The organism is Parasedimentitalea maritima (genome assembly GCF_005771405.1).
GTDB lineage: Bacteria > Pseudomonadota > Alphaproteobacteria > Rhodobacterales > Rhodobacteraceae > Parasedimentitalea > Parasedimentitalea maritima.
In genome coordinates this window covers 1-112557 of record NZ_VAUA01000004.1, presented here as the reverse complement: position 1 = coordinate 112557, position 112557 = coordinate 1, and the positions used below count along the sequence as shown (strand labels likewise).

The 112557-nt window shown below is 51.3% G+C and carries 117 protein-coding genes (1 of these 117 only partly in view); 57 read left to right on the top strand and 60 right to left on the bottom strand.

What is annotated here, in order from left to right:
- Together FEE96_RS09140 and hslO are read right to left on the bottom strand one after the other, a co-directional pair.
- Positions 1-142 carry the 5' portion of a CoA pyrophosphatase gene (locus tag FEE96_RS09140; RefSeq protein WP_138162733.1) on the bottom strand. Its footprint begins 452 nt before the window's first position, so the window shows 142 of its 594 coding nt (coding positions 1-142); it begins with the start codon at positions 140-142; its stop codon lies off the left edge, out of view.
- Positions 135-1121: an Hsp33 family molecular chaperone HslO gene (gene hslO, locus FEE96_RS09135; RefSeq protein ID WP_138162732.1), complete on the bottom strand. Its 987-nt coding sequence runs from the start codon at positions 1119-1121 to the stop codon at positions 135-137. Before hslO ends, FEE96_RS09140 begins: the two co-directional genes overlap by 8 nt.
- A gap of 77 nt (positions 1122-1198) precedes the next feature.
- On the opposite strand from hslO, the gene FEE96_RS09130 reads away from it, so the two are divergent.
- Positions 1199-1651: an NUDIX hydrolase gene (locus FEE96_RS09130; RefSeq protein ID WP_138162731.1), complete on the top strand. Its 453-nt coding sequence runs from the start codon at positions 1199-1201 to the stop codon at positions 1649-1651.
- A 53-nt stretch (positions 1652-1704) separates the two neighbouring features.
- On the opposite strand, the gene FEE96_RS09125 is transcribed toward FEE96_RS09130, so the two are convergent.
- On the bottom strand, positions 1705-2976 hold the full coding sequence (locus tag FEE96_RS09125; RefSeq protein WP_138163008.1) for a PP2C family protein-serine/threonine phosphatase: 1272 nt from the start codon (positions 2974-2976) through the stop codon (positions 1705-1707).
- Positions 2977-3148: 172 nt separating this feature from the next.
- On the opposite strand from FEE96_RS09125, the gene FEE96_RS09120 reads away from it, so the two are divergent.
- Positions 3149-3475 carry an Hpt domain-containing protein gene (locus tag FEE96_RS09120; RefSeq protein ID WP_138162730.1) on the top strand — a complete coding sequence of 109 codons (327 nt, stop codon included), beginning with the start codon at positions 3149-3151 and terminating at the stop codon, positions 3473-3475.
- Positions 3476-3561: 86 nt separating this feature from the next.
- Here the strand turns inward: FEE96_RS09120 and ilvA are convergent, their stop codons facing one another.
- Both ilvA and FEE96_RS09110 read right to left on the bottom strand, forming a co-directional pair.
- Positions 3562-4788, bottom strand: coding sequence for a threonine ammonia-lyase IlvA (gene ilvA / locus FEE96_RS09115; RefSeq protein WP_138162729.1), 1227 nt, complete (start codon positions 4786-4788; stop codon positions 3562-3564).
- A gap of 76 nt (positions 4789-4864) precedes the next feature.
- Complete coding sequence (locus FEE96_RS09110; RefSeq protein ID WP_138162728.1) at positions 4865-5626, bottom strand: hypothetical protein; 762 nt, start codon at positions 5624-5626, stop codon at positions 4865-4867.
- 137 nt (positions 5627-5763) lie between these two features.
- On the opposite strand from FEE96_RS09110, the gene FEE96_RS09105 reads away from it, so the two are divergent.
- From FEE96_RS09105 to msrA, 3 genes are all read left to right on the top strand, one after another.
- Positions 5764-6987 carry an argininosuccinate synthase gene (locus FEE96_RS09105; protein ID WP_138162727.1) on the top strand — a complete coding sequence of 408 codons (1224 nt, stop codon included), beginning with the start codon at positions 5764-5766 and terminating at the stop codon, positions 6985-6987.
- Positions 6987-7424, top strand: a complete 438-nt coding sequence (locus FEE96_RS09100) for a DUF1810 domain-containing protein (protein WP_138162726.1) — start codon at positions 6987-6989, stop codon at positions 7422-7424. Before FEE96_RS09105 ends, FEE96_RS09100 begins: the two co-directional genes overlap by 1 nt.
- Positions 7425-7562: 138 nt before the next feature.
- Positions 7563-8228 carry a peptide-methionine (S)-S-oxide reductase MsrA gene (gene msrA / locus FEE96_RS09095; RefSeq protein WP_138162725.1) on the top strand — a complete coding sequence of 222 codons (666 nt, stop codon included), beginning with the start codon at positions 7563-7565 and terminating at the stop codon, positions 8226-8228.
- Positions 8229-8280: 52 nt separating this feature from the next.
- Here the strand turns inward: msrA and FEE96_RS09090 are convergent, their stop codons facing one another.
- Together FEE96_RS09090 and FEE96_RS09085 are read right to left on the bottom strand one after the other, a co-directional pair.
- Complete coding sequence (locus tag FEE96_RS09090; protein WP_138162724.1) at positions 8281-9153, bottom strand: ribokinase; 873 nt, start codon at positions 9151-9153, stop codon at positions 8281-8283.
- Positions 9154-9158: 5 nt separating this feature from the next.
- Complete coding sequence (locus tag FEE96_RS09085; RefSeq protein ID WP_138162723.1) at positions 9159-11414, bottom strand: NADP-dependent malic enzyme; 2256 nt, start codon at positions 11412-11414, stop codon at positions 9159-9161.
- Between the two features lie 170 nt (positions 11415-11584).
- On the opposite strand from FEE96_RS09085, the gene mutS reads away from it, so the two are divergent.
- Positions 11585-14203 (top strand): DNA mismatch repair protein MutS, encoded by a 2619-nt coding sequence (mutS, locus tag FEE96_RS09080; RefSeq protein ID WP_171021673.1) that lies wholly within the window; start codon positions 11585-11587, stop codon positions 14201-14203.
- Positions 14204-14255: 52 nt separating this feature from the next.
- Here the strand turns inward: mutS and FEE96_RS09075 are convergent, their stop codons facing one another.
- Genes FEE96_RS09075 through hrcA form a run of 3 tightly spaced genes read right to left on the bottom strand, consistent with a single transcriptional unit; the run spans position 14256 to position 17003 of the window.
- Entirely contained in the window at positions 14256-15314 is a 1059-nt protein-coding gene (locus tag FEE96_RS09075; RefSeq protein ID WP_138162721.1) for a TPM domain-containing protein, read from the bottom strand.
- A gap of 54 nt (positions 15315-15368) precedes the next feature.
- Positions 15369-15929, bottom strand: coding sequence for a nucleotide exchange factor GrpE (locus FEE96_RS09070; RefSeq protein WP_138162720.1), 561 nt, complete (start codon positions 15927-15929; stop codon positions 15369-15371).
- 9 nt (positions 15930-15938) lie between these two features.
- Complete coding sequence (hrcA, locus tag FEE96_RS09065; RefSeq protein ID WP_138162719.1) at positions 15939-17003, bottom strand: heat-inducible transcriptional repressor HrcA; 1065 nt, start codon at positions 17001-17003, stop codon at positions 15939-15941.
- A 144-nt stretch (positions 17004-17147) separates the two neighbouring features.
- Here hrcA and rph point away from each other — a divergent pair, with 144 nt between their 5' ends.
- From rph to FEE96_RS09045, 4 genes are read left to right on the top strand one after another with little or no spacing between them, the layout of a single operon-like run.
- Positions 17148-17861 (top strand): ribonuclease PH, encoded by a 714-nt coding sequence (rph, locus tag FEE96_RS09060; protein WP_138162718.1) that lies wholly within the window; start codon positions 17148-17150, stop codon positions 17859-17861.
- Positions 17858-18472: an RdgB/HAM1 family non-canonical purine NTP pyrophosphatase gene (gene rdgB, locus FEE96_RS09055; protein WP_138162717.1), complete on the top strand. Its 615-nt coding sequence runs from the start codon at positions 17858-17860 to the stop codon at positions 18470-18472. The genes rph and rdgB overlap by 4 nt, the downstream gene beginning before the upstream one ends.
- Complete coding sequence (hemW, locus tag FEE96_RS09050) at positions 18465-19619, top strand: radical SAM family heme chaperone HemW (protein WP_138162716.1); 1155 nt, start codon at positions 18465-18467, stop codon at positions 19617-19619. Before rdgB ends, hemW begins: the two co-directional genes overlap by 8 nt.
- A 6-nt stretch (positions 19620-19625) precedes the next feature.
- Positions 19626-19979, top strand: coding sequence for a YbaN family protein (locus FEE96_RS09045; RefSeq protein WP_138162715.1), 354 nt, complete (start codon positions 19626-19628; stop codon positions 19977-19979).
- On the opposite strand, the gene FEE96_RS09040 is transcribed toward FEE96_RS09045, so the two are convergent.
- The 7 genes from FEE96_RS09040 to FEE96_RS09010 all read right to left on the bottom strand — a co-directional run bounded on the left by FEE96_RS09040 (position 19969) and on the right by FEE96_RS09010 (position 27342).
- The gene (locus FEE96_RS09040) at positions 19969-20862 is read right to left on the bottom strand and encodes a ParB/RepB/Spo0J family partition protein (protein WP_138162714.1); all 894 of its coding nucleotides are present in this window, start codon (positions 20860-20862) and stop codon (positions 19969-19971) included. The genes FEE96_RS09045 and FEE96_RS09040 overlap by 11 nt on opposite strands.
- A gap of 17 nt (positions 20863-20879) precedes the next feature.
- The gene (locus FEE96_RS09035; RefSeq protein ID WP_138162713.1) at positions 20880-21689 is read right to left on the bottom strand and encodes a ParA family protein; all 810 of its coding nucleotides are present in this window, start codon (positions 21687-21689) and stop codon (positions 20880-20882) included.
- The gene (gene rsmG / locus FEE96_RS09030; RefSeq protein ID WP_138163007.1) at positions 21682-22296 is read right to left on the bottom strand and encodes a 16S rRNA (guanine(527)-N(7))-methyltransferase RsmG; all 615 of its coding nucleotides are present in this window, start codon (positions 22294-22296) and stop codon (positions 21682-21684) included. Before rsmG ends, FEE96_RS09035 begins: the two co-directional genes overlap by 8 nt.
- Entirely contained in the window at positions 22296-24170 is a 1875-nt protein-coding gene (mnmG, locus tag FEE96_RS09025) for a tRNA uridine-5-carboxymethylaminomethyl(34) synthesis enzyme MnmG (protein WP_138162712.1), read from the bottom strand. The genes rsmG and mnmG overlap by 1 nt, the downstream gene beginning before the upstream one ends.
- A gap of 12 nt (positions 24171-24182) precedes the next feature.
- Positions 24183-25469: a tRNA uridine-5-carboxymethylaminomethyl(34) synthesis GTPase MnmE gene (mnmE, locus tag FEE96_RS09020; protein ID WP_138162711.1), complete on the bottom strand. Its 1287-nt coding sequence runs from the start codon at positions 25467-25469 to the stop codon at positions 24183-24185.
- A gap of 28 nt (positions 25470-25497) precedes the next feature.
- Positions 25498-26769: a transcription termination factor Rho gene (gene rho / locus FEE96_RS09015; RefSeq protein WP_138162710.1), complete on the bottom strand. Its 1272-nt coding sequence runs from the start codon at positions 26767-26769 to the stop codon at positions 25498-25500.
- Between the two features lie 126 nt (positions 26770-26895).
- Entirely contained in the window at positions 26896-27342 is a 447-nt protein-coding gene (locus tag FEE96_RS09010; protein WP_138162709.1) for a CopD family protein, read from the bottom strand.
- A 408-nt stretch (positions 27343-27750) separates the two neighbouring features.
- On the opposite strand from FEE96_RS09010, the gene FEE96_RS09005 reads away from it, so the two are divergent.
- Genes FEE96_RS09005 through dnaQ form a run of 4 tightly spaced genes read left to right on the top strand, consistent with a single transcriptional unit; the run spans position 27751 to position 30485 of the window.
- A complete protein-coding gene (locus tag FEE96_RS09005; RefSeq protein ID WP_138162708.1) occupies positions 27751-28350 on the top strand; it encodes a Maf family protein in 600 nt (199 codons plus the stop codon).
- Positions 28347-29180 carry a shikimate dehydrogenase gene (locus tag FEE96_RS09000; RefSeq protein WP_138162707.1) on the top strand — a complete coding sequence of 278 codons (834 nt, stop codon included), beginning with the start codon at positions 28347-28349 and terminating at the stop codon, positions 29178-29180. Before FEE96_RS09005 ends, FEE96_RS09000 begins: the two co-directional genes overlap by 4 nt.
- Positions 29177-29770: a dephospho-CoA kinase gene (gene coaE, locus FEE96_RS08995; RefSeq protein ID WP_138162706.1), complete on the top strand. Its 594-nt coding sequence runs from the start codon at positions 29177-29179 to the stop codon at positions 29768-29770. The genes FEE96_RS09000 and coaE overlap by 4 nt, the downstream gene beginning before the upstream one ends.
- On the top strand, positions 29763-30485 hold the full coding sequence (dnaQ, locus tag FEE96_RS08990) for a DNA polymerase III subunit epsilon (RefSeq protein WP_138162705.1): 723 nt from the start codon (positions 29763-29765) through the stop codon (positions 30483-30485). Before coaE ends, dnaQ begins: the two co-directional genes overlap by 8 nt.
- A gap of 59 nt (positions 30486-30544) precedes the next feature.
- Here dnaQ and secB read toward each other — a convergent pair whose 3' ends face one another.
- Both secB and FEE96_RS08980 read right to left on the bottom strand, forming a co-directional pair.
- Positions 30545-31036, bottom strand: a complete 492-nt coding sequence (secB, locus tag FEE96_RS08985) for a protein-export chaperone SecB (RefSeq protein WP_138162704.1) — start codon at positions 31034-31036, stop codon at positions 30545-30547.
- Between the two features lie 68 nt (positions 31037-31104).
- Positions 31105-31611, bottom strand: coding sequence for an FxsA family protein (locus FEE96_RS08980; RefSeq protein ID WP_138162703.1), 507 nt, complete (start codon positions 31609-31611; stop codon positions 31105-31107).
- A gap of 109 nt (positions 31612-31720) precedes the next feature.
- On the opposite strand from FEE96_RS08980, the gene FEE96_RS08975 reads away from it, so the two are divergent.
- From FEE96_RS08975 to FEE96_RS08965, 3 genes are read left to right on the top strand one after another with little or no spacing between them, the layout of a single operon-like run.
- On the top strand, positions 31721-32377 hold the full coding sequence (locus tag FEE96_RS08975) for a Tim44/TimA family putative adaptor protein (RefSeq protein ID WP_138162702.1): 657 nt from the start codon (positions 31721-31723) through the stop codon (positions 32375-32377).
- Positions 32374-33426 (top strand): murein transglycosylase A, encoded by a 1053-nt coding sequence (gene mltA, locus FEE96_RS08970; protein WP_138162701.1) that lies wholly within the window; start codon positions 32374-32376, stop codon positions 33424-33426. Before FEE96_RS08975 ends, mltA begins: the two co-directional genes overlap by 4 nt.
- Positions 33426-34013, top strand: coding sequence for a Smr/MutS family protein (locus tag FEE96_RS08965; protein ID WP_138162700.1), 588 nt, complete (start codon positions 33426-33428; stop codon positions 34011-34013). The genes mltA and FEE96_RS08965 overlap by 1 nt, the downstream gene beginning before the upstream one ends.
- Positions 34014-34024: 11 nt before the next feature.
- Here the strand turns inward: FEE96_RS08965 and FEE96_RS08960 are convergent, their stop codons facing one another.
- From FEE96_RS08960 to hslV, 4 genes are all read right to left on the bottom strand, one after another.
- Positions 34025-35143 carry an alpha/beta hydrolase gene (locus FEE96_RS08960; protein WP_138162699.1) on the bottom strand — a complete coding sequence of 373 codons (1119 nt, stop codon included), beginning with the start codon at positions 35141-35143 and terminating at the stop codon, positions 34025-34027.
- Between the two features lie 79 nt (positions 35144-35222).
- Positions 35223-36530, bottom strand: coding sequence for an ATP-dependent protease ATPase subunit HslU (gene hslU, locus FEE96_RS08955; RefSeq protein WP_138162698.1), 1308 nt, complete (start codon positions 36528-36530; stop codon positions 35223-35225).
- 11 nt (positions 36531-36541) lie between these two features.
- A complete protein-coding gene (locus FEE96_RS08950) occupies positions 36542-37606 on the bottom strand; it encodes a hypothetical protein (RefSeq protein ID WP_138162697.1) in 1065 nt (354 codons plus the stop codon).
- Positions 37603-38160 (bottom strand): ATP-dependent protease subunit HslV, encoded by a 558-nt coding sequence (gene hslV, locus FEE96_RS08945; protein WP_138162696.1) that lies wholly within the window; start codon positions 38158-38160, stop codon positions 37603-37605. Before hslV ends, FEE96_RS08950 begins: the two co-directional genes overlap by 4 nt.
- 116 nt (positions 38161-38276) lie before the next feature.
- Between hslV and FEE96_RS08940 the strand changes: the two genes are divergently transcribed.
- Both FEE96_RS08940 and FEE96_RS08935 read left to right on the top strand, forming a co-directional pair.
- Positions 38277-39176: a hypothetical protein gene (locus FEE96_RS08940; RefSeq protein ID WP_138162695.1), complete on the top strand. Its 900-nt coding sequence runs from the start codon at positions 38277-38279 to the stop codon at positions 39174-39176.
- A 142-nt stretch (positions 39177-39318) separates the two neighbouring features.
- Positions 39319-39510 (top strand): DUF1127 domain-containing protein, encoded by a 192-nt coding sequence (locus tag FEE96_RS08935; RefSeq protein ID WP_138162694.1) that lies wholly within the window; start codon positions 39319-39321, stop codon positions 39508-39510.
- A 158-nt stretch (positions 39511-39668) separates the two neighbouring features.
- Here the strand turns inward: FEE96_RS08935 and trxA are convergent, their stop codons facing one another.
- From trxA to regB, 8 genes are all read right to left on the bottom strand, one after another.
- Positions 39669-39989 (bottom strand): thioredoxin, encoded by a 321-nt coding sequence (gene trxA, locus FEE96_RS08930; protein ID WP_138162693.1) that lies wholly within the window; start codon positions 39987-39989, stop codon positions 39669-39671.
- A gap of 60 nt (positions 39990-40049) precedes the next feature.
- Positions 40050-43418, bottom strand: coding sequence for a double-strand break repair helicase AddA (gene addA, locus FEE96_RS08925; protein WP_138162692.1), 3369 nt, complete (start codon positions 43416-43418; stop codon positions 40050-40052).
- Entirely contained in the window at positions 43415-46345 is a 2931-nt protein-coding gene (gene addB, locus FEE96_RS08920) for a double-strand break repair protein AddB (protein ID WP_138162691.1), read from the bottom strand. Before addB ends, addA begins: the two co-directional genes overlap by 4 nt.
- On the bottom strand, positions 46338-47006 hold the full coding sequence (locus tag FEE96_RS08915) for a nucleotidyltransferase family protein (RefSeq protein WP_138163006.1): 669 nt from the start codon (positions 47004-47006) through the stop codon (positions 46338-46340). Before FEE96_RS08915 ends, addB begins: the two co-directional genes overlap by 8 nt.
- A 23-nt stretch (positions 47007-47029) precedes the next feature.
- A complete protein-coding gene (locus tag FEE96_RS08910; protein ID WP_138162690.1) occupies positions 47030-48019 on the bottom strand; it encodes an aminoglycoside phosphotransferase family protein in 990 nt (329 codons plus the stop codon).
- Complete coding sequence (gene tsaE, locus FEE96_RS08905) at positions 48012-48491, bottom strand: tRNA (adenosine(37)-N6)-threonylcarbamoyltransferase complex ATPase subunit type 1 TsaE (RefSeq protein WP_138162689.1); 480 nt, start codon at positions 48489-48491, stop codon at positions 48012-48014. The genes FEE96_RS08910 and tsaE overlap by 8 nt, the downstream gene beginning before the upstream one ends.
- A 161-nt stretch (positions 48492-48652) precedes the next feature.
- Entirely contained in the window at positions 48653-50203 is a 1551-nt protein-coding gene (locus FEE96_RS08900; RefSeq protein ID WP_138162688.1) for a PAS-domain containing protein, read from the bottom strand.
- An 88-nt stretch (positions 50204-50291) separates the two neighbouring features.
- Positions 50292-51689, bottom strand: a complete 1398-nt coding sequence (regB, locus tag FEE96_RS08895) for a sensor histidine kinase RegB (RefSeq protein WP_138162687.1) — start codon at positions 51687-51689, stop codon at positions 50292-50294.
- 92 nt (positions 51690-51781) lie between these two features.
- Here regB and FEE96_RS08890 point away from each other — a divergent pair, with 92 nt between their 5' ends.
- Positions 51782-52402: an SCO family protein gene (locus FEE96_RS08890; RefSeq protein ID WP_138162686.1), complete on the top strand. Its 621-nt coding sequence runs from the start codon at positions 51782-51784 to the stop codon at positions 52400-52402.
- Between the two features lie 73 nt (positions 52403-52475).
- Complete coding sequence (locus FEE96_RS08885) at positions 52476-53030, top strand: ActR/PrrA/RegA family redox response regulator transcription factor (protein WP_138162685.1); 555 nt, start codon at positions 52476-52478, stop codon at positions 53028-53030.
- 19 nt (positions 53031-53049) lie between these two features.
- On the opposite strand, the gene FEE96_RS08880 is transcribed toward FEE96_RS08885, so the two are convergent.
- Positions 53050-53646 (bottom strand): HD domain-containing protein, encoded by a 597-nt coding sequence (locus tag FEE96_RS08880; protein ID WP_138162684.1) that lies wholly within the window; start codon positions 53644-53646, stop codon positions 53050-53052.
- Positions 53647-53855: 209 nt separating this feature from the next.
- Here FEE96_RS08880 and FEE96_RS08875 point away from each other — a divergent pair, with 209 nt between their 5' ends.
- Together FEE96_RS08875 and ahcY are read left to right on the top strand one after the other, a co-directional pair.
- Positions 53856-54170 (top strand): hypothetical protein, encoded by a 315-nt coding sequence (locus FEE96_RS08875; RefSeq protein WP_138162683.1) that lies wholly within the window; start codon positions 53856-53858, stop codon positions 54168-54170.
- A gap of 107 nt (positions 54171-54277) precedes the next feature.
- On the top strand, positions 54278-55663 hold the full coding sequence (gene ahcY, locus FEE96_RS08870) for an adenosylhomocysteinase (RefSeq protein ID WP_171021660.1): 1386 nt from the start codon (positions 54278-54280) through the stop codon (positions 55661-55663).
- Between the two features lie 69 nt (positions 55664-55732).
- Here the strand turns inward: ahcY and FEE96_RS08865 are convergent, their stop codons facing one another.
- Together FEE96_RS08865 and FEE96_RS08860 are read right to left on the bottom strand one after the other, a co-directional pair.
- Complete coding sequence (locus FEE96_RS08865; RefSeq protein WP_138162681.1) at positions 55733-56383, bottom strand: hypothetical protein; 651 nt, start codon at positions 56381-56383, stop codon at positions 55733-55735.
- A gap of 4 nt (positions 56384-56387) precedes the next feature.
- Entirely contained in the window at positions 56388-56687 is a 300-nt protein-coding gene (locus FEE96_RS08860; protein WP_138162680.1) for a hypothetical protein, read from the bottom strand.
- Positions 56688-56780: 93 nt separating this feature from the next.
- Here FEE96_RS08860 and FEE96_RS08855 point away from each other — a divergent pair, with 93 nt between their 5' ends.
- The gene (locus FEE96_RS08855; protein WP_138162679.1) at positions 56781-57632 is read left to right on the top strand and encodes a LysR family transcriptional regulator; all 852 of its coding nucleotides are present in this window, start codon (positions 56781-56783) and stop codon (positions 57630-57632) included.
- A 126-nt stretch (positions 57633-57758) separates the two neighbouring features.
- Positions 57759-58100, top strand: coding sequence for a DUF2853 family protein (locus tag FEE96_RS08850; RefSeq protein ID WP_138162678.1), 342 nt, complete (start codon positions 57759-57761; stop codon positions 58098-58100).
- Between the two features lie 269 nt (positions 58101-58369).
- Here FEE96_RS08850 and FEE96_RS08845 read toward each other — a convergent pair whose 3' ends face one another.
- From FEE96_RS08845 to tsaD, 4 genes are read right to left on the bottom strand one after another with little or no spacing between them, the layout of a single operon-like run.
- Positions 58370-58792, bottom strand: coding sequence for an EVE domain-containing protein (locus FEE96_RS08845; RefSeq protein ID WP_138162677.1), 423 nt, complete (start codon positions 58790-58792; stop codon positions 58370-58372).
- Positions 58792-59064: a YciI family protein gene (locus tag FEE96_RS08840; protein WP_138162676.1), complete on the bottom strand. Its 273-nt coding sequence runs from the start codon at positions 59062-59064 to the stop codon at positions 58792-58794. The genes FEE96_RS08845 and FEE96_RS08840 overlap by 1 nt, the downstream gene beginning before the upstream one ends.
- Before the next feature lies 1 nt (position 59065).
- On the bottom strand, positions 59066-60028 hold the full coding sequence (locus FEE96_RS08835) for an NAD(P)H-dependent glycerol-3-phosphate dehydrogenase (protein ID WP_138162675.1): 963 nt from the start codon (positions 60026-60028) through the stop codon (positions 59066-59068).
- Complete coding sequence (gene tsaD / locus FEE96_RS08830) at positions 60025-61122, bottom strand: tRNA (adenosine(37)-N6)-threonylcarbamoyltransferase complex transferase subunit TsaD (protein ID WP_138162674.1); 1098 nt, start codon at positions 61120-61122, stop codon at positions 60025-60027. Before tsaD ends, FEE96_RS08835 begins: the two co-directional genes overlap by 4 nt.
- 88 nt (positions 61123-61210) lie before the next feature.
- Here tsaD and FEE96_RS08825 point away from each other — a divergent pair, with 88 nt between their 5' ends.
- Genes FEE96_RS08825 through FEE96_RS08815 form a run of 3 tightly spaced genes read left to right on the top strand, consistent with a single transcriptional unit; the run spans position 61211 to position 64697 of the window.
- Positions 61211-61924 (top strand): uroporphyrinogen-III synthase, encoded by a 714-nt coding sequence (locus tag FEE96_RS08825; protein ID WP_246079371.1) that lies wholly within the window; start codon positions 61211-61213, stop codon positions 61922-61924.
- 51 nt (positions 61925-61975) lie between these two features.
- Positions 61976-63208: a COG4223 family protein gene (locus FEE96_RS08820; protein WP_246079370.1), complete on the top strand. Its 1233-nt coding sequence runs from the start codon at positions 61976-61978 to the stop codon at positions 63206-63208.
- 10 nt (positions 63209-63218) lie between these two features.
- Entirely contained in the window at positions 63219-64697 is a 1479-nt protein-coding gene (locus FEE96_RS08815; RefSeq protein WP_138162671.1) for a heme biosynthesis protein HemY, read from the top strand.
- A gap of 92 nt (positions 64698-64789) precedes the next feature.
- Here the strand turns inward: FEE96_RS08815 and FEE96_RS08810 are convergent, their stop codons facing one another.
- Positions 64790-65557 carry a DeoR/GlpR family DNA-binding transcription regulator gene (locus FEE96_RS08810; RefSeq protein WP_138162670.1) on the bottom strand — a complete coding sequence of 256 codons (768 nt, stop codon included), beginning with the start codon at positions 65555-65557 and terminating at the stop codon, positions 64790-64792.
- 262 nt (positions 65558-65819) lie between these two features.
- On the opposite strand from FEE96_RS08810, the gene FEE96_RS08805 reads away from it, so the two are divergent.
- The 6 genes from FEE96_RS08805 to FEE96_RS08780 are packed head-to-tail and all read left to right on the top strand — an operon-like array spanning position 65820 to position 72359.
- A complete protein-coding gene (locus tag FEE96_RS08805; protein WP_138162669.1) occupies positions 65820-67379 on the top strand; it encodes an ABC transporter substrate-binding protein in 1560 nt (519 codons plus the stop codon).
- A 15-nt stretch (positions 67380-67394) separates the two neighbouring features.
- Complete coding sequence (locus FEE96_RS08800) at positions 67395-68354, top strand: ABC transporter permease (protein WP_138162668.1); 960 nt, start codon at positions 67395-67397, stop codon at positions 68352-68354.
- Entirely contained in the window at positions 68351-69163 is an 813-nt protein-coding gene (locus FEE96_RS08795; protein WP_138162667.1) for an ABC transporter permease, read from the top strand. Before FEE96_RS08800 ends, FEE96_RS08795 begins: the two co-directional genes overlap by 4 nt.
- Positions 69163-70797, top strand: a complete 1635-nt coding sequence (locus FEE96_RS08790; RefSeq protein WP_138162666.1) for an ABC transporter ATP-binding protein — start codon at positions 69163-69165, stop codon at positions 70795-70797. The genes FEE96_RS08795 and FEE96_RS08790 overlap by 1 nt, the downstream gene beginning before the upstream one ends.
- Complete coding sequence (locus FEE96_RS08785) at positions 70797-71636, top strand: alkaline phosphatase family protein (protein WP_138162665.1); 840 nt, start codon at positions 70797-70799, stop codon at positions 71634-71636. Before FEE96_RS08790 ends, FEE96_RS08785 begins: the two co-directional genes overlap by 1 nt.
- A 3-nt stretch (positions 71637-71639) precedes the next feature.
- A complete protein-coding gene (locus tag FEE96_RS08780) occupies positions 71640-72359 on the top strand; it encodes an HAD family hydrolase (RefSeq protein WP_138162664.1) in 720 nt (239 codons plus the stop codon).
- On the opposite strand, the gene FEE96_RS08775 is transcribed toward FEE96_RS08780, so the two are convergent.
- Both FEE96_RS08775 and FEE96_RS08770 read right to left on the bottom strand, forming a co-directional pair.
- The gene (locus tag FEE96_RS08775; RefSeq protein ID WP_138162663.1) at positions 72336-72734 is read right to left on the bottom strand and encodes an MAPEG family protein; all 399 of its coding nucleotides are present in this window, start codon (positions 72732-72734) and stop codon (positions 72336-72338) included. The genes FEE96_RS08780 and FEE96_RS08775 overlap by 24 nt on opposite strands.
- 569 nt (positions 72735-73303) lie before the next feature.
- On the bottom strand, positions 73304-73990 hold the full coding sequence (locus FEE96_RS08770) for a glutathione S-transferase family protein (protein ID WP_138162662.1): 687 nt from the start codon (positions 73988-73990) through the stop codon (positions 73304-73306).
- A 120-nt stretch (positions 73991-74110) separates the two neighbouring features.
- Between FEE96_RS08770 and FEE96_RS08765 the strand changes: the two genes are divergently transcribed.
- Positions 74111-75034 carry a LysR family transcriptional regulator gene (locus FEE96_RS08765; RefSeq protein ID WP_138163005.1) on the top strand — a complete coding sequence of 308 codons (924 nt, stop codon included), beginning with the start codon at positions 74111-74113 and terminating at the stop codon, positions 75032-75034.
- A 2-nt stretch (positions 75035-75036) separates the two neighbouring features.
- Here FEE96_RS08765 and FEE96_RS08760 read toward each other — a convergent pair whose 3' ends face one another.
- On the bottom strand, positions 75037-76242 hold the full coding sequence (locus tag FEE96_RS08760) for an ROK family transcriptional regulator (protein WP_138162661.1): 1206 nt from the start codon (positions 76240-76242) through the stop codon (positions 75037-75039).
- 126 nt (positions 76243-76368) lie between these two features.
- Between FEE96_RS08760 and FEE96_RS08755 the strand changes: the two genes are divergently transcribed.
- The 6 genes from FEE96_RS08755 to FEE96_RS08730 are packed head-to-tail and all read left to right on the top strand — an operon-like array spanning position 76369 to position 82579.
- Positions 76369-77610, top strand: a complete 1242-nt coding sequence (locus FEE96_RS08755) for an extracellular solute-binding protein (RefSeq protein WP_138162660.1) — start codon at positions 76369-76371, stop codon at positions 77608-77610.
- A 29-nt stretch (positions 77611-77639) separates the two neighbouring features.
- Positions 77640-78527 carry a carbohydrate ABC transporter permease gene (locus FEE96_RS08750; RefSeq protein WP_138162659.1) on the top strand — a complete coding sequence of 296 codons (888 nt, stop codon included), beginning with the start codon at positions 77640-77642 and terminating at the stop codon, positions 78525-78527.
- Between the two features lie 2 nt (positions 78528-78529).
- Positions 78530-79369, top strand: a complete 840-nt coding sequence (locus FEE96_RS08745) for a carbohydrate ABC transporter permease (RefSeq protein ID WP_138162658.1) — start codon at positions 78530-78532, stop codon at positions 79367-79369.
- An 8-nt stretch (positions 79370-79377) separates the two neighbouring features.
- Entirely contained in the window at positions 79378-80532 is a 1155-nt protein-coding gene (locus FEE96_RS08740; RefSeq protein ID WP_138162657.1) for an ABC transporter ATP-binding protein, read from the top strand.
- The gene (locus FEE96_RS08735) at positions 80529-81551 is read left to right on the top strand and encodes a glucokinase (protein ID WP_138162656.1); all 1023 of its coding nucleotides are present in this window, start codon (positions 80529-80531) and stop codon (positions 81549-81551) included. Before FEE96_RS08740 ends, FEE96_RS08735 begins: the two co-directional genes overlap by 4 nt.
- Positions 81548-82579, top strand: a complete 1032-nt coding sequence (locus tag FEE96_RS08730; RefSeq protein WP_138162655.1) for an SIS domain-containing protein — start codon at positions 81548-81550, stop codon at positions 82577-82579. The genes FEE96_RS08735 and FEE96_RS08730 overlap by 4 nt, the downstream gene beginning before the upstream one ends.
- Before the next feature lie 76 nt (positions 82580-82655).
- Here FEE96_RS08730 and argE read toward each other — a convergent pair whose 3' ends face one another.
- A complete protein-coding gene (gene argE / locus FEE96_RS08725; RefSeq protein ID WP_138162654.1) occupies positions 82656-83810 on the bottom strand; it encodes an acetylornithine deacetylase in 1155 nt (384 codons plus the stop codon).
- Positions 83811-84722 (bottom strand): LysR substrate-binding domain-containing protein, encoded by a 912-nt coding sequence (locus FEE96_RS08720; RefSeq protein ID WP_138162653.1) that lies wholly within the window; start codon positions 84720-84722, stop codon positions 83811-83813.
- Positions 84723-85180: 458 nt separating this feature from the next.
- Between FEE96_RS08720 and FEE96_RS08715 the strand changes: the two genes are divergently transcribed.
- The 5 genes from FEE96_RS08715 (at position 85181) to FEE96_RS08695 (ending at position 91036) form a co-directional block, all read left to right on the top strand.
- Positions 85181-86017: a flagellar motor protein MotB gene (locus tag FEE96_RS08715; RefSeq protein ID WP_138162652.1), complete on the top strand. Its 837-nt coding sequence runs from the start codon at positions 85181-85183 to the stop codon at positions 86015-86017.
- Between the two features lie 116 nt (positions 86018-86133).
- Entirely contained in the window at positions 86134-87435 is a 1302-nt protein-coding gene (locus tag FEE96_RS08710) for a flagellar hook protein FlgE (RefSeq protein WP_138162651.1), read from the top strand.
- Between the two features lie 44 nt (positions 87436-87479).
- Positions 87480-88925, top strand: a complete 1446-nt coding sequence (flgK, locus tag FEE96_RS08705) for a flagellar hook-associated protein FlgK (RefSeq protein WP_138162650.1) — start codon at positions 87480-87482, stop codon at positions 88923-88925.
- Between the two features lie 3 nt (positions 88926-88928).
- Positions 88929-89936 carry a flagellin gene (locus FEE96_RS08700; protein ID WP_138162649.1) on the top strand — a complete coding sequence of 336 codons (1008 nt, stop codon included), beginning with the start codon at positions 88929-88931 and terminating at the stop codon, positions 89934-89936.
- Positions 89933-91036 (top strand): flagellar basal body P-ring protein FlgI, encoded by a 1104-nt coding sequence (locus FEE96_RS08695; protein ID WP_138162648.1) that lies wholly within the window; start codon positions 89933-89935, stop codon positions 91034-91036. Before FEE96_RS08700 ends, FEE96_RS08695 begins: the two co-directional genes overlap by 4 nt.
- Positions 91037-91306: 270 nt before the next feature.
- On the opposite strand, the gene FEE96_RS23965 is transcribed toward FEE96_RS08695, so the two are convergent.
- The 5 genes from FEE96_RS23965 to fliF form a co-directional block, all read right to left on the bottom strand.
- Positions 91307-91441 carry a hypothetical protein gene (locus FEE96_RS23965; protein WP_281278358.1) on the bottom strand — a complete coding sequence of 45 codons (135 nt, stop codon included), beginning with the start codon at positions 91439-91441 and terminating at the stop codon, positions 91307-91309.
- Between the two features lie 278 nt (positions 91442-91719).
- A complete protein-coding gene (gene fliP, locus FEE96_RS08690; RefSeq protein ID WP_138162647.1) occupies positions 91720-92463 on the bottom strand; it encodes a flagellar type III secretion system pore protein FliP in 744 nt (247 codons plus the stop codon).
- Positions 92460-92756, bottom strand: a complete 297-nt coding sequence (locus tag FEE96_RS08685; protein WP_138162646.1) for a FliM/FliN family flagellar motor switch protein — start codon at positions 92754-92756, stop codon at positions 92460-92462. The genes fliP and FEE96_RS08685 overlap by 4 nt, the downstream gene beginning before the upstream one ends.
- Complete coding sequence (locus FEE96_RS08680) at positions 92749-93345, bottom strand: ABC transporter ATP-binding protein (RefSeq protein WP_138162645.1); 597 nt, start codon at positions 93343-93345, stop codon at positions 92749-92751. Before FEE96_RS08680 ends, FEE96_RS08685 begins: the two co-directional genes overlap by 8 nt.
- Complete coding sequence (fliF, locus tag FEE96_RS08675; protein WP_138162644.1) at positions 93345-94997, bottom strand: flagellar basal-body MS-ring/collar protein FliF; 1653 nt, start codon at positions 94995-94997, stop codon at positions 93345-93347. The genes FEE96_RS08680 and fliF overlap by 1 nt, the downstream gene beginning before the upstream one ends.
- A 119-nt stretch (positions 94998-95116) precedes the next feature.
- Between fliF and FEE96_RS08670 the strand changes: the two genes are divergently transcribed.
- The 10 genes from FEE96_RS08670 (at position 95117) to FEE96_RS08625 (ending at position 105299) form a co-directional block, all read left to right on the top strand.
- Positions 95117-95638: a flagellar basal body-associated FliL family protein gene (locus FEE96_RS08670; RefSeq protein WP_138162643.1), complete on the top strand. Its 522-nt coding sequence runs from the start codon at positions 95117-95119 to the stop codon at positions 95636-95638.
- A gap of 9 nt (positions 95639-95647) precedes the next feature.
- Positions 95648-96076 (top strand): hypothetical protein, encoded by a 429-nt coding sequence (locus FEE96_RS08665; protein ID WP_138162642.1) that lies wholly within the window; start codon positions 95648-95650, stop codon positions 96074-96076.
- On the top strand, positions 96076-96687 hold the full coding sequence (locus tag FEE96_RS08660; protein ID WP_138162641.1) for a MotE family protein: 612 nt from the start codon (positions 96076-96078) through the stop codon (positions 96685-96687). Before FEE96_RS08665 ends, FEE96_RS08660 begins: the two co-directional genes overlap by 1 nt.
- A 77-nt stretch (positions 96688-96764) precedes the next feature.
- Entirely contained in the window at positions 96765-97634 is an 870-nt protein-coding gene (gene motA / locus FEE96_RS08655) for a flagellar motor stator protein MotA (RefSeq protein WP_138162640.1), read from the top strand.
- Complete coding sequence (locus FEE96_RS08650) at positions 97631-100012, top strand: hypothetical protein (RefSeq protein ID WP_171021659.1); 2382 nt, start codon at positions 97631-97633, stop codon at positions 100010-100012. Before motA ends, FEE96_RS08650 begins: the two co-directional genes overlap by 4 nt.
- Positions 100013-100265: 253 nt before the next feature.
- Positions 100266-100943: a transglycosylase SLT domain-containing protein gene (locus FEE96_RS08645; protein ID WP_138163003.1), complete on the top strand. Its 678-nt coding sequence runs from the start codon at positions 100266-100268 to the stop codon at positions 100941-100943.
- A 72-nt stretch (positions 100944-101015) separates the two neighbouring features.
- Complete coding sequence (flhA, locus tag FEE96_RS08640) at positions 101016-103049, top strand: flagellar biosynthesis protein FlhA (protein ID WP_425467305.1); 2034 nt, start codon at positions 101016-101018, stop codon at positions 103047-103049.
- Positions 103046-103822, top strand: coding sequence for a flagellar biosynthetic protein FliR (locus FEE96_RS08635; protein WP_138162638.1), 777 nt, complete (start codon positions 103046-103048; stop codon positions 103820-103822). Before flhA ends, FEE96_RS08635 begins: the two co-directional genes overlap by 4 nt.
- A complete protein-coding gene (gene flhB, locus FEE96_RS08630; protein WP_138162637.1) occupies positions 103819-104904 on the top strand; it encodes a flagellar type III secretion system protein FlhB in 1086 nt (361 codons plus the stop codon). The genes FEE96_RS08635 and flhB overlap by 4 nt, the downstream gene beginning before the upstream one ends.
- On the top strand, positions 104904-105299 hold the full coding sequence (locus FEE96_RS08625; protein ID WP_138162636.1) for a hypothetical protein: 396 nt from the start codon (positions 104904-104906) through the stop codon (positions 105297-105299). Before flhB ends, FEE96_RS08625 begins: the two co-directional genes overlap by 1 nt.
- A gap of 120 nt (positions 105300-105419) precedes the next feature.
- Here the strand turns inward: FEE96_RS08625 and FEE96_RS08620 are convergent, their stop codons facing one another.
- From FEE96_RS08620 to FEE96_RS08580, 9 genes are read right to left on the bottom strand one after another with little or no spacing between them, the layout of a single operon-like run.
- Entirely contained in the window at positions 105420-105911 is a 492-nt protein-coding gene (locus FEE96_RS08620; RefSeq protein ID WP_138162635.1) for a flagellar basal body-associated FliL family protein, read from the bottom strand.
- A gap of 9 nt (positions 105912-105920) precedes the next feature.
- A complete protein-coding gene (gene flgH / locus FEE96_RS08615) occupies positions 105921-106661 on the bottom strand; it encodes a flagellar basal body L-ring protein FlgH (protein ID WP_138162634.1) in 741 nt (246 codons plus the stop codon).
- Positions 106661-107077, bottom strand: a complete 417-nt coding sequence (flgA, locus tag FEE96_RS08610) for a flagellar basal body P-ring formation chaperone FlgA (RefSeq protein ID WP_138162633.1) — start codon at positions 107075-107077, stop codon at positions 106661-106663. The genes flgH and flgA overlap by 1 nt, the downstream gene beginning before the upstream one ends.
- Entirely contained in the window at positions 107077-107862 is a 786-nt protein-coding gene (gene flgG / locus FEE96_RS08605) for a flagellar basal-body rod protein FlgG (protein WP_138162632.1), read from the bottom strand. Before flgG ends, flgA begins: the two co-directional genes overlap by 1 nt.
- 22 nt (positions 107863-107884) lie before the next feature.
- Positions 107885-108598 (bottom strand): flagellar hook-basal body complex protein, encoded by a 714-nt coding sequence (locus tag FEE96_RS08600; RefSeq protein WP_138162631.1) that lies wholly within the window; start codon positions 108596-108598, stop codon positions 107885-107887.
- Positions 108598-108870, bottom strand: coding sequence for a flagellar biosynthetic protein FliQ (locus tag FEE96_RS08595; RefSeq protein WP_138162630.1), 273 nt, complete (start codon positions 108868-108870; stop codon positions 108598-108600). The genes FEE96_RS08600 and FEE96_RS08595 overlap by 1 nt, the downstream gene beginning before the upstream one ends.
- 3 nt (positions 108871-108873) lie before the next feature.
- The gene (fliE, locus tag FEE96_RS08590) at positions 108874-109170 is read right to left on the bottom strand and encodes a flagellar hook-basal body complex protein FliE (protein WP_138162629.1); all 297 of its coding nucleotides are present in this window, start codon (positions 109168-109170) and stop codon (positions 108874-108876) included.
- A gap of 22 nt (positions 109171-109192) precedes the next feature.
- Complete coding sequence (gene flgC, locus FEE96_RS08585) at positions 109193-109585, bottom strand: flagellar basal body rod protein FlgC (RefSeq protein WP_138162628.1); 393 nt, start codon at positions 109583-109585, stop codon at positions 109193-109195.
- Between the two features lie 14 nt (positions 109586-109599).
- Entirely contained in the window at positions 109600-109989 is a 390-nt protein-coding gene (locus tag FEE96_RS08580) for a FlgB family protein (RefSeq protein ID WP_138162627.1), read from the bottom strand.
- Positions 109990-110076: 87 nt separating this feature from the next.
- On the opposite strand from FEE96_RS08580, the gene FEE96_RS08575 reads away from it, so the two are divergent.
- Positions 110077-111405, top strand: a complete 1329-nt coding sequence (locus tag FEE96_RS08575; protein WP_138162626.1) for a FliI/YscN family ATPase — start codon at positions 110077-110079, stop codon at positions 111403-111405.
- Positions 111406-111495: 90 nt separating this feature from the next.
- On the opposite strand, the gene FEE96_RS08570 is transcribed toward FEE96_RS08575, so the two are convergent.
- Together FEE96_RS08570 and FEE96_RS08565 are read right to left on the bottom strand one after the other, a co-directional pair.
- Positions 111496-112287, bottom strand: coding sequence for a DUF1217 domain-containing protein (locus FEE96_RS08570; protein ID WP_138162625.1), 792 nt, complete (start codon positions 112285-112287; stop codon positions 111496-111498).
- The coding region (locus FEE96_RS08565) for a flagellar biosynthesis repressor FlbT (protein WP_138162624.1) at positions 112284-112557 on the bottom strand (274 nt) is incomplete at its 5' end. The genes FEE96_RS08565 and FEE96_RS08570, both read right to left, overlap by 4 nt.

Sequence of the window (112557 nt, the reverse complement as noted above, 5' to 3'; positions counted from 1 at the left end):
TGGTAGAAATAGGCACCAATACGCCAGCAGGACGCAACTTGCGCCCTGCTGCTAGTTCAATATTCGGGTTCAAATCAAAATCCGACGAACCGGTCCCGGATCGCTCCAAAGCCGTTCGAAGGGTTTCGATCAGATCAGGCATTCGGCGGATTTTCCGCGTCAAACCCAACCGTTTTTGGATCGAGATTGTAATGGGAGCTGCAAAACTGGCAATCCGCCGTAATCCGTCCATCATCAGTCGTCATTTTTTGGAGATCCTGAGCGGAATAGATCGACAGGCTTTGACGCACGCGCTCTTCAGAACAGGTACAGCCAAATGTGACGCCCTGCGGGTCGAACACGCGCGGCTGCTCTTCATGGAAGAGGCGCAACAAGAGATCGGTTGGTGGAACCGAGGGGCCAATCAATTCAAGGTCCTCGACTGTGTCCAGCAGGATATTGACCCGATTCCAATTTTCGCCTTCTTCACCATCCACCAGATCAGCAGCGGTTAAGATCTCACCGTCACCTTCGGTCTGGGCGACAAAAGGGGATGCCTTGGGCATATGCTGCAACATTATACCGCCAGCCCGCCAATGCTCCGCACTTCCGGGTGTTGAAGATTTACCAAAACTTAGACCAAACCGGGTTGGTAACTGTTCAGATTGAGCAAAATAGGCTTCGGCACAGGCCGACAGCGACTCGCCATCCAACGAGGTGATACCTTGATAAGGTGTGTTACCTTCGCCCTGATCTATCAGAACTGCGAAATATCCGTCACCCACCTGATCAAATGGCACGCTGTCATCCAGCCGGTCAGCGTCATAGCTGGCATAGGCGCGAATTCTGGCCGGCTCGCCCTCGGCTTGTGGCGCATAATAGTCGGTTGCTATCATCCGAACCGGGCCTTTGGACTGTACCTGCAGTGACAGTTTCCAGCGCAATTTGATGGTCTGGCCGATCAACGCGGTCAACAATGCCATTTCGGCCACTAGGGCTTCGACTTGTGGCGGGTATTCATGTTGTTTCAGGATACCATCCAACACGCCATCCAGCCGCGCCACGCGGCCACGCATGTCGACAACATCAAGTTGAAATGGCAGGACTGTATCGTCCCAAGCGATTTGTGTTCCAAGAGTCATGGGGTTTCCTTACACGCCCGAGGTTGGCATATCGAGCCTATATAGGTGTATCACATTTGGATGAAAGGGGTTGCAACGTGATCAGACGATTTGGAGAGCCACCAGAGCCGGGTCGCCACTATCACCGCCGACCTGGAGTATATGCATTATTGCCTCGAAATGGCCAATTTCTACTGACCTGCCAATATGATCCTGACCCTGACATTCAATTGCCCGGTGGGGGCATTGACCCGGGTGAATCTCCTCTCCCAGCGCTGCACCGTGAGGTTCACGAGGAAACTGGTTGGAGTATTTCCACTCCACAAAAATTTGGAATTTTCCGACGGTTTGTTTATATGCCAGAGTACGATTTGTGGGCAGAAAAACTATGCCACATATACGTTGCTCGTCCAGTGCAACGCATTGCTCCACCTAGGGAAAAAAACCATAAAGCCATTTGGACTGACGCATCAGATGCCGTCAGTCAGCTAGGCAATCCCGGAGACCGGTTTTTTGCTGCTCAATTGAATAGATTAAAATGGCATCGTTGAGAAATATCATTCTGAGGTCATCCCCTCATGCCCAACAATGGCGGAACTACAAATCACGGTCCATTATACTCAAACACAGTGGCTGAAACGTCATCTTCCAGACCAAATTCTGGCGACATCACTTGTGTAAGGTGCCAATATAGATCGTCCAAAAATTCCTGACCACTTTGTCGGGAATCACACTTTTCAATCAGATCTAACAGTCCTTCAGGTTCTAGCATCTCGCCATTCACCAGCCGTGCTTCGGTAAAACCATCTGAATAGAGCAACAGTCTATCACCCGGCTCCATCACCGTTTCCACCTGCGTATAGGGGATATCAGGGATCAATCCTACGGGTACACCGCCTTCACCCAAGAATTCTGTCGACCCATCTTTGCGTAAGACCAATGGATGTGGATGACCCGCCTGGACCAGTTTGAGAATGCCGCTGCGTAGATCCACAATGCAGTAAGCCATAGTGAAGTACTCTTCGATTCCTGTATCAGCAATCAATCGAGCGTTCAGTAGGCTGGCCACTTCCTCGGGCTGGCGCAATGCATAGAACCGATTAAAGCGTTTTTCCATCGCGACGTTCTGATCGAAATAGTTTGTCGACAAATAGCCACCCAGACGGGCCGTCATCATTGCCGACGTGATACCATGGCCAGACACATCTATCGAATAGAACCCCAACCGGTTCACTCCTGGCGAGAACATCCCAACAAGATCCCCACCAATATGACCGCAGGGCTTTAGCAGCAAACTGACTGAAGATGACCCAAATTTGCGCGACAGTTCCGGCACCAGAGATTGTTGGATTTTTCGTGCTTGAACCAAATCTTTGTCAATTGCGTCATAGACACGCTGCAGTTCACCCAAAGTATCGGAAACAATACGATTTTTTTCGGACAGTTCACGCTGCATTCGCAGAATACGTTCACCCGCCGAAATACGGGCTCGCAGCTCATTTGAGCTTACTGGCTTAGTTAGAAAATCGTCAGCGCCAGCATCGAGACCTTCTGCAACTTCGTTCTTTTCACTTTTTGAAGTCAGCAAGATAAAATAGCTGTAGCTTTCCTTGGAATACTCACGAAACGCCCGGCAAAAATCTAAGCCGCTCATCCCAGGCATCATCCAGTCGCTGAGAATCAAGTCCGGCGGATCCAAGCTGCAAATTTCCATTGCAGCCTCGCCGCTTTCGGCTTCGGTAACCTCGAATCCCCATTTTTTCAGCGACGCCACAAGAATGCGCCTCTGGAGCCGACTGTCGTCCACGACCAGAACCCGTCGAATCGACCCATTGTCGATCTGCTCGTCCTTATCAAATGTACTGTCTGGCAACACCGAATGCACCTCGTTAATGTCAGCCGAAAATCTAGTAACCGGTGGCAATATCACCCCTGCCACTTAACAAGCCATGAACCTTAAAATTTAACGTATACTTCCTCATTCATCATAATTTTACGGTTTCAGCGTACATGTAGCAGAATTAAGAACGAGTAACAGGATTTACGCCATGATTGACTGGCCTAGAGTAAAAGAATTGCGTGAAGAAGTAGGCGCCGAAGACTTTGGGGAAGTTGTCGATCTGTTTCTAGAAGAAGTAGAAGAAGTTATTGGCAAGCTCAGCAAACTCTCTGATCGTACGCAGCTAGAGCAAGATTTGCATTTTCTGAAGGGTAGCGCCTTAAGCCTAGGGTTTCAGGGGTTTTCTTCACTATGCCAAGATGGCGAACGGAAATCCGCACAGGGTAGTGCAGACACTGTAGATGTACCGGCGATCATCGCGACGTATCAATCTTCTAAAGCCACGTTCATCAACGAATTGCCTAATCGGTTTTGAACAAAGCCTGACTATCCAAAGTTTTAACGCTCACAATGTCCGAGTTGCACTCTTCAGATGAATGCGATCCCCGAATGATTCCGGCTCTAGATCACAAATTGCGCCAAAGTTTCATCACTGGTTATGTCACTGTAAGTGAACCCTGCTTCATCGAGGCGGGAAAATAGCTTTGGAAAATTTTCTGGCCGCTTGGTTTCAATGCCAATCAAAACCGAACCAAAGTTGCGGGCAGACTTTTTCATATACTCAAACCGAGCAATGTCATCTTCCGGTCCCAGAATGCCCAGGAACTCTTTCAACGCTCCGGGACGCTGTGGCAGTCGTAGCAGGAAGTATTTTTTTACGCCGGAGTAACGCTGTGCGCGTTCCTTGACCTCTGGCAGGCGTTCAAAGTCAAAATTTCCACCTGAGGTGATACAAACAACCGTCTTTCCCCGTATCCACGAGCGAACATCGCCCAACGCTTCCACTGCAAGCGCGCCGGCTGGCTCCAAAACGATGCCCTCGACATTCAACATCTCGATCATCGTTGTACAAATCCGGTCCTCGGAAATAGTCAGCACATCAGGCAGTGGAACATGTTGCAACAAAGCAAAAGGTTGCACCCCAATACGCCCAACAGCGGCACCATCGACAAAAGTGTCAACTCGATCCAGAGAAACCGGATGACCTGCTTTTAGCGCCGCTTTCAGACAGGCCCCGCCCTCAGGTTCGACAAACAAGCAATGAACCTGATCACCAAACCAACTTGCCACCCCAGAGGACATCCCTCCCCCGCCTACAGGCAGGATCACGTGATCTGGGACTTTACCCAGTTGCGCCTCGATCTCGACCGCAATTGAGCTTTGACCTTCAATTACATCCGCATCATCAAATGGCGACAAAAAATGACCGCCTTCACGCTGGCACCATTCCTGTGCCGCTGTCAAAGTGTCATCAAAATAGTCGCCAACCAGATGGATCTCGACTTGATCGCCACCAAACATACGAGTTTTCTGGATTTTTTGCTGCGGCGTGGTCACAGGCATAAAAATCACGCCTTTGACCCCCATGTGACTACACATATAGGCAACACCCTGAGCATGATTGCCAGCGCTGGCACAAACGAACAGTTCCTGATCGGGCTGTTTACGCATGGCATTATAAGCACCGCGAATTTTGTAAGACCGAACCGGACTTAGATCTTCACGTTTCAGATAAATCTCTGCGCCAAATCGTTCCGACAGATGTGCATTTCGCTGCAAGGGTGTGGCGGGGAAAACATCGCGCATCGCTGCTTCGGCAACGCGGGCTTGGGTCTGGAAATCAGTCATGTCTTATTGATTGGCGCAAGCCCGCCCCCAAGGCAAGGGGCAGGCGCAAAGCATACATAAGAATACCGGCCGAGATTCAGCCGATTTCACGGCCTTCGACATAGTGACCATAAAACGTGGTCAGTATGCTGACATTTACCAGTGACATCACCAGAGTCACAAACACCTGAAACAAAATACCAAGTGGCGGAAAGACCACCATAGACAGACCGGTCACAACCTGAAGCAAAAATTGCGCCACGATGATGACAATTACCAGCACAATTATTGTACCAGATGACCCTTTAGTTGCCTCCCAAGCCTGGCCAACAGTCAGCGGTTTTCCAATCGCAGCGGCAGGCAGAATGGCTACAAGCCGGTATAGAAGGATAAACGAAAAAAACACAGCTCCTACTAGGGCGACAACACCAAGCGGTCCCAAGATTGCCGCCGCCAATCCGGCAATAATCCACATTGCTACCATGATGGCCCCGATCAGAAACCCGCGGCCAAAATAGGCCATGATACGGTCAAAACGAAATTCCGGGATCCAGCCAGTGGGGTATTCCTCAAGCAGGATAAACCGATGCCACGACACAAAAATCCACAACTCGATAGTCACCAACACGATAACAAACAGGATGAACGGAAAAAACATTCCCCCCATTCCGCCGTCCCTCATCAATTTTTCCATCGCCTCGGGGTCGGACATGGAACCAAATGAAAAACCGGTCATCATTGTCAGAACGACGATGGCGGCAAACCCAATCAGAACCGGCACCACAGCAATTTTCAATGCCTCGGACAAATTGCGCGTCACCATCCCCACTGAGTGAGCAAATATGCTCCAACCTTTCATAATTCGTCCTTCCAAATACCAAATCAAATCTGCTGCGGACCCTAGACGGAGCTAGTCATCGCGAAAACCCCAGAAATCCTTGCCCTCTCTCGCGAAAAGCGATATCGGCCAATCGTTCTGCTGAAGAGGAAATTCCAATGTCCGCGCCCAAAAAAGTTGTTCTGGCCTATTCCGGTGGCCTTGATACCTCGATCATCCTGAAATGGCTGCAGACCGAGTACGGTTGTGAGGTTGTCACCTTTACTGCCGATCTGGGTCAGGGCGAAGAGCTGGAGCCCGCCCGCGCCAAAGCGGAACTGCTGGGAATTGCACCGGAAAACATTTTTATCGAGGATGTTCGCGAAGAATTTGTCCGCGACTTTGTCTTCCCAATGTTCCGCGCCAACGCGGTATACGAAGGCTTGTATCTGCTGGGTACTTCGATTGCCCGCCCGCTGATCTCCAAACGTCTTGTTGAGATCGCAGAAGCCACCGGCGCTGACGCTGTTGCACACGGTGCTACCGGCAAAGGCAACGACCAGGTCCGTTTTGAGCTGGCTGCTTATGCATTGAACCCCGACATCAAAGTGATTGCACCTTGGCGTGAGTGGGACCTGACCTCACGTACTCGTCTGCTTGAGTTCGCAGAAGCCAACCAAATCCCGGTTGCCAAGGACAAACGTGGCGAGGCTCCCTTCTCGGTTGACGCCAACCTGCTGCACACCTCGTCCGAGGGCAAAGTGCTGGAAGATCCCGCCGTTATGGCACCCGACTACGTTTATCAGCGCACTGTTCACCCCGAAGATGCACCGAATGAACCTGAGTTCATCGAAATCGGTTTTGAAAAAGGCGATGCGGTTTCGATCAATGACGAAGCAATGTCGCCAGCCACTATCCTCACCAAGCTCAACGAGTTGGGTGGCAAGCATGGCTGTGGCCGTCTGGACCTGGTTGAAGGTCGTTTTGTTGGCATGAAATCGCGCGGTATCTACGAAACACCGGGCGGCACCCTGCTGCTGGAAGCACACCGTGGTATCGAATCGATCACCATGGACCGCGGCGCGATGCACCTCAAAGATGAGCTGATGCCGAAGTATGCAGAGCTGATCTACAACGGGTTCTGGTATTCGCCTGAGCGTGAAATGCTGCAAGCCGCCATCGACGCCAGCCAAACCCATGTCACCGGCACCGTACGTTTAAAACTGTACAAAGGATCTGCCACCTGTGTTGGCCGCTGGTCCGAGCATTCGTTGTATTCCGAAGAGCACGTCACATTTGAAGATGACGCTGGCGCATACGATCAAAAAGACGCGGCTGGATTTATTCAGTTGCAAGCCCTACGTTTGAAATTGATCGCGATGCGCAACAAACGGGTTAAGTAATGGAAGATGAAGACTTCTCTGATGAGTTAGAGATGTTTGTCGAGGCTCAGGACACCGTGTGGAACGATGTCCTGAGTGAACTCGCTGCCGGGCAAAAGAACAGCCACTGGATGTGGTTTGTTTTTCCGCAACTGGCCGAACTGGGTAAATCCCATATGGCCCAGCTCTACGGCATCGAGGACTTGACAGAAGCAACTGCCTATTTGAATCACACTGAGCTACGTAGCCGTTTGATCGAAGTTAGCCGCCTTATGCTGACTCATACATCTATTCCTGCTGATCAGATTCTTGGGCCAGTTGACGCTAAAAAACTCCGTTCTAGCATGACCTTGTTTAGCGCAGTCCCCAATGCCCCGGTTGAATTTCAACAGGTTTTAGGTCGGTTTTATGAAAACAGCCCCTGTCCGCTAACCAAGGCAACGTTGATAGGAAACTGACTCTTACTGGCGCCGAGCGCTAGTAAGGGTACCTCGACTTCCTGGGCAATAAAGTTCCCTCACCTCTATGTGACAAATGATGTCAGTCTATTGAGACGAATTGAGACGCACGTCAGGGTAAGGGAAATGGAGGTAACGATGCGCCTAATTGACAACCTGAAGCCCGTTGCGTTGACCGTACTGATGTTGGTAGCAGCACTGTTACGTGGCCACGAAGCCCATGCGGAAACACGCGAAGTTCTGGTAGTGGCCGGAGGCTGCTTTTGGTGTGTCGAAAGTGATTTTGAATCTGTTCCGGGTGTATCCAACGCGGTTTCAGGATACATCGGCGGCACAAGCAAACATCCGACCTATAAACAAGTCAGCAAAGGTGGAACCGGACACTACGAAGCAGTCCAGATTTTTTTTGATTCTGAAAAAGTCAGCCGGGAAACTCTGCTAGTGATGTTTTTTCGTTCAGTAGATCCAACCGATGCTGGGGGTCAGTTTTGCGATCGTGGTGACAGCTACCGTACAGCCCTATTCGTCTCTAACACGGACGAAAGGACACTAGCAGAACAGGTCAAGGCGGAAGCGCAAGTGGCGTTGCGGCAAACGGTTGTAACCCCGATACTGGAAATGACGCCGTTTTATCCAGCAGAAGCTTATCATCAAGATTACTATAAAGGTCGAAACCTGGTATTCACCCGGTTTGGTCCCAAACGACAGGCCGAGGCTTATAAACGTTATCGCCAAGCCTGCGGTCGAGATGAACGAGTGGCAGAGTTGTGGGGCGATGCAGCTCCCTTTGCCAACAAGCATTAAGGCCGAAGGAACTCCGCCCTATTTGTGTCCCAACCAAATGCCCAAATTGACGCTAGAACTGAGCGTCTTGGGTTTCTTTTAGATCAGGGATGACATCAGCTGTACCTGGCCGCGTGACCATCAGTGCGGCCGCGCGTGTCGCAAGCATCATTGCTTGAGGCATAGGCAGTCCCCGATCAAGTCCCGAAAGAACATAGCCAGTAAAAGTGTCGCCAGCGCCCGTTGTATCGACGGCCGTAACAGGTAATGCAGGAACGTCCAAAATCTCTCCCGTTCCCGCATAAAAATGGCGCGCGCCTTTAGCTCCCAAAGTGATAATCACATCTGAGACGCCTAATTCGGTGGCGGGCTTTCCTGTTGCATGCTCCAACTGCTGGGCTTCAACCTCGTTTAGGAACAACAGATCTAGAAATGGCAAAACCGCCTGCACAGCTTCGGCATCGAACGGTGCAGCTGCGTAGCAAACCCGCAAGCCCAGTTCGCGACCCATTTTTGCAGCCTCTGCCTGCATATTCGTTTCGTTCTGCAAAACGAGAATATCGCCAGACTCAGCCTGTGACACAGCCAGCCCCAGTTGATCGGTGGTCAACTCTCTATTGGCCCCGGGGAACAAGATGATTTGGTTTTCACCCTGGCGATCAACAGCGATGATCGCGTGGCCAGTTGGCGTTTCAATCTGATCAATATAGCGGGTGTCTACGCCATATTCCATCAACCTATCGACAGCCCATTTTCCATCAGAGCCCACTGCGCCGATGTGACAGACATGCGAGCCAGCACGAGCGGCGGCGACCGACATATTGGCCCCCTTGCCGCCCAGAAATTGCTGCAAATCCAGCGCCGCCAGTGTTTCACCAGGCGTCGGCAAATGCGGTAGCGCGTAAACCATATCAGCGTTAATAGAGCCGAGATTCCAGATTGCCATGGTATTTACCCGATGTCACAGGCAGCAAGCACTGCCATATTTAAAATGTCATTGGCCGTTGCTGTCGTTGAACAAATCTGAATCGGTTTATCTACTCCACTCAGAATTGGACCAACAACAGTGGCGCCGCCCATTTCCTGCATCAGTTTCACCGAGATCGAGGCTGAGTGACGGGCTGGAACGATCAGGATATTGGCTGGCCCAGTCAGGCGTGAGAAGGGATAGGCGTCTTGAGACGCTGCATTCAGAGCTACGTCGACTGTCATTTCACCTTCGTATTCAAAGGAGACGCCGCGTTGGTCCAGCACTGCCGGCGCCAGGTGCATTTTCTCTGCACGTTCTGACACTGGGTACCCAAATGTGGAAAAACTGACAAAGGCAACGCGTGGATCAAGTCCCATATGACGGGCTACACCGGCTGCACGTTCGGCAATGTTTGCCAGATCGTTTTCATCTGGCCACTCATGCACCAGAGTATCACCAATCAGAACAATCCGTCCTTTGTGCAACAACGCCGTGACCCCTGCCGCGCCGTGCGCAGCATCGGCATCAAATACATGGTTAACACGATCTAGAACATGCGCAGATTTGCGGGTGGCACCTGTAACAAGACCATCGCCATGCCCATGGGCCAGCATCAAAGACGAAAATACATGCCGATCGCGCGCGGCCAACCGGTGTACATCCTTGAGATCAAACCCTTTGCGCTGCAGGCGTGAATAAAGGAAGTCTTTGTAAGTATCCAAATGTGGAGTGATGGCAGCGTTGATCACTTCCAATTCGCTAACCGCATCACCAAGGCCGGCCTCTTCTAGCTTTTGCTTCACGTCGTCCTGACGGCCAACAACAAGTGCCTTACCAAAACCCGAGCGCTGATAGGTAACCGCAGCGCGCAATACACGCTGGTCGTCGCCTTCGGCAAAAATCATCCGGCTTTGTGCTGTACGCGCGCGGGCATTCAAGCCTCGTAAGATCGACGCGGTAGGATCCATACGGCTCTTTAGGCTCAGCTCGTAGGTTTCCATGTCAATAATTGGCCGACGCGCAGCACCAGTATCCATCCCTGCTTTGGCCACAGCCACTGGGATCCGGTGGATCAAACGAGGATCAAACGGAGTTGGAATAATGTAATCACGACCAAATGACAGGCTTTTACCATAGGCCAGCGCAACCTCATCCGGGACATCCTCACGTGCGAGTGCAGCCAGCGCGTGTGCACATGCAATCTTCATTTCATCGTTGATAGCCCGGGCATGAATATCAAGCGCCCCGCGGAACAGATAAGGAAAGCCCAACACGTTATTCACCTGGTTCGGATAATCCGAACGGCCAGTTGCGACGATGGCGTCTTCCCGAACCTCATGGGCCTCTTCCGGAGTGATTTCTGGATCGGGGTTCGCCATAGCAAAGATCACTGGATTAGGTGCCATCGCTATAACCATGTCCTGAGTCACTGCACCCTTGGCAGAAACACCGAGGAACACATCAGCCCCCTTCATGGCTTCTTCCAATGTGCGCAGATCAGTAGGCACAGCATGGGCTGACTTCCACTGGTTCATACCAGCTGTACGGCCTTGATAAATAACGCCTTTGGTATCGCAAATGATACAATTTTCGTGCCGCGCGCCCATGGCTTTTAGCAACTCGATGCAGGCAATGCCTGCTGCGCCGGCGCCGTTTAGAACAATTTTTACATCTTCGATTTTTTTACCAGAAATATGCAACGCATTAATCAGCCCTGCAGCACAAATCACCGCCGTGCCGTGCTGGTCGTCATGGAACACAGGAATGTCCATTTCTTCCTTCAGGCGTTGTTCAATAATGAAACATTCGGGTGCCTTGATATCTTCTAGGTTGATCCCACCAAAGGTTGGCTCCATCAACTTAACCGCGTTGATAAAAGCCTCAGGATCTTCGGTGTCCAGCTCGATATCAATCGAGTTGACATCCGCAAAGCGTTTGAACAGAACCGCTTTGCCCTCCATGACCGGCTTGGACCCAAGCGCACCCAAATTGCCCAAACCCAAAACCGCGGTCCCGTTCGAGATGACAGCAACGAGATTGCCCTTGTTGGTATAGTCATAGGCCAGCGCAGGGTTTTCAGCGATCGCCTCGCAGGGGACTGCAACGCCGGGCGAATAGGCTAGTGACAGATCACGCTGAGTGGTCATCGGTACCGTGGCCGCGATCTCAAATTTGCCGGGTGTTGGCTCTAAATGAAAGGCCAGGGCTTCTTCATTGGTGATTTTAGCTTTGGTCATTGCGTCTGTTTCCTGATCGGTGCCTCTTGGCGTCATATCGCAGGCAGCGCATGTTCTCAACGCTTATACGTTTTGACCTTTCGCCACAGGCGGCTGGTTTGTAAGGTCGCGCCGACTTGACCCCACCAGAATACAGACACGGAGACCTGACTTTGGCCACTGTCACGCCCATGATGGCGCAATATCTCGACATCAAGGCGCAATACCCCGATGCGCTGCTGTTCTACCGTATGGGCGATTTCTACGAGATGTTCTTTGATGATGCAGTGGCAGCAGCCGAAGCACTGGACATATCGTTAACCAAACGTGGCAAGCACAACGGCAATGACATTCCAATGTGCGGAGTGCCGTTTCACGCCGCCGAAGGCTATCTGCTTACATTGATCCGCAAGGGATTTCGGGTTGCCGTGGGTGAACAGTTGGAAACTCCTGCAGAGGCCAAGAAACGTGGTGGAAAAACGGTCGTCAAACGGGATGTGGTACGCTTGGTTACACCAGGAACCCTGACCGAAGATTCCCTGCTTGAAGCACGCCGCCACAATTTTTTAGTTTCCTATTCTGAGATGCGCGAACATGCGGCCTTGGCCTGGGCTGATATTTCCACGGGTGCGTTTCACGTGATGCCAGTGGCGCGCGTTCGATTGTCGCCAGAGCTGGCACGCCTAGGTCCATCTGAATTGATCGTCGCCGATGGACCAGCTTATGATCATATCCGGCCCTTGGCTGAAGAGTATAAAATCCCACTGACACCACTGGGCAAAGCCAGTTTTGACAGCACAGCCGCAGAAAAACGCCTGTGCACTCAATTCAAAGTTGCGGCGTTAGATGGATTCGGCACATTTTCACGCGCCGAAATTTCAGCAATGGGCGCCTTGATCGATTACCTTGAAATCACTCAAAAGGGAAAACTTCCCTTGCTGCAAGTGCCCGAGCAGGAAGCCGAAAACCGGGTTATGCAGATTGACGCAGCAACGCGGCGAAATCTGGAGCTAACCCGGTCTTTATCCGGTGATCGGTCTGGCTCCCTGTTAGCTGTCATTGATAGCACCGTCACCCCAGGTGGTGGCCGTCTATTGGAGCAACGTCTATCCAGCCCTTCCCGCAGTCTGGACATCATACATTCACGCCTGGCGGCGTTAGATTTTTCTTTTGACCACAGTCAACTCTCCGAACAGCTACGTGACGCCCTGCGTCGAACTCCGGATCTGGACCGGGCACTGTCCCGACTGGCTTTGGAACGAGGCGGGCCACGCGACCTTGCCGCAATTCGAAACGGGCTAACGGAAGCTGAGGCTATTGCCGATTTGTGCAAAAATCTCGACCTGCCGGATCTGACCGCACTGGCAGTCACCAGTTTGCAGGGGTTTGATGACCTGTTGGAGCTGCTGGATGCGGCGCTGGTGGCTGAACCTCCTTTGCTGGCCCGTGACGGTAGTTTTATTGCGTCGGGCTATAACAGCGAACTGGATGAAGCACGCACCCTACGCGACGAAGGCAGAACGGTTATTGCTGCCATGCAAAAGCAATACGCTGAGCACACCGGTATCAACTCGCTGAAGATCAAGCATAACAACGTGCTAGGATACTTCATTGAAACCACCGCGACACATGCCGAGAAAATGCTGTCTGCGCCCTTATCCGAAAGCTACATTCACCGCCAGACAACCGCCAATCAAGTGCGGTTCACCACGGTTGAACTAAGCGAAATCGAAACCAAAATTCTAAATGCTGGAAATCAGGCGCTTGAGATCGAAAAGCGGCTCTATTTAGACCTTTCAGCCTCTATTATGGCTGTATCTGCCAAGCTAAGCAGTGCCGCCCGGGGCCTGGCTGAGCTGGACCTGATAACTGCCCTGGCAGATCTGGCCAAGGGTGAAAACTGGAACCGCCCACAGGTCGATGCCAGCCGCGCTTTTGAGATCAGTGGCGGCCGTCATCCAGTGGTAGAACAGGCATTACGAAGACAGGGTGGTGAAATATTCGTCGCCAACGACTGTGACCTGACTGCAAGCGATGGCGCAGCAGTTTGGTTACTCACCGGCCCCAACATGGCCGGTAAGTCAACATTCCTTCGACAAAATGCATTGATTGCCTTGCTCGCCCAAATTGGCAGTTACGTACCAGCTGACAGCGCCCATATCGGCGTGGTCAGCCAACTATTTAGTCGCGTTGGCGCCTCTGACGATCTGGCCCGTGGCCGATCAACATTTATGGTCGAAATGGTAGAAACAGCAGCTATTCTAAATCAGGCTGACGACCGTGCACTGGTTATCTTAGATGAAATTGGTCGTGGAACGGCCACCTACGACGGATTGTCCATTGCCTGGGCAACCCTGGAGCACCTTCACGAAACTAATAAGTCCCGCGCGTTATTTGCGACTCACTACCATGAACTGACCCAACTGGCTGCAACGCTGGCCGGTGTTGATAATGCAACTGTCACGGTCAAAGAATGGGAGGGCGAAGTAATTTTCCTTCACGAGGTGCGCAAGGGAGCCGCAGATCGGTCTTATGGTGTGCAGGTCGCACAGCTGGCCGGTCTTCCTGCCACTGTTGTGGCGCGTGCACGTGACGTGTTGGATATGCTGGAAAAAAGCAGCCGTAACGGTGGTGGTGGAAGCATCCAGATTGATGATCTCCCGTTGTTTGCCGCTGCACCCCCACCGCAAGCCGCTGCCCCAAAAGGCCCTTCACCTCTTGAGGAGCTGCTGGCCAGTGTCCATCCAGATGACCTATCTCCACGTGAAGCGCTTGAGATGCTGTATCGTCTGAAAGACGCAGGTCAATAGCATCAAAAGGTGGCTCTTCACAAAGCCACTTCTTACGCCAGATCACTTCGTTTTAGGTTCTACCAACTCCCGCTGGCGCCACCGCCAGAAGACGATCCACCACCAAAAGAACTGCTGGAAGAAGAGCTAGTGGATTTCTTTGGAATTTTTTTGTCGCCGAATATTCATCAACGCAATGATGACAGTGATAATCAATCCGCTTGAGGCCGGTAGAAGAGGTCGTTGCATGTATGAGAATAGTGGCATCACCTTGCAAGGTTTTGTAATCACAGCTTCGACAGCCTCCCATACGTGAAAACCAGCCTCGGTATCCCTCAATCGTTACATGATTGCAGTTGGGGCAATCCCAAACGTCGTAATCTTTGCTTTTCAGCCTTTCTTCGGTCTGTTGGCCATCATCCAAATGTGCATCTTCCAATTGCTCGGTTAGTCGGATCATTTTGTTCCGGTCAACCGGACAGTAGCGAGGGCGATTTCGGAACCACCATCGACCTGCCGATACCAGAAACAGACCGACCCCAGAAATGGCTGCCAATACCGCAATCGCATTTCGTTCTGCAAACCTCTCCAGTTTCTTCCAAGCACGTCCCAACGCATTACTGTCACTCTCATTTGGGTAGGCCCCGGTGAGTTCGTTAATCACCTCATCTACACCTTTGAGGATTCCCACAGCGTAATTGTTCTTGCGGAATTCGGGCAGTATTACATCTTGGATGATCTCAGCCATTGCAGCATTTTTGGTGGCTCCATAACCTGAACCGACCTCGATCCGCATCTTCCGATCATAGCGCGCAACAAGTAACATCACTCCATCATTGCGTGCTGCATTCCCAACTCCCCAATGATTGAAAAGACCTGTGGCAAAGGGTTCGATCGGGCCGATATGCCCGTAATCAGACATTCTATTGATGGTGACGGTTGTAAACTCGATATCATGTACAGCACGCAATGTTTGTAACTTACTTCTAAGCCTCTGCGTTTCCTCTGTGGAAAGGATCCCAACATAGTCGTTGACGAATACTTCGTGGTAATTTGGGTAAGACTGGGCGTGTACAGAAATTCCTGCTGCCATCACTGCAACGGCCAGAGTAAGTAGTTTCAAAATTTTCAAAACAAAAAAGCTCCCATTATCTGGGAGCTTTCTAACAGCAATCAGGCTGTATGTTTAGGCAGGCGTCGAAGACACGCCAACTTGTGCAGGACGCAACAAGCGGTCATGCAACATAAATCCTTCAGCTGATACCTGAATGATATCGCCGGCACGCGTACCTGGAAGTGGTGCTTCAAACATCGCTTCGTGCATCTGCGGGTCAAATCTGTCACCAACTTGTGGTGCAATATTTTGAATACCGTGTTTGCTGAAAACACCCAACAGTGCACGCATCGTCAGCTCAATCCCTTCGATCATAGCTGCTGAGGCTGCTTTCTGCTCGTCGGTTACGCTGTCCAACGCACGTTTCATGTTGTCGTAGACAGGCAACATATCACGGGCGAGTTTAGAGCCACCATATTGTTCAGCATCACGGCGTGCGCGGTCACCCCGTTTACGGGAGTTTTCAGCATCAGCCAAAGCGCGCATAAACCGGTCTTTCAACTGATCCCGCTCGGCCCGAAGCTCGTCCAGCTCCATCGCTTCATCATCGATCTCAGCGAATTCCTCCGCTAACTCTTCCGCTTCAGCGGTATCAATATCATCCAGAAAATCTTCGTTCTTCGGCTCTGCCATGTTTCACCTCTAACTCCGATCAGAAATCAGCTTTCCAACCAGTTGTGCCGTGTAGTCCACAATCGGCACAATCCGTCCGTAGTTCAGCCGAGTGGGGCCAATCACCCCAACCGCGCCAATGATCTTTCGATCCGAGTTCATATAGGGAGACACCACCAAAGAGGAACCCGAAAGTGAGAAAAGTTTGTTCTCTGAACCAATAAAAATGCGCACACCGTCTCCGTCTTCCGTCAGTTGCAGAAATTCGGCGATGTCTCGCTTGCGTTCCAGGTCATCAAACAGGCTTCGAATACGGTCTAGCCCCTCATCCGGCTCACCGCCTTCCAAAAGATTCGCCCGTCCCCGCACGATCAACCGCGCCGAATCTTCGCCTTCGTCCTGCCAAAGCGCCAAACCGCTTTCAATCATGTCCTGTGCTAATAGATCGATCTCTTGACGTCGGCTTGCAATTTCTGTCTGAATAACTCCCCGCAGCTGGGATAGCGTTTTTCCTTCGATCAAGGCGTTCAAAAAGTTTGCCGCCTCGCGCATAGAACTGGGTGTCTGACCAGGTGGCGGTGTGAATACGCGATTTTCAACCTGTCCATCTGAAAACACCAGAACCACCAACGCCCTGTCAGGAGCGAGCGAAACAAACTCGATATGCCGGATTTCGGCCTCGTGTTTTGGTGTAAGCACCAGAGATGCGCCTTGTGTCACCCCTGACAACGCAGACCCAACCCGGTCAAGCATTCCTCCAACATCAGCCGAAGTGTCGCCCAACGTTGCATCTATTTTTTCTCTGTCTCCGGCGTTGAGGTCTTCGACCTCTAGTAAGCCATCAACAAACATCCGCAGTCCCAACTGCGTGGGCACCCGGCCGGCGCTAATATGCGGGCTGTCAAGCAGGCCCAAATGTTCCAGATCCTGCATCACGTTTCTGATCGTTGCAGCGCTGACCTTTTCGCTCAGACTGCGGGTCAGGGTCCGGCTGCCCACAGGGCCGCCCCGGTCCATATAGTTTTCGACCACAGCGCGGAATACCTCGCGAGAGCGGTTATTCATGTCTTTTAGGATATTGCTTGCGTCGCTCATCTGGTTCCCGGCAATCTTAGACCCCATATCAATCGCAACCGGGGTTGGTACGCCATTAAATCGGCTCTGAGCAAAAGGTCAATCAGACTTGCATCACAACGGCGCCGGCGGCTATCCCAAGGCCAACAAACAAAGGACACTCCCATGCGACCTTCCGGACGAGAACTGAACCAAATGCGCCCTGTCTCTATCGAGACTGGATTCACCAAGCACGCCGAGGGCTCTTGCCTAATCAAAATGGGTGAAACCCATGTACTGTGCACCGCCTCGATTGAGCCGCGCGTGCCGTCGTTTATCAAAGGATCTGGTTTGGGCTGGGTCACAGCAGAGTATGGCATGCTGCCCCGTGCCACAAATACACGGATGCGTCGCGAAGCGGCCTCCGGCAAGCAAGGTGGACGTACAGTAGAAATTCAGCGTTTGATCGGTCGTGCGCTGCGGGCCGGCGTTGATCGCGTTGCATTGGGTGAACGTCAGATCACCGTGGATTGCGATGTGTTACAGGCCGATGGCGGCACCCGTTGTGCCTCTATTACAGGCGGTTGGGTCGCTCTTCGTTTGGCCGTTAACAAATTGATGAAGGCCGGCGATGTGAAGATGGATCCCCTGGTTGATCCCGTGGCAGCTATTTCCTGCGGTATCTATGCTGGGCAAGTGGTGCTTGATCTAGACTATCCTGAAGACTCCGAAGCCGGCGTCGACGGGAATTTCATTATGACAGGTTCGGGTAAACTGATCGAAGTTCAGATGTCAGCCGAAGGTTCGGTATTCTCACGCGATCAGATGAACCAATTGATGGATCTCGCTGAAAAGGGAACGTCCGAGTTGGCCGCAATACAAAAGGCAGCCTGCGCATGACCCGTAAATTCGCCGGCGGCAAACTGCTGCTCGCCACCCATAACAAGGGTAAACTGGAGGAGATGACCCATCTCCTCGGTCCTTATGGTGTCACTGTAGTTAGCGCTGGTGAAATGGATCTGCCAGAACCCGATGAAACCGAAGACACATTTGTCGGCAACGCCCGCATCAAGGCGCATGCTGCCGCCAAGGCCACAGGATTACCGGCGTTGTCAGATGACTCCGGCATTACAATTGATGCACTGGACGGCGCACCTGGTGTCTACACTGCTGACTGGGCCGAAACTGGAAATGGCCGTGATTTCATGATGGCCATGACACGGGCAAACACCGAACTGAATGCTATCAACGCCCCTGCCCCACGTAGAGCACAGTTTCGCTGTACTTTGGTTTTGGCTTGGCCCGATGGCCACGATGAAGTGTTTGAGGGCGTGATGCCCGGTCAACTCGTCTGGCCAATTCGCGGAGAAAATGGATTTGGCTATGACCCAATGTTCCAACCAGAAGGTTTGGACATAACCTGCGCACAGATGCTGCCGGCAGAGAAACACAAGATAAGTCACCGTGGTCAGGCAGTTTCTCAATTTGTCCAGGCTTGTTTCGGTGGATGATTGGCGCAATGGGGGCTTTGGTCTGTATGTCCATTGGCCATTTTGTCAGGCCAAATGCCCCTATTGCGATTTTAACAGTCATGTAACGGCAAATATTGATCAAAAAAAATGGGTTAAAGCCTATGTGAGTGAGTTGAAAAGGCACTCAGAGTTGGTGCCAAACCGAGTACTAAACGCGATATTCTTTGGTGGTGGAACGCCCTCGCTTATGTTGCCGGAAACAGTCGCAGCAGTGATAGAAGAGGCTCGCCAAATCTGGCCCTTTGCCAACGACATTGAAATCACGCTGGAGGCAAATCCTGGATCGGTTGAAGCCGGCCGGTTTGCTGGGTATCGCGATGCCGGCGTCAATCGCATTTCAATGGGCATTCAGGCATTGAATAATGAAGACCTTCGACGTCTTGGCCGAATTCATTCCGTAGCAGAAGCCCAAGCCGCCTTTGACGTAGCCCGCAACTGTTTTGATCGTGTTAGCTTCGACCTCATCTATGCGCGACAAGGCCAGACACTATCTGATTGGCAGGATGAACTAAATCAGGCCTTATCAATGGCGATCGACCACCTGTCACTGTATCAACTAACCATCGAAGAGGGCACCGCCTTTGGTGACCGCTATGCACGCGGAAAGCTCCGTAATCTACCTACTGATGACACAGCCGCCGATATGTATCAGGCGACACAGGATATCTGTGCAAATCATGGGATGCCAGCGTACGAAGTTTCCAACCACGCCCGTATTGGTGCTGAATCCCGTCACAACCTTATCTATTGGCGTTATGGCGATTACGTCGGCATTGGCCCCGGTGCGCATGGCCGGCTATCCCTGAATGGTGCACGCTTCGCCACCGAAAGTATTCGGGCCCCGGGTGCCTGGCTAAAAGCTGTCGCTAAAGGGTCAGGGGATTGCGTCAACAGTCTCTTGACTGCCGAAGAATTTAGCGCAGAACATCTGATGATGGGAATGCGACTTGTGGAGGGAATTGATATGACGCGCTATCAGCAGTTAGCTGGCCACCCTCTACCCCAAGATAAAATCTGCGACTTGATACAGATGGGCATGGTGTCGAAATCTGGATCTATCTTGCTGGCCACAGATCAGGGTCGTGCCGTTCTAAATGCAGTGTTACGTGAACTATTAGCGGATTAGGTTTGAATGAGATTTTTGTATGCAGGTTTAGGGCTACTCTGCGTAGCATTTGCGGTTGTCGGCGTTGTTCTGCCGTTACTCCCCACAGTTCCGTTCTTACTGCTAGCTGCCTTCTTCTTTGCCAATTCCTCCGAGAGGCTCCACAACTGGATCCTAGCCCATAATCTTTTTGGCCCGATGATACAGGATTGGAATGATAACCGCGCCATCCGTCCAGGCGCAAAAAAGGCAGCAACCGTATCGATTGCCGCCGTATTTTCGTTGTCTCTTATTCTAGGTGCCCCGGGTCACGTTTTGGCTATTCAATCCGTGGTTCTTAGCTGCGTCCTAATTTTCATATGGACACGCCCTAACGGCTAAGCACTCCGCACAACTCATCCAATTGGTCTAGGGTATCATAAGAAATAGTCACAGACCCGGATTCACCACCGGTTTTATGGTCAATTGATATCGACATACGCAATATGGCTGATAGATCATTTTCCAGAGCCCGTGTGTCAGCATCTTTTTCAACCAGAGCTTTGGGTGCACGCGGAGCTCGTGGCTGATCTCCCGCCGCGTCCTTCTTCACAAGTACTTCGGTAGCCCGAACGGATAGACCACCCTTAACAATTTTCTTGGCTAGATCCGACGCATTATCGGATGTGATCAAGGCCCGCGCGTGACCAGCAGATAATTTTCGTTCCTGAACAAGAATTTGGACATCGTCAGGAAGATGCAACAAGCGTACTAGATTTGCGATGTGACTGCGGCTCTTGCCCAGTGCCTCAGCCATTTTCTCCTGCGTATGGCCAAACTTTTCCATAAGAAGCTTATAGCTCTGAGCTTCTTCCAATGCATTTAGATCAGCTCGCTGAATGTTCTCAATCAGCGCAACTTCCATAACTTCAACGTCGGAGTAGTCACGCACAAGAACTGGAACTTCATGCAACTGAGCTGCTTGAGAAGCACGCCACCGTCGCTCACCAGCAACAATTTCAAATAGCCCGCCGTCTCTGGGTCGTACGATTAACGGCTGAAGAACACCCTTCTCCTTAATTGAAGCGGTTAAATCATCCAAATCAACCTGTACAAACTGGCGTCGTGGCTGGTCTGGATTTGCGATAACCTTTTCAATTGGAACCATAACTTCAGCGTTACGGGGGGTCTTCCCACCTGTTCCTACAGGTTCTGCACTGACATCTGCCATTAGGGCAGATAGCCCACGTCCCAGGCCGCGAGGTTTAGTCTTTTTGTTCGCCATATTTTGTTCTCCCCTGGTTACGCTGCAAGTCGTTGGTGCTTATTGACCAATTCATTTGCTAAGGCGCGGTAAGCTATCGCCCCCTGAGAATTGGGATCATATTGGATTACTGGTAGTGCATAAGACGGTGCTTCGCTGACCCGCACATTACGCGGAATTTTTGTTTCAAACACCAAGTCACCCAGATTATCGCGTGCATCCTGTTCCACTTGTTGCGAAAGATTATTTCGCTTGTCGTACATGGTCAAAACGATACCCTCTATTCTCAGATCTGCATTCGCAGTTTGTCGTACTTCGCGGATCGTAATCATCAACTGCGATACCCCTTCCAAAGCAAAAAATTCACTTTGGAGTGGGATCAGTACCGAGTGAGAGGCAATCATTGCATTCACTGTCAATAGATTGAGAGAGGGTGGACAGTCGATTAGGATATAGTCCCAATCGTATTCATCCATCTCTGTCTGTCGGAGCGCATCGTGCAAAAGAAAGCTACGTCGTTCGTTGGCAATCAATTCTATATCAGCTGAGCTTAGATCAACCGTTGCAGGGACGATTCCCAAATCCTCTATTTCGGTAGCACGGATCACATCTTGCAAGGCGGTTTCGCCAATCAGTAAGTCATAGGTCGTAAATTCTCGGTCCGACGCGTCAATCCCCAGCCCAGTGGATGCGTTTCCTTGGGGATCAAGATCTACAACCAAAACTCGCAGACCCGTTTCAACCAGAGCCGATGCCAAATTGATTGTGGTTGTTGTTTTACCAACTCCCCCTTTTTGATTAGCAACTGCGATAATACGAGGTCCACCTGGGCGAAACAGATCAGACACGGGCCACTCCCTGTAGTTTTAAGATGACAGCATCAGGTTCAGTCAGACTTGAAATTGGTTCAGCTTCAAAATGCCAATTCTGACACGCATCTTCCACCTCTTTTTTCCATGTTACACCTTTCGGAAGCAAGACCGTACCATTTGTGCCAAGGTGCCGATGTACATATCCTAACAAAACATTAAGATCTGCCAACGCTCGTGCCGACACAATATTTGCGTGTTGCGGTTCCACTTTTTCAATCCGATCGCTGATCACCTTTACCTTAACACCGCACTCCCTTGCTGCGGTTCTTAAGAAAACTGATTTACGTTGGTCACTTTCGATCAACGTAACTGCCAAGTCCGGGGCCTCATCTGCGGCAAGCAATGCAACAATGAGCCCTGGAAATCCACCTCCGCTTCCAATATCAACCCAGGTTTTTGCACTGGGCGCGCTCCTATAGACTTGTATCGAATCGATAATGTGCCTCGTCCAAAGAAGCTCGAGACTATTTTTCGATACTAGGTTGATCTTGGGGTTCCACTTTCGGATAACTTCTGAAAACACTACTAGTCGTTTCATTGTTTCACGTGAAACATTCAGTTGGTCCAACAGTTCATGTTCCATCATGCTTCGCGCTTCTTTTGACTAGTATCTCTACGTAAACGTGCCAATATCAATGCTAGTCCCGCGGGGGTCATGCCATCGATACGCGCTGCCTGCGCCAAATCATGAGGCTTGGTCACGCAAAGTTTTGTTTTCAACTCGTTCGACAGACCAGAAATGCTCGAAAAATCAAAGTCGACAGGGATCACATGTCCTTCATCGCGCTTCATAGCGTCAATCTCACGTTTCTGCCGCTCGATATAGGTTGCATATAGGGCGTCCCGTTCCACCTGACGCCGGATTTCAGGCTTAGTCTGATCAAGACCTGTTATCAATGGTGCCAAAGTTTCAAAAGTTACATCGGGAAAGGCTAGGACATCCATTCCAGTTCGACGATTTCCATCTTGACTAACTTTTATACCAGCTGATAGAAGTTGTTTTGGTGTATATTTCGAGCTTTCCAAAGCGTACTTCGTGGAGCCTAGTTGGTCCATTTTCGAAAGAAACTTTTCCTTACGCTCTTGGCTACAACACCCAAGCGATATAGAAATCGGCGTTAGACGTTGGTCAGCGTTATCCGCACGAAGCGACAGTCTAAATTCCGCCCTAGAAGTGAACATTCGGTAGGGTTCGGTTACACCGTTGGTGGTCAGGTCATCGATCATCACACCAATGTAGCTATTCGAGCGGCTAAAATTCACTGGTTCCTTGTCAAGACAGCTAGCGGCGGCATTTAGACCTGCGACCATTCCCTGTGCAGCAGCTTCCTCATAGCCAGTGGTGCCATTAATTTGCCCAGCTAGGTACAGCCCCTCAACGCCCCTGAGTGACAGATCTAGCGATAGCGACCTAGGATCAACATAGTCGTATTCGATCGCATATCCTGGCTGCAGAATCACTGCATTTTCGAGCCCAAATATGGAATGTACATAGTCTTCTTGTACATCCTCCGGCAGACTGGTGGATATCCCATTTGGGTAGATAGTATGATCCGTGGCGCCCTCAGGTTCCAAGAAAATTTGATGAGACGACTTATCGGAAAATCGAACCACCTTATCCTCAATTGATGGGCAGTACCTTGGGCCTACCCCATCGATATGCCCCCCATACATAGCCGATCGGGATAGATTTTTCTGGATGATGTCATGGGTTCGTTCGTTGGTGTGGGTAATACCGCAGGACACTTGTGGGGCAGATATCCTATTATTCAAAAACGAAAAAAGGGTCGGATCATCATCGCCTGGCTGCAAGTCTAACCCCGACCAATCAATTGTTCTGCCATCCAAACGGGGCGGTGTTCCAGTTTTCAATCTGCCAAAAGGTACCTCGAAGTCATCCATTCGCTCCGCCAGCTTAACAGAAGGCCTATCACCCATGCGTCCGCCAGGCCGTGAGATGTCCCCTATGTGGATCACACCGCGCAAAAAGGTACCCGAAGTTAAAATTATTTTGCGCCCATGGATCTCTGCCCCATCAGACAATACAACGCCATTAATGCAGTTATCGCTCATCAAAAAGTCTACTGCTTCGCCTTCGACTATTTGAAGGTTTTCCTGAGCTTCTGTCAGTTTGAGCATTTCAGTACGATAAATAGCGCGATCGGCTTGTGCCCTTGGACCTTGTACTGCTGGTCCCTTTCGTCGATTGAGAAGTCGAAACTGGATACCAGCTTTATCGGCTACTCGCCCCATAACGCCATCGAGTGCATCAATTTCGCGTACCAAATGGCCTTTTCCCAGGCCACCTATAGCTGGGTTGCAGGACATAACGCCAATGTCACGTCGATGTAGCGTTAGTAACGCTGTTTTGACACCCATGCGCGCTGCGGCATGGGCTGCTTCTGTTCCCGCATGGCCACCGCCAACAACAATTACATCAAATATCGAATGTTTCACGTGAAACACTCCTCATTTTCCAAGGCAAAAACTTGAGAAGATTTCGTCTAACAGATCTTCAACACCAACTCGACCCACTAACATCTCAAGCGATCGAATTGCCGAACGCATTTCTTCAGTAGCAATATCATAGTACTCCGGACCTTGCAGGAGAATAGTCTGGGCATTTTTGAGGCGTTCGTTGGCCGAATTTAGCGTTTCTCGGTGCCGGGCATGGGATGCGACGCCAGCACCTGCAGACCGATCCCTAAGTACACGGGTGATGTGAGATATAAGATAGTCGACCCCCTGCCCCGTTTTTCCAGACACAGCAATTTCGCTATTTTCACGGACGTCTGCCTTTGGCAATAAACGAATATCACCGTCTCGCATTTCAATAGTCAGGTCTTCACCTTTTTCCACCAGAAATACGCGAAGGTCGGCACTTTCTGCTCGCTTCCGAGCTAACGAAATTCCGATATTCTCAACATGGTCATCGGTGTCACGGAGACCCGCGGTATCAAGAAGTGTTACCGGTAGTCCGGCCAAATCCATACGGACTTCGATTACATCGCGTGTAGTGCCCGCATATTCAGAAGTAATTGCTGCTTCACGACCAGCCAGCATGTTAAGCAAAGTTGATTTTCCAACATTTGGAGCCCCAACTATGGCAACCTCGAATCCATGACGGATCCTTTCTGCAATACCAACGCCCTCTGCTTCTTTCTGTAAGTCGGCTTGAATCCCCGAAAGTAAACCAGAAACTTCCGGGGTCACGTCTACCGGAACGTCTTCATCTGCAAAATCGATTGTAACCTCAATTAGTGAGGCAGCTCGAATTAGATCCCGTCGCCAACGTTCAGCAAGCACTCCTAGCCCACCACTAAGCAGGGTCTGAGCCTGTTTCCGTTGAGATTCAGTTTCAGCATCAATCAGATCAGCCAAGCCTTCGACTTGTGCAAGGTCAAGCTTACCATTTTCTAAGGCACGTCTTGTAAATTCGCCTGGCTCTGCAATTCGTAACCCATCGATCTCCGACAACGATTGCAGTACAGCAGAAATGACCGCTATGCTTCCATGTACTTGAAATTCAACAGTATTTTCACCAGTAAAACTATGAGGCCCGGAAAATAGAAGTACCAGAGCCTCATCAAGTGGATTGCCAAATTGGTCTTTAAGGACACGTAAGGTTGTTCCCTGCCTTGGCAGGGAGCTTCCAGACAGTTGCAATGCTGCCTGGTGTGCTTGAGGTCCTGACACGCGAATAACCGCGACCCCAGCCTTGCCCTGCGCAGAGGCCAACGCAAAGATTGTATCCATGGGTCGGCCTCTCCTGCTGCCAGCCTAGTCAGGTATTCATTGAGTCGAAAAAGTCACCGTTTGTTTTAGTCTGCTTCAGCTTCGACAATAGGAACTCGATTGCATCAGTAGGTCCCATTGGATTTAGAATTCGACGCAGAACAAACGTCTTAGTCAAATCTACTTTGTCGACTAACAGCTCTTCTTTACGAGTACCGGATTTGAGGATGTCGATGGCTGGATACACACGTTTGTCAGCAATTTTACGATCCAGAACAATTTCGGAGTTACCAGTACCCTTGAACTCTTCAAAGATCACTTCATCCATACGAGAACCGGTGTCGATCAGGGCAGTAGCGATAATAGTCAGTGAACCACCTTCTTCAATGTTTCTAGCCGCACCAAAGAAGCGTTTAGGGCGTTGTAGCGCATTAGCGTCAACACCACCTGTAAGGACTTTACCGGAAGAGGGAACAACGGTGTTAAATGCGCGGCCAAGACGGGTGATTGAGTCGAGAAGGATAATGACATCCCGTTTATGTTCGACCAAGCGTTTAGCCTTTTCAATGACCATTTCTGCCACAGCAACGTGACGGGTGGCGGGTTCATCAAAAGTAGATGATACGACTTCACCCTTCACCGAGCGCTGCATGTCTGTAACTTCTTCTGGGCGTTCGTCGATCAACAAAACGATCAAGTAACACTCAGGGTGGTTTTTTTCGATCGAATGCGCAATATTCTTTAGAATCACGGTCTTACCGGTTCTAGGAGGCGCGACGATTAGGGATCTCTGACCTTTACCAATCGGTGCAACCAAGTCGATAACTCGGGCTGATCTATCCTTACCAACGGGCTCTTCAACTTCCATTTTCAAACGCTCATCCGGATACAGTGGAGTAAGGTTGTCGAATGCGATTTTATGACGAGCCTTTTCCGGCACTTCAAAGTTGATCAAGGTAACTTCTGTTAGAGCAAAGTAGCGCTCAGTATCTTGTGGTGCCTTCATTACGCCGTCGATGCTATCGCCGGTGCGTAGAGAATGCTTCCGAATCATCTCAGGTGAAACATAGATATCATCCGGACCCGGTAAATAGTTAGCTTCAGGTGAACGCAGAAAGCCAAACCCATCTTGCAATAGTTCTAAAACGCCATCGCCGGAGATTTCCCAACCTTCATCTGCGCGTTCACGCAGGATTTGGAACATCATCTCGCCTTTGCGCATGGTCGAGGCGTTCTCGATCTCAAGCTCTTCGGCCATCGCCAACAATGATTTAGGGCTTTTTGCCTTTAGGTTAGCAAGACTCAGAGTTTCGACGGTCATATTGATACAGCCCTTTTGCACCCAAATCTGGATGCGGTGTCACTGAAGAATGGAAAAAACGATGACCCGGACGGGTCCGCTTATTGGGTTACATATGGGTTAGGGCAGGGAGAGTCAATTATTGCCTCAGAACTTAAAAACTACCGAAACAATGATCACGACCATCAAAAGGGTCGGAACCTCATTCATGAGGCGATATTGGCGCCCTGAGAGGGTGTTCTGATCCCTGGAGAAGGCTTTGTGACGGATTAGTAGCCAATGATGAAATACGGTCATTGCAATCACAGACGCCCCTTTGGTCCACGGCCAGACATAAGACCAGTCTACAATGCCTGGTGTCAGCACCATAAACAATCCAGCTACCCAGGTCACAATCATTGCTGGACGCATAATTAGGCGAAGTAGCTTGTCTTCCATAGTTAAGAAGATTGGAATGATCTCCTGAATCTTCTCTGCTTGCTCCACGTGATACACGTACAGTCGTGGCAAGTAGAATAATCCCGCCATCCAGCTAAGCACTGCCATGATATGCAATGCCTTCGCGTATGGGTAAAGCGTGAACATTAGGTCCATCAGGTTTTCCTCAGGTTAGCTTAGTCTCTCTAATAAATAGAATATTTATAAGAAAGGATGATGTTTTTGTAGGGCATCATGAATCTGGTGGATAAGTGAGTCATTCATGTGCTTATCCACACTATGGATAATTTTCGATCTTAGTGGTGCACTGCTGTGAGGGAAATGACGAAGCCCATATTTTTAAGATCATTAAGACTTTGTTTACCAAGGTTACCAAGTGGATAACATCGGGATAAATGTAGGATGGTGGTGATATCCCGTTTTTCAAAGTTATCCTTATCCTGAGAGTACGAATCGTCGAGTATCTTGGCGAAATGTTGGGATTACCCCCAGTGCTTGCTTTGCAGCTAGATTCCATACAAACCATCCCAAAAGGATCAGAAACTTTTCCATGGGGTTTTCCACATGCCTGCCCACATTGTTTTAGCATCACGATCGACCATTCGGGCTCAACTATTGCGCCAGGCTGGCATTGATTTCGAAGTTGCGCACCCGCGTGTTGATGAGACCGCAGTCAAATCCGCATTGCTGGGCGAGGGGGCTTCACCGCGAGATATCGCAGATACCCTTGCTGAACTAAAGGCCAGGAAAATAAGCAGTAAACATCCCGGTTCTCTGGTTTTGGGTTGTGATCAGGTATTGGACTTTCAAGGCCAGCTGTTGTCAAAACCACAGAGTGCTGAACAGGCAGTCGAACAATTGTCTGCGATGCGCGGTAAGCGGCATATGCTATTGTCGGCGGCCGTTATCTGTCGTGACGGTGAGCCAATTTGGCGACATATTGGGCAGGTTCGTCTGCGTATGCGGGACAGTTCAGACACGTATCTGAGTAGCTATGTCAACCGAAATTGGGACAGTATTAAACACGCCGTTGGTGGATATAAGTTAGAAGAAGAGGGTGTTCGTTTGTTCTCAGATATTGACGGCGACTACTTTAACGTTTTGGGATTGCCCCTATTGGAACTTATTAACTATTTGGCACTGCAGGGGACAATCGAACAATGAGTGAAGAAAAAATTCCGTTGGCAGCAGTGATTGGCTGTCCGGTTGCCCATTCGAAATCACCTCAGTTGCAGCGTCATTGGTTGAATACATACGGAATTTCAGGACATTACGTCCCGATGCATGTGGAGTCGGTAGATCTGACTGAGGTGATCCGGTCGTTGCCTAAAATGGGTTTCGTTGGAGCAAATGTGACCATCCCACATAAAGAGGCGGTGATGACCATTGCCGATCAGGTTACCGATCGTGCCTCTCTAATTGGTGCGGCCAATACACTGATCTTTAGAAAAGACGGTACAATTTTGGCTGACAACACAGATGGCTATGGATTTATCACCAATCTGCATCAATCTGCGCCTAATTGGGTTCCTAAATCAGGCGCAGCTGTGGTTCTTGGGGCAGGGGGCGCGTGTCGCGCCGTGGTTGCCTCGTTGCTCGAGGCGGGCGTACCGGAGGTGATGCTGTCCAATCGCACACGATCCCGCGCTGATCAGCTGAGAAAAGAATTTGGAGCCCGCATTCGTGTGGTGGAGTGGGTGCAGGCAGGGAATGTGATCGAAGAGGCCACGCTATTGGTCAACACCACATCGCTAGGCATGGTAGGGAAACCGCGGTTACGGGTTCCTTTGGACGGGTTACGACCAGAAACAGTGGTGACCGACCTTATTTATGCGCCTTTGAAAACAGAGTTATTGCAATATGCCGACGAAATTGGTTGCACCACTGTGGATGGCCTAGGGATGCTCTTGCATCAGGCAGTGCCCGGATTTGAGCGATGGTTTGGTCGGCGTCCAGAAGTGGATAGTGACACTCGTGCTGCGGTATTAAAATGACATTTAGTCTTGGGCTTACCGGTTCGATTGGGATGGGCAAAAGCACCACCGCAGCACTATTTTTAGAGGCAGGCTGTGCTGTTTGGGATGCGGACGCAGCTGTTCACCGGTTGTATGACAAGGGTGGGGCTGCTGTTGCAGCGATACAATCAGTCTATCCTGGTGCGGTTCTAGATGGTCAGGTGAGCCGAGAGGCCTTGAAACAAATCATTGGTAAGGACCCTAAGGCCTTATCTATGATCGAAACCATTGTGCATCCACTGGTGTCGCAAGACCGCTCCAAATTTCGTTCCGAAGTGAAAAACGACATATTGGTCTTTGATATCCCGCTATTGTTTGAAACTGGGAGCGACAGCGAAATGGATGCAGTTGCCTGTGTTATGATTGATGCAGAAACCCAGAAAGACAGGGTGTTGGCACGTGAAACCATGACCGCGGAGCAATTCTCTCAAATCTTGGGTAAGCAATTGCCCATCGAAGAAAAATCGGCACGTTCTGACTATGTGATAGTCACTGATACCGCTGACCATGCACGGGCACAGGTGGATGTGATCCTTGCAGATATCAAAGGGAAGATGGCAAATGCGTGAAATCGTTTTGGACACCGAAACCACTGGTTTTGACCCGGAAAGTGGTGACCGAATTGTCGAAATTGGCGCGATTGAGCTGTTTAACCACATGCCAACCGGCAAAACTTTTCACGAATATATCAACCCTGAAAGATCAATGCCTGAGGGAGCATTTGGGGTGCATGGAATTGGGCCAGATCTGCTCGAGCCACCCCAAGAGCCAAAGCCAGGTGCTGTGACGCTGAAAGACAAACAGGTATTTGCGCGCGTTGGGCAAAAATTCCTGAATTTTGTTGGGGATTCCGTAATGGTCATTCACAACGCGTCGTTTGATATGAAGTTTTTGAATGCTGAATTGCGTTGGATGGGGTTGCCACAACTTCCGATGAGCCAGGCAATCGATACTTTGGCGATGGCAAGAAAGAAATTTCCTGGTTCTCCCGCTACTTTGGATGCCCTGTGCCGTCGGTTCTACATCGATAATTCGTCACGTACCCTTCATGGGGCGTTGCTCGATTCGGAAATACTGGCCGAAGTATATCTGGAACTGATCGGTGGGAGGCAACCAGACTTTGGCTTGGCAACCGTAACCACCTCGGGCTCGGGTACAGTTACAGATGACTGGCGACCAGCCCCGCGTTCCAATCCACTACCCAACCGGTTGACTGATGACGAACAGGCGGCTCACGACGCGTTTGTCAAAAAAATGGGTGATGATGCCTTGTGGAATAGCTAGCTCAAAAAAACGCCGCTGTTTGATCAGCGGCGTTTTGTAGCTTTGTAGCGAATGTAAAATTACTGGGTCGGTTGGGAAGCTGGGGCTTCGGTCTGCCGACGGGCCAGTTCGTTGCGATAGATCGCAACAAAATCAATGTTATCCAGGTTAAGTGGTGGGAAACCACCATCGCGAGTAACATCAGATACGATACGGCGCAGGAACGGGAACAACATCCGTGGGCATTCGATCAGTAGGAACGGGTGAAGCTGATCTTCAGGCACACCTGCGATGTTGAAAATACCGACATATTCCAGCTCAAAAACAAACAGTACATCGCCGGTTTCTTTGACTTTGGATTCGATGACCAGCTTTGTCAGAACTTCGTACTGATTTTCAGTCGTACGCTTCTTGGCATCAAGGTTCACCTGAACGCTGACATCGGGCTGGGCGTCGCTGCCTGTGCCTTTTTGCGCCATCACGTTTTCGAACGACATGTCGCGGATAAACTGGCCCAGAACATTCATCTGGATTTGCGGTTGTCCGCCTTCGGTCGCGCCGTTTTCGGCCATGGAACTACTCCTGAAATAAAATTTGTGCCGTGCATATCAGCTTGGCACTTGCACCTCAACGGGTCAGGTCAACCTTGATCGGGCCCATCAACCCAACCGGACGGTTTATTTGGAGTTTGTCGCGGAGAAACCTCTTCAAATTCACCGTCGATGATATCGCTTTGGCGACTTTGCCTGTTGGGGTGACTGCGTGACGTTGTGGAATTCGGGCCCATATGGAACTGCGCTACGCTAACGCGTGCACGTAGAAACCGATAAACCGCCATCCTTACCGGAGGCATTAGCAAAGAAAACCCAACGGCGTCGGTAAAAAATCCCGGCGTTAACAATAACGCCCCAGCAACCAGGATCATCGCACCGTGGGCTAGTGGCTCAGTTGGGTCGTCCAGTTTCTGAAATGAATTTTGCAATTGCCCTAACGCTATCCGCCCCTGAGATTTAACCAACCAGGTTCCCAGAACCGCAGTCAAAACCACAATGGTCAAAGTTGGCCACAGACCAATAAGCCCACCGACCTGAATAAACAGGGCAATTTCGACAATTGGCACCAATAGAAAGGCCAGAAGCAGGTACATGAATGGTTTCCTTGTTACATTTGTGGAACGGTGGACTTGATCCCGCCCGTCACATACATAAGTGCTGAGAGCTTTGGTTTCAAAGCCTAGTCTTTAATAAGAGGTCCAAATGGAGTCCCCCTTGATCCAGCTTCTGGTACTAGCCGGCATTGCCGTCTTTTTGATCCTTCGCCTGAAAAATGTGCTGGGCACCCGCGAGGGCTTTGAAAAGCCACCACTTCCTAAATCGAACGGGCGCGCAGATCGGGCCGGTTTCGAAGTAATCGAGGGCGGTCCAGATCAGGATATAACTGACCACGTAGATGAAAGCAGTCCACAGGCAAAAGCGCTGAGTGCGATGAAACGTGTGGAGCAGTCGTTTTCAGTCAGCGATTTCGTACAGGGCTCACGCGGCGCTTATGAAATGATTCTGATGGGTTTTGAAAAAGGTGAGTTGGATAATATCCAGCCGTTTATGTCGGAAGAAATATTCGACAGTTTTGTTGATGCAGTCGCACATCGTGAAGACCAGGGATTGACCATCGAGGCGGAGTTTATCGGTGTTCGTGAAACAACTGTTGTTGATGCCCAATTTGATGAAGCGCAAAGCCGCGCCGAGATCACAATGCGTTTTGTCGCTGAACTGACGTCAGTCGTTCGGGATCGCGGTGGGGATATTGTCGAAGGTGATGCTAAAAAGGTTAAACGTCAGAAAGACACTTGGACCTTTGCGCGCAATATGGGCACCGATGATCCGAACTGGCATCTCGTCGCCACAGACGCATGATAGCGGCACTTCGGTGGGCTTTTGGCGTTGCTTGCCTGATAGGGATCGCCATGAGCGCAACCGGAGCGCAATCAGAAACCAACTACCAGATGTTGGACTTTTCCCAGCTTGACGGCTGGGACGCGGATGACCATTCCGCCGCTCTAGAAGTATTTCTAGGGACGTGCAGAGATTTCGATGACTCAGATTGGCAGTCTTTGTGTGCAGTGGCGCAGCAGCAAAAACCCGGCTCCGCTCGTGCTTTTTTTGAACTTTTGTTCCGTCCCATATTGATCGAAGATGGGAATGAAGGGCTGTTTACTGGCTACTTCGAACCTGAACTTGATGGCTCGAGATATCGCAGTGCGCGTTTCAAGTACCCAATCTATAAGATGCCACCAGAGGCCCGCAGCGCTAATCAGTGGCTGTCCAGGCGGGATATACTAACCAGTGGTGTCATGGATGGCAGGGGTCTCGAGATTGCCTGGGTAGATGACTCGGTTGAATTGTTTTTCCTACAAATTCAGGGATCTGGACGAGTAAGATTGCCTGATGGTTCGTTTTTGCGTGTCGGCTATGGTGGTGCAAACGGTCATAACTACCGCTCGATCGGAACAGAGTTGGTGCGACGCGGTATATACAATGCGCACCAGGTCAGCGCTCAGGTGATAAAAAACTGGGTGCGACGTAACCCGACAGATGGTCGTGAATTGCTACTGCATAACCCATCATATGTATTTTTCAGAGAGGTTAGCAAAGTACCATCGTCAGCGGGCCCTTTAGGGGCGATGAATCGTTCTGTTACGGCGCTCCGTAGCCTTGCTGTGGACCCTAGATTCACTCCGCTAGGCGCGCCAGTTTGGCTTGAAAAGGATGGCGCAGGAAAAATGCGCCGTCTGATGGTTGCACAGGACACTGGCTCGGCTATCAAGGGCGCACAGCGGGCAGACATCTTCTATGGTACGGGCGACGAAGCGGGGCAGGCGGCAGGTCGGTTGCGTGATCCGGGGCGGATGGTTGTGTTGTTGCCAATTCAACGGGCCTATGCGTTGCTACCGGAAGACATCTAATGACACGGCGGAAATTAACGGCAGACGAAATCGACCTCTGGCAAGAGGTTGTGAAAAAGGCCGAGCGTCTGCATCCCGGCACTCATAGCACGCCACCGGCACTGCCATTGCCAAAACCGAAACCGACAAAGCAGATCATTCCGCGGATCGATAGCTTTGAACTAGGTAGCCGAACGCGCAAAAAACCTACCAAGCATGATTTGAAGCCTGCGATCTCGGATAGGCTATTTAACACGCCCGTGCAGATGGACCAAAAAGCTTTTACTCGCATGAAGCGCGGTAAGCTGCGGCCTGAGGGAAAGCTGGACCTGCATGGCATGCGAGTAGATTCAGCCCACCCGGCGTTGATCCGCTTTATCCTGACGGCTCAAGCGTCGGGAAAGCGGTTGGTATTGGTGGTAACCGGTAAGGGTAAGGACCGTGATGAGCCGGGACCAATACCAACGCCGCGTGGAGTGTTACGTCATCAAGTGCCCCAATGGTTGCTCTTGGCGCCGCTGGCTCAGGCTGTTCTACAGGTGACACCTGCTCATGTTAGCCATGGCGGTGGAGGTGCCTATTATGTCTATCTTCGCCGAACCCGCTGATCATCCCACTCTTACCTGACCTCAGAGGGAGTATTCAGCAAACTGATTTCGGTCGTGCCATTGGAGGTAGTAATCCGTCCTGGCAGTAGATTTCCAATTTGAGCAGAATCCTTTCCAAAGGCATCAGCTGTTTTGCGAGCGGCATTCAACATTGCAATCAGGGCTGGTGAGGTTCCGGCGACTAGGTGTGCAGAGGCGGCATCATCCGAAAACGCTGTAGTGTCAACAATCCGGATCGGCAAACCGGAAACTGCGTCCAAAGAGGAAATATTCCCCAATCGTTCACTGCTGTGAGTACCACGTAAGCGGCTAGATATATTCAGTAATTTGTCTTTACTGGACACAAAAACGATGAAGGGTTGTGGAACATTTTCAATGCGCCGCATTTGACTTCGAAACACTTCCACATCCAAATCAGGAGACATCAGAACCACGCCATTTAAGTTGGCTGCCGACCAACCGGGAGTTTGTATTTCGATTTGACGTAGGGTTTCCATGACCAGTTGGGACCCCATTGAGTGAGCAACCAAAACTATACGACCCACACCGGCCGAGCGAATTTGCCGTAACATCCGCTCTAACCCATCGCGCGCAAACAACACGCTGTCGCCATCATACGCATAGCCTAGTGGGTTACCCTGGCTGGGCCAGGAGTAGATCATCGTTGCTCCCGGCAGCTGAATGTCCTGGGCCAATTGAGCAGCTCGAAACGCTGTTTCGGATTGGGTAGAATTGAACCCATGTACAAAAACAGTCACTTCCTGTTCGGTCCCGGGAAGATTTCTGACTTCTTCTTTTAACCGCGCCTTGAATTCATTTGGGCCATCTAGAAGCTGCCGATTAGCCATGGTGAATTGAGTTTGTGGGTCGGGATTGGCATAGGCAAAATTCAATTCGCCTGGACGATGGCTTGGTGGAATTGAAACGGTCAACTCGAGCAGGCTGTAGTTGTCTGACCTGCCTGGACCAAAACTGCCGTCTGGTTCGGGTTCTCTAATTGTGGCGGCAAAAATGGTTTTTGGGGTACCGACCAGCAACGCCTCGGGCATGACTGGAGTGTATGAACGGTCGGTACAAGCAGTCAATCCAACCACAACCAATCCCAAGACAGCTCGTACGAGTATGTGCATTACCGCAGTGCCCTTGTCTATTTTTGGCGAGTAAACAAGGCCAGTGGCATTGTCTTGCGAAAGGATACCTGAAGAGTCGTCACAGGACGTAACGGCTGATATCGGCAGACTTGGTCAAAGCGCCAAGGTTTGCCTCAACAAACTCAGCATCGACAGTGACTTCATCACCCTGACGGTCCGGCGCGGTGAACGACAGTTCTTCGAACACGCGTTCCATCACAGTGTATAGCCGTCTTGCGCCGATGTTTTCGACTGTATGATTGACCTCGGCGGCGATCTTGGCCAATGCAGCGATCCCGTCCTTGGTAAAGGTGACTGTGACCTCTTCCGTGCCCATAAGCGCAGTGTATTGCAGTGTCAGGGCATTGTCAGTTTCGGTCAAAATTCGAACAAAGTCGTTTTCGGTCAGTGCACGTAGCTCGACCCGGATGGGCAGGCGCCCTTGGAGTTCAGGCAGTAGGTCAGATGGTTTGGCAATGTGAAAAGCACCCGATGCAATGAAGAGAATATGGTCAGTTTTGATCGGACCATGTTTGGTCGATACTGTGGTTCCTTCGATCAACGGAAGTAGGTCACGCTGAACACCTTCACGGCTGACATCACCACCGCGTGCATCGCTACGGGCACAGACTTTGTCGATCTCATCCAGAAACACGATGCCATTTTGTTCAACTGAATCCAGCGCCGCACGGGCGACAGTTTCATCATCAAGAAGTTTGTCCGCTTCTTCACCGATCAAAATTTCATAGCTTTCCGAGACAGTCATTTTTCGTCGCACGCTGCGTCCACCCATTGCCTTACCGAACAGATCGCCAAGGTTCATCATCCCCATGTTCGATCCGGGTTGTCCTGGAATTTCAAATGACCCCATTGGGTTAGAGGTGTCTGCTAGATCCAGCTCAATCTCTGTATTGTCGAGCTCACCTGACTTCAGTTTCTTACGAAACATCTCACGGGTGGCATCTCGCGCGTCTTCTCCGACTATAGCCGCAAGAACCCGCTCTTCAGCTGCGTGGTGAGCCTTGGCTTTGACATCTTCTCGCATCAGCTCGCGTGTTTGCAAGATCGCAGCGTCAGCAAGATCACGGATGATTTGTTCCACGTCGCGCCCAACGTAACCAACTTCGGTAAACTTGGTGGCTTCAACTTTGATGAACGGGGCACGCGCCAATTTTGCTAACCGACGAGATATTTCGGTTTTACCTACACCTGTGGGGCCGATCATAAGGATATTCTTTGGATACACCTCATCACGCAAATCATCAGCTAACTGCTTGCGCCGCCAGCGGTTACGCAGGGCCACCGCAACGGCGCGTTTCGCGTCATTTTGGCCGATGATGAAACGATCCAGTTCGGAAACGATCTCGCGTGGTGTTAGGTCTGTCATGGGTCGTCCGATCAGTGGGATGGTGGCAGAAGATGCAGGGGCAGGATGCCGGAAAGAGGTTTTAAAAGAGCCGCACGGATACGCGCCCAGAAGGCCCCCAGCACCACAAGAAAGATTCCAAGTACGAAAACAACGATCGCGGTGTTTTCACCGTCAAAAACCGTCCCTGCCAATGTCACGATATAACCAATAGCAGCTATCAGAAAGGACCGGCGGTCGATGACGATTGCGACAATCGCAAACAAAAGCAAAACGGCGAGCAATATCGCATAGGCGAGTTCGGATTCGCTGGTGAGCAAAGTTAGTGCGATGGTGTTCACAAGGGCAGGGGCCGCGACCACATGTAGCCAAAATCCCTGAGCAGACCGGCGAGTGACGCGATGCGGGTCCGACATATCAAAAAACATGGCCACAGCAAACACCGCGAGACCAACTGCCAGTGTGATAAAAGCAAATGGCCCATCCGCGGAAAGCAGGAACAGGTCGCTGAAATTATTGGGCGTTCCAGCTTGATTTGCTCCGACCATAATTGTCAAAGAAAACAAACCGAGAGCAATTAGAGCCATAGAAAACGGTACGCGAAAGCGAAACCAGAACAACGCTATGGTTAGCGTGGTCAAGGCGAGGGGTAGTGGAAGGCTAGACAGGTCTTCTTGTGCAAGCATAAAAGGTTGGGCAAAATATGCCGTAATACCAGACCCGGCGTTAGCAGTCCAAAGCAGTGACAAAGCGATAGCGGGGGCTATCATCCGACGGCGGCGGATGAAGTATTCCGCCAGAATCCAGATGGTGACCGCTGAGAAAACTGACGTGGAAGCAATTTTCAGTTGGTAGTTGGTGATTTCACTCATCATGGTGATTCCGGCGATTGCAACCCAGCCCGAGGCCAGGATCAAAAGGCCAATAACGATGAAGATCTCATTGAAGCCCTTGAACAGTTCAAACGGCTCGTCTCCAGGGGCTAGGTTTTCACGAGCGCCGCGACGACTGTCAGCTAGGGCGGCCAAAGACGCAGCCTGAGCTTCTCCGATCAAACCCGATCCGACTGCAGCGCGGAGATCATCGCGGTCGATCATGGCGAAATACTCTCCACCGTTAGGCGTCCATTTGTATAGACACAAATATCAGCAGCAATCGCCATGGCATCGCGGGCGACTTGTTCAGCAGATTTATCGCTGTCCATCATTGCCCGGGCGGCCGCGAGAGCAAAATTACCACCAGAACCGATGGCTGCAACTTCGTGCTCGGGTTCCAATACATCGCCAGCGCCAGTGATCACCAACAGATCGGTACCGTCAGTGACAATCAGCATAGCCTCAAGCTTTTGCAGATACTTATCAGTACGCCAGTCCTTGGCTAATTCAACGCTCGCGCGAGCCAACTGGCCGGGAGTTGCTTCCAACTTGGCCTCAAGCCGCTCCAGCAGGGTAAAGGCATCGGCAGTTGAACCTGCAAACCCCGCAACAACATCATAACCACCAGCAGACAGGCGTCGCACTTTACGAGCAGTACCTTTGATTACGGTTTGGCCCAATGAAACCTGCCCGTCACCCGCAATCACAACTTCACCATCTTTTTTGACGCCAATGATGGTAGTGCCGTGCCAACCAGGGAATTGATTGTCTGCCATGAATGCCTCCATTTAGTTGCCCTATATATGGAAGTATCTTTCCTAACGTACAAGGGAGGTTACTTGATCTTGGACGGCACAATATCTACCGTCAACATATGCCTGAGACACCAATTTTGACCTTCTATTTACACAGACAATTGCGCAAACGCGCAGAAACTGGAAACCATAATTTTATAAATAAGATCAGATGTGTAGTTGAAGAATCTGGGTTTGAAGTTGCTTTTGAAAATCAGGATGACAGCAGTCTTCGCAAATCAGCGTCTCGGCCAGGATATGCGATGTTTCATATGGGCGATCCATTCCATCAACGCGCTTTGACGATGCGTAGGGCCTATCAATATCCATTTTGGGCTATCGAAAATACATCCAAGCGGTGGGATTGGGACGTTGCGAGAACCAAGTTTTCAGTTTGCGAGGTAAATCGCGAAGAGGCGGAAGGGTTTTACAAATTTTGGCGTAAACGACAATTTGGAGAGGCGGCGGCGAAGGCAAGTCGACAAGGATTTGTATACCTTCCATTACAAGGAAAGTTACAAGACCATCGTTCTTTTCAAACCTGCTCACCGCTTCAAATGGTGGAGCACGTTTTGGAAAATGATCCAATACGTCCTGTTATTGTCAGCCTCCATCCCAGCGAGAGCTATACCTCCTCCGAGCTATCAGCGTTGGAAGAACTTGCCTCCCGATATCCACGCATTTCAATCCGAATGGGGGGGATGGCCGACCTTCTGGCAACTTGCGATTACGTTGTTACGCAGAATTCGTCAGTGGCCTACTTTGGATATTTTTTTGCCAAACCTTCGGTGCTTTTTGGACAGATAGATTTCCATCATATCTCGGCTAATGTTATCGAATTAGGTGTGAAAAATGCAATGGCAATGGGCCCTCAATTAGAGCCGGACTATTCTGGTTACGTGCATTGGTTTTGGCAAAAAATGTGTATCAATGGCGGCCGTGAGGATGCCACGGATAAAATACGCTCAAAGCTACTTGCAGCTGGTTGGCCTATTTGACGCCCTTAACTGATTGTTCACTTGCTATGCACTGGGCGCAAATCGGGGCTGTCGAAAGGGCAATTGTGAGACTCACTTGCTACCCCTACATCAAGGTCAACAACCGACACAGTGTCGGCTGATAGATCAAAGGAAGCGTACCATGGCATTCGTAGTCACCAACACCCAAGCTCCTCTGGGAGCAGTCGCCACCCTCCGCGTTGTGGATAGTATTCTGAACGTTAAAAACTCAGTTGTGGCTTGGAACGAAGCCCGAGTGACCCGCAAACTGCTGTCGCGTTTGAGCAGCGAACAATTGCAGGACATCGGCCTGACCCGCGCTGATCTATTCTGATCACGCCACATCTTTCGAAGTTCAAAGCCGCTCCTTTCAGGGCGGCTTTTTCTTTTGAAATGTTGATTTGTGGGATCAACATCGTGGCCAACTTTCGCGCAAAGAAAAAGGGCGCCCGATAGAGACGCCCTTTCAAAAATCTTAGTGATCAAAACGGATCAGAGCGCTTCGTCGATCCAGCTTTGCAATGCAGCCTTAGGAGCGGCACCGGCACGGTTCGATACAACCTGGCCATCTTTGAAGAGAAACAGGGCTGGGATGCCACGAACACCCATCGCGGCAGCCGCGTTTGGGTTGCTGTCGACATCGACCTTAGCAATTTTAATCTTGCCACCATATTCAGCCGCCAGCTCTTCCAGAGCGGGGCCGATTTGTTTGCAGGGGCCGCACCATTCGGCCCAGAAATCCACCACTACGGGGACATCGGAATTTTTGACTTCGGCGTCGAAAGTGGCGTCGGTGACGGCTACGGTGGACATATGAATGTCTCCATGAGTGTGGCAACAGGAGTGAGAACCTATGAACGGATTGCTAACTCGTCAAGGCGCGAGACGTCGCATTAGCGCAGTGGACACAAGATCGTGTGGTAGTGGCATCAGCGTCGCTGTTCGCGTCCAGATCAACGCGGTCTCTATCTGACGATCTGGATAGATTTGCGCCAACGCATGCGCGTAAGCCCCCATTTGGCGCAGTAAACCCTCTGGGCAGTTTTCTGCACTTGTCGGCACGGTTGCATTTGACTTGAAGTCCACGGCCAGCACCTTGTCTTGAGTTACAACCAGTCGATCAATGATCCCATGCAAACGGTCATCTTGCACCTGTGCGGTGATCGAAACTTCAGCAAGCGTTTCAGGGGCGAATATATCTGAGAAGTCTGGATTTTTCAGTACCGCGCTTGCTTCGGCCAATAACTCGTCGCAGTCAGCTTCGCCCTGCAACAAGTTTTGTGCAGTTTTCGACCAGTTTGATGGCAACGCTTGTGGTAGGTGTTCTAACAGAAGGTGCAAGCGAGCACCGCGGGCCATCGCAGTTTCTTCATCCAAACCTTGATCCCCAGGTAGCGCTTTTGCTCCACCCAGTTCTGACGGGCTAAGTGTTGACTTTGGCGGGATATAGGGAGCTGCTGGGCAAGTAAAAACTTTGGGTAACGCGGATTTTTCCCGAGTCTTTATCTCGTGGTTGTTAAATTCCAATCCATCCCAATCCCCATGTTCCAGTCGCAGCCCCGGGCCGCCTGGGGTTTCTAGGGTCACCGCGCCGGCTTCCCCCAGTGCTGTTTCCACTCTTTGGTACCAGCTATCTCCTTCTTTAGAGAGATCACCAGCAGCGGCTACAATCAGCCACTTCTCAGCACGGGTCAGTGCTACGTATAGCAATCGTAGCCTCTCGTTCTGTTGTTTTTCTTGCGCGGCTTCACGGGCAACCAGCATCGGTGCAGGCATCTGCGCCGTCGGAAGTTTCCAAATTGGGGTGCCATCAGCCAACATAATTTCATCATCGCGAGGCGGTTGCCGCTTGGCTGTGTCGGGTAGGATCACAATCGGTGCTTCCAGCCCTTTAGAACCATGCACTGACATGACTCGGATCATACTCCCGGCCGCACCCATCTGGCGTTTGATTTCCAAATCGTCGGTCTGCATCCAAACCAAAAACCCAGTCAAGCTGGGAATATCGGTTCGTTCATAAGCCAACGATTGGCTGAGTAGCGCATTAATCCCATCCTCAGCTTCTGGACCCAACCTTCCTAGCAAATTCTGCCTGCCAGAATGGCGGGTCAAAATTCTCTCAATTAGATCAAAAGGGCGCAGGAAATCGGTTTGGTCACGCAGGTCATTGAGCATGGCCATGGTATCAGGAAATTCTTTTCTCCGGTCGCGCAACGCTTGCCAAAGGAATGGTCGCTCCCGTCTATGCGAAAGGTCGAACAACATTTGTTCAGTCCAGCCAAACAGCGGAGACTTTAGTGCACATGCCAGCGACAGAGAATCTTCGGGCGTGGAGAGGAATGACAAAAGGGCCGCAAGATCTTTTACCGCCAACTCTGCCCCAACTTTAAGCCTGTCGGCACCTGCGATGGGCAGGCGTGCAGTCTTGCATGCGCGAATTATTTCGGAAAACAGATCAGAGCGCCGTTGAACCAAGATGAGGAAATCGCCCGCATGCACAGGACGGCGCACAAAGCTACCTCGTGTTGGGCCGTCCTCTGGGATTGTAGCACCGCTGTCGATCATATCCTTGATTGATTGTGCTATGCGTTCGGCCAGAATCACATTGTGATGACGTGCACCTGGCCGGTCCAGCGGGTCGGTCCAGTCTCGCTCATCTTTGTCGTCAACCTTCTCTACTAGCGGCCACAAATCGACCCTACCCGGAAGATCGGATTTGAAGGCGCGGTGAAGAGATTCCTTATGGAATCCAGCGCGAGGCATGTCCTGGAACACTAAGTCGACCAAGCCCAGTATCGCCGCAGATGAACGAAAGGAAAAATCAAGAGATGCATCCTGAAGTGCGCTGCCGGTGTCGTGCAGACGATTTCCAAACTCAGCTCGCATTCGATCAAAGGCATCTGGATCGGCACCCTGAAACGAGTAGATCGACTGTTTTTTGTCACCAACCACAAAAATTGTACGTTCGACATCAGAGCGCGCGCCCTCGCCTGAAGTGAATTCTTGCGCCAGCTTTTCAATCACGTCCCATTGAACTGGGCTGGTGTCCTGCGCTTCATCGACCAAGATGTGATCAATACCACCGTCCAGCCGGTACAAAACCCAAGCGGCCACCGAAGGATCATTTAGCAATTGCCGTGCTTTGAGGATCAGGTCATCAAAATCGAGCCAGCCGCGCAGTTGTTTGCGACGGGCATATTCGGGCAGGAAAGCTGCTGCAAACCGGTGCAGGTCATGTGATTTGCGTGCTGCCATCAGCCCTAGCCTTTTGGCGCGTGCATCTTCAATCCGCAACATCAAGGGCTCTAGCTGGTCCATCAACGAAAGATGAGCTTCGCGTAGTTTTTTGGTTGGGAAAGATCCTATTTTAGCAGTGAATGGTTCTTTGGCGCCGGCTCCTGTTAGCAATACACTTTCAAGTGCAGGCAGGTCGGAAAGAGTAGGTTGGACTATGCCACGTAGTTTTTGGGCCGCTTTTTGATCGTTGCTTCCGCCAGTTTCCAGCATATCCCGGGTACGTTGCAGAAGTTCTTTTTCACCACCCAGAAATACAGATGTCTCAAGTGTAACATCATCAAATTCAGGGGGAAGACCGAATAACTGCAGTAGGTCCTGCCAATCCAAAGGAACTTCGAAACCGGCTCGACGGCGGCTGATTGCGGCGGTCAGATTGTCAAAATCACTATCCGTAACATACCTGGTTAATGCTTCGACCATTGGGGCGTGATGGTCCTGCGCAAAGTCCTCGACCAATTCGGCGCGCAAGAATGCGGCGGCGCGGTCCTCCATTTCGGAAAACTGGGGGCTGACACCAGCCTCGAGTGGAAAACGCCTTAGCAACGAGGAACAGAACGAATGAATGGTCTGAATTTTTAGGCCACCAGGGGTTTCCAGCGCACGGGCAAAAAGGGTGCGTGCCTGTGTTAGACCTTCGGCTGAGATAACGTCCTCTGCGCCCAATTCGGTCAGTGCAGCGATTAGTGGTTTGTCATGCAACATTGCCCATTCACCAAGACGTTTGAACAATCGGTTCTGCATCTCGCTAGCAGCGGCTTTGGTATAGGTCAGACAAAGGATGTGCTGTGGTTGCACACCTTTGAGCAGCAACCGCGCCACACGATCAGTCAGAACTTTGGTTTTGCCCGATCCAGCATTGGCAGCTAACCAAGTTGAGGCATCAGGACGGGCCGCGCGAAATTGTGCCTCGGACGCGGCATCGCGTTTGATCTGTCCGTTGCTCATGTCAGACCCTCGGGTTCGGGAGTTGCACTGCGATCCCATTCGCCAAAGCGAGAGAGGTGATCATAGTCACTATGGTCACTGTCGAGATGCAACATGCGACGACTTGTATACCCTTGATTAGGGTCGAAATAGGCCTCGATCAACTGTCGAAGTTCGTCCCAGATTTTGGCTGGAGATTCAGTACCCAGAGGGGCCTGAACTTCCTTCATTGACGCACCCAAACCAATGAATAGGGCTCGGGCAACTTCGGTTGGCCCAATGTCTTTGAACGCACCCTGTTCAGCCATAGCCGCTTCGATCAACAGTTGCTTATCGAATTTCTTTTGCTGCGCTTCAGAAGGGGGGGCACCTGTTTTGTAATCGTACAGATGTAGAAAACCACGGTCATCAACGTCGATCCGATCGGCACGACAGGCAATGGTGAAATCAAGCGGATCAAGTCTGGCCTCGCCCTTGGCCTCAAATGCAATGGGGCGGGCAGTTTGGCGCCGGTTCTGTTCTGCCAATATGAAATCGGAGGCAATGCGATTTATGCGTGACAACCACAAACACCGGGCCACAGGCCAAGGTACATGTTCCGTCAATAGCTCGCGAGTTTTTTCCAGTAATATTTCACGTGTCAGTAGTTCGGGATTATCCAATGACTGCTTGATGAAGTGTTCGAACACTTCATGCACTACAATTCCACGCAACAGCGCATCTGGAATCCTTACAAGTGGGTTCAGTGGCTTTAATCGCAGGACGTGTTTGGCGTAGATCGCGTAGGGATCTCGGATTAGCCGCGGTATTTCTGTAATGGTCAATCGGCGTGGCCGGGAGGAAACCGGGGGGCGCGGGGAAGGGCGCAGAGCAGGAGGAGATTCCGTTGGTTCCTCTAATGCTTCGGCCCAATCAAGCCAAATCCGGCCACGCTCGCGCATTCCAGCCAACACGCCTGGTCCGTTTTGATCCGGCAACCCGTCCAGCAGATTGCAAAGTCTGTTTAACCAACGTGAAGCAACAGTATCGGAATCATCCGAGCGCACCGCACGGGTTATCCAAACTTCGGGAGCGGCAATGGCTTGCTGAAAATCGTGCGCAGACAATCCGATGCGGCGTTCTGGCAGCAGTAGGCCAGCCTGGTTGCGTAATTGACGATTGAGCCAAGGATCAGGTTTGGCGGCTTCAGGCCAACTGCCTTCATTCAAACCGCCTAGGATGACCAGTTCAGCACCTTGCACGCGTGCTTCGAGCGTGCCCCAGATCATGATTTTCCCGTGGGGCGCATCTCGATCACGGACTTCACCTTGAGAAAGCAGTGCCCCAAGCAGGTCGGCAAAATCCCGAGCGCTCATCTCGCCACCAAAGCTAGCCTCAGCTTCCAACGACTGCATGATTTTCAGGGCTTCTTGTCCAGCCTTCTTGTCCCACAGCGTCCCAGTACCCTTGGATTGGCTACCTGTGGCGATGGCTTCGGCAAGTGTACGTAGGTGGTTGACCCAGTTGGTAAGTGGTAGCGAACCAGAGATGGTTTGATCTGCAAAATATGTGGATAGCCACCTGGTCCAGCCTTCCATCACGTCGCGCTTATTGCCAAAATTGGAAAAACAGTCTGCGTCAGGGTAGGGTGGGCCATAACTGCGCAGTTGCAATTCCAATTCGCGGGCGTGCCGCAGATGGGTGCCGCGTTCACCACCATCATGAGTAAGAGGGTGCTTTAGCAGGGTCAGTAAGGTGTCACCGGACAAAGGCTTGCAAAATAGCTCTGCCACGTGACGCAGGAACCGGCCTGGGGGCGATAATTGCAACGGCTGACCGGCGCTGTCGTCGGGCAAAATATCCCAACGATCCAACGCAGCTGAGACTTGTCTGGTCAACATACGATCCGGAGTGATCAGTGCAGCGGTTTGGCCATCTTCAGCGGCTTGACGTAACCGAAGCGCAATAGCCAAAGCTTCAGCTCTTGGGCTAGAGGCTTCAATCAGAACCATATTGCTGCCGGCCTTATCTAAATCTGTTAGCTGAGGTCCTTCGCTCATCCAGGCATCTGTGACTGGGGCAGGACGTAGGGCAAGCGACACTAACCGGTTACGAGCGGACGCTGGCGGCTGCGCATCACTCCACGGCAATATGTCCTTAGGGGACAGATCTAGGTTACGCATCATTTTGTGAAATCGAAATTGTGGGTGGTCTTCGGATATTAATGGGTCATCCAGTCCGTCCCAGACTGCTGTCGGTAGATCAAAATCAAACCCCGGTAAAATCACCGCACCTTGCGGCAGTCGTGAAATAGCCTGCATTAACAGCAAGGTGGTTCCGCGTGATCCTGTTGACCCTGCAAGAATCACAGGATGTGTAGGCGGGTTTTCCTGCCAGGTTTCAATCAGATTTAACACCACCTGACGTTGACGTGCTTGCGCATCCATCGCACCGTCTTGGGTATCGGTAAACTCATCTGCGATACCGATAAAGGCCTGCGCGCGTGCCCAGTGACCGGACATATCGGACACATCAAGATTGCGAATGGTTTCAGTGCTGACGCCTTCTCCCTGCATCTCGTCAATCAACGCCGCTAGACTATCGGATAGATCATAAAGTGATGACCGGGCAGCCAAATCTGGCTGTGCATCCAGCAATCGCGCTATAAGTTGCGACAGTTCCAACCGTCGTCGCAAGGGGGGTAAGGCTGGCGGTAGCCCGTGCAAAGTGGCGCGCTTTGAAAAATCTCCGAGCAGTGACATCCGCGGTAACAGTAGGGTCGGGCCTGCATCGAAAAGGCTGCGTATCCGCCGCGCCATGCGTTGGGTGTTGACGATCAGTTCAACCTTGGCCAAGGCCTCGGGGGGATGGCTGATACTGCGCTGGATCAGTCCATCGACCAATGCGCGGGGAAAATCAACGCCGCAAGGCAAGGCAAAAAGGCGGGGAAGCTTGCTGGGCTCAAACATTAGGGGATTTCAACAGAGTTTCCGCCAATTCTATACCTTCGGGGTATCCGACATCACACCAATGCCCGGGGTATTCCAGTGCAAACAACCGATCGACATCGTGGATCTGGTTCCACAATACGTTCAGAGAGAAGGCTTTTTCCTGAATTTGGTGCAAACCTGAAGTCTTTATGATTTGCACACCACCATATACAAGATCGCCGCCCCGGCTGATGCGGCCACTGGCGTCGGCTGTGAAATCTCCAGCACCCTTGCGACCAACAGCGCGATCTAAAGGTACACAGACCAAGAGCGCATCCATCTGCTTTGGGTCCCAGGCTTCCAGCGCCAGTTTCAAAGGGTTTGGACCGGTCCAAATTACATCAGAGTTCATCGTGAAGACGGGGTCGTCACCCAATTTAGACAAGGCCTGTCGTAAGCCGCCACCGGTGTCCAAAATAGTTGGTGTTTCAAGACTGAATTCGACGCCATTTGGTGCAAGATGAGTTCTCAGTTGCTCTGCATGGTAATGCAGGTTGGCCACAATATGCTTCGGTTCAATCTCGCAAGCCAGTTCTAAAGCATAGTCGATCAAGGGTTTACCTGCGACTTTGATCAAAGGTTTGGGGCAGTCTTTGGTCAGTGATTTCATTCGTGTACCAAAGCCGGCCGCAAATAACATGACAGAAGATGGGAGATCTTGCGTCATGATTTTAACTGACTAAGGAACTCTGGCGTTGGGGCCGGCATGTTGTCACGGACTATGTCTGCTATAGGTGCCAGGGCCGGGTGTTCCAAGCCCCGGATCATATGGTTCCAGACACGCGGCATTAACTCGACATACTGGGGCTTGCCAAAATCAAGAGACAGGCGCGCAAATACCCCCAAAATACGTAAGTTTCTTTGGACACCAAGTACTGTATAGGCAGCGCGAAACCCTGGCTCATCGACACCGCTCATTGTCACGTATCTATCGATCATTTGCATCTCAACTCCTGCGGGTACATCGCGTCGAGCATCTTGCAGTAGAGAAACCAAATCATACGCACGATGTCCGGCACGAGCCGCCTGAAAATCTAATAAACCAACACGCGCGACACCTTTGCGGTTGGGAAGCCATAAGAGATTTTCAGCGTGATAGTCACGTTGCACGAGCACAAGGTCGCCGACGATGGTTTGGCGTAAAATATCTTCAAACCGGTCGACAAACCGGGTGATTGTATTGGGATTCACATTACGACCGTATTTTTCAAACGCGATCTCAACCAATTCGGCCATCAAGCGTGGGCCAAATGGATCCAGTTTCGGCATCGGAGCGTCATGCAGTGCTACCAGTACATCAGTTGCTGCCTCATATAGTGGCATCTCAAGTGATTTATCCTGCTGGATGATGCGCGCAAAAAGATCATCCCCCAAATCTTCGATTAGTAAAAAACCGTGCTGGGTATCTTCGGCGATTATCCTGGGGGCACTTAGACCTTGATCACACAAATAGCGGGCAATGTAGGTGAATGCCGTTATGTCTTCACCTTTTTCAGGGGGCGCATCCATAAGAACAGCGGTTTCCCCGGTTACGGCATCAGTTAGTCTTTCATAGCATCGGTTTGAAGCATCGCCGGCCAGTGGTGCGCGGACGGCAGCACCCCAGGATGTCGTCGCCAAAAAAATAGAAGCCAGATGATAACGGTCAGTCATGTGTTGTCCGGTCAATGAGCGGCTGCCATTTGGCATCGCTCCAGGTGAAAGTCAGTTTGCGTGTATCTGCGTCATCTGGATCGAGTTCAAGGCGTAGATGCAGCGCGTTGCTTGGTGACAGTTCTGCAAGTCGATCCGGCCATTCCACAAGACAAATGGCGGTTTCAAATGCTTCGATGAGACCCAGTTCTTCGATTTCGTCCAACGATGTCAGGCGGTATAGGTCGGCGTGCCACAGTTCACCTGACGGGACATCGTAGGTTTGGACCAGGGTAAAAGTAGGTGATGGCACGTCTTCCGGAACATGTAACAGGGATTGGATAAGGTGACGTGCAAAGTGAGTTTTTCCTGCGCCAATGGGCCCTTCCAGCAAAATGCAATCGCCAGGACGAAGAGCCGTCGCGATAAGGGTGGCCAAATTGGCGGTTTTTTCGGGAGAAGAAAGCGTGCAAGTTACGGGGCTATGTATCATGGCGCTACAATGAACCCGCACGCCTAGGGCTGCAAGTTGGTTCGCGGACCTGCAACAGTTGTAAGTTAAGTGTTTTCACCTGACGTTCCGAGCGCGCTGCTAACTTCAGCACAGCCTCGGATCGTCAGGTCCGTCAGGTAGAGGTTGAGTTAGAAATCACGTTACCCGTTTTGATGAGTAATCTTGAAGCGTTCCTGCTCCGGCGGCGCGATGGATGGGGCTGGGGCGCGGAATGTCACCATGGTTGCGCCATTCTGGACAGGGGATACTTTGCAAATAAGAGGGTTGCCGTTGCGTAACTGGACATGGGTCCACCATTGATCACGGTTCTCACGGCCACCAACGAAGTCGCGCAATTCACCCCAAGTCGGAGTAGCAGCGCACATGTTTTGCCAAACGCGGCAAGCATCAACCACCGATACCTTGGCAAAGCTGGCATCAGGGTCCATTTGCCATAAATCGTGGTAGGCTTTGTTTGAAAACGTCATGGTGCCGTCATTGGCAAACACCGCAATCGCCTCATCCATCTGGTCCATAATAGATTGGCCCATTTCCAGCTCTGAGCGGAACTGACGAGTCAGAGTGATTTCGGCGGTAATGTCTTCGAAGAGAAATGCGACAGCACCATCGGGGTGTGGGCGACCGCTGACTGAATAAACCGAACCTGACGGCAGTGACCAAGTTTCCTGGTACCGACCTTCAGCCGCAGCCTCTAGCAAGTCCGCCATCTGATGGCGCCAGCTGGTATAGTTTTTTGGCTCTGGCATCATGCGCTGGTCGCGCAGACGATCAAAAAAGCTAAGCAAATTTGGGCGAGAGCTGAGGAAATTGGCGGGTAGGGCGGTGAGGTCGATGAGGACTGGGTTGAACAGCACAAGCTGGCGGTTTCGGTCAAAAATAGCGAGGCCGATCGACAACTGGGCGAAGGTTTTGGCCAATGTCTGTACAAAATTGCGCTGGGCAACCTCGGCGTCAACAACGGCATTGATGTCCACAGCGTGACACAGCCAGCCGGCTTCGGTCTCAGTGGTCGAAATATTGTACCATAGCTTCTTGTTGCTGTCCGGCAGGGGGATAGAGATCCGTTCTGCTTTGCCACTGGTCATTGGTTCAGAGAGGTCTGAAAACAGAGGGTCAGCAAAATCGACGTTGCGGCCACGCAATTTCTGACTGAGGTTGTCGTAGGCAAGATTGGACCAAGTGACTTCGTCCTCTTCGGATTGTAGCCAGACAGGGTAGGGAGCCTGATGTACAGCAGCCCGAAGAGTGGTCAGTTCTTGATCTAGTGCTTTATCCTTGGCCTCAGTCGCGCTGCGACGCAGCTGCACACGCGTGATTCCGTCGATCCACTCGCAGTGAGCCTCGTGTGATTCAGCTGTAGACGTTCCAGATAGTACTAACGGTCCGACATCTTTTAGAAATCCAGGTGATTGAGGTAAACCTGGGTAGCTGCGCGAGAGTTGGTCTCGCAGAGTGGCCCAGCTGAAACCATCAGCTGTATCACCGATAAATTTGCGGGCGCCGGTGGACCAGCCAATCAGGTTGGCGTCATCGAACAGAAAAACGGCGTCAGTTCTGCTATCGCCAGTTAGCAGATCATGTTCCATACCCTTTTGGCCCACTGCAGGAGAGAGCCACCAAACAGCCACTGCTGCTGTGGCCACACATAGAGTCGCCAAAACAAGCCATTCGATAGAGACGATGTTTTGCATGTTATCCTGCCTAGTTGATCTGCTGTTAACCCTATCTTGCCTCAATAATAGTTAATTGATGTTTAACTGGTTGCCTAAAGGTGAATAGTTAAATTTCTATCTGTTTATTATGACCCATGGGGACCGCATAGTCACCATCTAGCGCGTCAATCATCTTGCGGGGCCAAGAAACTTCGACGATGGCTCCAGGTCGGTCGGTATGTATGCTGATATTTTGTGATGGGTCTGAGCCGTTGGCAAAGCGTAAACTAGCCCCAGTTCGCTCGAGCAAGGTCTTTGCAATAAACAGACCTAACCCCATACCTTCGTATTCAGGCCGCATTTTACGGTCACTGTCGCTGCGACCACGGCGCATAAACGGGTCACCAATTCGACCCAATACATGCGACGGATAGCCGCCTCCGTCATCATAAATTCGCACCAGGATGGTATCGTTAGTCCAAATCGAATCTACCCAGACATTGGCGCGAGAGTAGTCCACTGCATTTTGCACCAGATTTCGTAACCCATGGATGATCTCGGGTTTGCGAAGGATGGTGGGCTGTTGGACGTCCCCCCCTTCATCGGGACCTTCCTTGAAGTGAATGAATTTGCCACGGTGCATATGTGGTTCCGCTGCTTCATGGATTACCGTAGATACCGGAGCCTGCCGCAGATGCAGGTCATCTTTTCCTGCCCGTCCCATATTCTGCAATATATCACGACAACGATCTGCTTGCTCACGGATTAGCGCGGCGTCAACGCGCAAGTCGGGTCGGTCATCAAGCTCTTCGATTAGCTCAGCACTGGCCAGTTTAATGGTGGCAAGAGGAGTGCCCAACTCGTGTGCAGCGGCGGCAACTACCCCACCAAGATCCGTCAACTTTTGTTCTCGCGACAGAGCTAGCTGTGTTGCGGCTAACGCGTCCGACATTGACCGCATTTCTGAGCTAATTCGGTGCGAATAAGCCCCCAAAAACATCACTGCGATGATTATGGCAATCCAATTGCCAAAAACAAAGACATCAGGAATGCGTAGAATAAATCCCTGAGCGGTGCGTAATGGCATGTGGAACTCGGCCATTAAGGTCACCAGAATTATTGCGGTACCACCAATGATCAGGGTTGAGCGTAGTCTCATCATGTTCGCTGAGATCGTCACCGGGCCCAGTACCAGCAATGCAAAGGGGTTGTTCAAGCCGCCTGTAAGGTACAGCAAAAAAGATAGCTGCAGCAGATCAAACAGCACCGTCAGAAAGTTTTCAAACTCGGACAAACGTTTGTTCTCTGGGAAAACAAACATCGCTACTAGGTTTCCAACTACCGAAACACCAACGGCAAAATAACACAGGCCCAATTCCAACTGCAGGTTGTACAGATTCTGGGCAACAGCAATGGCAGTGATCTGACCGCCGATGGCCACCCAACGCAACAAAATTAGTGTGCGCAGACGAATCCAATGGCTACGTTCTTGCCCGCTCATTAGGCCGATAAAAGACTCGCTCATGACGCTCAGCTCCGGTTGCATCGGCTGTATTTGTTGATAGGTCTGACTTCAACAACGATCAACATATCTCTTAGCCTTCAAGGTGTGACCTCATGACCCGTTTATATGCCGTCATTGCTTCCGTTTCCGTTGCTGCTCTGTTGGGCGGTGTCTGGGTTATGACCCAACGCGGACAGGATGGCGACAAGTTTGCCCAATGCCGTAGCAGTCAGATTGCCGGCGGGACAGCACAGATTGGTGGACCGTTTGAATTGATAAATGCCAAGGGTGAGACGGTTACTGACAAAGATGTGATCACTGAGCCATCGTTGATATATTTTGGATATACCTTTTGCCCAGACGTTTGTCCTATGGATACTGCTCGCAATGCCGAAGTGGTTGATGTGCTTGCTGAGCGTGGCCAAAGTATTACTCCTGTTTTCATCTCGATTGACCCTGCGCGAGATACACCTGAGGTTGTGGGTGATTTTTCAGAAAACTTGCATGAACGCATGATTGGACTGACTGGATCAGCAGAGCAGGTCAAGGCCGCCAGCCGTGCATATAAAACCTACTTCAAGGCGCAACCTGCTGATGATGAATACTATCTGGTTGATCACTCGACCTTTTCATACTTGGTGATGCCCGATCAGGGGTTTGTAGAGTTTTTCCGCCGCGACGAGGAACCAGAGAAAATGGCCGACCGGGTCGGTTGTTTTTTGGAAAACATGTAGTTGTTTGACGTTTTATGCAGGCCCGGTAATATTCTTGGCCAAGTAGGACTAATTTTGGCGCAAAGGACCTAGTATGGCCGAAACTGCCTCGCAGGATATTGGACCCGACAAATCCCTATTGTTGGTTGATGACGACGAACCCTTTCTGCGGCGGTTGGCCAAGGCGATGGAAAAACGTGGTTTCGAAGTAGAAACCGCAGGTTCGGTCGCCGCAGGTCGTGCAATTGCCACTGCGCGTACGCCGGCCTACGCTGTTGTCGATCTGAGGCTAGAAGACGGCAATGGGTTGGATGTTGTCGAGGTGATACGCGAGAAACGCCCTGACAGCCGAGTTGTGGTTTTGACTGGATATGGTGCTATTGCAACAGCGGTGGCCGCGGTCAAGATTGGCGCGACAGACTACTTGAGCAAACCAGCGGATGCCACTGATATTACCAATGCATTACTGGCTCAGCCTGATGAATTGCCGCCACCTCCGGAGAACCCGATGAGCGCCGACCGCGTGCGCTGGGAACACATTCAGCGTGTCTATGAGTTATGCGACCGGAATGTCAGCGAGACAGCGCGGCGTTTGAATATGCACCGAAGAACGCTGCAACGGATTCTTGCAAAACGTAGCCCAAAGTAACTGCAAAGCAGATGTCTACCTATGCCAACTGGGCAAGCAATTCGAGGTGCCGTGCGACATAACTTGTACGGACCTCGACCGGCGGTCGCAGTTGGATTTCCAAATCGCCAATAAGCGCCAGATCAGGTTTACCAAACAGTTTGTGGGCCTCTTTCTCCGAAAACCCGGCGATCTGTACTGCCTCCATCCAGGCACTGATACGGTCGGCCTTTTTGATTTGTTTTTTAACTGTGATTGGAAGAGTTGCAGGCAATCCAAATCTTAAGTGAATAGCGGCGATCAGGCGAGCGTCCAACTCTCCGTAAGATGGGCCAACAGCGGCTTTAACAGGTGAGATCATATCTCCGATTACATATTCCGGAGCATCATGTAGCAGCGCGGCCAATCGCCATTTCACAGCTGCCTTGGGATTGATACGGCCGAAGAGAGTTTCGACGAGCAGTGAATGCTCGGCTACTGAATAGGCAAAATCACCTTTAGTTTGTCCATTCCAACGGGCCACAAAGGCCAAACCATGTGCTATATCATCAATTTCTATATCAACCGGAGTAGGATCAAGAAGATCCAGTCTACGTCCTGAAAGCATACGTTGCCAGGCGCGCGATGGTTTAGCCATTTAGTTGTTCCTCCCAAAAAATTATTAGGCCTGAATCCACCGAAATGCTTCTTGATTTCAGGTCAAGATCACAATTTGGAAACAAGGTGTTGAAGCGCCGTGCTTTGAAAAAAGAGTCCCAAATACTATATTTATATACACAAAGGGGTTGTTCAGTCCCTCATGGGAAGCCCTTTTGGACGTAGAACCTGTATCAAGAGGAGTATGTAATGTTCAAGCGATTGCTAGGCGTTTCCATTATCTTTGGCATGGCTGCAACAGCGCCACCGGCCTTTGCCGCCAGCTGTGGAGTCCGCGAAGATGTAATCCATCAGTTGGAAAACCAATACTCAGAAAAACTGACCTCAGGCGGGCTTCAAACCGCGCCGGCGGAAAACTCTATGGTCGAAATCTGGTCGTCGGATCAGACTGGTACCTTTACAGTGCTGATGACCCAAGCCAACGGAATTAGTTGTATTGTAGCAGTTGGTACCGACTATTTTGATATTGGCCCGACAAAAAGGCCAAAGGGTACGGCCAGCTGAATTATCAAATTTGAATTACGAGACTCAATCCGGGCATCTTCGTTGCTTGTCAATCATTGCAATGTTAGGGCCTTTCTAACTTATCAGAAACCGGATTGGAGACGACGATGGCCGGAGATTATTTTGTCAAGGATATTGCGCTGGCCGAGTTTGGCCGCAAAGAGTTAGATATCGCTGAAACAGAAATGCCAGGCCTGATGGCTCTGCGCGCTGAATATGGTGACAGCAAACCTCTGAAAGGTTCGCGGATCACTGGCTCGCTGCACATGACGATCCAGACAGCGGTTCTGATCGAAACTCTGGTAGCGTTGGGTGCTGACGTGCGCTGGGCTTCGTGCAACATCTTCTCCACTCAGGATCACGCAGCTGCAGTGATTGCCAAAGCTGGCATTCCGGTTTTTGCTGTTAAGGGACAGACGCTGGAAGAGCATTGGGACTACTTGGACAAGTCTTTCATGTTCCCCGAAGGTGCGAACTTGATCTTGGATGATGGTGGCGATGCCACGCTCTACATCCTATTGGGCGCACGTGCCGAAGCTGGTGAAGATCTGGGCGTCCCAACCTCAGAAGAGGAAGAGGCGATCCACGCCCAGATCAAAAAACGGATGGCTGCATCCCCGGGCTGGTTCACCAAGACCCGCGAAGACATCCAGGGCGTTTCGGAAGAAACTACCACTGGTGTTCACCGCCTGTATGAACTGGTGAAGCAGGGCCAACTGCCTTTCCCTGCGATCAACGTGAACGACTCGGTCACCAAATCGAAGTTCGACAACAAATACGGTTGTAAAGAATCGCTGGTTGACGGCATCCGCCGCGCTACCGACACCATGATGGCCGGTAAAGTTGCTGTTGTTTGTGGTTACGGCGATGTTGGAAAAGGTTCGGCTGCTTCGCTACGCGGCGCTGGAGCCCGTGTGAAAGTCACCGAAGTTGACCCAATCTGCGCCCTTCAGGCCGCAATGGACGGTTTCGAAGTTGTTGTGCTGGAAGACGTCGTCAACAGCGCTGACATCTTTATCACCACAACCGGCAACAAAGACGTGATCCGTATCGAGCACATGCGCGAGATGAAGGACATGGCGATTGTTGGCAATATTGGCCACTTCGACAACGAAATTCAGGTCGCAAACCTGAAAAATCACAAGTGGACCAACATCAAAGAACAGGTCGACATGATCGAGATGCCTTCGGGTAGCCGCTTGATCCTGTTGTCCGAAGGTCGTCTGCTGAACCTCGGCAACGCCACTGGCCACCCATCGTTTGTGATGTCAGCGTCGTTCACCAACCAGGTTCTGGCTCAGATCGAACTGTGGACCAAGGGTGACGAGTACAACAACGATGTGTACATTCTGCCCAAGCACCTGGACGAAAAAGTTGCACGCCTGCACCTGGATCGTATCGGCGTGAAATTGAGCACACTGAGCAACGAACAGGCATCCTACATTGGCGTTTCAGCCGAGGGCCCTTTCAAGCCAGAGCACTACCGCTACTAAGTAGAACACCGCTTTAAATATTGAGGCCGTCGTAGGTAACTACGACGGCCTTTCTCATGGAATACTTGGTTACTGTGCTGCTGCACCGATGAGGTGGGAAAATCCAGTCAGATGGGTGCGGTTAAATGCTCCAACCTTTTCCAGCATGTCCTGATTGTTATCGCGAAACGCTATCGCCTGATCGGCCGTTTCATAATAAATGATCACTACTTCGTCTGGCGTGGCGATACCCATCGCATCATCGACGTTCAAGAAAGCCTCGTTGATCCAGTGACCATCGCGTTGTTCAGCAATGGAACCCAAGGTCGTCAAATCTGCATCCCGTTGGGTGATGTCGATGTTGTTATAGTAGCCAAGCTTGAGAATATACTGACGCACTTCAATACCTGCAGAGTCAGATGCTGCAGGGAATAGGGACAGATCCCCCTCGAATACCGCTACGGTTCCACTCAGTTGAGCGCGAGAGCCAGCGTTTTCCAAAACCGGATTGTCGCATGTCAAAACGGCATAACTAGTTGGGTCGTCGACCTTAAGAGATCCCTGTTGGGCGAATATCGGACCGCTTCGATAGACTGAACAACCCAGATCTTGGGCGGTTTGTGCGGTGAGGCCGTTGGTTCCACTATACAGAGCGACAATGGCGTTTGATTGGCTGGCGGTGGCGGCGTTAACGCCAACTGTAAGGAAACCTGCCGCAACAAATGTTTTGAGAAGTTTCATATCTTTATCCTTTGGTTTGAAGGTCAATTGAAACGCGGTTGTCTTTGAAAACCTCGCTTGGAAAACGATGCGCTGGCGTCATCAATGAACGGATGGCCGCGATCGGGCGTGCGATGAATTCAGTGGGATGCGCTGGGACAGGCATGGTGGGTGCAAGGCCGACAAAGGTTGCCGTGAATTCTTCTTTGGTCCAGCGATATTGAACTTCGGCGGCTTGGGTGCCTTTGTGAACCAGTCCTAGGTTCATTTCACCATTCAACGGGTCGCGGATATCCGCAGTGAGTAGGGTAACTTCGTAGGTCATGTTGGCTCCATATTTGACTGAAGCCAATGTGCGCTGATTGCAGAGTGGATTAGAACTGTCAAAAAATGTGATGATGTGGTTAGTATTTGATCCATGAAGAATTGGGATGATCTACGTATTTTTCGCGCAATGGCCAAATCACGTTCGATCCGGGCGGCGGCTGCGGAGCTTAAAACAACTCACGCTACAGTTTCGCGGCGAGTTCGAGCGTTAGAGGATGACCTTGGAAGCGCGCTATTTGAGCGCCGCAAAGAGGGATATGTCCTGACGGCTTTTGGTCAAAGCATGATGGACTTGACGCAGAGTGTGACCGCTGGCGTCGAAGCCATTGACCGCTTGGCTTTTGGGCAAGATGGAAGCCTGGCAGGCCCTGTTCGTTTGTCTGTTCTTGAGGATCTTTATTACAAAGTCCTGGCAAATCCGCTTGATAGTTTCATGCGTTCCCACCCAATGATTGAGCTAACCATCGAAACGACATCCAGCTTTCGCGATGTCAATCGGCGTGAGGCGGATGTCATTGTACGTATAACCAGTGATCCACCTGAGCAGGCAGTAGGCCGCAAGGTCGCTGATAGCCCGCTCGCGGCCTACTGTTCGCGCGATTATCTTCGCAACAGGCCGGTCGTAGATCGTTGGATTGCTTTGGATTACCCACCGACAGTTTCACCATTGCTGAATGCGAGGCCTGCGTTTCTGGCCAATTCACTAACGGTAGTGGCTGATGTATTGCGCAGGGGGCAGGGGATTGGACTGTTGCCTTGTTTCATGGCTGAGGGAGACTGTGACCTCGTTAGGCTGTCCGAAGTTGACTTGATCCCTGACAAAGAAATCTGGACACTTACTCATGTGGACATCTTGCATAACCCACGTGTCCGTTTGTTGATGGATCATCTGTATCACGCCTTTTCTAATCAGCGAGCACGTATCGAGGGGCGAGCAGAGTAAGTGGTACTGGGGAATGCCACTCGAGTTTTCCCTTTGTTTAACAAGCCAGTGCAAGTAGGATCGAACGCACTGGGAGAAATCCCATAACAATTTCTGAATTTCAACAATCCTAATGGAACCAAAATCATGGGCAAGAGAGACGATCTGATCGCGCAATATGCGGATGATTTGAAAAATAAATGCGGTGTGGACGCTGATTTGGACTTGCTGACTAAAGTGACCATTGGATGTGGTCCGGCAATCTATAACGATGATGCTTCAACAGTTGCGGCGTCACAGGACAGCGAACTAGAAACTGTAAAACAGAATTTCCTGATCAACAAATTGGGACTGTCCGACGGTCCTGAACTGATGGATGGAATCAACACAGCAATTGAAACCTACGGAAAATCAGAGCGCAACAAGTACCGTGCTGTGTTCTATTATTTGCTGACCAAGCATTTTGGCAAAGAGTCCGTCTACGGCTAAACCCGTCTGCGTTCAATGATATCTACGCCCGCCACTGCGCGGGCGTATTGCATTTTAGCGGTATTGTAACAGCAATTGCTTTGCGGAATCGGTTTGGTTCAGTCTATCAATGTATCACGGTCAGGATGGCCAGGAACCAGATATTTCATACGCGTGTGGTGGATTGGGAGCACGCGGGGTGAGAGGGAAGGTCCTGAGCAATCGGACCTTCCCTTTTTCACATTTCCCCAAACCGCAAGATGTCAGAGCCACTATTCCTGCACGGCAGATTAGGCGGCATCCGTCTTGCCCAAAGCGCAGATCGCGCTCCACTCACTTGGGCTTACAGGTTGTACCGATAGGCGAGAGTTTCGAACCAGAACCATATCTACCAATCGTGGATCACTCTTTATCTGATCAAGGGTCACTGGCTGCACAAAACCGCGTACGGCTTTGATATCCACGCATTCCCAGCGATCATCATCAGTGGTGCTGTCAGGATGCGCCTCGGCACAAACCTCAACAATACCAACGACCGACTTTTCTTTTTGCGAATGATAAAAGAAACCACGGTCGCCCACTTTCATCTCGCGCATAAAATTACGGGCTTGATAATTGCGTACACCGTCCCATTCCTCACCCACATCGCCTTTGGCCAACTGGTTATCCCAGCCCCAAGTTGAAGGTTCGGATTTGAACAGCCAGTATGCCATTAGCCTATGACCTTCTTCCAGGTAATCAGATCAACAGTTTCGAATAGATCGGCCTTGGCATAGGGGTCATTGTCGGCCCAGGTTTGCCCGGCGGCCATGTCTTCGACATCCAGAATGACCAGAGAGCCAACCATGTTGCCTTCTTGATCCAGCAGCGGGCCGGCTTGGGCAACTGCACCGGTGTCCTCGATATAGGCAAGATGCGCTGTGCGATTGTCGAGCCGGGTTTGAAGGGCACCGGGTTTGTCGCGGGCAATCAAAGCAATTAGCATTTTATTCCTCTTTTAATGGTCTTGCTAATAATTGAGCCGCTGCATCGGCAATCGTCAAGCGCTGGCTGACCAAATTGGTTACCGTTTGGGTGATTGGCATGTCGATTTTCATTTCATCGGCCTTTGCGGCGGCGGCGCGTGCGGTGGCTGCCCCTTCGACGGTTACTGACGGATCAAATGTTTCCCCACGGCCAATTGCCAGTCCAAGCTGGTAGTTGCGCGATAGATCAGAGCTACAGGTCAATGTCAGATCGCCAAACCCAGATAGACCCGCCAGAGTTTCAGGCCGGGCACCACATGCCATGGCCATTCGCTGCATTTCTGCATAACCTCTGGTCATCAATGCGGCTCGCGCGCTGTCACCCAACCCCGCACCAATCACCGCACCGCAGGCAATCGCCATTACGTTCTTCAACGCGCCACCTTGTTCGGCGCCTATGGTATCAGTGGTTCGGTATAGGCGTAAATTTGTGGTGGTCAGCTGCTGTTGCAACAATTTGCCCAGATTGGCGTCCTCGCAGGCCAAGGTCAGCGCAGTCGGGAGGCCACGGGCAATGTCTGCGGCAAAACTGGGTCCGGTTAATAGCGCTGGGCGCGCATCAGGTAAGGATTCGCGTATCACCGAAATAGGTCCTATACCGGTGTTCAATTCTATCCCTTTGCAGCAAGCCACCAGAGTTTTATCGCTCAGAGATTGGCTGTTTTGTTCCAGTACAGTGCGTAGCTTTTGCATTGGTACAGCTAGCAACAAGATCCGACTATCCACCGCAGCGTTTAAATCTGATGTGATAGTTAGATCGTCAGGCAAAACGACTCCGGGTAGTCGGCTCTTGTTGACGCGCGTGGTCTGTATGTCCGAAGCCAGATCCTGATTGCGGGCCCACAATTTCACTGGACCATTACTCGCAAGAGAGATCGCCAAAGCCGTGCCAAAGGCTCCTGCTCCTAGGACAGAAACGCTCATGCCTTGGCACCTTTGCGACCGCTGCCAAGCATTGACGGGCTATTTAGATCCAAGGGCCATCGTGGTCGTGCAGTTAGGTCCATCCCATCTGATGCCCCAGCTTTAAAGCGTTCCAATCCAGCATAGGCAATCATAGCTGCATTATCTGTGCAAAGTTGCAGTGGCGGAGCGGTGAAAAAGGCGCCCATTTCGGTACAAACAGTCTCTAACTTGGAACGTATTGCAGTGTTTGCAGCTACACCTCCAGCAACAGCCAAGGTGGGAGTTGCAGGGTTTTCCAACAAATATAGACTTATGGCGCGTCGAGTTTTGGCAGCTAAAACGTCAACGACGGCAGCCTGAAATCCAGCGCATAGATCGGCGCGATCTTGACGGGTTAGCCCCCCCTTTGGGGCGGCGACCTGGTCACGCATTCGCATCAACGCAGTTTTCAATCCCGAAAAGGATAGGTTGCAGTCCGGGCGATCCAGCATTGGTCGCGGAAATCGAAACCGCTTCGGATCGCCAAAAGCGGCCTCGGCCTGAACTGCTGGTCCGCCGGGTTGTGGTAACCCCAGCAAGCGAGCAGTTTTGTCAAATGCCTCGCCTGGAGCGTCGTCAATGGTGCCGCCAAGGCGGGTGAAGTCGTCGGGTCCACGCGCAATTAGATATTGGCAGTGACCGCCAGAGACGAGCAAGATTAAATAGGGATAAGAAATGCCATCGGTTAGCCTTGGCGTGAGTGCGTGGCCTGCTAGGTGATTGACCCCGACCAACGGTAATCCGGTGGCGGCTGAAATACCTTTGGCGCACATGACGCCCGACATGACTCCACCAATGAGCCCAGGACCGGCGGTCACAGCAATTGCATCTAGTTCATTCAGCTTTTGCCTGGACGCATCCAAAGCTTGCCGTACGCAGATATCCAACTTTTCAGCATGAGCGCGGGCAGCAATTTCTGGTACCACGCCACCATAGGCATTGTGCAATTCGCTTTGCCCGAACACGATTGAAGATAAGACCTCCGGCAACGTGCTATCAACCTGCCGCACTACTGCAGCTGCCGTATCGTCACAGCTACTCTCAATTCCCAGAATGGTCAGTGTTCGTGTCATCGTCTTACCGTTGCATCACAATGGACCCGCAGCTACCACCTTACCAAAGTGCAAACAATCCCGGGAGAGCGGTATGGTGGGCCTGCTAATGACACGACCATATGATGCGGCACAGCGCTTTGTGTCAGAGCTACCGGCTGCGCTGATTGGTGATTTGGAGGTAATCTATTCGCCCTTACTTAAAGTGCAGCCTTTGAATGAAACAATCGACTTGGAAGGGTTCAGCGCCGTTGTTTTCACTTCTTCGAATGGCGTGTCGGTAGCAGCAAGGTCCCTGGGTCGTGTTAGTCTACGCGCATATTGTCTTGGCGAGCGCACAACATTGGCGGCGGAGAAAGCGGGATGGCAGTCTCAATTCTGCGGCATGACTGCGGATGATCTGGTTTCTGACTTGCTGAAGCGTAGACCCAGCGGGAGAATGTTGCATCTGCGTGGGCAGCATTCGCGTGGTGATGTCGCTGCTAGGCTGTCAGAAGCAGGCTTAGATTGCCGAGAGCAAGTGATCTATGATCAGCTAGTGTTACCCCTGACCAACGAAGCGTCGACCGCACTGTCTTTATCAAGGGATTTGGTGGTACCACTTTTTTCGCCGCGTACTGCGCGACAATTTGCCGATCTTTGCCCACAGGGTGCCCCAATCCACCTGATCGCAATGAGTGACGCCGTCGCAAACCATCTCAAGCTATTGAAATATAAAGATTTGAAGATATGTATGAACCCTGAAGCGCTGTCTATGCAGCGATCGGTTCGTCAAGTTGCAGAGCAACTAGTGCGGGTTGAGAGCGGCGGGTTGGCGCAGTAGTGTCGCTCAGATTCGAGCGTAAGAATTTTGAGAATCGGCTGGGAGGCTGGCGTGGCTGACAAAAATAATTCCGATCTGGTGAGTGAGACAAGCCCCAACGACGATCTAAACAAGGCTGATATGCCGGAAGCGCAGGTTGAGGTTTTGGATGACAGTGTGGGCGCTAAGCCGGCACTAATTGTTGAGGATGAGTCTGAGGTTGAAAGTACTCAGGTCGATGAGGATCCGGTTGCCGCCGATTCAATTCCTGCCGAGCCTGCAATCAGCGTTGAGCGCGTGGTTGAGAAGCGGGGTGGCTTTGGTATGGCCATTTTGGGGGGGGCGATAGCCGCCGGGCTTGGATTTGTTGCTGCTCAGACGCAGTTTTTGAACCCAATTTTGCCAGAAAGTCTAAAATCCGTATCGGCAAAAGAGTTTAGACTCTTGATTGGGGATCAGGCCGAAATAAACGAAGCTCTTGCGGCGTTGCAGGTGCAGGTTGAATCCAGCAAGACCCCTGACCTATCCGGTGTCACGACACAGATTGCGGAAATTTCTGTTCAGATTGCTCCGTTGGAGGCAAGCTGGAGCTCTGCCAAGGCGCAGCTTGAGGCACTGTCAGATGATGTTACCACGCTGACGAAACGGTTAAGTGACTTGGAAAAAAGGCCAATAAGTGAGGGTGCCTCTCCAGCGGCAGTGGCGGCCTATGAGGCAGAGCTATCTAAACTGCAAGAGAGCTTGATTGCACAACGTCAAGATGTTGAACGGATGGTTGCTGAAGCCCAGGCGTTGGACGCTGCCAGCGCAGAAGCAGCCCGCATTGCCAGCGCCCAGACTATGGTGGCGCGCCTGCGTTCGAACCTGGATTCTGGAACTGCGTATGGTTCGATCCTGACCGAGCTTGAAAGCGTCGGCGTCACGGTCCCGGAGGCCTTGCTTGTGTCTGCCGATCAGGGTGTTGCGACTTTGACCAATCTAACAAGTGACTTTGTCCCTGCCGCCCGTGAGGCGCTTTCCGTTGCGCGCGAAGACAGCTCCGGTAGTGGCGGTCTGTTGGCTTATGCCCAGAGACATCTTGGAGCACGATCTGTCCAACCACGCGATGGCGACGATCCGGACGCCATTCTATCCCGTGCAGAAGCAGCTATTTCCACAGGTGATTTGGACCGGGCTTTGGCCGAGATTCAAACGCTGCCTGAGTCCGCTCGATCAGTCATGCTGGACTGGGAAACTGACGCCAAAACACGCCAGGACGCCGTCGCCGCTGTCGATGCCCTGGCCCATAGCCTGAACGCCAATTAAGGGAGCTGCCATGCTCTGGTCATTGTTGAAAATTCTCGTTTTTGTTGCCCTCATTGCGCTTATGGCCTTTGGCGGTGGAATTTTAATGGAAACTGCAGGTGGTGTGCAAATCACTGTTGCAGGCACTGAGTATACCTTCGGCGCGTTGCAGTCAGTCATAGCGCTGATGGTATTGGTTGGATTGGTTTGGGTGTTCTTGAAGCTGATGTCGCTTTTGGTGGCAACATTGAAATTTTTGAACGGCGATGACACTGCATTGAGCCGCTACTTTGACAAGGGTCGCGAGCGTAAAGGATATCAGGCGCTCGCTGATGGCTTGATGGCCATCGCTTCGGGAGAAGGACGCTTGGCAATGGCGAAGGCGGCGCGGGCCGAAAAGTTTCTGCAAAAACCTGAGTTGACCGATCTGTTAACTGCGCAAGCTGCGGAACTTTCCGGAGACACCAAGAAAGCTGCCGAAGTCTATAAAAGGCTTATTAGCAACCAAGCCACTCGGTTTGTTGGAGTGCGCGGGATCATGAAGCAAAAGCTGTCCGAAGGTGATACCGAGACAGCCCTCAAATTGGCCGAAAAAGCAATTGCAATGCGGCCCAAACATGAAGAAGTGCAGGATACTTTGCTGAGACTGCAAGCTCAGGCTCAAGATTGGGCTGGGGCTCGCAGTACTCTGGCGACCAAACTAAAGACCGGCATGTTGCCGCGTGATGTATTCAAACGGAGAGACGCGGTACTGGCCTTGTCAGCTGCTGGGGCCATCGTTGCAGAAGGTGCCACACTGCAACAACAAGAGCAGGCTATTGAGGCAAACCGATTGTCTCCCGACCTGGTGCCTGCGGCCGCTATGGCCTCTCGGGCGCATATTGCAAAGGGTAAAAAACGGAATGCCGCTCAGGTGTTAAAGAAGGCTTGGGGGGCGCAGCCCCACCCAGATTTGGCGCACGCTTTTGCCGAAATTGAGCCAGAAGAGACCGCGCAACAGCGGGTTGTTAGATTTGCACAACTAGCGAAGCTGCAGCCGCAGCATGATGAAACCAAGTTGGTGATGGCGGAATTACATATCGTGGCTGAGGATTTCCCCGAAGCGCGCAGAGTTTTGGGTGATTTGTTCGAGCGTGCCCCAGATGCTCGGGCATTGACTTTGATGGCCGCAATTGAACGTGGCGAGGGAGCCTCGGATGCAGTGGTGCAGGGTTGGTTAGCGCGCGCCTTGAATGCACCACGGGGTCCGCAGTGGATTTGTGACAGTTGTCACCACATCCATGCCCATTGGGCGCCGGTCTGTGAGCATTGTTCCAGCTTTGATACCATGACCTGGACTACTCCGGACACCCCTGAAATTGCCAGTGCTACGGGTGTACATATGTTACCGTTGATTGTTGGCGTCCAAGCTGAACAACCTTTGACAGATGAAAGCGCCGAAGAGGCTGAACTGGTGATAATCAAGCCAGTTATACCAGATGCTGTGATCAGCGATCAGAAAGCAAAATAGTTTTCCTTTACGGCGCATAAGAACAATTTTTGCGCCGCAAACACTGATCTCTGCTGAATGGTGGAGTGTGTAATGTTCCCATACGGGGAAACTTATTCGGAAATCTTTGTGTCGGTCCCTTGCAGAAGGATTTCTCGGAGTTTTCCATCTGGCAGAGTGTCTGTAACCAGAGCGTCCACATCTGATATTGGCCCAAGGGGCACCAGTCCGGCGCGATAGAACTTAGTTGAATCCAGTGCTAAAACGGTTCGTGCAGACCGTTCCATCACGGTACGCACATTGGCGACTTCCCAGTGGTTATCGTCACCCATAGTGCCGTCTGTATCAATTCCGCTGGCAGATATTACGGCAACGTCAAAATGAAAGCGACGGATGAAGTCTGTACTGAAGTCACCAATAACAGATCCGTCTATATGGCGAATAAAGCCGCCAGGGATGGCCATTGTAAAATCAGTCCGGTCTTTCAACGCAATTACTGCGCCAAGGTTGTAAGTAACAATCTTTAGATTTTCGCGAACATTAAGAGCTTCGGCAACCGCGACGCAGGTAGTCCCAGCATCAAGGAAAATGCTGTCCCCGTCGCTCACCATTTCTGCGACGCGTTGAGCAATTCTTTGTTTGGTATTCTTGGATTCAAACCGACGTCTCAAATAATCTTGACTGTCCAACCCACCGAAAAACGCAACACCACCATGTGTTCTGCGAGCAAGTTTTTTTTGGTCCAGCTCAGTAATGTCTCGTCGGATGGTTTGTTCGGACACCGATAGTTTTGTGGCCAGTTGTTCTAGCGATTCATAGCCGGATTCTTTTAGGTAACTTAACAGTTTAGATTGACGGACGCCTTTTTTCCCGACCGACATCAAAAAACCCTTTCCTATTATGATTTCCGCAGTGAGGATCTGTAGGGTCTCACAATGTCAAGTTGAGCTTCCTCAGGGGAATAAAATTTCAAATTCGTGAGGCTGTTGACATACATTGTTAAAGATGTGACAAAAAATGTAAAGTAACTTACAAAAAGAAGATCGCAAACCGCCGAAGGCGATGTGCGGAACAACAACGCCAACATGGCTTTCGGTGGTCTAGTATTCACTGACCGAAAAAAGTCATGGCAAGGAGGATCTAATGTCAATTTCTAAAACTAAATCTACCCGTATGTCCCGCCGAGCCTTCCTGGGCTACACAAGTGCGCTCAGCTTTGCTGCCGTTCTTGGCCAGGTTCATCCTGTTCAAGCTGCTGAGCCTGTAAAAGGTGGGCACTTCGTGCTTGGCCTTAAAGGCGGCGAAAGCACAAACTCATTGGATCCAGCCCTGTCTGCCAGCCAAGTTCCGTTCAATATTTTGCGTGGCTGGGGTGAATCATTGCTCAACGTCGCACCCGACGGAGGACTTGAATACCGCCTGGCAGAAAGCGTTGAAGCAACGGATGATGGTCAGTCTTGGCATTTCACAATCCGTTCCGGTGTGAAGTTTCATAACGGTGAGACAATGACAGCACAGGATGTGCTGAAAACCATGGAACGCCATTCCAACGAAGATTCTAAATCCGGTGCTCTTGGCATTATGCGTGGCATTGAGAGCATGTCAGTTGAAGGCAGTGTTTTCACCGTTAATTTGACCACTGCCAGCTCGGACCTGCCTTACCTTCTTGCAGATTACCATCTTGTGATTCAGCCGAATGGCGGCATGGATGATCCGACTGCTGGTATCGGAACTGGACCATATAAGATTACGGAAAACGAGCCTGGCGCACGCCATGGGTTCGAAAAGTTCGCTGACTATTGGGATGATAGCCGCGGCCATTACGACACTTATGAAATCATTGTCATCAATGATGACACCGCCCGTGCTGCTGCGCTGCAGTCTGGACAAGTCAACGCAATCAATATCGTTTCGCCAAAAACAGCAAAATTGTTTGGCCGCGCTCCAGGCATCAGCATCGAAACTACTTCCGGTCGTGGCCACTATGTCTTTGTGATGCACGTGGATACACCTCCATTTGATAACAAAGATCTGCGGCTGGCGCTGAAGTATGCCGTCAACCGTGAGGAAATGGTGGAAAAGGTTCTCAATGGTTATGGTGCCGTTGGCAACGACACTCCGATTAATGACGCCTATCCGTTGTTTGATGAAACCATCCCTCAGCGTCAATTTGATCTTGATAAGGCGCGTGAGCACTACGCAGCCTCGGGTCACGATGGATCACCGATCGTTCTACGTGTTTCTGATGCGGCATTTGCGGGCGCACTTGATGCTGCCGCCTTGTTCCAGCAAAGCGCTCAGGCAGCGGGCATCCCACTTGAGATCAAACGCGAGCCAGCTGATGGTTACTGGTCCGAAGTTTGGAACAAACAGCCGTTTGCTGCGTCTTACTGGGGTGGCCGTGCGGTACAAGATCAAATGTACACTACCGCATACTTGTCCACGGCTGACTGGAACGACACTCGCTTTAAAAACGCAGATTTTGATGACCTGCTGCTTCAGGCACGTGCTGAGTTGGACGAAAACAAGCGTAAGGACGTCTACGGCCAAATGGGGCGCTTGCTCAATGAAGAGGGTGGCCTGATCAACCCGATGTTCAACCAGTTCATCGATGGTGTTTCGGCGAAGGTCGCTGGATGGGAGGCTAATCCGAACGCAGAGATGATGGACGGGTTCATCGCATCCAAGACTTGGTTCGAATAAGCGGACCTCGGACAGATGTCTTTTGTCGTGATCAAATTGGTGTCCCAGCGCATAGCGCTGGGACTTTTGTTGCTTCTGGCGGCAACGGTACTCATCTTTATCGGCACGCAAATCCTGCCTGGCGATGTGGCGCAATCAATTCTAGGTCAATCAGCTACGCCAGAGGCACTGGCGAACCTTCGTCGTGATCTTGGCCTAAACGAACCAGCACTGAATCGCTATTTCAGCTGGCTTGGCAATGCATTGCAGGGTGATCTTGGCACCGCCCTGACAAATGGCAAAGACATCGCTGAATCAATCTCAGGTCGTCTGCAAAACACTCTTTTCCTGGCGGCCTGCGCTGCGGTAGTCTCTATTCCGTTGGCAATTTTCCTTGGCTTGTTGGCCGTTCGTTACCGCAATCGCTGGCCTGACAAAATGATCTCAGCGATCACATTGGCAACGATTTCGGTCCCTGAATTTATCCTCGGCTATATTGTAATGTACTTTGTAGCTGTGAAACTGCAGTGGTTACCTTCGGTTGCAATTGTGCGTCCGGATATGAGTGTTTTTGACCGGTTTGAAGCCGTTGCTATGCCGGTCATCGTGCTAACTTTTGTCGTGTTGGCTCATATGATGCGGATGACGCGGGCAGCCATTCTGAACGTGATGGAAAGCGCGTATATTGAAACGGCGGAGCTGAAGGGCCTATCGGCGTTTCGAATTATCGCTAGCCATGCCATGCCCAATGCCATTTCACCAATTGTAAATGTGGTAATGTTGAACCTTGCTTACCTGGTAGTAGGCGTGGTCGTGGTTGAGGTTGTCTTTGTTTATCCGGGCATGGGACAGTATCTGGTCGATCATGTGTCCAAGCGAGATGTGCCGGTTGTTCAAGCCACAGGTCTGATTTTTGCAGCAGTTTATATCCTGTTGAACACGACGGCTGATATCATTGCCATATTGGCTAACCCGCGACTGAGGCATCCGAAATGACCCGTATTCCAACTAGCGCTTTGATCGGCCTTGTCATCACTGCGGCATACTTTCTGGCAGCATTGTTCGCGCCACTAATTGCCCCCTTCGGTGTCGGAGAAATTGTTGGAGACGTCTGGGAACCAATGTCTTCGAAATATCTTCTTGGTACTGACGGAATTGGCCGAGACCTTCTAAGTCGGATGATTTATGGTGGTCGGACGACAATATTCGTCGCACTAGCCGCGACGATTTTGTCCTTCACATTGGGAACCATTTTGGCGCTGACAGCTGTGGTTGTCGGAGGCTGGGTTGATATGGCTCTGTCGCGGTTTATTGATCTGATCATGTCAATTCCGACGCTGATTTTTGCCTTGGTTGTGTTGTCAGTTATGCCAGTCACCATATTGGTTCTTATCCTGGTGATGGGGCTATTGGACGTCACCCGTGTCTATCGTCTGGCTCGAGCAGTGGCTCAGGACATCAATGTGATGGATTATGTCGAAGCTGCACGTTTACGTGGCGAAGGTACACCTTGGATTGTGTTTCGGGAAATCCTGCCAAATGCCCTGTCGCCACTAGTAGCAGAGCTGGGCATGCGCTTCATTTTCATGGTGCTGTTTGTCTCGACATTGTCTTTCCTAGGTCTGGGTATTCAACCACCTGAAGCCGATTGGGGCGGTATCGTGAAAGAAAACAAAGAAGGTATCGTCTATGGTATCCCTGCTGCGCTGATCCCGGCATTTGCCATCGCTACCCTGGCAATCTCTGTGAACCTTGTGGCTGACTGGGTCTTGTCCCGTACCACCAGTTTGAAAGGGGGCCGGTAATGTCTGAGCTTCTGCGCGTTCGTGATCTGAAAATTGGTGCACATGTCATACCGCCAGACGGCGATCCCTTTGATATTGAAATTGTCCACGGTGTTAGTTTCGATCTGAAAAAAGGTCAGGTGCTGGGTTTGATCGGTGAGTCTGGAGCAGGAAAATCAACCATTGGTCTTTCCGCACTGGCCTATGGTCGAGGAGGGGTAGAAATCACCGGCGGTGAGGTTTTTATCAACGGTAGCGATATCCTGAAAGACTCGTTGGGGAACCTGCGAAAGCTGCGCGGTCATGTGGTGACCTATGTGTCTCAATCGGCTGCGGCGTCGTTTAACCCTGCTAAAAAGCTAATGACCCAGGTGACTGAGAGTTGCATCCAGCACAACTTGTGCAGCCAATCAGAAGCCGAAGAACGAGCAGTGACGTTGTTTCGCAAACTCGGCTTGCCAGAACCTGAAACAATTGGTGATCGCTATCCACATCAGGTGTCTGGGGGACAGCTGCAGCGTGTGATGACTGCGATGGCTCTATGCCCTCAGCCAGATCTTGTGGTTTTTGACGAACCAACAACGGCGCTTGATGTCACGACACAAATTGATGTTTTGGCGGCAATAAAGGAAGCAATCCGCGATACCGGGGTTGGTGCGCTGTATATTACTCACGATCTTGCTGTGGTTGCGCAGGTTTCTGACCAGATCATGGTTTTACAGAATGGCAATACCGTTGAATATGGGGACACTGAGCAGATCATTAACCGGCCAGCAGAGGCCTACACTCAAGCGCTTGTTTCAATTCGTTCTGCCGAGCATGCGGAAAAACTCCCAACTGATGCGCCTGTCCTGAAAGTCGACGGTATTTCTGCCCGATACCCGGGCACCAAATTCGATGTTTTAGACGATGTTTCGCTTGAGTTACGGCCCGGTCAAACATTGGCAATAGTTGGAGAATCCGGTTCAGGAAAGTCGACGCTGGCTCGAACAATCACCGGATTGCTACCGCAGCGAAGTGGAGAGATTACATTTGATGGGCGTGGGCTGACGCAGACACTTGCTGAACGCAGCAAAGAAGATCTACGCGAGCTGCAGATGATCTATCAAATGGCTGACGTCGCGATGAACCCACGTCAGACCATTGCTATGATCATTGGACGTCCCTTGGAATTCTACTTTGGTTTACGTGGCAGCGAGCGCGACAAGCGTGTTCGAGAACTGATGGACGAAATAGAATTGGGCCCGGAGTTTCTGAGTCGCTATCCGGCTGAGCTATCTGGCGGACAGAAACAGCGAGTTTGTATTGCAAGGGCGTTGGCTGCCAAACCCAAGCTGATTATCTGTGACGAGGTTACCTCGGCGCTTGATCCCTTGGTTGCAGATGGCATTCTCAAGCTGTTGCTGAACCTGCAAAAGATTGAGGGGGTAAGCTATCTGTTCATCACCCATGATCTGGCGACAGTAAAATCTATCGCGGATACAATCGCTGTGATGCATCGCGGGAAAGTCGTCCGCTATGGACCAAAGTCACAGGTGTTATCACCACCTTTTGACGATTACACAGATCTATTGTTGTCCTCTGTGCCGGAAATGAAATCTGGTTGGTTGGAAGATGTGATTGCACACCGCAAAATGGAAAGCGCTGGAAACTGATGCAAAATAAGCTGCTGCTGATCATCTTGGATGGTGTTCCGCTGAACAATTGGACCCTTTTTGGTAACCTTGAGGGGTGGGTAGACTCGGGTGAAGCCCGGAAGTGGACGATGCGTTCTGTTCTGCCTTCAACTTCGGCCAGTTGCTATGCTTCAATCCATACTGGGGTGGCTCCGGCGATCCATGGTGTGACCGGCAATGACAATGTGTTCCGCGTTGATATGCCTGATGTCTTCAGTGAAGCTCGGAAGGCTGGGCGCACCACCGGAGCTGTAACGCATTCGTTTTGGTCTGAGTTTTTCAACCGATCCCCATTCGATCCAGTGCGTGATCTAGAATATGATGAAGCTGAAAGCGCTACGATCAACCATGGCCGATTTCATACGATGACTGGGTATAATCTGATCAATCAGACAACACCTTCTGATGCAGACTTATTTGCTACACTGACGATGCTGACAGAACGCTATGGAATTGATTACGGGATCCTACATACCTGCACCCTCGACAGTATGGGGCATAGGTTCCGTCATGATTGCCAGGAAATGGATCAAGCAATTTTCCACATGGATGAGAAGCTTGCTCCGTATATCTCTCGTTGGCGCAAAGCGGGTTATGAAGTCATGGTGACTGCTGATCACGGACAAAACGAACGCGGGCATCACGGTGGACGCGGGGCCTCGCAGCAGGATTTTGCGATCTACTACTTTGGCGAGGCTAAAGGCGCCCCGACAGATACGCTGCTTGACCAGCGACAGCTTGCACCAACAATTTTGCAGCGTCTCGGCGCCCAAGTGCCTGAAACGATGCGGGCGCAGTCTTTCTTGAGCGCGGACTAATTAATGCCTAAACCTTCGGAATATAAGGCGGTCTTGTTTGACAAGGATGGAACGCTGTTCAGTTTTACTGCGACTTGGGGAACGTTCTGTGATCGCATGATTTCCCATTTGGCAAGCACAGATGAGGCCCTGAAAGATCTCCTAGCAGAAACTGTGGGCTACGATCGCCATGCGGGACAATTCAAAACGGGCTCTTTAATCGTGAGCGCAAGCGCTGGTGAAGTTGACGAGGCGTGGGCCAATCTAGCACCTAATCATGATTTGGCTGCTGTTGAGACGTTGACCCGGCAGGAACTCAACTCTCTACCGTTGGTGCCAACCTGTGACCTGAATAAGGTTATGAGAATGTTGAAAGCACAGGGGCTAAAGCTGGGTGTGACGACCAATGATTATGAACAAGGCGCAATCAATCAATTGGCTGAAGCCGAAGTTACACCGTTGTTCGATTTTGTCTGTGGCTCTGATAGCGGGTACGGGCGCAAACCAGGCCCAGGTATGATACACGGCTTCTGCGAACTAAACGGACTGACACCAGACCAGATCATTTTTGTTGGCGACAGCACCCATGATATGCACTGTGGCCGCAATGCCGGGGCAGGACTCTGTGTTGGGGTTTTGACAGGTCCTGCCACCAGAACCGAACTGGAAACAACTGCGAATATCGTTCTGAGTTCGGTCGCAGAATTGCCTGACTTCTTGCTAAACCATACCCGAGGTGAGTAGTGCGTAAGCGATATAGAAAGTCGAAAGCGTGCCCATCAAAAAGGCCGGGACGCGGATGAATGTCACGCCGGAGTAGTACAACACCGCAAACGCAGTTCTGCCAGCAACAAATATGAGCGCTGCCATCTCAGGGCCCGTTCCCTGCAATCCAGCAACGACTGCGGCGGCCAGAACTGGGACCCCGTATGCGGTAGCTTCAATCTGATTTTGATACGCGCGTTGAATACGGAGGGCTAGAGGTGAACGTTCAACTGGCCCCCTATTTGCTGAAAACCCATAGCCAAAACCTTGGGTGGCATAGGTAAAGAAGATCTCAACCCCCAGCATGATGAGGGTGAGAAGTCCAAAAAGTACTAGCGCCGTGATAAGGGTCATAGGCAGTTCCTTGTTTTAAAGGTGTCGGTCAGATTAACTTCGATCCGGACCAGTGTTTTGACCAGAACGTGAGGCTTCAGGGCATGGGGACCCTGTTGGTGGTTAAGTTGAGAAGGCTTGCCTGGGTGGCTTAACATTGAACATTTTCGGTTGCTGTGAGTGGCCTGCAGCAGTTCTACATTCTCTCGCAACCGTTGCAGTGCGCCCTGCCCGACCAATGTTTCTGAATAGAAAACCCGAATCCATTTTTGTTGATCTTCTTTTGTTCACGTAAATCCTCACTGCTGTGCTTCATTCTATCCGGCTGGATATTATTGACATATCTATCCGACTGGATAGTAATTGCAACGTCGCAGAGCGCATCTAGAAACCAGCTCACGAAAGGTTGATCCTCACAAGCAAAGACGTTTGAACAGTCTTCGAAAGACTAAAGCTCAGGTGATGCTTGCCGGTTGGAAAGCCACTGTCTGCGCCTGACCAATTTGTTGGTGAGCTTCAGTCGTCCTAGGCTAAAACTCGCTGAGATAGGCAGAGGGGCAGGTGCCCACTCTGCCCAATTTAGTACGGGCTTAAGCAATGGAGTGGATTTCGCCCAATCCGACCACAGCCTTTACAAAGCCGTCGAATTGTTTCTCCGGTGCAAATGGTTCAGGGTTCAACAAACCTTTTTGCAAGGCTGGTCGACGAGAAATTTGTGTCCACCAGCGAAGAAGATTGTCATTTTTTAACAGGGGTAGCTCCGCGCAGGCAGGATGGACTTCACATAGGCGAATCCAGGGTGCAACGGCCATATCTGCAATTGTAAACTCGTCGCCTGCTAGATAGTCACGGCCCTGAAGCCGGGTGTTCAATACACCCATAATGCGTGAAACCTCGCCAAAATACCGGGTGGTGACCGCAGGAAACTTGTTTCCCCAAGCAGCTGCAAAAACCAGATACTGACCAAACATTGGCCCCAAAGAACCCATTTGAAACATCAATGCTTCGATGGTTGCAGCTCGTTTCTTTGGGTCTTCGGGCAGGAATAGCCCGGTTTTTTCAGCGAGGTAAAGCAAGATCGCACCGGATTCGGTTAAGACAAAACCATCGTCAATCAACACCGGAATCTTTTGGTTTGGGTTCATTGTAGTGAAATCTGGTGTTGTTTGTTCACCGCCCAAAAATATCTGGTGCATACGATAATCGAGCCCCATTTCTTCGAGCGCAATCGAAATTTTCAAACCGTTTGGAGTCGCGTCAGAGTAAAGATCTAGCATTGTTACAATCCGTTGTTGGTGCGCAGATGGACTATCCATTGCGTCTGCCAGAACGGTATCGTGTTCAAATTTCCCAATCTATTCTGGAAAAACTCAGAACGGTGGTGCAAAAATCAACCGATGGACAGTTGGGATGACATACGATTCTTTTTGGCAGTTGCCCGATCTGGCTCGGTCAGAGGCGCATCGGTAGGACTGGGTGTAAACCACTCTACGGTCTTACGGAGGGTGTCGAATCTAGAAGCACAGCTGGGCGCGCTACTATTCGAAAAACTACCTTCAGGATACAAGCTGACACCTGCAGGTGAGGAAATTCTAGATCTGGCAATTTCCATGGACGAAGACTCGTCGTTGCTTCAAACACGGGTGTTCGCCAGAGATCAAAACCTAACCGGTCCACTAAGAGTTGCCTTGCCACCGTCACTGGCTAGCGAGCTATTGATGCCCGACTTTGCAGCATTTACCCAGCTTCATCCTGAAATTGAATTACAAATTGCTACGTCATACGAGGCCGTCAACCTGACAACTAGGCAGGCTGATCTGGCTATAAGGCTTGTTTACGATCAGCTGACCTTGCCGCCGCACTTGTTTGGAACGCGTCTACAGGATGTTCATCGCAGCGTTTACATCTCGCGTGAATTTCAAAATCGAATTCTTAACAATCCACAATGCTCAGCTAGGTGGATTTTGAAGGAAGAAGATGGTCCAGCACCTTCCTGGGCAGCCAACCCAGACCTGGAAATTGGTGGTCCGCCGATAAATGTCAGCGACATGGCCTCTCAGCTTTCTGCTGTACGGGCAGGGATGGGGGTGACCATTTTGCCCTGCTTTGTCGGCGACCTGGATCGCTCTTTGGCTCGGGTTGCTGGAAGCACTAGCAAATATTATGGAACGTTGTGGGTACTGACGCATGGTGAAACGCGTAAAACCAAGCGTGTTCGTCTGTTTAGTGAATTTATTAAGGCACGCATTGCTCTCTATTCCGCCCTACTTAGCGGTGAGGCATACATTGATGATGCTTCCAAAGGCTCTCTGACCAAATGAGTTTACAGGACGAGTCTGGAAACTGAGGGGGCAAAATGAGCGTTCATAGAAACTGCTGATGCTCCAAGTGCGATGGATGACAATCCAGCCGCACCATTTCGAATTCGCTTTTCGTCACTTCGTTGAGACAAGGACCCTGGGAAAGGCGTAGCCTTTTCAATCAACAAGTTGAGGAAGTTTTCTGGTGCCGTTCCACCGATAATAATAGTCTCTGCGTCGAGCATGGCTTCAAGGATATTCACAGCTTGATGAAACCTGGGAATTGCAGCATCGATCCAATCGATAACCGTTTTGTCTCTCGTGCTCACCAAGTCGGCGATTTTGGTGAATGTCGCAATGTCATCACCAGGTAAACGGAGACAACGGCACAGTGCGTCTATAGACAGATACCGCTCCAGACATCCGAAGTTTCCACATGGACAGGCTTCGCCGCCAAGTTCGACGACAACGTGACCAATTTCCCCAGCATTTCCAAAAGTTCCAGCATAGGGATCTCCTTTTAGGACAAGGCCGGCCCCAAGTCCGACACCGAACTGCAGAAATGCAAAATTGTCTAATCCCTTGCCTGCACCGTAGAAGCCTTCACCCACTGCAGCAGCGGTCGCGTCGTTTTCCAGTACAACCGGAAGCCCTAGCTGTTGTTCCAATAGCGCCAGGTTTTCTGGTGTGCCAAATTCATGAAAATTAGTTGGATCGCCTTTGGGGGCATTCCTAACGCCGAACGGTCCAGCGGCAGCCAGTCCACAACCGACCACGGTCGGATAAAGGTTGCTATGTGCATCTCGAAAACCAGTAACCAGTGTTGCGATTGCAGAATTTGCAGCATCTGAAGTGGTAGAAGTCAGGTCGCAAACTGATTCCCAGATCTTTCGACCATCAAGGTTGCAAACCACAGCCGTAGCCCGTGTTCGATCCACATGAATGCCAAAACTCAAAGCCGCATCTTTGTTTAAACAAACTTTCATTCCGGGGTGGCCGCGGCCAACAATTTTGCTGGCCGTCATTCGCACCAGGTCCAGCTCTTCCAGCAAGGCGACGATGTTCTGAATAGTCTGCCGAGACAGTGATGTTACCTGGGAAATCTTGGTGCGCGAAATAGGTCCCTGCGTTCGAATAACCTCAAGAACAACGCTGTGGTTGTGCGTTTTGGCTTTTCGAAGATTGGTCCCTGAAGTTCTAAAGGAATGAGGTTTTTCAGAATTTTCCATAATCGTCCTGCGAATCTTTTGTCTGCACAGAAGCACGATCTATTTTTTAAAACAAATTGACAAATAAAATGGAATCGCCATAACTTCGGCCCATCAGAGCACTCTGCTCACCAAAGGGAGGAAGACATGAAACTGAAGACACTCATGGCTGTAACGGCGTCTGCCGCAGCGCTAATGACATCTGCAGCAATGGCCGATACCACATTGAACGCCTTGTTTATGAGCCAGGCAGCCTATAGCGAAGACAACATTAAATCGATGACGGCCTCATTTGAAGCGGCCAATCCGGGCACAAAAGTTGACTTAGAATTTGTCCCGTACGAAGCCTTGCATGACAAAATAATTGCAGCCTCCGGCGCTGGAGATGACGGATATGATGTCGTTCTTTTCGACGTCATTTGGCCCGCAGAATTTGCCGAACGTGGATTCCTGACTGATGTCAGTGACCGGGTAGCGGCTGATTTGACCAGTAAGATCTTTGATGGCGCTTGGACAACAGTTGAATATGACGGCAAGCGCTATGGCATGCCTTGGATTTTGGACACCAAATATCTGTATTACAACACCGAGATCCTTGCCAATGCTGGCATCGAGACACCACCAGAAACCTGGGATGAGGTTCTGGAACAGGCCAAGGTGATCAAAGACAAGGGTTTGGTTGAATATCCATTGGTCTGGAGCTGGTCGCAATCCGAGGCGATGATCTGTGACTTCACTACGCTGACCGCTGCTCATGGTGGTTCGTTCTTCGATAACGGAAAGCCAGCATTTGAAACCGGTGGTGCGAAGGCGGCGTTGGACTATATGAAAACGTCGCTTGGTGACGGGCTGACCAATCCATCGTCTCTAGAGTATTTCGAGGAAGACGTGCGCCGGGTGTTCTCAGCCGGTGATGCGGCCTTTGCGATGAACTGGACGTACATGAATTCTCTTGTGAACGATCCGAACGAAAGCCAGGTTGCGGGCAAAGTTGGCGTAATGTCGGCCCCGGGTGTGGATGGTGTGTCTGAAGCATCAGCTGTCAACGGTTCAATGGGACTCGGCATTCCATCTAACAGCCCACATGCAGATCAGGCCTGGGCCTTTATCAACCATCTAACCAATCAGTCCACTCAGGAAGAATTTGCAAACCTGAGCCTGCCGATCTGGAAAGCGTCCTATTCGCAGTCCGCTGTGACTGATGGTCAGGAAGATCTGGTTGCTGCTGCGGACAAGTCGATCGCTGTAATGTACCCGCGTCCGCTGGTTGCCTCGTACACCGAAGTGTCGAGCATTTTGCAAAAGCACCTGCATGGTTCGCTTCTGGATCAGACAACCTCTGAAGAGGCTTTGGCCAACGCAGCCAAACGCGTCGCGCGTATTCGTTGATCTGAAAACCTAAGAAGAGAGAGCACAAAATGTCTGCAATCAGTAGATCACGCGAAAAATGGGTTTTGTTGTTTCCGGCAATCCTTGTGCTCTCTCTCATCACCGTTCTACCGTTTTTGCAGACCGTTTGGACCAGTTTCACCGATGCTGAAATCACCGCACGTGAACAACAGGTCAACTGGATTGGTTTGGAAAACTACATTTGGGCGCTTACTGATCCGGATTTTTTGGAAGCGCTGGGCCGGACCATGTACTTCACGGCTGTTTCAGTCGGGTTGGAAGGTGTGCTTGGCATTGCCGTGGCCCTCCTGCTCAATCAGAAGTTCCGTGGCCGTTGGTTTCTGCGTGTCATCATCATCCTGCCCTGGGCTGTACCAACAATTGTGAATGCTGTTGCATGGCGCCTGATCTATCACCCTGACTACGGCGCGTTGAATTCACTGCTACTGCAGCTTGGTTTTATCGACAGCTATACAAGCTGGTTGGGAGACCCTGACCGCGCGCTCAATATGGTTATCCTGGCTGATGTCTGGAAAAATTTCCCATTGGTTGCCTATATCGCACTGGCGGCGATGCAAACCATTCCGGGTGACCTTCTGAAAGCGGCTGCAATCGAAGGGGCAGGGGCCTGGAAGCGATTTCGTTCAATCACACTGCCGTGGATTATCGGCCCAATGTTGGTGGTCCTGATTTTACGTACAATCGAAGCGTTTCGTGTGTTTGATATTATCTATGTGATGACTCGTGGTGGCCCCTCAGACGGTACCAAAACCGCGAGCTTCTATGTCTACCAAGAATACTTCAGCTATCTGAGATCGGGGAGCGGAGCGTCATATGCCGTGGTGGTTGCCGGCATCAGCGCCGTATTGATTTTAGCCTACTACGCGGGCATTCGCCGCGACCAACGAGGGGCTTGATCATGCACCGCTCTCTTATCGCATCCTTTGCACTGTATTCCGCCGCGCTGCTGCTTACGTTGTTTACTCTGGCCCCGTTGGTTTGGTTGGTTCTAATGAGCATCAGTAGTCCAAACGACCTGACCAGCGTACCGCTGAACTGGTGGCCAACTGAGGTTGATTTGTCCCGATATGGCCACCTGGTGGACCTTAATAACGGGGCAGGCCATCGGTTTCTTGCGGCTTTGCGTAACAGCCTGCTGACGGCAGGTGGTGCGACGTTGATTGCTCTAATCGTGGCGGTTCCTGCCGCTTATGCGTTTTCCCGTCGGGGGGCTTCGCTTGCCCTGCTGTTCGTTTTTCTTGCAACCATCATGATGCCGCCAATCACCTATGTGTTGCCACTGTATGAAATCTTTGGTGGTCTTGGCGCTTTGAACAAAACCACCACCCTGATTATTGTCTACAGCGCCATGTTGCTGCCTTTTGCCACTTGGCTGATGAAGAGCAACATTGATGTGCTGCCGGTTGAGATTGAACAAGCCGCGTTCATGGAGGGGGCCTCTACAGCATTCACCCTACGCCGTGTCGTCTTGCCACTAGCACTGCCTGCAATCGCGGCGACTTGTATGCTGTCTTTCTTAGTGGCTTGGGACGAGTTCTTTTATGCGTTGATTTTCACGAGTGATCTCAGTGCGAAAACCCTACCGGTGGCCATAGCTGACTTTTCAGCTGGCAGGGTTACTGACTATGGAGTGATCGCATCTGTCGGTGTGCTCGCCACCCTGCCGCCGGCCATTTTGGCAATCTGCTTTCAGCGGTTCATCGTTTCCGGCCTTGCCGCTGGAAGTGTCAAAGGATGAGCCCCAGCATGACAAATAACCTCCAGAAAAAAGAGAGAACTGCGGTGTCCTCTAATCCAATCCTAGCTGTCGAAAACCTTAGCAAAAGCTATGGCGACTTGAGGATCCTAAAAGATGTAAGCGTTGCAATAGAGGCCGGGGATTTCCTTGTTCTGGTTGGCCCCTCGGGGTGTGGTAAATCCACATTGCTTGGCTGTATTGGCGGACTAACTGAAATCACATCGGGCAATATTCAGATCGACGGGCAGGATGTGACCCACACCGATCCTGCAAAACGCGACATTGCGATGGTTTTTCAATCCTATGCGCTGTTTCCGAATATGAGTGTCGGAGACAATATTGGGTTTGGATTGGAAGTGCGAAAAGTTCCAAAAACTGAGCGGGACGAAAAAGTCAATCAAGTTGCTGAATTACTAAAGATTGAGCCACTTCTTGATCGCGCGCCAGCGCAACTTTCAGGTGGTCAGCGTCAGCGCGTTGCGATGGGCCGGGCGCTAGTGCGTGATCCAAAACTGTTCCTGTTCGACGAACCGCTCTCCAACCTTGATGCCAAGCTGCGGGTGACGATGAGGACAGAAATAAAACGTCTGCACCAGCGCCTGAATGCATCCATTATCTATGTTACCCACGACCAGATCGAAGCGATGACACTGGCCACAAAAATTGTCGTGATGAAAGATGGTGTGATCCAGCAAGTTGGTTCACCTCGTGAGATCTATGATACCCCAGCCAATATTTTTGTTGCTGATTTCATGGGTTCTCCGGCCATGAACATTCTGGATGCCGATGTCACAATGGATGGCCTGATGGCAAGGGTCGAGATTGCGCGTGAAGATGGGCAGGAGCCTTTGATCTTGTACGACACCAACCCTGGAGAAGGTATTACGTCTCGTCCTGCGGGGCCGTTGAAAGTTGGTTTGCGCCCCGAGGCGTTGACTGACCTGGGTTCACGTTCGGTAAATGCGGATCAGCAATTTGACTGCCTGCTTGATGTGGTCGAGCCAGCAGGTTCCGACACATTTGCAGTGATTCGTCTTGGTGGCACTGAAGTGACTGCCCGGATGCATGGAGATGTTGACGTGAATTCAGGTGACACAGTGCCCATCTGTTTTGATCTCACTAAGATTTCTTACTTCGACCCAAAGAGTGGAGAACGTCTATGACCAGCGGGCCAATTTTGGTTGCGGATATTGGTGGGACCAACACTCGGTTTGGGCTTGCCGGCCCAAGTGGGATTTTGGACGGAACTTTGAAAAGGTATTCGAATAACGACCATACCAACTTCTATTCTTTGGTAGCAGAATATCTCAATTTTCAAGATGTCGAGAAATGCTCAAAGGCTTGCCTAGCGGTGGCTGCGCCAGTGAAAGATGATGCAATTACACTGACAAATCGTGATTGGCATATTAGTAAGGCCGGTGCACGTGAGGCAACCGGCGCGGAGGACATAAGGTTTCTCAACGACTTTGAGGCGCTCGGTTTCGCCATTGACCGTTTGTCCTCTGATCAAGTTCTCCATGTCGCGGGGCCGAAAGTAGCAGCAAATTCTGAAGGTGCCCGGCTAGTCCTTGGAGCGGGCACCGGATTTAACGCGGCTGCGATAACTTGTGGAGTGGATGGGCACCCCAAAGTACGTGCAGCAGAATGTGGCCACATGACCCTGCCGGTTGAAACCACGAATGAGCTCTCCTTGCGGGACCACCTAGCTCAAAATCGCGGTCGAGCTTCGGTCGAGAGGGCGCTGTCCGGGCAGGGTGTACTGGAAATCTATGAATGGGTTTGTGGCCAGGCCGACATTCTGGCGCAAAATTATACAGCTCAGGAAATTGTTCATCTGGCCATCGAAAAGCGTGATGAAGCCTGCGAGACAACCGCGAACATTCTGGTGAGGCTGCTTGCAAGAATTGCTGGCGATCTTGTACTTGCCTTCCTCCCGTTGGGCGGTCTCTACCTTTCTGGTGGCGTTACGCGAGCGTGTAGGGATTTGATATCAAGCGATCTTTTTTGGCAAGAGTTCACAGCAAAGGGGCGGCAGGGCAATCTTTTGCGTTCGATTCCAGTGTACCTGATGACGGATGATCACGCAGCATTGGAAGGCTGTGTAACAGCGATGATCGGACCTCCGTCGTTTGGTACACTGCGTAATTCAATGGCGCCACAGGTTGCAGGGATTAGAACATGACAAAAAATGTCAGCCAGATGCGGCGTGAAATATTGGAAATACCTGAAGCCATAGAACGCTTGTTGGCAAATGGCGGCCATAATATTGCAGTTACGGCATCGAACCTACGCGCACTGGATCCTGCATTTGCAATTACAGTAGCGCGAGGGTCCTCAGATCATGCTTGTTCTTATTTGAAGTATGCTGCTGAAATCGCGCTTGGTATTCCTGTAGCATCAGTTGGTCCCTCGATTGCCTCTCTTTATGGTGCGAAAATGCGATTGAAAGGTGGGGTCGTTCTTTCCGTTTCGCAATCAGGTCAAAGCCCGGATATTGTTGAAATGACCCGGTCTGCCAGACGAGATAGAGCGCTTTCGGTCGCTATCACCAATGCCCCAACATCACCGTTGGCAACCAGTGCGACCCATTCATTGGATATGATGGCTGGACCTGAGTTGAGCGTTGCCGCGACAAAAACATTTGTTAGTTCGATGGTGACGGGGCTGCTATTGCTGGCTGAGTGGGGCAACAATGCCAGTTTGCGCCGTGCGATCCATCACTTGCCAGCCCAGTTGGAAAAGGCGATCGCAGTAGATTGGCCCGAGGTTCGTGCCGCTATTGGCAGCCATCAATCTTTATTCACGTTGGGTCGAGGACCGGCTTGGGCGATTTCAAATGAAGCGGCATTGAAATTCAAAGAAACCTGCCAAATCCATGCGGAAAGCTATTCGTCAGCTGAAGTTTTGCATGGCCCTGTATCAATTGTTGATCAAGGGTTCCCTGTGCTTTGCTTTGCAGCCGAAGATGCCGCTGAGGCCGTCCTTGCCGAAATGGCAGATCGAATTTCTAGGCAGGGTGCGCAGGTTTTTGCAACCTCAAATCGGGTTGTTAGGGCGCAGAGCATTGATCATGTAAGAACTGATCACCCGTTGACGGATCCTATCAGTCTTATCGTCTCGTTCTATGCGATGGTTGAGCAGTTAGCACAATCGCGCGGAGGCAATCCTGATGCCCCTCGTCATCTCAATAAGATAACAGAAACGGTTTAACTCGAAAGCGTGCACTTGGAATTCGGCCCTGGCTTGTGGGCGACCTTCAAAATCACATAGCCCCTCTACAGGGGTCTTAAACACATTGAGCGATCAAGTTTGAAAGGAAGAGGCCACAGCTTTCCAACTCTGAAACTTTGATGAATTCGTCTGGCTTGTGGGCGCGGTCGATATTGCCTGGTCCGACAACTACAGTTGGAATGTGGACCTCTGCGAACAGCCCGGCCTCGGTACCAAAGGCAACTTTCGAGTGGTTGTTTTTCTGGCTTAACGCCTTGACGGTTGCAACAATGTCGGCATCCGGGCAGGTGTCCAGTCCGGGCGTATCTGACAAGGTTTCAAAGTGGATGTTACAATCCGGCTTCACTGCTTGCATTTGAGGTTCCAAAGTTCCTTTCGCAAAGGCCCGTACTTGCTCTACCAACTCTGCAGGATTGTCTGCAGAAATCGCTCGGACCTCGAAATCAATCTGGGTATGGTCGGGAACGATATTGACCATTGATCCGCCATGGCTCACGCCAACATGTGCCGTGGTGTGGGGGACGTCAAAATAGGGATCTCTCGCACCGTTCTTTTGCAGGTCACGCCCCATATCAGAAATGAAGGTGGTGAGTCTGGCAGCGTATTCAACAGAATTGACCGCGGTAGGTGCCAGCGAAGAATGCGCTGTAAAACCCTTGATGACAACACGTTCAGCTCGTTTAGCTTTGTGACCTATAATTACACCCATATCGGTGGGCTCGCCTACAAAGCACCCTTTGGGTAAGGTCTCCCACTGTGCGATCTCCGCAATGGCAGTTCGAACACCGATGCAGCCCACTTCTTCATCATGGGATAAAACAATATGTAAAGGGGTTGCGAGGGGCTTGGCAGTCATTTCAGGTACAGCGGCTAGAACGCAGGCGACATAGCCTTTCATATCTGATGCACCACGTCCCAGGACCATACCGTCGCGGATTTCGCCTCCAAAAGGGTCAAAGCTCCAGTCCTGATCGTCAACTGGAACCACATCGACGTGACCGGACAGGATGTACCCGGGCACAGTAGGGTCACCAATTGTTGCAATCAGATTAGCCTTTTTGCCGGTATCGTCGTAAATTCGCCGTGATTTCACTCCGAAAGTTTCAAGATAGGTTTCAACCCACCCCAACAGTTCCAGGTTAGAACGGCGGCTGACCGTGTCGAACTGAATTAATTGTGACAGAATATCGGCGGCGGATAGTTTGGACATTCAAATAGCCTCGGAAAACTGATCTTCAGGAGTGGTGAATTTAATGTGCCGCATGAAGTTGCGGGTCTGCGTTGAAGGCGGGCGGTCAGCTGACAGAACAAAACTGGTGCGGTATTCGATGTCAGATTCAAACGGCAGGATGACCAAACCGCGTTGTGGTTCGGTCAACTGCGGGAATGGGTTTAGGACGGTTACGCCTATGCCAGCACGAGCAAGTTCTACCGCAGCGATGTTAGTGGCAGCTTCAACAATTATGTTGGGCCGCACTCCGCTGCGGTTAAAGATCTGTTCAGTCAAACTACGACCTCCCAACCGGCGGACGAAATCTACTGTCGAAACCCCGTCCAAATCTTGTGTTGTGATAGTGTCCCGATTGGCTAAACAGTGACCTTCGGGCATGACACAGACCATCTTGGACTTCCTCCATGGGATCAATTTCACCCCTGATTGCTGGATCATAGCGCTGGTGAGGCCAAGGTCGTATCGAAACTCCAAAACACCAGCGACGATTTGTTCCGTTGGTTGGGTTTCAAATTGAATACGGCGGCTGGAATCTTGTTTGAGAAAAGTTGCTAACCGGGGAAGAAGGAAGCAGTGGGCAATGGTGGTAGAAGCTGCAATGCTGAGCGGCTTGTTCTCTGTATGGGCCCACTCGGCACCATCAATCTTACTCAGAGTTTCAAACAGAGGATCCAGTGTTTCGTTTAAGCTTAGCGCTTCCGCAGTGGGTTCGATGCGGCCAGATATTCGCAGAAACAAAGTTCGGCCAAGTCGATTTTCTAACTGGGTCAAAGCACGACTGATCGCAGGCTGTGAGATGCCAAGACGACGCGCAGCGCCAATAGTTGTTCCGGTGGTTAGAACCGCCCGTAAAGCTTCATACTCTCGAATAATGTGCCGATTCTCACGCATGACCGCAATGTCCTCTTTTTAGGATCCGAGTGGAACAGGATGCCGTGACATTGAGCTATAGCTAAAACGCATTGTATTTCTTGCTACTATAACGATTTTATATCTACGCATACAAGATTAGTGCCTGACCCTTGGGTTTGCAGCATGTAAACCAAGCCTCAGCCAAAGGCAGGCTGTTCAGTGACACTGATGGTAGATATTGGCGTAGTTACCTTCCTTCAAATCCAGGCCGAGCTGAAAAGGCTGGCTCTTGCCGGAGCAAGGCTTTGGTGTTTGACGTCGCCGAGATGATTAGAGGACACTGCGTAAAGAATTCGGTATGAGAACTGCTCTATATCTGCTTTGCAGTTCTGAAAACCTCGTTTCTCGACCTTAACTGCCGGCAAATTTATCTGTTAAGGCATGTTTAAGACCCTCACTGCTATGCCGAATATGGGTGAATAAAAAGGTGGTGGATTATGAGCGCACAAAACAGTGTGGCGCCCATTATCATCAAGAAGAAAAAAGTCATTAGTGGCGGTGGCCACCACGGTGGTGCATGGAAAGTAGCTTATGCTGACTTTGTGACCGCGATGATGGCCTTCTTCATGTTGATGTGGCTCCTAAGTGCAACGACGGAAAAGCAGCGTAAAGGTCTTGCAGACTATTTCTCGCCGTCTATTCCAATTAGCCGAATTTCTGGTGGTGGCAACGGCGCCTTCAGCGGTGACAGCATGTTCTCAGAGGATGTGATGCCGCAGACCGGAACCGGTGCATCAAACGCTAATCCGATTGACGCGCAACAGGCGCGGGGAGAAAGCGGTTTGGATGAGACTGCCGAAGAGAAAGCGGAAACTGCCGAGTTCAAATCAATTGAAGAGGCATTACGGGGTCGCGGTGGCGAAAGTATGGTCAGCGTTGAAATGGCACGCCACATCGTGACGCGTGTCACTGACGAAGGCCTGATCATCGAAATGTTCGCGACAGAGGATGCTCCACTATTCGAAGAAGGCCGAGATACACCGACGCAGTTGTTTCGCGATTTGATGCGGATGGTGGCGCGGGTGACTGGGGTTGTGAGCAACGATATTGCCATTGGAGGGCATATACGGTCACATCCAGTTGTCTTGGCTGACAATCCGGTTTGGGAATTGTCCAGCTCCAGAGCTGATGTAACGCGTAGGCTTCTCGAATCGGGTGGTATGAGATCTGCCCGAATTGACCGAGTAACGGGCCATGCTGACCGCAAACTGTCGTCGCTGAATCCGATGTCTGAGCGAAATAATCGCGTCGAAATAATACTTTTACGCAAGTAAAACAAAGAAACCACGGCTAACAGATAGATCGAATTTTATCTGTTAGCCGCCCGTTAATGGCCATTGCGTTACCTGTTGCTTCAAGAATGATCTGATGCAGCAGAAAGGCGTATCTTATGACTTTATCATCTTCGCTGAACGCTGGCGTAGCCGGACTTTCGGCGAATGCCAGCAGATTGGCCTCAATTTCCGATAACATCGCAAACTCGTCGACCGCAGGTTACAAGCGGGTACAGACTGACTTTCACTCCATGGTGATTTCATCAAGTGGCGGCAACTATACCGCAGGTGGCGTACGGGCGACGACTACCCGTTTGATTGATGAACGCGGTTCTCTGATCTCAACGACAAATCCAACAGATCTTGCTGTGCGTGGTCGAGGTATGTTGCCGGTTGCTTCAGTTACTGAGGTTGGGGCGAGTACTGCTGAACCGAATATGATGCTAACTACGACGGGGTCATTCCGTACAAATTCAGACGGGATGTTAACAACCGAAAGTGGGCTGGTGTTGCTTGGATGGCCTGCCAACGCTGACGGATCTATCCCATCTTTTCCACGCGGGACCTCTTCTGGCCTGGAGCCAGTTCAGTTCAATGTGACGCAGCTGACGGGTGAGCCGACTACGTCGGTTGATCTGGGCATAAATCTGCCGGCCGCGTCAACTATCTCTGGTGCTGCTGGTGATGTGGAAAACCTGCCGATTGAATATTACGATAATCTTGGGAACACCGAGAATATCGAGATCGCGTTCACGCCAACAGTACCTGGTGCAGGCGCATCCAATGAGTGGACGATGGTCATTACGGATTCTGCATCGGGTGGCGCAGTCATTGGCGAATATGTCATGACATTTACAGACAGCCAGAGCGCAGGCGGCGCACTAGCCACGGTTACTACGACCTCAGGTGGCACATATGATTCCACCACTGGCTCTGCGATTGTGAACGTCGCTGGCGGCCCAATGGAGATCAATATCGGTGAAATCGGTAGTAGCGCTGGTATTACCCAATTGGCGAACCAGTTTAACACAGCTGGTGTTACAAAAGATGGATCACCTGTTGGGACCTTTACTGGTGTAGAGGTTGGGGCCGACGGTCTCGTCCACGCCAGCTATGATAATGGTGCTTCCCGCGTCGTTTATCAGGTGCCGCTGGTCGATATGGCTAATCCCAATGGCATGATTTCGTTAGATTCGCAGACCTATATGCCGTCAAATGATAGTGGCGCCTACTACTTGTGGGATGCAGGGGATGGCCCAACTGGCGAGGTTCGCGGGTACGCCCGTGAGGAATCCAAAACCGATGTAGCCACAGAACTGACCAATATGATCCAGACACAGCGGGCATATTCGTCAAGCGCGAAGATCGTTCAAACCGTGGATGAGATGTTGCAGGAAACAACCAACATCAAGCGCTAATCGCGCTGAAATCTAACGACCCGGACACATAGAAAAGGCAGAACATGTCAATTACCACTGCACTCAGCACCGCGATGACCGGTTTGACTGCTGCCGGCCGCGCGTCGTCGGTGGTATCAGAAAACATAGCAAACTCGCTGACTCCAGGTTACGCTCAACGTAGCTTGGTCCTCTCGAGTGGTGCTGCTACACCGGGTGTCCGGGTCGAAGGGATACAGCGCAACGTAGATCCCGCAGTTCAAGCTGGTCGGCGCGTTGCCGAAGCTGAACATGACAACATCAAGGCTCAATCTGATTTCTATACTCGGTTGTCGGGGCTTGTTGGATCAGTAGATGATCCGTTTTCGATAACTTCACGGCTTTCCAATTTTGATGGTAGCTTGATTGAAGCAATCTCGCGCCCGGATTCAATGCCGCGCCTAAATGACTTATCCTTGCAGGCGGAGGCCTTGGCCGACACAATTTCTACTGCAGCTGAAGGTTTGCGCGACCTGAGGACCACCGCAGAGCGGACAATTGATGCACAGGTCGATACCGTCAATCAGGCTCTGAAGGATGTACATAAACTAAATGCTCGAATTATGGTTTCTCAAGCAGGTGGAATGAGCACTGCCGCAATGTTGGATCAGCGGGGCCAATTGATTGATCAAATCAATCAAATTATCCCAGTGAATGTAGTCCAACGGGACAACGGTCAGGTGGCGTTGTTCTCCCAAGGTGGCGCAATCCTCCTGGACGGAAACCCAGCTGAACTGAGCTTTGATGGCAAGCCTGATACAATGCCGCACATGACACAGGCAAATGGATTGCTGTCCGGTCTAGAGATCAACGGTATCGCGGTTGAAACAGATCCTGGCGGGCCATTGCGTGGCGGGTCGTTGGCCGCGCAGTTTGAGCTTAGGGACGAAATTTCAGTTGAGGCACAAGAAGATCTGGACGCGATGGCGCGTGACCTTATCGAACGGTTCCAAGATCCAGCAGTGGATGCCACACTAGGTGCCACAGATCCAGGATTGTTCACAGATAGTGGCGCATTCTTCGATCCTGTCAATGTCATAGGCATATCTAACCGTCTGACATTGAACGAAAAGGTGTCTATGGATGGCGATTCTGAAACTTGGCGGCTTCGGGACGGTTTGAATGCTGCCGCACCAGGAAATGCTGGTGATGCTCGACTGTTACAGAGCTACACAACAGCACTTGATGCAACACGTACGATCACATCTCCTGGTTTAGGGACGACAACCCTGAACGCTTCTACTATAAGCGCCAATCTTCTGTCGCATTTTAGCCAAAACACCAACGCGGCTGACCAGGCACTCAGCTTTGCCTCGGCTAGCTTCAGCGAAATGAGCCAAATGGAATTGGCACAGGGCGTGGATACCGACGCAGAGCTTCAAAACCTTATGTTGATTGAGCAGGCCTTTGCAGCCAATGCCAAGATGATGACGGTTGTTGATGAGCTCATGGACACACTTCTAAGGATATAATAGATGAACATCACATCTTTTGGAGACATGGCGCATAACGTGTTTCTGCGCAACCGAACTGCAGAACTGAAAGAGAATCTGGGCACGCTGACGCAAGAGCTCAGCACGGGAAAGGCTTCCGACCTCAACCAGCGCCTAGGGGGGGACTTTACCTACCTGTCTGACATTGAGCGTAATCTTTCGCGTCTTGAGTCTTACAAAATTTCAGCCACAGAATCTTCGTTGTTTGCTTCATCGGCGCAGAGTTTCATCGCAAAGATAGACTCAAATGCCGGGGCCCTTAGCGATGATATTTTGGCTACGACTGGTGCGACGAATGACAACACAACAAATCTGTTGTCAGGACAGTCGCGCCTATATCTCGAAGAATCAATTCGGGCTCTCAATGGCCAGGCTGCTGGGCGCAGCCTATTTGCCGGCACAGCAACAAGTGCGGTACCATTGGCTGATGTCGATACGCTGATGTCAAATTTGGTAACTGAGGTTTCAGGCCTCACCACTGCTGCGGATATCATTACAGAAGTAAAAGCCTGGTTTGCTGATCCAACCGGCTTTGATGCCATCATGTATCAGGGTTCAACGACATCGATGTCGTCGGTAAATGTTGGCCCGAATGAGCAGGTTGATATTTCGCTTCGCGCAGACGATGAGGATTTTAAGCAAGCGATGCAAAGCTTTGCAATCGGTGCACTGGCAACAGAGCCCGGTTTAGTTCTGACTGTAGGCGTCAAAGGCGACTTGTTGGCTGGTAGCGGCACTGAGCTGCTTGAAACCCGCAATCGACTTACCAATGTGCAGGCCGATCTAGGCTTCACAGAATCTAGAATTGAGGAGGCGGCAATTCGGAATGCCGCTGCGATGACCAGCCTTAGTCTGACACTGAATGAATTGACACAGGCCGACCCATTCGAAACTGCAACACGGTTGGAAGAGACACAATTCCAACTCGAGGCACTGTACTCGGTGACCGCACGTTCGTCCCAACTCTCCTTACTAAGGTACATGTCATGATCAAATATATTCGCATTTTGTTGGCTTGCCTGATGTTGCCTACGGTGCTGCAGGCTTCGACAATCCGACTTAAAGATTTGGTGGAGTTTGATGGCGTCCGCGGAAACGATCTGGTTGGATACGGTTTGGTAGTGGGTTTGAACGGGACCGGTGACGGACTGCGCAATTCTCCCTTTACCGAAGAAATCATGTCGAACATTCTGGAACGATTGGGCGTTAACGTTACAGGCGAACAGTTCCGACCCAAGAATGTAGCAGCGGTGTTTGTGACAGCTAGCTTGCCCCCATTTGCCCGAGTGGGCGGACAAATTGACGTCACGGTTTCGGCCATTGGTGATTCTAAGAGCCTGCTTGGCGGTACTCTGGTTATGACGCCTCTGAATGCTGCAGACGGTCAGATATACGCCGTTGCTCAGGGGACAATTTTGGCCGGTGGTGCTGTTGCCGAGGGTGATGGTGCTTCGGTCACTCAGGGGGTGCCGACATCCGGTGGTATTCCGTCGGGTGCCCGTGTGGAACGTGAAATTGAATTTGATTTGGCATCTTTGACCACAATGCGACTGGCCTTGCGAGAGCCAGATTTCACCACTGCTGGCCGGATTGAGCAGGCCATAAATCGCGAATTTAACTCAAATGTAGCTCTGATGCGCGATTCTGGTACTGTCGAAATAGATATCGCTGGCACCCGAGCCCGCTCCACCGCACATGCTGTGGGTCGGATTGAAAATATTCTGGTCGAACCTGAGCGCAAGGCGCGGGTGGTTGTTGATCAGAGATCGGGCACAATTGTTATGGGCAGCGATGTTCGGATCTCCCGGGTGGCAGTGGCGCAGGGGAATTTGACGCTTAGGATTGAGGAAGCACCACTGGTGATACAGCCAAATCCATTTTCGGACGGTGAAACTGTCGTGGTGCCACGCACTGGGGTCGCAATCGACGAAGAAGAAGGTATTCAATTGGCTGAGGTCCCGGAAACTACTTCGCTCTCTGAAGTTGTTGCGGGCCTGAATGCACTAGGCGTATCGCCTCGCGACATGATTGATATTCTCAAAAGCTTAAAAGCTGCTGGGGCGTTGCACGCTGAGTTTGTTGTTCGCTGACGCAAACAAGGAACAACAACATTCAAACCCGGCCTAAAATTCAAGGGCCGGGTTTTTGAATCCGGACAGGAGATGTTCGTGGGAATTAGTTCCGGCTTCCAGTGTCCTGTTTGGCTTTAAGTCTGGTTCGTTCGCAGCGCGCAAACAATGTGAACTCTTTCAGATAGTTGACAGGGATGAAGCTCAAAATTGCAGCATTTCCTGGAGAGTTTGGCAGTTCAGCTTAGATTAGGTAACCATCCATTTCTCAAAGGGGGACAGCCGTAGAAATCAGGCGGTCAAATTTGTATCCGGATGGGTGCCGCTGTCGGTGACACAACATAGATGGTCAATGTTGTAGCCCATCTGGAAGATCGGCAATGCGATGGTTTTGATTGATAAAAACCTAGCACGTGCAGGCATCATCTTGGGATCCTGTTTTCCGAGGCTGGGCGAGGTCATTAGCGAAGGTGAGAGTCCTCCCAATGATTTCTGCTCCAGTTAAAGTTTCTCACGTGTTTCAATACCATTGGACCCCCTGATCGGTCGTCAATTCTTGCCAATCACCCTGGCCTGGTGAGGTGTATCTGATTTTCTGACGGGGCATGGTATTCCCAGCCAATTGTTAGATGTCATTTGACATAAACAGGCCTCCGGTTGGAAAACCAACCGGAGGCCTTTAGTGGTAGATGGATTGGGCTATTTCAGGGGTAGTAACTGCGAACCAGCGCGCTAGCGATTAGGCTCCAGCCATCAGCAACCACAAAAAAGGCCAGTTTGAAGGGCAGGGAAACCACTGCGGGTGGAACCATCATCATCCCCATCGACATCAGGATAGCGGCAACGACAAGATCGATGATCAAAAATGGCAAAAAGACCAGAAATCCAATCTGAAAAGCTCGGGAAATCTCGGACAACAGAAAGCTGGGAATCAGGACCGAAAGTGGTGCGTCTGGAGTTGGATCTATCCCCTGCAGTCCAGGTCGCAGATCTGACATTGCATAAAATGTATCTGGATCTAATCGGGCAGCCATAAAGGCACGAAATGGTTCCAAGGAGCGGATCATAGCCGCTTCGACACCCAGTTCCTCTTCGATCAAGGGGCCAATGCCGTGAGTCCAAGCGTCCGTAAACACGGGCTCCATCACAAAGTATGTCAAAAATAGCGCTAAGCTGATGATCAGCATGTTTGGCGGGGCTTGCTGCATACCAATGCCTTGTCGAACAATCGACAACACAGTTACCAGAAATGGAAAACACGTGATCATGATAGCTAGGCCTGGAGCCAAACTAAGCACGGTAAGTAGTAAAATTAGCTGTATTGAACGGGCGGAAATTGATCCGTTGTCAGCTAGAGACAGGTTCAGCTCTTGAGCCTGCGCAATCTGTGGCATCGCCAGCAGCGTCAAAGCTGCCAGCGTAACAAATAAAAAGGACTTTTGCGTCATCCCAACCCGCTCTGCAGATCTGCAATTTCTGTGAGACGAACCGCCAGTTGCCCGGCCTGATCGCCTTCCATCTCTTCCAGTTGGCCGCGGGCAACCAGACGGTCGCCTACATATAGGTCAACGGGGTCCTCCACTCGTTTGTCCAGCGTCAGAACTGCATTTTCACCTAGATTAACCAAATCGCGAATTAGCGGTCGGGCCTTCCCAACGGAAACGACTACCTCGACGGGAACCGAATTGAACGGATTGCCAGTGTCAGAAGTCTTTGTCTTGAGATCGGAGTTGTCATCCATAGTTGGCGTCCTCTTTGACTTGATAGGAGAAGGCATCGACTGAATCACGGATCGAGTCGAGCAATGCTGCACTGTTTATTTCACGTTCGAGATTCCCAACCCGTAGGTAGGCCTGACCTGGCGCCAGGTCAGCGGCTTCGCGCACTTTTACCTCGACGGAGAAGTTCTGATTCAGTGCTGACCGTACTCCTGCAGCTTCACCTGCAGCTACGGAAATCACCAGTGGTTGAGTGGTTTGGCCCTTTGCCATATCTGTCAGCTGGTCAACAATGTGATGCCCGAAACTGGCCGCCATGGCGTCTGGCAGGATAGCGCTAGTCAGCACCTTGAGCATTGGATCGAGCGATTCGATCAATTGGCTTTGAGCTTCGTGAAAAGTAAAACTCATGTCTTCGAGTGAATTTGCCAGTGTGGCTGATATCTTGGTGGTTTCACTGTCTTGGGCTCCGACCGCGTCGTCCCAGCCTGCTGTGTAACCATTCTCGAACGAGACCAGCTTTTCCTCTTCCAAAAGTTCATCCGAAACCGTCTGTACGGGTTGAACTTTGCCAGCATTTCCAAAATCTTCTAATAGGTGAGCAATAGTCATCAAGCTTTCTCCTCGCTCTCTTCAAGCCAGCCGCGTAGAATTTCGACAGTTTCTTCTTGGCGATCGCCAATCATGGCGCGTAAGCGGTCGACGGGATCTTCCGAACCACCGCCCAAAGCAGGTAGTCCGCCCATGCCTCCCATGTCACCGATGCCACCCATGGCGTCAAACTGGCTAGGCGCACCGTCATCGATCTCACCTGTTAGTGCCATTCCCATTCCCATGCCCATGTCGGGATTGCTCATCATGTCGCCACCGCCAAGTTGAGGCAGATCAGCCAGAGGCTCTGGACCCTCTAAAGCCCCCTGTGGCGCTTTGTTGGATAGGATTGGCTTGAGGACGAACAGCCCCAAGATCAGACTAACAAATGCTAGGGCAGCAATCTGGATCAGGGACATGGCATCGAGATAGATATTGTCCATCATAGATGTGGAGACGACTGTGCCCTGAGGTTCGATTGTCGGTAGTTCCATTGACCTTAATGTAATGACATCACCACGTTCAGCGTCAAAACCGATGGCTGCTGCGATCAACTCCTGCATAGATGCCAGTTCTTCTTCAGGGCGAGGTGTAAATTCGGCAACGCCAGCCTCGTTGGTAGAGTTGAGCCCGTTTACCAACACGGCCACGGTCAATCGTTTAATGGCGCCAGGGCCACGAGTGATTTGCAGCTCAGTTTCCGATATTTCATAGTTGATTCGTTCGCGAGTTAAGCTGGTGTTGGCTTTGGAACCATCACCGGAAGCAGCGTCACCATCAGGTATGTTAGAGGCCACTGTAACTTCGCCGGATTGGTTGCTCGAAGAATCGGCACGCTCTTCTACGTCCGTACTTATGGCTATGCGACTTTCCGGGTCGACGCGCTTTTCCCGAATGGATTCGGTATCAGTGACGATATCAACACTGACCTCGACCACAGCGTTGCCCTGTCCAACGCGAGCCTCGACTAAACGGATGACCCGGTCACGAATCGATTGTGATCTATCATCGGATCCAGCTCCTGTAGCCGCCGCCGTTTCTGGTGTGCCGATCAGAGAGCCATTGGCATCTATTACGGCGACATTTTCAACAGCAAGGCCAGTCACCGCCGAAGCGATTAGAAAGCGAACTGCGTTGGCCTGGGTCGGGGATATCGGGGACCCCATCGGTACAAGCGAAACTGAAGCTGTTGGTTCAACACTACGTTGGAAGGGGTTGGAGCCGGTGTTGGCGATATGCACCCGTGCCTGAGTAACATATGGGCTAGCAACAATTGTGCGGGCTAGCTCACCCTCTTTAGCACGCCAATACGCAGCATCGAACATTTGAGACGTGGTGCCAAACCCGCTGAGCGAATCAAGCAGTTCATAGCCACGGTTCCCATTCGCCGGCAAACCTTCACTGGCAAGCGTCATACGCAGCTCGTCGCGTTGGTCGACCGGGACATAAATTGACCCGCCTCGTACTTCATAAGGAGTACCGCGCTGTTCTAGCGACTGTACCACTTGACCTGCCGAGCTGCTGTCCAGCCCGGCATAGAGTAATTTCATCGTGGGCGTATTCGCCACACGGGACATTGCAAGCACGCTGAGAATCATGATGACCGTGGAACCCACGATGATCAGACGCTTGCGCGTATCCAAACCTGCCCAGACATTCTTGATCTGCTGCACTTTAACCTCCGTCGAACCGACATTCTGCTCGGCTTGCAACCGTTTTGAATGATTGGCCTTAACATTCGGTTAGCCACTCTGAGGTTATGAAGAGTTTGTTCGACGTTTTAGGAATTGTCATGACAGACGCTACAGCAGATCTAGAAGAAGCACCGGCCAAGCCGAGTAAGATGCCCCTGATCATTGGAGTTGTGCTGGCTATTGCTGGTGGTGGCGGCGGTTTTTACGCTGTTCAATCGGGATTGCTTCCGCTTGGTAAAACAGCTGATCCGCAAACGACTCATGCGGTAGAATCGGTACCAGCCGGGGTAGATAGTGGTGAGACAGCGGAAGATATCGCCAATCTTGCCTTTATCGAAATGGACCCAATTGTGATTACGCTGCGTAAGGCAAGCGGACTAAAGCATTTGAGGTTTCGGGCACAGTTGGAAGTCGATGTGGCTCACCAGGCCGAAGTCGAAAAGATTCTTCCGCGCGTTGTCGATGTACTGAACAGCTATCTTAGAGCGTTGGAAATAGCGGATCTGGCAGATCCGATGGCTTTACCGAAACTGCGAGCGCAGATGCTACGGCGGATCAACATTGCTACTGGACAGGGGCGTGTTCGAGATTTGCTGATAATGGACTTCGTATTGAACTAGGAGGACAGGATGGAAATGATTGCAGATATCCTACTTGTTGCGGGCGCCCTCGGGGCTGGTTTTTATTGTTTTGTGTTGGCACGCCGACTTAATCGCTTCAACGATCTCGAAAAGGGGGTCGGCGGAGCGGTCGCTGTGTTGTCTGCCCAAGTTGATGATCTAAACAAATCTCTGGTGGCAGCTCGCGCAACATCGGATGGATCGAGCAAAGTGTTGGGTGAGCTAACAGCTCGTGCCGAATCGGTTGCTCAGCGACTGGAGCTGACAATGGCGTCGATGCATGACTTGCCAGCGGCCTCAACTGTTGCGCGGCCAAGTGAGGAGAGCGATGCCCTGGCTACAGCTCTCAAATCCGAACCGGCACCAGAAGAAGCTGAGAAACAATCTGCAGGTTTGATGTTTGTACGTCATAACCGCAATCAAAGTCGGGTTGCCTGATGTCTAATACTCTTAAACCCAAAAATGGCCGCCGGACACGAGTTGGTACTTTGTTTATGTTGGCAGTGCTGTTGATTGGTTCGGCTGCTCTGCGTTTGGGGTTTGAGGCTGGACCAGCGATTGCGCGTGAAGTGGCTAGCCTTCCAGAGGCTGACCTGCCTTCAGGTGACGAAGTCGTGCAGCACGAATCAGGGCCATCTTCGGTAGAATTCCAGCACATGCTCGCGGCATTTCAGCAAAGAGAAGAGGCATTAGCTGCGCGTGAGGCTGAGATCGAGGATCGGGTCAAAGCGATGGAGCTAGCCGATCAAGCTATCACTCTCAAACTTGCGGCTTTAGAGGCCGCTGAGGTGAAGCTCGAAGAGACACTTGCCTTGGCTGACGGTGCGACTGAAAACGACTTGTTCCGCCTGACTGCCGTTTATGAGCAGATGAAGCCAAAACAAGCGGCGCCACTATTTGAGGAAATGGACCCTGGGTTTGCTGCGGGCTTTCTGGCTCGAATGAAGCCCGAGGCTGCAGCTGGTATCATGGCCGGTCTTAGCCCGCAGGTGGCCTATACCATCAGCGTAGTGCTGGCTGGGCGAAATGGTTCTGTCCCAAAAGAGTAAAACCTACTCCGAAGCTTAGGAATTTTTAAGAAGACTCACCTAAGTTTCTAGAAAGTAATGAATTTCGGAGAATCCTTATGATCGGCATTGTTGGCATTGTAGTGATCTTTGTCATGGTATTCGGCGGCTACCTTGCCGCTGGCGGCAAGATGGGAATCATTGTCAAAGCCATGCCATTTGAAATGATGATGATTGGCGGTGCCGGTGTGGGCGCCTTTATGATCAGCAATGACATGGCTGGTATCAAGCACACCTTGAAAGATATGGGTAAAGTGTTCAAAGGCCCCAAGTGGAAACCTGAAGACTACCGTGACTTGTTGTGTTTGCTATTTGGGCTCATTCGAATCGCTCGCGCAAACCCAGTTGAAGTTGAACAGCACATCGAAGATCCTGAAAATTCTACAGTGTTTGGAAAATACCCTCGTATTTTGGCAGACAAAGAAGCTGTGAACCTGATTTGCGATACCATGCGTTCGGCCTCGATGAACTATGATGATCCGCATCAGGTAGAAGAGGTTCTGGAAAAACGTATTGAAGCCAACCACCACCATGCAATGCATTCAAGCCATGCTCTGCAGACACTCGCTGATGGTCTGCCTGCGTTGGGAATTGTTGCGGCGGTTCTTGGTATCATCAAGACCATGGGGTCAATTGACCAACCGCCAGAAATTCTGGGTAAAATGATTGGTGGTGCTCTTGTTGGTACCTTCCTTGGCGTTTTCCTTGCCTATGGTTTGGTGGGTCCTTTTGCTGCAAAGGTAAAAGCCGTCACCGAAGAAGACGCACACTTTTACCAACTTATTCGCGAAGTATTGGTAGCAAACCTGCACAATCACGCCGCAGCAATTTGTATTGAAGTTGGTCGTCAAAATACGCCCTCACACATCCGTCCGGGATTTTCTGAGTTAGAAGAAGCCCTAAAGTCTGTGAAACAGGAAGCCGCATGATCCGCCAGGCAATCGCATTTTTGGTCACCATGATGGTGGCCATTCCGGCCCAGGCCGAGACCATTGTTGCCCGCTCCGGCGAACATGATGGGTTTTCCCGTCTGGTTATGCGTTTGCCTGATAAAACCAACTGGTCACTGACACAGTCAGGAACAACGGCAACATTGAAAATTGACCGACCAGAAGCTGTTTTTGATACCGCTCAGGTTTTCAACTTCATTCCTCGTACCCGTTTGCAGTCATTTCAACAAAATGGGGCAGGGGCACCGCTACGAATTCAACTTGGATGTGAATGTGAACTGAAGTCATATGTCCAGAAAGATGGCTATCTGGTCATCGATGTCCGAGATGGAAAACCCGGACAAACATATTCATCTTCAAGCGGCGTCTTACCTTTGGGCAGTCTAGCTGGAGCTTCAGGGTACCGGTTCGACCTAACGCCAGGACGTATCGAACAATCTCGGACCGAGTTGAATTTGGCTGCAGCATTGGCGAGTCGCGCCGCAATAGTTGGCCACTCTCTAAGGGAGCCTCAAGTTCAGGTCGCGCCAGAGCCGCAACCCGTTGTTACCTTGCCGGACCCGGTAACGCCGCTGCAAACGCAAGTAGCGTTGGATCAGGAAGAGGCAACTCTGCCTGATGTGAACTTGCTTTTAGACCTTGATGAAACCGCGCGCGCCGCGGCGGTAAATGCATCCGAGCATCGTTTACTACAGCAGATCGGACGCGCAACCAATCAGGGTTTGCTGGATTTGGTCATGACTGAGGTTAGCGACGAACAAGTACCTACTATGGTTGCACCGTTGGGCATTCAGGACCGGCCGTTGAACCCATTGGACCATTTGTCTGTGACAACAGCTGTTGACCGGGACATGGGTCTAATGCCGCTACATGACCAGGGTGCGGATGAGAAATTGCACTGTACACGGACTAAGGATCTGGCGGTTTACAACTGGGGTAATGAATTGCCTTTTGCCGATCAGATTGGCCCGCTTCGCTCTGAGCTATTCAAAGAATTTGATGAGATCGATTTGGGTGCTGCTATTTCCTTGGCCAAAACCTACCTATATTTTGGATTTGGAGCTGAGGCGCGCATTGTGTTGGCAATGCTGCCGCCGGGCGCAGCCAACACAGAAGTCCTGACTGCACTGGCAGTACTGCAAGATGGCGGAAGCTTGCCCATTACACATCCCTTTGCAGGCCAGCAGGGATGTGATGGTGATGTCGCGTTCTGGGCGGCTATTGCTGACGGTGCAATAAAGAGCAATGCAAACGCTGAGGCAATTCAGCAAACACTGGCACGTATGCCTGTGCATTTGCGCGTACATCTGGGGCCGAAAATTAGTACTATGTTTTCGGAGAAGGGTGATGAGCATATGGCCGCTTCGGCGCTGCGGTCGATTGATCGCTCCGGAGTAGAAGAGGTACCTGATATTAACTTGGCTCAGGCGGCTTTTGCTGATCTGACCGGTGATACCGAAACTATGGCCGATGAATTGAAGGAAGAAGTTGCGGAGCGTACTGAAAATGCACCGCGGGCATTGATGGATTTGATTACGTTGAGCTTTGAAGAACGCAAAGCATTATCTCCAGATTTGCCAGATCTGATCGCGTCTTATGAGTTGGAGAGCCGTGATGGTGAACTTGGTGCTGAGCTGCGTCTTACTGAAGTCATGGCGCTGGCGCTGACAGGTCAATTTCAAACGGCGTTTGAAGCACTGGAAAATCTGTCTGAGCAAGACGGACCGATTGCTCGTGTCACAGCGATGGAACCACTGATGACGTTGCTGACTGAGCGTGCAGATGATGTGACGTTCTTGAAATATGCGTTGATTTTTGCCGAGCAAGCAACACCCAAAGAAGCCACTCCCGTGGCTGAAATGATGACACGACGGTTGCTCGACTTGGGGTTCTCCGAACAGGCGCAATCGCTACTGGTAAAATTGGCGCTGGAACCAGCTGATGAAACACGTCGATTGATGATGGCAGAAGCAGCTCTTGGCATGGATCTGCCACATCGGGCATTGGTTGAATTGATGGGGCTGGACGGCGCCGAGGCGAACAAACTTCGGGCAGAGGCTTTGTGGCGAAACGGAGAGTTTGACCGTGCGGGTGAATATCTGATGGTCGAACAAGAAACGGACGCCGCTGCCAGGGGGTTTTGGCATTCCGAAAATCTGGATGCAATTGAACCCGGCGAAGGCCAGTTTGGCCAAGTTGCCGAAGTGACTGCTCAATTGGATGTACAAGTGCAGGAACCAGATGAAATGACTCCTTTAGCCCATGCACGTGCCTTGGTCGAAAGCAGCGTTGGTACGCGTGATAGTATTGAAGCCTTGCTACGAGGGGTAGCACGTGACCCTGAGAGTTCAAATTAAGCGGACGCGAGGAAAATACCCAAATTGAATTCTATCAGGCCGCCCAAATTGGGCGGTCTTTTGGTTAACGCGATAACGTTTTGTCAATCCTCTGAGCCTACTTTGAAGGATGGGTGAAACCTGAGTTGGATTAGGCAGAATGCCGAAGAAAAACAAAGAATTGAACCGCAGTAACTGCGAACCAGACGGTGCATTCCCACGAAACCGGGGAATCGCTGCTAGTTTGCTATGTCTGACTGTGATTTCAAGTTTGATGTCACCGGCCCTAGTTCAGGCTTCTACGCAGCGTGTGGCGGCCTTATGTGATTTGGCTGCACAGCGAGCCGCGCGTGATCAGGGGGTGCCCCTTGATGTGCTCCGCACCATAACACGGACGGAAACCGGACGTGGTGGCAACCAGGGTCTCCAGCCCTGGCCTTGGACCGTCAATATGGAAGGGGCGGGGAAGTGGTTTCAAACTGAAGATGAAGCTCGCGCATATGTGTTCTCACATTTTAAGCGAGGGGCCCGTAGCTTTGACGTTGGGTGTTTTCAGATCAATTTCAAATGGCATGGTGCCGCGTTTGATTCGATCGATCAAATGTTTGATCCCGTTGCAAACGCGCAATATGCAGCCAAGTTTCTAAAAAAACTACATGCGGAAATGGGTGACTGGTCTAAGGCCGCCGGTGCCTATCATTCGCGCACCCCTACCTACGCTAATCGATATACCGCCCGTTTTGACCGTATTCGGGCCGACCTGTCGCCTTCCACTGTAGTGGCTGCATTGCCTGGCCGCGAACGCCGTCAACGCACATCTACCGGACCGTTGCCTTTGGCAAGCCTTCACGCACCCGCACCATTGATTGCACAGGGATCTGTTTCCATGGGCTCTTTGGTGCCGATGGCCGGATCCGTTGCGTCCGCGCGTGCCCTGATTATGTTTGAATGAAAGCTCACAACCGTGCCAAATTTTTCAACTAAAGAGCTGTTCAGCCCAACCGTTCTACTTGCTCTCGCCTTGATGGCAGTCATTGTGATGATGATCCTGCCTATGCCTGCTTGGGTGTTGGATGTTGGGTTGGCGGCTTCTTTTGGCCTAGCCATTTTAATTTTCACCCTCACGTTGTTCATTGAACGGCCACTGGATTTTTCAGCGTTTCCAACAGTTCTTCTGGCTTCGCTGATGCTGCGCTTGTCGTTAAACGTGTCTTCAACCAAGCTAATCATCGGTCAAGGGCACACCGGTACTGACGCAGCTGGTAATGTGATTGAGGGTTTCGCCCAATTTGTCATGGGTGGCAGCGTGTTCTTGGGGCTGGTGGTCTTTGGCGTACTGTTGATCGTAAACTTTATGGTCATCAACAAAGGCGCTGCGCGGATGGCCGAAGTTGGCGCTCGTTTTGCTTTGGATGCGATGCCGGGTAAACAGATGGCGATCGATGCGGACATGTCCGCTGGTGCTATCGACCATGCCACCGCCAAAGAGCGTCGCGAACGTGAACAGCAGGAAACCACTTTCTTTGGTTCTCTCGACGGTGCCTCAAAATTTGTAAAGGGTGATGCAGTTGCTGGGCTGCTGATCACCATGATGAATTTGGTGATGGGGCTGGCTATGGGGGTCCTGGTCCAGGGGATGCCTGTTGGCGCTGCATTTGAAACCTATGCTATTCTGACTGTTGGCGATGGCCTGGTATCGCAGATCCCATCTGTCATTATTTCCATCGCTGCGGCGCTGCTGTTAGCCCGGGGTGGCAACCAAGGTGCGACCGATGTTGCGCTTACAGATCAAATGGGCAAACACCCTGCAGCTCTGGCGACCGTTTCTATTCTGATGTGTTTGTTTGCTCTGGTGCCAGGCCTGCCATTTTTGCCCTTCTTCCTCGGAGGCAGCCTTCTGGGGTTCTTTGCTTACAAAATGTACAAGCGGATCAAAGACAAGGAAGAGGCCGAGATCGAGGAGCAGATCGAACAGGGAACAGAAGCAGTTGCGGCCAAGCCCCTAGGTGACATCTTAGACCTGGACGACGTGCATCTAGAATTTTCCCCAGATCTGGTTGGAATGGTTCTGGATGCTGGCACTGGCTTGGATACCCGGATTGCCAATATGCGGACGCATGTGGCGAGTGTCTTTGGTTTGATTCTTCCCGAAATACGGTTGACCGACGAACCAGAGCTGCAAATGGGTACCTATGTGATCCGAGTGCAGGGGGTTGAGCAGGCGACTGGAACTTTGCATCCGGACATGGTGTTGGCGTTGATGCCTGATGCCCATGATTCGTTGCCTAGCGGCACAGATGTAACCGAACCTGTTTATGGTGCGCCGGCACGTTGGATTTCAACTAAACATCAAGAAGATGCCGCGCTGATCGGCGCTACGATTGTGACGCCGCCAGAAATTTTGGCCACGCATTTGCTTGAAGTCATGAAGCAAAATTTCTCACGTTTGCTAACTCTGAAGTCTCTTCGTCGTTTGTTGAACGAGATGACGCAACTGTCTGATGACTTTCGTTCAGAAGCCAACAAGAAACTGTTGGATGAATTGGTCCCTGATAAAGTGCCAGTAGATACGCTACATTCGGTCCTGCGGTTGTTGTTGGACGAGAGAGTTTCAATCCGAAATATGCCGTTGATCCTGGAATCGATAGCAGAGGCTCGGCTACGCAGCACTCAACCCGAGATGATTTGTGAGCACGTAAGGCAGCGTCTTGGTTTTCAGTTGGTAGCAGAGATGAAGCGCGAAGACGGTACCATTCCGTTGGTGCAATTGGCGCCGGAATGGGAAGATACATTCTCGACCTATCAGATTGAAACACAAGGGGGCGGGATGGATATTGCTCTGCCGCCGGATCTATTCAACCGGTTGGCCGAAGGGCTGTCAGATCGTTTGAACATGATCACTGAACAGGGGATTTTCCCCGCCGTTGTCACTTCAACTCGTCGTCGTCGGTTTTTACGGACAATCCTCAAGGCCCGTGGAATTTCCAACCCCGTGCTTTCGTTCGAAGAAATCGGGCTGGATGCGCGACCGGCGCTGGTCGGTATGGTTGCCGCATGACACCATTTTTGCCAGCCGAACTAGTGGCGTTTTTAGGGGCTGGTTTCTGGCACGGTGCAATTGTTTTTTTGCGCGTTTCCGCATTGACCGCACTGCTGCCGGGATTTGGTGAGCAATATGTATCTATCCGGATTAAGCTGGTGATCGCAGTGGCATTTACCTTTATCGTGGCACCCGCATTGCCAACGTTTCCTCAGCCAGATGGAATGATGCACTACGCCAGTTTTGCAGTGACTGAGTCGATCATTGGGCTAGCGCTGGGCGTTACCATTCGGTTTTTTGTACATGCACTTCAGACAGCTGGGGCTATGGCTGCACAGGCGACTTCGCTATCTCAGGTTTTGGGTGGAATTGGGTCCGAGCCAATGCCCGCGATCGGAGCGGTATTGTTGATCGGTGGTCTGGCATTGGCGATGATGTTGGGCTTGCATGTTCGTGTTGCCGAATTTCTGATTTACTCTTATCAGATGTTTCCCGCAGGCGAGTTTCCGAATGGTGGCAGTATGTCCGAATGGGGTGTTCACCGTGTCGCTCGCGCCTTTTCACTTGCGTTTACTCTGGCTGCGCCCTTTCTCATCGCTTCGGTGCTGTACAACCTGACGTTGGGTGTCATTAACCGCGCCATGCCGTCACTGATGGTTGCCTTTGTTGGTGCCCCGGTCATCACTTTTGGTGGGTTGTTTATTCTGATGGTGGCCAGCCCGATGATCTTGAAAGTCTGGAGTGAGGCGTTGATGACATTCTTTGGCAATCCCGGAGGCGGGATGCCATGAGTGGTCAGGACGATGATACAGATAAGACATTCGATCCGACGCCAGAAAAACTACGCAAGGCGCGAGAAAAAGGTGAAGTAGCTAAATCCACAGACCTGTCTGTGGCTGCTGCATATGCCGGATTAGTCGTCGCGTTTTATGGTTTTGGGGCTGAATCCGTCCGCTCACTTGGGTCCGCATTGATGACTTTGTTGGATCAACCTGACAAGTTGGCTCCGTTGTTTTTTGAAGGTCCGGCTGCAGCACCAGTCGGTGGACTGCTAGCTAGCGTTGGCAGCGCAGTGTTACCTTGGTTTCTTGTCCCATTTTGTTTGGTTCTTTTGTCGATTGTTGGACAGAAGGCGCTGGTGTTTGCACCTAGCAAGCTGGCGATGAAACTGTCTAGGATTTCGGTGATTTCTAACGCCAAGAACAAATTTGGACGTGCAGGCCTGTTTGAATTTGGCAAGAGCTTTACCAAGCTATTGCTGTATTCGATTTGCCTTGGCTTCTATATGAACATCCGGCTACCTGAAATGGTTGCTGCATCAGCGACCAGCTCTTTTACAGTGGTGGCTCTGCTCGCGCAGTTGGGGATGGAATTCCTATTTATTGCTTTGCTGATCTCCCTTGCTATCGGCGTAGTCGATGCTGGATTTCAACATGCGGAGCATCACCGCAAGAACATGATGTCGCGCAAGGAAATCATGGACGAAACCAAAGATTCCGAGGGCGACCCGCATATGAAAAATAAGCGCCGTCAGCGTGGTCAGGAAATTGCCATGAATCAGATGATGGCGGAAGTGCCTAAGGCCGATGTGATTATTGTCAACCCGACCCATTATGCGGTGGCGCTGCAGTGGGGTCGGGAGCGCGGAACTGCGCCGATTTGTGTGGCCAAAGGTGTGGATGAAGTTGCGGCCGCGATTCGTCGTGTTGCCAACGAAAATGCAATTCCAATTCACAGTGATCCTCCGACAGCGCGGGCATTGCATGCCTCAATTGAAGTTGGAGGCGAGGTTCTGGAAGAACACTATGCACCGGTGGCTGCGGCAATTCGTTTTGCGGAACATATGCGTCAACGGGCCAAAGGGCAGATTTGATGAATCAAAAGATGTTGGACCAAATGGCGGCTGTCACTGAAGCGCAATATCTACGCGAACACGCCAAGATAAAGCCGATCCTGGATGCAGAAGCGGCGCTACGTGGAAAATTGGCCAAACTTGACGCACAGATGAAAGAGACACGTCAACAGAGTGAACAGGATCATGCAATGCGGGCGCTGGGCGCTGATTTGCTGTGGCAGGGTTGGCACAGCCGAACTCGTCGGCAGTTAAATATTGAACTCGCTCAGGTGACTGCACGCAAGCTGAAAGCAATGGACCAGGTTCGCAAGGCATTTGGTCGCAAACATGCGGTTCAGACCATGGCCGATCAAGAGCGAAAGCGCAAAAAGCTGGATCAGATCAAGAAACTAGAAACGCAGTTACTAGGGTAAGTAGAGCGGGAAGCTAAAAGCTTGAGGAGCCGTTCGATGATAGAAGACCTAGGCTTCCAATAAGAGAAGGGCCAATCCCAGATGGGATTGGCCCTTCTCTTATTGGTGCCTTTGGTAAAGTCAGACGTCTTGACGGGATATATCCATGATCAATACGTCAGAAACACCGCGACCAAGTTCATGCTGAGCAGCTTCACGCAAGGCTGTTCGCAATGGCATCATCACATCTGAACGGGTGAAAGCCCCCCTGAAACCACCCATATTGGCATGGTCGAACAGTACCTGCAAAAACACGTCACGCAGTTTTGGTTCAAGAGCATAGACCCGATCGCTCATTTCTTGTGATGTTTCCAAACTCAGAGATAGCACCACCAGGGCAGACAGTTCATCGCGTTCGACCACGGGCACGACAAACTGATTTGCCAGTTTGACGTATACATGCTCAGGCTCCCCTTCCTCTTCATGGCTCTCTTCTATTGCGACGGCTGCATGCTCGCCTTCCATCTCACCAGACGCCACGATCTCGGTTGGAGGGGCAAGCATTACTCCTGCGCCGATACCGCCTCCGGTACCGACTAAGAGAAGGATGATTGGTAAAAGCTTTGACAACATGGGATTTCCTCAGAATGGCAAGACGACGTCGAGCAACTGCTGGCCATAACGTGGTTGCTGCACATCTGTGATTTGTCCGCGACCACCATAGGAAACTCGGGCAGATGCGATTTTGTCATAAGTGATTTCGTTCTGTCGGCTGATGTCTTCGGGCCGAACATAACCAGTGACCAACAGTTCACGCATCTCAAAGTTCACGCGCAATTCTTGAGATCCGTTGATGGCGAGAACGCCATTGGGCAGGACGTCGACGATGGTCGCCGCGACACGCAGCGTCAGCTTTTCGTTCCGCTTTACCGAACCTTTGCCGGTAGAGGCGCTGCTGCTATTTAGATCAACAGCCGTGGCCATCGAGGCGCCATCTGGCAAATGTTCATCCAGTCGTTGAGGAAGGCCGAGCAAGTTAGAGACGCCCATGGCTTCCTCACCTGAACGGGAACGAGAGGTTCCATTTGAAATTTCGGCTTCCTCATCAATTTCGATCACCACAGTCAGGATGTCGCCCTTACGAATGGCGCGCCGATCACCTAGCAACGATTGCCGTGCTCCGCTCCAAAGTGAGGCCTCGTCAACGGCACGCTGCGGTTGGCTTGACACCGGTAATCCCTGCCACAGCATAGCAACATGTTCAGGTGTTTCGCTTGCTGGGGTAAAGGTGGGGGCCTTACCCACATGGTCCAGACGAGCACAGGCGCCAAGCAAAGCAAGCCCGACCAACGCCATTTTGGTCATTGTTAGTTTCTTGTGCATTATCTTACCTCAATGGAGCCGTCGGCGCTAATGCGTCCGGAAATTGTAGTGCGTGACGACAGGTTCATCGCCCGGATTATTTCACCCTCGGAGCCACGTCCCAGGGACCGACCTTCGGTTGCAATCAACAACCCGCCACGGCGGAACTTTAGCGTTACCAAATCGTTGCGTTCGACAATTGCCGGTGGGCCGATGTCGCCAGGGCGTACTGGACGACCGGCGTAAAGTGATACACGGGCCTCTTGCCCGACCACGTCTGCGGGATCGGAAAAGGCACCGGCAATATCTACGGATTTGTAAGCCAAATCTTCTGCAGAAATGATCTGCTTGGCTCGGATTGTGCGGACTGGCACCAAGGTATCGGCCCAGCTGGTTTGAGCCATCAGAATTGCCAGGAATGTTAGAATAAGTTTCATCAGCGCACCTGTGTGGTTGCGCCCATCATCTGGTCGACGGCCGAGATAACTTTTGCATTCATTTCATAGCCACGCTGCGCTTCGATCAGCTCGGTAACTTCACGTACCGCATCAACCGAACTGGCCTCGAGGTATCCTTGCCGCAGTGATCCAAGACCGTCTTCACCTGGGGTGGAGACTACAGGTGCGCCTGATGCCTCGGTTTCGGTGAATAGGTTGCTCCCGCGGGCTTCAAGTCCTTTTGGGTTGGCGAACCCTGACAGCGTCAATTGACCTAACAGTTGGCCTTCGGCAGTTTCTTCAAAATACGCGTAAACCTCGCCTTCGCCGTTAATTGAGATGCTGCGCGCATCCGACGGGATAGTAATATCGGGTGACACGGCGAGCCCGTCTGACGTGACAATCAGACCTTCGGCAGATCGTTTTAATGAACCGTCACGCGTGTATGCGCTCTCGCCTGATGCTAAAGTGACTTCCAGATAGCCCTTGCCATCAATTGCAACATCCAGATCATTTCCGGTCTGCGCAAGCGCCCCTTGTGCCAGATAGACTGAAACGGCGGATGGGCGCACACCCAGGCCAACCTGGACACCAGTTGGTAGTACAGTGCCATCTGAGGCGTTCACTGTCCCGGCTCGCGATACCTGTTGATAATGAAGGTCTGCAAACTCTGCCCGTCGTGCATTGTAAGCTGTGGTGTTCATATTGGCGAGGTTGTTCGAGATCGTCTCGACGCGCAGTTGTTGTGCGCTCATTCCGGTGGCTGCAATCTTTAGGGCACGCATCGGGTTTCTCCTACGAATTGTGTTACTTGATCAGGTTTTTAATGGCGTTGCGGATGCGTTGGTCTTCGGTTTCCAAGAAACTCTGGCCCATTTCATAGGCGCGCTGAATTTCAATCATCCGTGCCACTTGCGAAATAGCGTTGACGTTTGAACCCTCGACAAAACCTTGCAGGATTTGGGCCTGATCAGTTTCTTCGATGTCACCATCAACACGGAACATGACGCCATCTTCACGAACCAGAGTATGCCCTTCGGCGGGCTTGAATATCCCAATTTGGCCCAAAGGGTTTCCATCTGCGCTGATGGTACCATCAGGGGCAACGTGAATTGTTTCTGCGTCACCTGGGACAAATACAGGTGACCCACCTGCGTCCAGCACACGGTTGCCGTCCGGTGTAACCAAATCACCGTCAGCATTAGGTGAAAATGCTCCGGATCGGGTTAGTCGCTCACCCATCGGTGTTTCGACCTTGAAAAAGCCATCACCCTCGATTGCGAGGTCAAAAGTGCCGTTGGTTTGTGTCAGGGAACCCTGTTCCATCGAGGTATTGCGAATGTTAGCACGCGACATCGACATCGACGATTGGCCAGGGCCAGATTGGATGAACTCTGAAAAAATCAAACCTTCCTGACGGTATCCGGTTGTCGCCGAGTTGGCGATGTTATTCGCAACAACCTGCATTTCGCGCATCAGGCCGGTTTGGCGAGAGAGTGTGGCGTAACCTGCGGTTTCCATTACGAACCTCCAATAATCAGTGGGATGATCTGGCCATGAAAAAAGGCCAGCATCGTTTGTGTCATGAATCCCATAGTCATCCAGAAAACGACCATGATTGCTGCCAATTTAGGCACAAACGTCAGGGTCATTTCCTGGACAGAAGTGAGCGCTTGGAACAAACCAATGCTAAGGCCAACAACCAATGCGACAGTTAGAATCGGTGTCGACGTCATGACAGCAGTCCACATCGCCTGGCGCAGAGTGTCGTAGAATTGTCCCTCGCTCATCATGGCTTAGACCGGCATCCGCAGAATTTCTTGATAGGCTTCAACAACCTTGTTCCGAACTGTCACTGCCGTTTCAACGGCCAACTCAGTTTGAGCCAAGGCCTGGACCAGTGCATGTGGGTCGGCGCCGCCGGTCATCGCTGAAACCGAAACCTGCTCGCTTTGCTGCAGGGTTGCTGTGAAATCCTGAAAACTATTTTTCAGAAGCGCGCCAGCGTCGCTGCCGGAATGCTCTGGGTCAATTTTGGTGGCAGGGCGTGCTGCTGCATAGCCACTGGCGGCGGAAAGACTGCGAATATCCATTCTGGATCTCCTAAGGTTCTAGTTATCTGCGAAGTAATTCCATCAATGACGAGGACATTTGCCGCGTCTGATCGAACATTTTTAGGTTGGCTTCATAGCTGCGCTGAGCTTCACGAGCGTCAGCAATTTCGATCATTAGATCGACGTTCGAGCCTTCGTAGTGGCCACTAGCATCGGCTAGCGGGTGTGAAGGATCATAGACCTGGTCCAAATCGGTCCGGTCCAAATGCACCCGGCCTACTTTGACGCTTTCTGCATCGGTATTCATGTCGCGCACTGCTTCGAACGGAACAGTTTTACGGCGATAGCCAGGTGTATCTGCATTGGAAATGTTTTCGGATACATGACGCAGGCGAGTGGCCTGTGCTTTTAGAGCGCTTGATGAAACCGATAGAGCATTGGAAAATTCACTCATTGTTCAGATCTCCCTTAACCACGGCCCAGGCTGGCGCGCAGCACGTTCATGGACGATTTGTAGATTGCCAAAGCTTTGTCGTGCTGGCGCTTGACTTCGACCCCTTTCAGGATCTCGCTTTCGATCGAAACGGAGTTGTCATTAGGATCATTGCCAGCGCCAGATTCGCTAACCGTCCAGTCCATCCCCTGACCGGATGACCCGTTCAGATGATTGTGGCGGCTGGCGCGCATATCGCCTTGCTGCGAATCGTCGTCAAAGACTTCGGAAAATGGTTTAATGTCCTTGGCGTGGTAACCAGGTGTATCGGCGTTGGCGATATTCTGCGATACCAGTGCCTGGCGTGTCCCAGCATGGGTCGCCATAGCATTTGCTAGTTTAAAGACATTCAGCTCTGTGAACATCGGGGCTTCTCCCTCGATTGATTTCAACCAAGACTTAACCCCGATTCCTTTAGAAATTGTTTTCAGAAACTTGTTGGAGAAACCGCAATGACCGCTGACCTGAATGCACTGACCCAGGAGATTGCTAGTAAAAAGCTGGCCACGCCTATGGGGAGGGTGACCGGAATATCGGGTGGAGTCGTCGAAATTTCAGGTCTTGGAACGGATGCACGAATCGGTGATCGCCTGGTGTTGAAGCGGCAGGATGGAGACAAATTGTCCGGTGAAGTGATGATGATTAATAGTAATTATATCAGCATGTTGCCGGATGTTGCGCCGAATAAGGTAGCAATTTCAGATCCTGTTCTGTTGTATCCAACGCCAGAATTTGCACCAGGTGACAATTGGATTGGCAGAGTGGTTGATCCTTTTGGTGCGCCCTTAGATGGGCGCCCAATGATGCGTGGTGGTGACCCTCGCGATCTGATGGCCCCACCACCACGGGCGGCGGAGCGTAAGTCTTTGGGAGCTCGTCTTCCAACCGGAGTCTCTGTCCTGAATACGATTCTCCCGATCGTTAGCGGCCAGCGAGTCGGACTTTTTGCCGGTTCGGGCGTGGGTAAATCCACACTTCTGGCTCAATTGGCTCAGCATATGGATGCTGACGTCGTGGTAATGGCCCTGATTGGAGAACGTGGTCGAGAGGTGAATCACTTTGTTGACGAGGTTCTTGGGCCTGAGGGTATGAAGCGAGCCATCGTTGTGGCGGCCACATCGGACCAGTCTGCGTTAATTCGGAGGCGCTGTGCCTGGTCGGCAATGGCTGTGGCCGAACACTTTCGAGATCAGGGAAAAAATGTGCTGTTTCTCGCTGACTCGGTGACCCGATTTGCCGAGGCGCACCGAGAAATTTCGGTTGCTTCGGGCGAAGCACCAGCCCTTCGCGGATACCCTCCTTCGGTGACTCCTTTGATCACTGGCCTATGCGAGCGAGCGGGCACAGGAACGGAAGAGCAGGGCGACATCACAGCTGTGTTCAGCGTATTGGTGGCTGGTTCCGATATGGATGAACCGATCGCTGATATTCTGCGCGGGGTTCTGGACGGCCACATCGTATTGAACCGTGAGATCGCCGAACGGGGCAGATTCCCTGCTATTGATGTTTCGCGCTCTGTCTCTCGTAGCCTGCCAGCTGCAGCGACGCCTGAAGAAAATGAGATTATCTCAAACGTGAGAAAATATCTGGGCACCTACGAACAATCAGAAGTCATGATTCGTGCCGGACTATATTCTGAGGGGAGCGATCTGGTTCTGGACCAAGCTGTAAAAATCTGGCCAGAGTTGGACAGCTTTTTCGGAAAAAATGATGCTGAAGGTATCCAAAGTAGCTTCAACCGATTGAATTTGCTGATGCGCCGCGCGGGCAATAGTCGCTGATTGCAACAAATTCTATGACTCTGGATATGTACTAGAAACGGCGCGAGCAGGGTAATGCCCGCCGCGCCGTTTTTTCATTGTTGTCCGTTATCAGAACTGTAGAAGCATCAGGGCAGTAGCACCCGACGATTGCGACGCACTGAAATCTGCGATTTGTTGGCGTGCCAGATATGTATTCACCAGTTTGTTCATCATATCAGGGTCGTCAAATTCGCTGATGTCACTGGTACCAAACACAATCTCGGCCTTCGACTTGAAGGCATCCAATTGCTGGTCCAGATCAATTTTTGAAAGACTTTCTGGCAAGCCCAATGCAACTTCGAACATCTCGCGAAGAGCAGGTTGGCCCATCACATTGAACCATTGGGTGTTCACGCTAGTGCCATCTGTGGCCAGGTTTACAAGTTCACGCTCACCGTACATTGCCACCCGCATCGAGTGATCCTGCTCTCCAACCGCTTCTTCAAAAGCCTGTACTTTGTTGGTAAACACCAGATCAGCCATATCCTGGACAGCCCCGGTTTTAATTGTATCTCCAGGGCCAAAGCCAAAAGCCTCACTGAATTTTACGTAGCGGTCGTCGCCCAACTTGTTGGCCAAGGCGTCATCGGCCGAGGTTCCGTCCTGTAGGACTTTAATGACAAAGGCCTTTTTATAGACATCTTCACCAAGACCAAAGGCATCAAGAGCAACTTCTAGCAGGCGAGTGTCTCCAACCAAATCTTCGGCAGATTTTACATTGCCAATGTTTTCCATAAAGTAGTCCGTCTCTCGCTGGAGAACGGCGTCCTTCGTGAAAGTCTCGAATTGTTTGTCGTAGGTTGCCTGCAAAAAGTTCCAGCCGACAATGCCATCTGATGGTATAATAGGTTGAAAGCTCATGATGCTTGTACCGCCAACAGGCGATCCTCTCGTGGTAACAGGTTCCGCAGCGCTTTGAGGCAGCGGTAGTGGTTGTTCTGGATCACTGCTTCGGTGGCTTCAGCGAGTGAAGCACGGCTATCGGGATCGGTGAACACCTGGCTTAGGTCTTCGATCCGGCGCAGCATTGGCAGGCGATCTTCTTCGGCGTCGATATCACCGGTCAGGATCAACTGGGCGGCGTAACAGACGCGGCGTACCGGGGTATTGGCATTCTCCGGGTGGATTGCA

What these genes read in the sequence shown, in the direction of transcription:
- hslO (WP_138162732.1), bottom strand. Translation starts at nt 1,121, where the DNA reads ATGACTCTTGGAACACAAATCGCTTGGGACGATACAGTCCTGCCATTT.
- FEE96_RS09120 (WP_138162730.1), top strand. Translation starts at nt 3,149, where the DNA reads ATGATTGACTGGCCTAGAGTAAAAGAATTGCGTGAAGAAGTAGGCGCC.
- ilvA (WP_138162729.1), bottom strand. Translation starts at nt 4,788, where the DNA reads ATGACTGATTTCCAGACCCAAGCCCGCGTTGCCGAAGCAGCGATGCGC.
- FEE96_RS09110 (WP_138162728.1), bottom strand. Translation starts at nt 5,626, where the DNA reads ATGAAAGGTTGGAGCATATTTGCTCACTCAGTGGGGATGGTGACGCGC.
- FEE96_RS09105 (WP_138162727.1), top strand. Translation starts at nt 5,764, where the DNA reads ATGTCCGCGCCCAAAAAAGTTGTTCTGGCCTATTCCGGTGGCCTTGAT.
- FEE96_RS09100 (WP_138162726.1), top strand. Translation starts at nt 6,987, where the DNA reads ATGGAAGATGAAGACTTCTCTGATGAGTTAGAGATGTTTGTCGAGGCT.
- msrA (WP_138162725.1), top strand. Translation starts at nt 7,563, where the DNA reads ATGCGCCTAATTGACAACCTGAAGCCCGTTGCGTTGACCGTACTGATG.
- FEE96_RS09090 (WP_138162724.1), bottom strand. Translation starts at nt 9,153, where the DNA reads ATGGCAATCTGGAATCTCGGCTCTATTAACGCTGATATGGTTTACGCG.
- FEE96_RS09085 (WP_138162723.1), bottom strand. Translation starts at nt 11,414, where the DNA reads ATGACCAAAGCTAAAATCACCAATGAAGAAGCCCTGGCCTTTCATTTA.
- mutS (WP_171021673.1), top strand. Translation starts at nt 11,585, where the DNA reads ATGATGGCGCAATATCTCGACATCAAGGCGCAATACCCCGATGCGCTG.
- FEE96_RS09070 (WP_138162720.1), bottom strand. Translation starts at nt 15,929, where the DNA reads ATGGCAGAGCCGAAGAACGAAGATTTTCTGGATGATATTGATACCGCT.
- hrcA (WP_138162719.1), bottom strand. Translation starts at nt 17,003, where the DNA reads ATGAGCGACGCAAGCAATATCCTAAAAGACATGAATAACCGCTCTCGC.
- rph (WP_138162718.1), top strand. Translation starts at nt 17,148, where the DNA reads ATGCGACCTTCCGGACGAGAACTGAACCAAATGCGCCCTGTCTCTATC.
- rdgB (WP_138162717.1), top strand. Translation starts at nt 17,858, where the DNA reads ATGACCCGTAAATTCGCCGGCGGCAAACTGCTGCTCGCCACCCATAAC.
- FEE96_RS09045 (WP_138162715.1), top strand. Translation starts at nt 19,626, where the DNA reads ATGAGATTTTTGTATGCAGGTTTAGGGCTACTCTGCGTAGCATTTGCG.
- FEE96_RS09040 (WP_138162714.1), bottom strand. Translation starts at nt 20,862, where the DNA reads ATGGCGAACAAAAAGACTAAACCTCGCGGCCTGGGACGTGGGCTATCT.
- rsmG (WP_138163007.1), bottom strand. Translation starts at nt 22,296, where the DNA reads ATGGAACATGAACTGTTGGACCAACTGAATGTTTCACGTGAAACAATG.
- mnmE (WP_138162711.1), bottom strand. Translation starts at nt 25,469, where the DNA reads ATGGATACAATCTTTGCGTTGGCCTCTGCGCAGGGCAAGGCTGGGGTC.
- rho (WP_138162710.1), bottom strand. Translation starts at nt 26,769, where the DNA reads ATGACCGTCGAAACTCTGAGTCTTGCTAACCTAAAGGCAAAAAGCCCT.
- FEE96_RS09010 (WP_138162709.1), bottom strand. Translation starts at nt 27,342, where the DNA reads ATGGACCTAATGTTCACGCTTTACCCATACGCGAAGGCATTGCATATC.
- FEE96_RS09005 (WP_138162708.1), top strand. Translation starts at nt 27,751, where the DNA reads ATGCCTGCCCACATTGTTTTAGCATCACGATCGACCATTCGGGCTCAA.
- FEE96_RS09000 (WP_138162707.1), top strand. Translation starts at nt 28,347, where the DNA reads ATGAGTGAAGAAAAAATTCCGTTGGCAGCAGTGATTGGCTGTCCGGTT.
- coaE (WP_138162706.1), top strand. Translation starts at nt 29,177, where the DNA reads ATGACATTTAGTCTTGGGCTTACCGGTTCGATTGGGATGGGCAAAAGC.
- dnaQ (WP_138162705.1), top strand. Translation starts at nt 29,763, where the DNA reads ATGCGTGAAATCGTTTTGGACACCGAAACCACTGGTTTTGACCCGGAA.
- secB (WP_138162704.1), bottom strand. Translation starts at nt 31,036, where the DNA reads ATGGCCGAAAACGGCGCGACCGAAGGCGGACAACCGCAAATCCAGATG.
- FEE96_RS08980 (WP_138162703.1), bottom strand. Translation starts at nt 31,611, where the DNA reads ATGTACCTGCTTCTGGCCTTTCTATTGGTGCCAATTGTCGAAATTGCC.
- FEE96_RS08975 (WP_138162702.1), top strand. Translation starts at nt 31,721, where the DNA reads ATGGAGTCCCCCTTGATCCAGCTTCTGGTACTAGCCGGCATTGCCGTC.
- mltA (WP_138162701.1), top strand. Translation starts at nt 32,374, where the DNA reads ATGATAGCGGCACTTCGGTGGGCTTTTGGCGTTGCTTGCCTGATAGGG.
- FEE96_RS08965 (WP_138162700.1), top strand. Translation starts at nt 33,426, where the DNA reads ATGACACGGCGGAAATTAACGGCAGACGAAATCGACCTCTGGCAAGAG.
- FEE96_RS08960 (WP_138162699.1), bottom strand. Translation starts at nt 35,143, where the DNA reads ATGCACATACTCGTACGAGCTGTCTTGGGATTGGTTGTGGTTGGATTG.
- hslU (WP_138162698.1), bottom strand. Translation starts at nt 36,530, where the DNA reads ATGACAGACCTAACACCACGCGAGATCGTTTCCGAACTGGATCGTTTC.
- FEE96_RS08950 (WP_138162697.1), bottom strand. Translation starts at nt 37,606, where the DNA reads ATGATCGACCGCGATGATCTCCGCGCTGCAGTCGGATCGGGTTTGATC.
- hslV (WP_138162696.1), bottom strand. Translation starts at nt 38,160, where the DNA reads ATGGCAGACAATCAATTCCCTGGTTGGCACGGCACTACCATCATTGGC.
- FEE96_RS08935 (WP_138162694.1), top strand. Translation starts at nt 39,319, where the DNA reads ATGGCATTCGTAGTCACCAACACCCAAGCTCCTCTGGGAGCAGTCGCC.
- trxA (WP_138162693.1), bottom strand. Translation starts at nt 39,989, where the DNA reads ATGTCCACCGTAGCCGTCACCGACGCCACTTTCGACGCCGAAGTCAAA.
- addA (WP_138162692.1), bottom strand. Translation starts at nt 43,418, where the DNA reads ATGAGCAACGGACAGATCAAACGCGATGCCGCGTCCGAGGCACAATTT.
- addB (WP_138162691.1), bottom strand. Translation starts at nt 46,345, where the DNA reads ATGTTTGAGCCCAGCAAGCTTCCCCGCCTTTTTGCCTTGCCTTGCGGC.
- FEE96_RS08915 (WP_138163006.1), bottom strand. Translation starts at nt 47,006, where the DNA reads ATGTTATTTGCGGCCGGCTTTGGTACACGAATGAAATCACTGACCAAA.
- FEE96_RS08910 (WP_138162690.1), bottom strand. Translation starts at nt 48,019, where the DNA reads ATGACTGACCGTTATCATCTGGCTTCTATTTTTTTGGCGACGACATCC.
- tsaE (WP_138162689.1), bottom strand. Translation starts at nt 48,491, where the DNA reads ATGATACATAGCCCCGTAACTTGCACGCTTTCTTCTCCCGAAAAAACC.
- FEE96_RS08900 (WP_138162688.1), bottom strand. Translation starts at nt 50,203, where the DNA reads ATGCAAAACATCGTCTCTATCGAATGGCTTGTTTTGGCGACTCTATGT.
- regB (WP_138162687.1), bottom strand. Translation starts at nt 51,689, where the DNA reads ATGAGCGAGTCTTTTATCGGCCTAATGAGCGGGCAAGAACGTAGCCAT.
- FEE96_RS08890 (WP_138162686.1), top strand. Translation starts at nt 51,782, where the DNA reads ATGACCCGTTTATATGCCGTCATTGCTTCCGTTTCCGTTGCTGCTCTG.
- FEE96_RS08885 (WP_138162685.1), top strand. Translation starts at nt 52,476, where the DNA reads ATGGCCGAAACTGCCTCGCAGGATATTGGACCCGACAAATCCCTATTG.
- FEE96_RS08880 (WP_138162684.1), bottom strand. Translation starts at nt 53,646, where the DNA reads ATGGCTAAACCATCGCGCGCCTGGCAACGTATGCTTTCAGGACGTAGA.
- FEE96_RS08875 (WP_138162683.1), top strand. Translation starts at nt 53,856, where the DNA reads ATGTTCAAGCGATTGCTAGGCGTTTCCATTATCTTTGGCATGGCTGCA.
- ahcY (WP_171021660.1), top strand. Translation starts at nt 54,278, where the DNA reads ATGGCCGGAGATTATTTTGTCAAGGATATTGCGCTGGCCGAGTTTGGC.
- FEE96_RS08865 (WP_138162681.1), bottom strand. Translation starts at nt 56,383, where the DNA reads ATGAAACTTCTCAAAACATTTGTTGCGGCAGGTTTCCTTACAGTTGGC.
- FEE96_RS08860 (WP_138162680.1), bottom strand. Translation starts at nt 56,687, where the DNA reads ATGACCTACGAAGTTACCCTACTCACTGCGGATATCCGCGACCCGTTG.
- FEE96_RS08855 (WP_138162679.1), top strand. Translation starts at nt 56,781, where the DNA reads ATGAAGAATTGGGATGATCTACGTATTTTTCGCGCAATGGCCAAATCA.
- FEE96_RS08850 (WP_138162678.1), top strand. Translation starts at nt 57,759, where the DNA reads ATGGGCAAGAGAGACGATCTGATCGCGCAATATGCGGATGATTTGAAA.
- FEE96_RS08845 (WP_138162677.1), bottom strand. Translation starts at nt 58,792, where the DNA reads ATGGCATACTGGCTGTTCAAATCCGAACCTTCAACTTGGGGCTGGGAT.
- FEE96_RS08840 (WP_138162676.1), bottom strand. Translation starts at nt 59,064, where the DNA reads ATGCTAATTGCTTTGATTGCCCGCGACAAACCCGGTGCCCTTCAAACC.
- FEE96_RS08835 (WP_138162675.1), bottom strand. Translation starts at nt 60,028, where the DNA reads ATGAGCGTTTCTGTCCTAGGAGCAGGAGCCTTTGGCACGGCTTTGGCG.
- tsaD (WP_138162674.1), bottom strand. Translation starts at nt 61,122, where the DNA reads ATGACACGAACACTGACCATTCTGGGAATTGAGAGTAGCTGTGACGAT.
- FEE96_RS08825 (WP_246079371.1), top strand. Translation starts at nt 61,211, where the DNA reads ATGACACGACCATATGATGCGGCACAGCGCTTTGTGTCAGAGCTACCG.
- FEE96_RS08815 (WP_138162671.1), top strand. Translation starts at nt 63,219, where the DNA reads ATGCTCTGGTCATTGTTGAAAATTCTCGTTTTTGTTGCCCTCATTGCG.
- FEE96_RS08810 (WP_138162670.1), bottom strand. Translation starts at nt 65,557, where the DNA reads ATGTCGGTCGGGAAAAAAGGCGTCCGTCAATCTAAACTGTTAAGTTAC.
- FEE96_RS08805 (WP_138162669.1), top strand. Translation starts at nt 65,820, where the DNA reads ATGTCAATTTCTAAAACTAAATCTACCCGTATGTCCCGCCGAGCCTTC.
- FEE96_RS08800 (WP_138162668.1), top strand. Translation starts at nt 67,395, where the DNA reads ATGTCTTTTGTCGTGATCAAATTGGTGTCCCAGCGCATAGCGCTGGGA.
- FEE96_RS08795 (WP_138162667.1), top strand. Translation starts at nt 68,351, where the DNA reads ATGACCCGTATTCCAACTAGCGCTTTGATCGGCCTTGTCATCACTGCG.
- FEE96_RS08790 (WP_138162666.1), top strand. Translation starts at nt 69,163, where the DNA reads ATGTCTGAGCTTCTGCGCGTTCGTGATCTGAAAATTGGTGCACATGTC.
- FEE96_RS08785 (WP_138162665.1), top strand. Translation starts at nt 70,797, where the DNA reads ATGCAAAATAAGCTGCTGCTGATCATCTTGGATGGTGTTCCGCTGAAC.
- FEE96_RS08780 (WP_138162664.1), top strand. Translation starts at nt 71,640, where the DNA reads ATGCCTAAACCTTCGGAATATAAGGCGGTCTTGTTTGACAAGGATGGA.
- FEE96_RS08775 (WP_138162663.1), bottom strand. Translation starts at nt 72,734, where the DNA reads ATGACCCTTATCACGGCGCTAGTACTTTTTGGACTTCTCACCCTCATC.
- FEE96_RS08770 (WP_138162662.1), bottom strand. Translation starts at nt 73,990, where the DNA reads ATGCTAGATCTTTACTCTGACGCGACTCCAAACGGTTTGAAAATTTCG.
- FEE96_RS08765 (WP_138163005.1), top strand. Translation starts at nt 74,111, where the DNA reads ATGGACAGTTGGGATGACATACGATTCTTTTTGGCAGTTGCCCGATCT.
- FEE96_RS08760 (WP_138162661.1), bottom strand. Translation starts at nt 76,242, where the DNA reads ATGGAAAATTCTGAAAAACCTCATTCCTTTAGAACTTCAGGGACCAAT.
- FEE96_RS08755 (WP_138162660.1), top strand. Translation starts at nt 76,369, where the DNA reads ATGAAACTGAAGACACTCATGGCTGTAACGGCGTCTGCCGCAGCGCTA.
- FEE96_RS08750 (WP_138162659.1), top strand. Translation starts at nt 77,640, where the DNA reads ATGTCTGCAATCAGTAGATCACGCGAAAAATGGGTTTTGTTGTTTCCG.
- FEE96_RS08745 (WP_138162658.1), top strand. Translation starts at nt 78,530, where the DNA reads ATGCACCGCTCTCTTATCGCATCCTTTGCACTGTATTCCGCCGCGCTG.
- FEE96_RS08740 (WP_138162657.1), top strand. Translation starts at nt 79,378, where the DNA reads ATGACAAATAACCTCCAGAAAAAAGAGAGAACTGCGGTGTCCTCTAAT.
- FEE96_RS08735 (WP_138162656.1), top strand. Translation starts at nt 80,529, where the DNA reads ATGACCAGCGGGCCAATTTTGGTTGCGGATATTGGTGGGACCAACACT.
- FEE96_RS08730 (WP_138162655.1), top strand. Translation starts at nt 81,548, where the DNA reads ATGACAAAAAATGTCAGCCAGATGCGGCGTGAAATATTGGAAATACCT.
- argE (WP_138162654.1), bottom strand. Translation starts at nt 83,810, where the DNA reads ATGTCCAAACTATCCGCCGCCGATATTCTGTCACAATTAATTCAGTTC.
- FEE96_RS08720 (WP_138162653.1), bottom strand. Translation starts at nt 84,722, where the DNA reads ATGCGTGAGAATCGGCACATTATTCGAGAGTATGAAGCTTTACGGGCG.
- FEE96_RS08715 (WP_138162652.1), top strand. Translation starts at nt 85,181, where the DNA reads ATGAGCGCACAAAACAGTGTGGCGCCCATTATCATCAAGAAGAAAAAA.
- FEE96_RS08710 (WP_138162651.1), top strand. Translation starts at nt 86,134, where the DNA reads ATGACTTTATCATCTTCGCTGAACGCTGGCGTAGCCGGACTTTCGGCG.
- flgK (WP_138162650.1), top strand. Translation starts at nt 87,480, where the DNA reads ATGTCAATTACCACTGCACTCAGCACCGCGATGACCGGTTTGACTGCT.
- FEE96_RS08700 (WP_138162649.1), top strand. Translation starts at nt 88,929, where the DNA reads ATGAACATCACATCTTTTGGAGACATGGCGCATAACGTGTTTCTGCGC.
- FEE96_RS08695 (WP_138162648.1), top strand. Translation starts at nt 89,933, where the DNA reads ATGATCAAATATATTCGCATTTTGTTGGCTTGCCTGATGTTGCCTACG.
- FEE96_RS23965 (WP_281278358.1), bottom strand. Translation starts at nt 91,441, where the DNA reads ATGATGCCTGCACGTGCTAGGTTTTTATCAATCAAAACCATCGCATTG.
- fliP (WP_138162647.1), bottom strand. Translation starts at nt 92,463, where the DNA reads ATGACGCAAAAGTCCTTTTTATTTGTTACGCTGGCAGCTTTGACGCTG.
- FEE96_RS08685 (WP_138162646.1), bottom strand. Translation starts at nt 92,756, where the DNA reads ATGGATGACAACTCCGATCTCAAGACAAAGACTTCTGACACTGGCAAT.
- FEE96_RS08680 (WP_138162645.1), bottom strand. Translation starts at nt 93,345, where the DNA reads ATGACTATTGCTCACCTATTAGAAGATTTTGGAAATGCTGGCAAAGTT.
- FEE96_RS08670 (WP_138162643.1), top strand. Translation starts at nt 95,117, where the DNA reads ATGACAGACGCTACAGCAGATCTAGAAGAAGCACCGGCCAAGCCGAGT.
- FEE96_RS08665 (WP_138162642.1), top strand. Translation starts at nt 95,648, where the DNA reads ATGGAAATGATTGCAGATATCCTACTTGTTGCGGGCGCCCTCGGGGCT.
- FEE96_RS08660 (WP_138162641.1), top strand. Translation starts at nt 96,076, where the DNA reads ATGTCTAATACTCTTAAACCCAAAAATGGCCGCCGGACACGAGTTGGT.
- motA (WP_138162640.1), top strand. Translation starts at nt 96,765, where the DNA reads ATGATCGGCATTGTTGGCATTGTAGTGATCTTTGTCATGGTATTCGGC.
- FEE96_RS08650 (WP_171021659.1), top strand. Translation starts at nt 97,631, where the DNA reads ATGATCCGCCAGGCAATCGCATTTTTGGTCACCATGATGGTGGCCATT.
- FEE96_RS08645 (WP_138163003.1), top strand. Translation starts at nt 100,266, where the DNA reads ATGTCACCGGCCCTAGTTCAGGCTTCTACGCAGCGTGTGGCGGCCTTA.
- flhA (WP_425467305.1), top strand. Translation starts at nt 101,016, where the DNA reads ATGGCAGTCATTGTGATGATGATCCTGCCTATGCCTGCTTGGGTGTTG.
- FEE96_RS08635 (WP_138162638.1), top strand. Translation starts at nt 103,046, where the DNA reads ATGACACCATTTTTGCCAGCCGAACTAGTGGCGTTTTTAGGGGCTGGT.
- flhB (WP_138162637.1), top strand. Translation starts at nt 103,819, where the DNA reads ATGAGTGGTCAGGACGATGATACAGATAAGACATTCGATCCGACGCCA.
- FEE96_RS08625 (WP_138162636.1), top strand. Translation starts at nt 104,904, where the DNA reads ATGAATCAAAAGATGTTGGACCAAATGGCGGCTGTCACTGAAGCGCAA.
- FEE96_RS08620 (WP_138162635.1), bottom strand. Translation starts at nt 105,911, where the DNA reads ATGTTGTCAAAGCTTTTACCAATCATCCTTCTCTTAGTCGGTACCGGA.
- flgH (WP_138162634.1), bottom strand. Translation starts at nt 106,661, where the DNA reads ATGCACAAGAAACTAACAATGACCAAAATGGCGTTGGTCGGGCTTGCT.
- flgA (WP_138162633.1), bottom strand. Translation starts at nt 107,077, where the DNA reads ATGAAACTTATTCTAACATTCCTGGCAATTCTGATGGCTCAAACCAGC.
- flgG (WP_138162632.1), bottom strand. Translation starts at nt 107,862, where the DNA reads ATGCGTGCCCTAAAGATTGCAGCCACCGGAATGAGCGCACAACAACTG.
- FEE96_RS08600 (WP_138162631.1), bottom strand. Translation starts at nt 108,598, where the DNA reads ATGGAAACCGCAGGTTACGCCACACTCTCTCGCCAAACCGGCCTGATG.
- FEE96_RS08595 (WP_138162630.1), bottom strand. Translation starts at nt 108,870, where the DNA reads ATGATGAGCGAGGGACAATTCTACGACACTCTGCGCCAGGCGATGTGG.
- fliE (WP_138162629.1), bottom strand. Translation starts at nt 109,170, where the DNA reads ATGGATATTCGCAGTCTTTCCGCCGCCAGTGGCTATGCAGCAGCACGC.
- flgC (WP_138162628.1), bottom strand. Translation starts at nt 109,585, where the DNA reads ATGAGTGAATTTTCCAATGCTCTATCGGTTTCATCAAGCGCTCTAAAA.
- FEE96_RS08580 (WP_138162627.1), bottom strand. Translation starts at nt 109,989, where the DNA reads ATGTTCACAGAGCTGAATGTCTTTAAACTAGCAAATGCTATGGCGACC.
- FEE96_RS08575 (WP_138162626.1), top strand. Translation starts at nt 110,077, where the DNA reads ATGACCGCTGACCTGAATGCACTGACCCAGGAGATTGCTAGTAAAAAG.
- FEE96_RS08570 (WP_138162625.1), bottom strand. Translation starts at nt 112,287, where the DNA reads ATGAGCTTTCAACCTATTATACCATCAGATGGCATTGTCGGCTGGAAC.